Origin of the sequence: Inquilinus sp. CAU 1745 (assembly GCF_039839375.1) — a bacterium.
Classification (GTDB): domain Bacteria; phylum Pseudomonadota; class Alphaproteobacteria; order DSM-16000; family Inquilinaceae; genus JBDOQU01.
This window is the reverse complement of record NZ_JBDOQU010000003.1, coordinates 1-109,586: the sequence shown is the minus strand read 5'-3', so window position 1 is coordinate 109,586 and position 109,586 is coordinate 1. Positions and strand designations below refer to the sequence as shown.

Here is a 109,586-nt window from a genome sequence, read left to right as displayed (position 1 = left end):
GGCCGGAAACGGACATGGAGGCCTGCAACGCCTTTCAGACGCTGGAGAGCTTCGCCAGGGGGGAAGGCATCTGGCGGCGGCTGGACAAGCCGATCCGCGCCCGGCAGCTCGATCTGATGATCGAACTGGTGGAGGAGCTTTACCCGACCTTCCGCTGGTTCCTGTTCGACGGGCTGGAGCGGTATTGCGTGCCGGTCACCATCTTCGGCCCGCTGCGCGCGGCCATCTATATCGGCCAGATGTATCTGGTCTTCCGCTCGACGGAGCACATCCGGGCGCTAACGCAGAATTTCGACGGGCTGATAAGGGGCGCGGTCATCCAGCCGACCGACGTGCCGGACCACCTCCGCCGCCTTCGCCGCGACTTGCGGTAAGGCCGCTCAAAGCAGAACGCCCGGCGAGAGATCGCCGGGCGTTGCCGTTTCCGATTTGCCGCGGAACCGCCTATTCGCGGTTGCCGAGGAACATCATCAGGAACTGGAAGAGATTGATGAAGGAGAGATAGAGCATCCAGGCCCCCATCACGGCCGTCTTGGTGCCCGTCTCGCTGTCCATGCCCTCATAGTACTGCTCCTTGATCGCCTGCGTGTCGTAAGCGACCAGGCCGGCGAAGATCAGCACGCCGGCCGCCGCGATCACGAACTGCAGCATGGAGGAGCCAAGGAAGATGTTCACCACCGAGGCGATCAGCAGCCCGATCAGGCCCATCACCAGGAAGCTGCCGAAGGCCGACAGGTTGCGCTTGGTGGTGTAGCCGTAGAGGCTGAGGCCCGCGAAGGCGGCGGCGGTGATGAAGAACACCCGGACGACGCTTTCGCCCGTGTAGGTCATCAGGATGATCGACAGGCCGATGCCCTGTAAGGCGACGTAGCCCCAATAGAGCGCCTGGACCGTCGACGCCTTGGCCGAGCGGAGGGTGAACATCCCGATCAGCAACAGGCCCAGCGGGGCGAAGATGCCGATCATGCCCAGCGCCGTCGGCGCGATGCCGCCATTCGGCGCCGGCGCGAAGAAGACCCCGCCGACCGAAGTATGGGCGATCATCCAGGCGACCAGGCCGCTGATCGCCAGACCCGTCGCCATGTAGTTGTAGACGCGCAGCATATGCTGCCGAAGACCGACATCGATCTCCGCGCGATCGATCGTCTGTCCGCGATTGACCGTCGCGTAGCGGTTCTGTTGACCAAGAGCCATCGTGCATCCCTCACCGGTGGCAGAAACAAACTCGCCAGACATATTGGAGAATGGCGGGGGCGATTCAATCAAAATCGCGAAGGGGAACCAGTCGGATAGCCTCCGCCGACGACACGGCCGGCGGAGGCTTCAGTTCAGCGAGCCACCGTCAGGCGGCGTCCTTCATCATGCTGCGCAGCACATAGTGCAGAATGCCGCCGTTCCGGAAATATTCCAGCTCGTCCAGCGTGTCGATCCGGCAGAGCAGCGGTACGTCCTCCTTCGACCCGTCGGGACGGTTGACGGTCAGCGTCATTTCCGCGCGAGGCTTCAGGTTTTCCGCGATGCCGAGGATGTCGAACGTCTCCCCGCCTTCCAGCTTCAGGTCGAACCGGGTCCGGCCGTCCTTGAACTGGAGCGGCAGGACGCCCATCCCGACCAGGTTGGAACGATGAATGCGCTCGAAGCTCTCCGCCACCACCGCCTTGATGCCCAGAAGCAGGGTGCCCTTGGCCGCCCAGTCGCGGGAGGAGCCGGTGCCGTACTCCTTGCCGGCCAGCACGATCAGCGGCACGCCTTCGGCCTGATAGCGCATGGCGGCGTCGTAGATCGGCATCACCTCGCCCGACGGCAGGTGACGCGTCACGCCGCCCTCGGTGCCGGGGGCCAGCTCGTTCCGGATGCGGATGTTGGCGAAGGTGCCGCGCATCATGATCTCATGATTGCCGCGCCGCGCGCCGTAGGAGTTGAACTCCCGCGGCGGGACCTGCCGTTCGGTGAGGTAGGACCCGGCCGGGCTGTCCTTCTTGATCGAGCCGGCGGGCGAGATGTGGTCGGTGGTGACCGAATCCGCCAGCAGGGCCAGGGTCCGTGCGCCTTCGATGTCGGTGACGGGAGCGGGCTCCCGGTCCATCTTCTCGAAGAAGGGCGGCGACTTCACGTAGGTGGAGCCGATGTCCCACTTGTAGGTCAAGCCGGCCGCCGTCTCGATGCCCCGCCATTCGGCCGGCCCCTCGAAGACGTTGGAATAGCGCTTGCGGAACATCTCCGGCGTCAGCGCCTTGGCGATCGTGTCCGCGATCTCCTTGTTGGAGGGCCAGATGTCCTTCAGCAGGACCGGCTTCCCGTCGGAGTCCGCGCCCAGCGGCTCCCGCGTCAGGTCGACCTTCATCGACCCGGCGATCGCGTAGGCGACGACCAGCGGCGGCGAGGCCAGGTAGTTCGACTGGACGTCGGGGTTGATCCGGCCCTCGAAGTTCCGGTTGCCCGACAGCACCGAGGCGGCGTTGAGATCGCCCTTCTGGACGGCGGCGGAGATCGCCTCGGGCAGCGGCCCGGAATTGCCGATGCAGGTGGTGCAGCCATAGCCGACCAGGTTGAAGCCCATCGCGTCCAGATCGTCGTCCAGACCGGCGGCGGCGAGATAGTCGCTGACCACCTGCGATCCGGGGGCGAGCGAGGTCTTGACCCACGGCTTGACCGTCAGCCCCTTCTCCCGCGCGTTGCGGGCGACCAGACCGGCGGCGACCATCACGCTGGGGTTGGAGGTGTTGGTGCAGCTGGTGATCGCGGCGATGACGACATGGCCGTGATCGACCTCGAAATTCTCGCCCTCAACCGGCGTCGGATTGGAGAGGGGATCGGTGTCCTCGTGGCTTGCCTCGGCGATCTCGCCGCCTTCGGACATCAGCCGGCCTTCGTCACCGGTGGGATCGACGCCCAGCTCCTTCGCCAGATGGCGGCCAAATTCGGCCTTGGCCTCGCTCAGCAGCACCCGGTCCTGCGGCCGCTTCGGGCCGGCCAGCGAGGGCTCGACGTCGGCGAGCTCGAGTTCCAGCGTATCGGTGAAGACCGGGTCGGGCGAGGAAGCGTCGCGCCACATGCCCTGCGCCCTGGCGTAGGCCTCCACCAGCGCGACCGTCTTCGGCTCGCGGCCAGAGAATTCCAGGTAGCGCAGCGTCTCCTGGTCGATCGGGAACAGACCGCAGGTCGCGCCGTATTCCGGGGCCATGTTGCCGATGGTCGCCCGGTCGGCGATCGTCATATGGTCCAGCCCGTCGCCGTAGAACTCCACGAACTTGCCGACCACGCCCTTCTTGCGGAGCATCTGGGTGACGGTCAGCACGAGGTCGGTGGCCGTCGCGCCTTCCTTCAGCCGGCCCTTCAGCTTGAAGCCGATGACCTCCGGGATCAGCATGGAGATCGGCTGGCCCAGCATCGCGGCCTCCGCCTCGATGCCGCCGACGCCCCAGCCCAGCACGGCGAGGCCGTTGACCATGGTGGTGTGGCTGTCGGTGCCGACCAGCGTGTCGGGATAGGCGACCGTGCGGCCGCTGTCGCGGTCCTTCTCCGACCAGACGGTCTTGGAGAGATATTCCAGGTTCACCTGATGGCAGATGCCGGTGCCGGGCGGCACGACGCGGAAATTGTCGAACGCCTTCTGGCCCCAGCGCAGGAAGGCGTAGCGCTCACGGTTGCGCTCGAACTCCCGCTCCACATTCGCCTGGAAGGCGCGGGGCGTGCCGAACTCGTCCACCATCACGGAATGGTCGATCACCAGATCGACTGCCGACAGCGGGTTGATCCGCTTCGGATCGCCGCCCAGACCGACCATCGCCTCGCGCATCGCGGCCAGATCAACCACCGCCGGGACGCCGGTGAAATCCTGCATCAGCACGCGGGCCGGCCGATAGGCGATCTCACGGTCCGACCTCTTATCCTTCAGCCAGGCCGCGACCGCCTTCACGTCGTCCACGGAGACCGAGCGGTCATCCTCGAACCGCAACAGGTTCTCCAGCAGCACCTTCAAGGAGAAGGGCAGCCTTGAGACGTCGCCCAGCGTCTTCTGGGCCTCGATCAGGCTGAAATAATCATATTCCTCGCCCTCGACTTCGAGGGTGCGGCGTGTCTTCAACGTATCGTGTCCGGTAAACGTCACGGCGAACTTCCTCCAGGCATGGCGCCCACTCCCTCTCCCAAAGGGTGGGATCCACGCGGTCGACACTTTCGATCGGGGAGACCTAATGGCCTTGATGTAATGGTTTTTCCCCGCACTATCAAATGCCGCCGCGCCCGCGAGGGTTATTTCCGGGCGCGGTTGACGATCAGGATTCCCGCGGCGACCAGCGCCACGCCGATCGCGTCGCCCCAGCCCAGCGGTTCCGCCAGCACGATCCAGGCGATGACGACCCCGAAGACGGGGTTGAGGAAATGGTAGGAGGCCGCGTCCGTCGCCGATCCGCGCTCCAGCAGGGTGAACCAGAGGAAGGTGGCGACGATGCCGGGCAGCAGCACGATATAGGCGAACGCCACCAGGAAGCCTGGGTTGAGCGTCACTTCGGAAACGTTTTCCAGCGCCAGCGCGAAGGGCAGCAGGGCGAAGCTGCCGACAAACATCTGGAGGCCGACGACCATCAGCAGGCCTGTCCCGAAATCGCCCTTCTTCACCAGGGCAGTGCCGACGGCGAGCCCGACCACCCCGGTGAAGGAAAGCAGGATGCCGAACGGGTCCTCGCCGCCGCCGCTCATCCGGCTGCCCATGATGTAGACGACGCCGGCGAAGCCCAGCACGAGGCCCGCGATCTTGAGCGGCCCGACCCGTTCCCGCAGGACGAGCGGGGCCATCAGCGCCATGACCAGCGGCAGGGCCGACCCGATGATCGCCGCTAGGCCAGCGGAAATCGTGGTCATGGCGGTGAACATGAGGCCGAGATAGAGCGCGTTCTGGCAGATGCCGAGGATGGCGATGCGCGCCCACTGGTCGCCCCGCCGGGGCAGCCGCTGCCCCATCGCATACGCCAGCGCCACCGCAATCACGCCGGATGTGAGGAATCGGGCGGTCAGCAGAATCATCGGCGGCGCGGAGCCGAGCGCGAACTTCGCCGCCGTGAAGGCGGAACTCCAGATGAAGGCGAAGCTGACGCCGATGAGGATGGTCACCAGCGCATATTGCCGACTTCGCGCTGTTTCCATGATGTTCGCCGCCATCGGCTTCTCCTGATTCCGCATCGCACCATAGGCCGTGGGCGCGATGGCGCAAAACGCGGAGTCATTCCCCTGCTTCTGATGCTATATGATTACATATGGTTACAGGAGATCCCCGCATGACCTCGCAACCTTCCGAACCCATCACCGTCCGCACGGCCAAGGTAGCCGAAATCGATGCACTGGCCGCCGCGATGGACCGGTCCCGCAACTACGTCGTCAACCAAGCGATAGAGCAGTACCTGGCGGCTAACGGCTGGCAGATCGAGCGCATCAGGGAAGGTCTCGCCGACTCCCGTGAAGGCCGCACCGTGCCCGCTGACGACGTCCTCGCCGACATTGCTGCGAAACATGGCTGGTCGCGTTGAAGCGGCTTTCCTTCGCGAGGGCTGCCGCTCGAGATCTTAAGGGCATCATCGATTATATCGCGCACGATGACCCGACAGCGGCGGAGAATGTCTATCGCAGAATCGTCGAAGCCACGGACCGGCTGCGCCAGTTTCCAGAGCTGGGCCGCCCCGGTCGGCTGCCGGAGACACGCGAACTGAGCATTCCCACCCTGCCCTATCTCATCGTCTATGAAGCCGATGCCGAGACGGTAACTATAATCGCGATCTTCCATATGTCGCGCGATCTGGCGAGCGCGCTGGCCGAACGACGGCTCCCAGATGACGCCTAGTTTGCATGATCACGACTTTGAACGACGCCTGTTGGAACTATCCGAAACGTCAGTCCCTTTCGGGGCTCTTCAGCTCTGGCTTATCAGAACCGTATCCGATCTTTGTTCTTAATGGATAAGTTACTTCTTTGATGATCTCGCCGCTCTTGGTCATAATCTTCTCGACGTATCGCCCGTTAATACGGTCGATGATTCTCAGTTTCTGCACGAAATCACCAACGCTCTTCCGGAGTTCCCATCCCTGAATGGTTTCCACTGTGAAATCTTTCCGGATCGAGCGGTCAAATTGGCGATGTCGGATGCGAGCATAGTCGGTCAAGGACAAGGAGTCGGAGACCATTACATTGAATTGTCTGTTGGTCGAACCACAACCGGGGCAACAGATGCGGTCCAGGACCGGAACGCTGGCGTTGTCGACGATCGATGCACCACATTCGCCATTGGACAGATTGAGAAACTTTGGTCATGTACCTCCTCGGTTTATCGCTGGGCCACACTCTCACGCCCGGTATAGAGGCCCAGTGCAATACCTAGAAGTTGCGCGATCAACGCAATAAAGGTGAGATCAAAGGCGGCTCCTAAAGCAAAACCCATGCCGGATATGGCGAGCATGGTTGCGATCCATGCGGCTGCACTCGCATAAGCAACGATCTCTAGATTGCTTTGCTTAAAAAGTTTTGCCGTTATGGCAATAGCAATCCAGCCGCCGACCGCACCGTGAAGGAGGTTCGGAAACCATTGCATGGCAACCTCTTCAAGATGCGGTATCCAACTCGCAGAAACGTATCCGTACAGAAGAAAGCGGTAGACCGCTACAAACAAGCTACCGATAGCGAGCCCAGGCAACACCAGAATGATGCATATGATGGTTGCAAGCCAGGTAAGCTTGTGCTCGGTCGATCCAGCGTTAATTGATTGTGTCATTATTGCCCCCAGCCTCTCGCCTCCAAGCATTTGGGGCCATTTTGCTCCGACTGTCTATGTCCTGTGTCTAAATCCTGACGGAACGCGAACCGTTCAGAAAATCCACGATCCGGGGCAGGACGCGGTCGGGGGCCTGGAAATGGGGGATGTGCCGGCAATCCTCGACCAGCCATGTCTCCACGGGGCCGGCGACGGCTTCCGCGATGGCGTCGAGCTGGCGGGGGGTTCCGTACTCGTCTCCCTCTCCCTGGATCGCCAGCACCGGGCAGACGACCCGCTTGAGGTCGTCGCGCATGTCGAAGGCGGCGAAATCCGGCTTCAGCCAGACATCGGCCCAGCCGGAGAAGGTGGCGTCGATCTTGTCGCCGTGGAAGCGCGCGAGCGCCCTTCGCAGCCTGCCGTCCGGCGCGTGGAAGGCGGCCCGCGCCTCCACGATGCCGGAGAGCGTCACATCCTCAATGAAGCTGTGGGCGGCTTCGCTGACCAGGGCCGTCACGCGGTCGGGAAATCCGGCCGCGAACAGCAGGGCGATCGAAGCGCCGTCGCTGTGGCCGACCAGCGCCGCCTTTTCAATCCCGGCGGCGTCCAGCACGCGCGGCAGCACCTCCCACGCCTCCTCATACAGGTAGCGCGGCGTCCGCTGGCGCGGCAACGGGTCCGACCGGCCGAAGCCAAGACGATCGTAGAGGAAGATCGGCCGGCCCGTGGAAGCGGCCAGCCGGGCCGGCACGTCGATGTCGCGCCGGACCCATTGAGCGATGCTGCCCAGCCCTTCATGGAGCATCACGATTGGCTCTTCGTCCGAGGCGTCCGGCGGCTCCACCCATTCGGCGGCGAGGCTGTAGCCATCGACGGAGAGAGTCAGGCTTCGGCGCGGAGTTGAGGAAATAAGCTGTTCAAAAACCAAATCGAATCGACCTATCATGAGGGTCCGGTCCGGCGGGCCGGCATATACTAAGGAACCCGAAGAGGGTCAGATTAACAGGGCAGGGAGGCGCCCATGTCCAGCGCGGAAGAGCGCGAGGACGACGTGCTGTTGAAGGCCGAGCGGATCAGCCTCCGTTTCGGCGGCGTCACGGCGCTGACCGATGTCAGCTTCCATGTGAAGAAGGGCGAGCTTTTCTCGATCATCGGGCCCAACGGCGCCGGCAAGACCTCCATGGTCAACTGCATCTCCGGCCGCTACACGCCGACCGAGGGGCGCATCTTCTACAATGGCCGCGACGTCACCCGGATGAAGCCCAACGCGCGGGCCGATCTGGGGTTGGGCCGAACCTTCCAGAACCTTGCCCTGTTCGGCCATATGAGCGTTCTGGACAACATCATGGTCGGCCGCCACCACCTGCTGAAGAACAACTTCCTGACCGGGTCGCTCTATTGGCTGACCGGCACGCGGAAGGAGGAGCTGGCTCACCGCCGGGAGGTCGAGGAGATCATCGACTTCCTGGAGATCCAACATGTCCGCCGCGCGGTCGCCGGCACCCTGCCCTATGGGCTGCGCAAGCGGGTGGAGCTGGCCCGCGCCATCGCGCTGAAGCCGGACATCCTGTTGCTGGACGAGCCGATGGCCGGCATGAACCTCGAGGAGAAGGAGGACATGGCCCGCTACATCCTCGACCTCAACGAGGAGTGGGGCATGTCGATCATCATGATCGAGCACGATATGGGCGTGGTCATGGATATCTCCCACCGCGTCATGGTGCTGGATTTCGGCCGCAGGATCGCCGAGGGCACGCCGGAATCGGTGATGGAGGACGAGCATGTGAAGCGCGCCTATCTGGGCGAGACCGACGACGACGCCGATCTCGACGGGGCGGCGGCATGACGGCCGGATCGGGCGCGGCCCTTCCCGACACCGGCCTTCCCGACACCGGGCGGTTCGACACGCTGCCGAAGCTGCTGGCGCATAATGCGGAGCGGTGGCCGGACGGGATCGCGCTGCGGGAGAAGGATCTGGGCATATGGCGGTCGATCACCTGGCGCGGCTATCACGAGCGCGCGGGGATCTTCGCCTGTGCCATGGCCGCGCTGGGCATCGGCAAGGGCGACGTGGTCGGGCTGATCGGCGACAACCGGCCGGACTGGGTGACGGGCGAGGTCGCCGCCCACGGCGCCGGCGCCATGTCGCTGGGCATCTATCGCGACGCGCTGGATGACGAGGTCGCCTACCTGATCTCCTATGCCGACGTGGCGATGGTGATGGCCGAGGACGAGGAGCAGATCGACAAACTTCTGGGCCTTGGCGACCGCATTCCGTCGGTCCGGCACATCGTCTATTCCGACCCGCGGGGGATGCGGAAATATGACGATCCGCGCCTGATCGATCTTCGCGACTTCATGAAGCTGGGCGAGGACGCGCTGAAGGCGGAGCCCGGCCGCTACGATTCCATGGTCGCCGCCGGCTCGGGCGGGGAGGTCGCGGTGCTGTGCACCACGTCGGGCACCACCGCCCATCCCAAGCTGGCGATGCTGACCGGGGCGGCGCTGATCAACCATTGCGCCAGCTATCTGGGCGTCGACCCCAAGGGACCGGAGGACGAATACGTCTCCGTCCTGCCGCTGCCCTGGATCATGGAGCAGATCTACGCCATGGGCATGGCGCTCCTGTCCGGCATGAAGGTCAACTTCGTGGAAGAGCCGGAAACCATGATGCACGACCTTCGGGAGGTGGGGCCGACTTTCATCCTGCTGGCCCCGCGCGTCTGGGAGAGCATCGCCGCCGACGTGCGCTCGCGCATGATGGACGCCAGCCCGCTGAAGAACGCGCTGTTCGACGCCGGCATGAAGATGGGCATGAAGGCGCTGGACGGCCGCCGCCGCTCCACCGCCGCGCACGCCCTGCTGTTCCGCGCGCTGCGCGACCGGCTGGGCTTCTCCCGCCTGAAATCCGCGGCGACCGGCGGCGCGGCGCTGGGGCCGGAGACCTTCCGCTTCTTCCTGGCGATGGGCGTGCCGCTGCGCCAGCTCTACGGCCAGACGGAGCTTCTGGGCGCCTACACGATCCATAAGGCGGAGGATGTGGATTTCGATTCCGTCGGCGTCGGCTTCGACAAGGGGGTCGAGATCCGGATCGACGGGGCGGACGCCAACGGCGTGGGCGAGATCGTGACCCGCCACCCGAACATGTTCGCCGGCTATTACCGGAATCCCGAGGAGTCGGTCGCCGACATCGAGGATGGCTGGATGCATACCGGCGACGCCGGCTATTTCAACAAGGCCGGTCATCTGGTGGTGATCGACCGGATCAAGGATCTGGCGATCACCGCGACCGGCAACCGGTTCAGCCCGCAATTCATCGAGAACAAGCTGAAATTCTCGCCCTTCGTGGCCGAGGCTGTGATCCTGGGCCATGAGCGGCCCTATCTGGCGGCGATGATCTGCATCCGCTTCCCGATCGTGTCGAAATGGGCGGAGAAGAACCGCATCGCCTTCACCACCTATACCGATTTGTCGAGCCGGGAGGAGGTCTATGCGATGCTCCGGCGGGAGGTGGAGCAGGTGAACGCCTCCCTGCCCGAAGCCCAGCGCATCCGGAAGTTCCTGCTGCTCTACAAGGAGCTGGACGCCGACGATGGTGAACTGACGCGGACCCGGAAGGTCCGGCGCGGCGTGATCGGGGAGAAGTACGGCGACATCATCGACGCGATCTATGGCGGCGCGGGCGCGATCCCGGTCGACACCACCATCACCTTCCAGGACGGCACGACCCAGCGCATCCGCACCTCGCTGAAGGTGGTCGATCTGCAGAGCGATACGGTCAGGGAGGCGGCGGAGTAGCGGGATGGACCTGAACCTGGATTTCCTGGGCGCGCTGATGGTCAACGGCGTCATCATCGGGACGCTCTACGGCGTCGTGGCGATGTCGTTCGTGCTGATCTACAAGGCGAGCCAGGTGGTGAACTTCGCGCAAGGCGAGTTCCTGCTGATCGGCGCCTGGGTCTGCTGGTGGATCCTGACGGACCTGCAACTGCCCTTCGTCGTCAGCTTCCTGCTGACGCTCGCCTTCATGGTGGCCTTCGGCATCCTGCTCCAGGTCGTGGTGCTGCGCCCGATGATCGGGGAGCCGACGATCGCCGTCATCATGGTGACGATCGGCCTGTCGCTGACCTTCCAGGCGCTGATGAAGTGGATCTTCGGCGTCTCGGCCCAGCCCTTCCCCCGCATCTTCGAGACGGAGGTGGTGACGGTTCTGGGGCTGCGCGTGCAGACGGTCTACATCGTCTCCATGGTCGTGAGCGTCGCGATCATGATCGGCTTCGGCCTGTTCTTCAAATATTCCCGGATGGGGCTGGCGATGCGCGCCACGGCCTTCGACCAGCAGGCGGCGCAGTCCATGGGCGTGTCCGTCAAACAGGTCTTCGCCATGGCCTGGGCGATCTCCGCGCTCGTCTCCGCCGTCGCGGGGGTTGTGGTCGGCGTGGTCAACGGCGTCTCCTCCGCCCTGTCGCTGTTCGGCATCAAGGTCTTCCCGGCGGTCATACTGGGCGGGCTGGACAGCGTGATCGGCGCGGTGATCGGCGGGCTGATCGTCGGCCTTCTGGAGAATTTCGCCCACTATCTGGACGTCGAGTTCCTGGGCTGGGGCAACATGATCTCCGTCGCGCCCTTCTACGCCCTCATCATCATCCTGATGATCAAGCCCTACGGGCTGTTCGGCACCAAGGATATCGAGCGGATATGACGAAGCCCCGCCCCGCCCTTCCCTTTTCCGGCGCCGGAGAATTCTAGCCCATGGCCGGCGTCAGCATGCGCCCCTGCGGGGATTTCCGGACCAGCTATTCCGGCGACACGACGATCTTCGACGACGCCTTCAGCCGCAACGCGGTGATCGTGCTGGTGGCGCTGGCGGCGCTGGCGCCGCTGGTCTTCGACGGCTACTGGATGAACCTGCTGGTCACTATCGGCTATCTGTCGATCGCGGCGCTGGGCCTCAACATCCTGGTCGGCTTCACCGGCCAGATATCCATCGGCCACGCCGTGTTCTTCGGGTTCGGCGCGTTCTCCAGCGTCTGGCTGTCGAACAATTTCGCGATCCCGGTCTTCTTCTCCATCCCGCTGGCCGGGGTGATGACGGCGGCGGTGGGGCTGATCTTCGGCGTGCCGGCGGCGCGCATCAAGGGGCTCTACCTCGCCATCGCGACGCTGGCCGCGCAGTTCATCCTGCAGGATTTCTTCGCCCGCGCCGGCTGGTTCACCGGCGGGGTGGCGGGATCGCTGGCCCAGCCGCTCACCATCTTCGGGTTCGAGTTCTACGACGCCGAGACCTATTTCTATATCGTGCTGGCCTATGTCGTGGTCATGTTCCTGCTGGCCACGAACCTGATGCGGACGCGCGACGGAAGGGCGCTGATCGCGGTCAGGGACCATTACCTGTCGGCCGAAATCATGGGCGTCAACCTGACGAAATACCGGATCATGTCGTTCGGCATCGCCAGCTTCTACGCCGGGATCGGCGGCGCGCTCTACGCCCATCACCTGAAATTCGTGTCGGTGGAGGCGTTCACCATCCTCTTCTCCATCCAGTTCCTGGGCATGATCATCATCGGCGGGCTGGGATCGATCATGGGGACGCTGATGGGCACCGCCTTCATGACGCTGCTGCCGGAGCTGATGGACTGGATCGCCCGCGGGCTGGAGGGATCGTTCATCGATACCGCGCTGGGCCTGCGCGGGGCGATCAACTTCATGAAGGAGATCGCGATCGGCCTGGCGATCATCCTGTTCCTGATCTTTGAGCCGGACGGGCTGGCGCATCGCTGGCGACAGATCAAGGCGTACTGGAAACTCTACCCCTTCTCCTATTGAGTAAGGGGCGGATCAACTGCCCGACCCCGGCGTCAGATCGGGACGGGCTTCACTGGAGGAGGAAACGCGAATGAAACGGACGCTCAAGATCGGCCTTCTGGCCACGGCGGCGCTGACCGCGCCGGGACTGGCCGCCGCACAGGACGACATCTTTGTCGGCCATCTGGCGGATCTGACCGGGGCCACGGCCTCCATCGGCGTCGACTATGCCGCCGGCATCCGCGACGCCATCGCCTACGTGAACGCCAATGGCGGCGTCGCCGGCCGGCAGATCGATGCCGAGGAGGTGGACTACGCCTATCAGGCGCCGCGCGCCGTCTCCACCTATCAGCGCTGGGCGCAGAACGACGTGGCGGCCATCCAGGGCTGGGGCACGGCCGACACCGAGGCGCTGATCGACTTCGTGGCGCGGGACGAGGTGCCCTACTACTCCGCCTCCTATTCCGGGGCGCTGACCGACCCGACGGGCGAGGGCGAGCGGTCGACCAAGGCCGCGCCCTACAATTTCTTCTACGGCCCCTCCTATTCCGACGCCTGCCGGGCGCTGGCGCAGTGGGCGATGGAGGATTGGGAGACCAATGGCGGCGAGGGTCAGCCGAGCTGGGTCCATATGGGCGACAACCACCCCTATCCGAACAGCCCGAAGGAGGCGTGCTCCGAATATGCGGAGGAGCTGGGCTTCGAGGTGCTGGACCCGATCACCTACAGCCTCGCCCCCGGCGATTTCACGCCGCAATGCCTGACCCTGAACGAGCAGGGGGCGGACTACGCCTACGTCGCCAACATCGCGGGGTCCACGATCTCGCTGCTCAACTCCTGCGCCACGGCGGGGGTGGAGACGCAATTCGTCTCCAACGTCTGGGGCTATGACGAGAACGTCATGAAGGCGGCGGGCGAGAATGCCGACGGCGTTGTCGTCGCGGTCCGGACCGATTCGATCTGGACCGACGAGAATCCGGGGATGGAGACGGTGCGGGAGATATCCGCCATGTCCGACCCGTCAGGGGAGACCTACCGGTCGCTCTCCTACATCACCGGCATCTGTTCGACCATGTACATGGTCGAGGCGATGGAGATGGCGATCGAGGCCAATGGCGAACTGACCGGCCCCGGCATCCGCGACGCGATGTACGTCAAGTCCGACTGGGTGCCCGAAGGGCTGGAGGGCGTCTGCTACCCCTCCACCTGGACGGCGGAGGACCATCGCGGGCTGATGACCACCGCGATCTACCAGGGCAGCGTCACCGGCCCGACCGGCGACAAGTCGGTGTCTGAGCTGATGGCCGACGGCACGATGGCGCTTGAGGAGGTCGCGACGATCACCCTGGAGCGCCGGCCGGAGTGGATCGGCTACTGAGCCGGAGAGGGGCGGCCCGCAGGCCGGCCGCCCCGCCCTTCCTTCCAGGGAAAGAGCATGACCGACATCGCGACCGCCGAATCTCCGAAGGCCGCCGCCCCGGCGACCCCGCCGCTCCTGTCGGTGAACAATATCGAGGTCGTCTACAACGACGTGATCCTGGTGCTGCGCGGCCTCAGCCTGGAGGTGCCGGAAGGCCAGATCGTCGCTCTCCTGGGCGCCAACGGGGCCGGCAAATCGACGACGCTGAAGGCGATATCCGGACTTCTGAAGACCGAGGATGGGGAGGTCACGCGCGGCTCCATCACCTATCGGGGCAAGACGATCACCGGACAGGATCCCGGCGCGATCGTCCGCAAGGGCATCTTCCAGGTGATGGAGGGGCGGCGGATCATCGCGGACATGACGGCGCACGAGAATCTGCGCCTGGGCGCGCATACCCGCCGTGACCGGGAGATCGCCGACGACATCGATCGCGTCTACGAATACTTCCCCCGGCTGAAGGAGCGGACGGGCCTGGCCGGCTATCTTTCGGGCGGGGAGCAGCAGATGCTGGCGATCGGCCGAGCGCTGATGGCGCGGCCGAAGCTGATCCTGATGGACGAGCCGTCGATGGGCCTGTCCCCCCTTCTGGTGAAGGAGGTCTTCGGCATCATCGGCAAGCTGAACCGCGATCTTGGCATCACCATCCTGCTGGTGGAGCAGAACGCCCGCATGGCGCTCCAGGCAGCCAGCTACGGCTATATCATGGAGAACGGCAAAGTCGTGCTCGACGGCGCGGCCGAGGCGCTGCGCGACAATGAGGACGTGAAGGAATTCTACCTCGGCGGCGGCGGCGAAGCCCGCAAGAGCTTCAAGAACCTGAAGAGCTTCAAACGCCGCAAGCGTTGGTTGTGATTCCGCCCGGTTCCCGCCGCAAAATCGCCGTGAGAGACAGGCGATGATCCTGGCGTTCGTCCCAAGGCCGAGGAATTGCGCGCCATGACCGCCGAAACGCCCAGACCGTCCCGCCGCGCGGCCCTTGTCCGGTCGCCCCTCTTCAAGGTCGTGATGATCGGCGTGCTGACGGTCGTCATGCTGCTGCCGCTGTTCATGATCGAGGACGTGATCCATGAGCGCCAGGGCCGGTACCGGCAGGCGGTGGCGGAGATCGGAAGGTCGTGGGGCGATCCGCAGACGGTGATCGGGCCGATCCTGGCGATCCCTTATCGCGAGACGCTGACCGACCCGTCGACGGGCCGGACATCCGTCATCGACCAGACGGCCTATGTGCTGCCCGACCAGCTATCGGCCGAGGCGACGCTGGCGCCGGAGGTCCGGCGGCGCGGCCTGTTCGAGGCGGCGGTCTATACCGTCGATCTGTCGATCGAGGGCGCGATCACCCCGCCGACCGCCGATCTTTGGGCCGATCGCGAGGTCGAGATATTGTGGCGACAGGCGGAGGTCATCCTCCTGCTGACCGACCAGCGCAGCGTCGACGACGGCATCTCCATCACTGTCGGCGACCGCGCCATACCGTTCGAGCCGGGGGTGCGGATGCCGCTGCCGAGCAGCGGCGTCGACTACCTCGTCCCCGGCGGCAGCCCGGCCTACGGGTCCGACTATGGCGCGATCAGGGCGCGGACACCGGGGCTGGAGACGCTGGGCGGGCAGGCGTTGCCTTTCGCCACGTCGCTGAGCCTTCGCGGGTCCGACCGCTTCATGATCGCGCCGGTCGGCCGCCAGACCGACCTCTCCGTCGCCGCCCCCTGGCCCGACCCCAGCTTCATCGGCGCCTTCCTGCCCTCAGGCTCCACGATCACGGAGGAAGGGTTCGACGCGCAATGGTCGGTCTCCTATTTCGGGCGATCCTATCCGCAAAGCTGGCTTTCCTCTGTGGAAGGGGACGCGCCGTTCCTGGCCATGCCTGAATCGACCTTCGGCGTGCGTCTCTACCAGACCGTCGACACCTATCAGCAGGTCGAGCGGTCGGCGAAGTACGGCATGCTGTTCGTCGTCTTCACCTTCACCGCGCTCTTCCTGTTTGAGGTGACGCGCGGCCGGCGGGTCCACATCATCCAGTACGGCCTGGTCGGGCTGGCGCTCTGCATCTTCTACCTGCTGCTGCTGTCCTTCGCCGAAAGGTTCGGCTTCGGCCCCGCCTACGCGCTGGGGACGGCCGCCATCGTGACGGAGATCGGACTCTATGCCCGCGCGGTCATGGGCGGGTGGCGGCCGGCCGGATTGCTTGCGGCCGTGCTGGCGGGGCTGTATGCCGCGCTCTACCTGCTGCTGCAACTGGAGGATCTGGCGCTGATGATCGGTTCGATCGGCCTGTTCGTCGGGCTGGGCGCGGTGATGTACGCCACCCGCCGGATCGACTGGCACGGGGCGGAGACGGCGGAAACCGGCGGATGAGCGTCGGAGCCGGCGACCGGCTGTCGGCGGCCCTGGAACGCCTGGACATCCCCCACCCCGATCCCGCCGACGCGGCGGCGCTGACCGCCCGCTACCGCGCGGCGGAGCGTCCGCCCGGGCCGCTGCTGCGTGGCGAGGGCGAGCGGCGGGCCTATGCGCTGACCCGGATGCCGGCGACGCTGGCGGCGGCGGAAGCGGCGATGGCGGAGGTCGCGGCGCGCTGGGTGGGTGCGCGGCCCCAAAGCCTGCTCGATCTCGGAGCGGGGACCGGGGCGATGGTCTGGGCCGCCCGCACGGCCTTTCCCACCCTCACCGACCTTGCGGCTATCGAGCGCGATGCCGGCATGGCGGCGATCGGCGGCGATCTGACCCACCTGTCGGGGGACGAGGCGCTGGCCGCGCTCCGCTGGACCATAGGCGACCTGACCGCGACGTCCTTCCCGCCGGTGGACCTGGTGACGATCGGCTATGCGCTGAACGAGTTGGAGCCCCCGGCGCTGGACCGCGTGGTTGCACAGGCCTTCGCGGCGGCGCGGATGGGCGTGATCGTGATAGAGGCCGGCAGCCGGCGCGGGTTCGACGCCGTCAGGCGTGCGCGGGCGCTGCTGATCGAGGTGGGAGGACAGCCCGTCGCGCCCTGCCCCCACGCGCTGGCCTGTCCGATGTCCGACGATGACTGGTGCCACATGCCGACCCGCTTCCGGCGGGGAACGACCCATCGCCGGCTGGTGGCCGGGACGCTGGACCATGACATCGAGAAATTCAGCTACGTCGCGGTGGCGAAGGGCGAGCTCGCCGCCCGCCCCGCCGAAGCACGGATCGTCCGCGCGCCGATGCGCCGGCAGGGCCATGTGACGCTGGATCTCTGCCGGGCGGGCCGGCTCGAGCGGCTGACGGTCGGCAAGCGGGACAAGCCTTCCTATCGCGCCGCCCGTCAGGCAGGCTGGGGCGATGCCTGGCCGCCGGAGGATGAGACGCCGCGATGACCGATCATTACGACGAGCTGGAAACCCGCGATCCGGAGGTGCGGGAGGCGGCGCTGATGGCGGCCCTGCCGGGCCAGATCGCCCATGCCCGCACCCATGCGCCGGCCTATGCGCGGCTGCTCCAGGCGGTGGATCCGGAAGCGATCGTGAGCCGGGAGGCGCTGGCCGCCCTGCCGGTCATCCGCAAATCCGACCTGCCGGAGATGCAGCGCGCCGATCCGCCCTTCGGCGGGCTGGCGACGGTCGCGCCCGGCCGCGCCCGGCGCATCTACGCCTCCCCCGGCCCGATCTACGACCCGGAAGGCGATGGCGAGGATTACTGGCGGACGGCGCGCGCGCTTCACGCCACCGGATTCCGCCGGGGCGACGTGGCGCATAATTGCTTTTCCTACCATTTCACCCCGGCCGGCGCGATGTTCGAGACGGGCGCCCAGGCGCTGGGCTGCGCGGTGGTGCCGGCCGGCGTCGGCAATACGGAGCTTCAGGCCCGCGCCATCGCCGACATAAGGCCCAAGGGCTATATCGGCACGCCGGATTTCCTGAAGATCATCCTGGAGAAAGGGGACGAGCTGGGGCTGGACACCACGTCGATTCGCATCGGCCATGTCTCCGGCGGGCCGCTGCTGCCGCCCCTGAAGACGTTCTACGAAGGGCGCGGCATCGATGTCTTCCAGGGCTACGGCACCGCCGATCTGGGCCTCGTCGCCTATGAGACGCCGGCGCGGGAGGGGCTGGTGCTGGCCGAGGGCGTAATCGTGGAGATCGTGCGCCCCGGCACCGGCGACCCGGCGCCGGAGGGCGAGGTAGGCGAGGTCGTGGTCACCACCTTCTCTCCCGCCTATCCGCTGATCCGGTTCGCGACCGGCGACCTTTCGGCCTTCCTGCTCGGAACCAGCCCCTGCGGCCGCACCAACCGGCGGATCAGGGGCTGGATGGGCCGAGCCGACCAGACGACCAAGGTCCGCGGCATGTTCGTCCATCCGGGCCAGGTGGCCGAGACGCTGAAGCGTCACGATCTCTCCCGAGGCCGCCTGACCGTCGACGCGCCCGACGGCCAGGATCGCATGACCCTCACCGCCGAGGCTGCCGACCCTTCGCCGGGGCTGGCGGAGAAACTCGCGGAGACGCTGCAATCGCTCACCAAGCTGCGCGGCACGGTGACCCTCGCCGCCCCCGGCTCCCTGCCCAATGACGGCAAAACCATCGACGACCGCCGGACGTTGGGGTGAGCGACGATCGATGATCCCATGGCGCGATATGGTGTAGGATCAGGGCCATGATACGCGATCGAATCGTGGAGACGCTCAGAAGCCACCGTGACGAGCTTGCCGCTTCCGGCGTCGCGAGCCTGTCGCTTTTCGGCTCCGTCGCGCGTGGCGACGACTCGGAAGGATCGGACGTGGATATCGTCGTGAAGCTGCGCGACGACGCGAAACAGGGATTGGCCTATTTCGGGACCATGGAAACCTTGGGCATCCGACTTTCCGTCATCCTCGACCGTCATGTGGACCTGGTTACCGAACCGGTGAAGAAACAGGCCCTTCGGCGCAGCATCGAAAGGGATCGGGTCGTTGCCTTAGAGGATCCTATCATTTTCTGATTTCCGGAGACGAAAAAATCTCGATGAGTCAAAAAATCGAATCACTTCAATAAGTTATCAACCCCTTGATTCTCAATCAAAAAGAGCCTAGTTTTATAGGTGGCAGGCAAGCGCTGGAGAAAGCTCGAGTTGCCTTCGCGGCAGCAGCGTCCTAGCGGCGTGCATCAGGGTCCAGGGGCCTGCCACTTCTCACATAATCCATTGATGAAATCGCGCTGTTGAGCATCCAATGGGGATTTTCCTATTTGGGGAATAAGCGTTAGACCACAGTCAAGGATACTTCTTTGTCTGGAGATAAAGCGTTTAGCAAAGGCAGTAGCATAACGCGGCTCATAATTGCCGAAGATGTTGGGCTCCAACCCCGCAGCCGTCGCACTTGTGACGACATCAGCGAGTTGGAGTCCGGCCCAACGCGAATGGTTTTCTACCTTTATGTTATCAGGTGAAAATACTGTCCAATCTATGCTTCTGATTGGCCGTATCCGCTCACGGCCGTCACGCATCAGAATTAAATATTCTCGCATGGATTGATAGTCTGTGCCGCTTCTACGAGAGAATACTATTCTCAATTCTGTGGACTGAGTTGTTCGGTTGGCGAAATCGCGTACAGCCCACGTCAATCTTTCTAGCAAATATCTGGTCAGATAATTATACAAATACCCTTTCTGTTTAAAAATTTTTACGGACTGACTTGAATCAAGCAAAGTAATTTTGTTTGAACATACGCAACAAATTCCAAATTGTTTATTTGATAAATACTCACTGGCTACGACTTTTTGAGCATGATTCAAATGACGAAAGTGAATATCGCGATTCTTCTTATTAGGAAATTTACTCATTATATCGTCGCGCCATTCGGGCAAATTTTTATCTATATTAGATCGTACTAAAATACCTCCTAGCACAAGCCACTTCGATTGGGCTGAAGAAGCTTCGGCTTTAAGCTTACCAAACCCTTCGTCACCTGCTTCATCAATATATGCAACGAATTGAACGCTCATATGAAATGACTGAATTCAAATCCGGTATAAGTCAACGGTTGAATGCAATCTAGGGTGTCTGGACAAAGATAGCTGCTCAAACTGAGCAACGATCAATCTATATCAAAGATTGTTAACCAATTAACCAACCATCTTAGTTTCGCCACTTTCGGCGGCGACTTTATCCACAAGCAATATGGTCCCCTGACCATGGGCGAAGCGCTCAGGCGGTTCGTCGACTCCCCGGAAGACAGGAGACGCGCGCACCGTCTCCGCCAGCCTCCCCCGGACTGGTCGCGCTTCGGCCACCGCATAGCCCCCGCGGTGGCCCTTCTTTTTGAGTTGCGATACTTGCCACAGACCCGATGCCTTGAACCGCCGTCGAACGCCCGGTCGTCGCTGGAGTTATCGAATACGCATGAAATCGATCGTGACGTGAGGATTGGCATGGCTACGGACGGCATTTATTCCCGGTACCGTCCTTTCTCGCACCAATACCGGGCAGTAACGCCCGGAAAGTTAATGAACAGGTCCTTGGTTATCTCACAGTTAGCTTGGTTATAGTCGCCGGGCTCGCCTGCGTCGAACGTCGCCATGTGGATGCGCATTGAGGGATCAAGCGGGGAGTTCCTGTAAAGCGTATAGATTTTACCATCCTTGCACGCCGTCAGCGCCAGCAAGGATGTGACAATCGCGGCAATCAGAGAAATTCGCCTCATAATCTCATCCCCTTGGCCATCTCAACCACGAAGTGTACCGTGATGCGCGCCTCACGGTAAAATCCGATATTCGCAAGAGGGCTCTTCGGAGTCCGTCCTGCTTTTGGGCCGGACGTTGCCGCCCTTCGTGCTATATGCCTTTCCCCGTGACTGCCGATCCTTCCCCGCCGACCTTCGCCGCAACTGACCTCGCCTGCCTGCGCGGCGGACGGATGGTGTTCGATGGTCTGGGCTTCGCGATCGAGGCGGGGGACGCGCTGGCGTTGACCGGGGCGAACGGCAGCGGGAAGTCCAGCCTGCTGCGCCTGCTGGCGGGCCTGTCCCGGCCCTTCGCCGGGACCCTGTCCTGGCGCGGCCGTCCCATCTCCGAAGATTCGGACGCCCATCGGGCGCGCATCGCCTATGTCGGCCATGCCGACGGGGTGAAGGCGGGGCTGACGGCGTTCGAGACGCTGTCCTTCTGGGCGGCGCTGCACGAGCCGAGAGAAGCCGCAGCGCGCGCCGAACGCGCGCTTGAGGATTTCGATCTCTCCCCGCTTCGCGACGTGCTCGGCCGCTATCTTTCCTCCGGCCAGAAACGGCGACTGGGGCTGGCGCGGCTTCTGGCGTCACCGGGTGCGCTCTGGCTTCTGGACGAGCCTACGGTAGGGCTGGACGCCGCATCGGTCTCCCGGCTTGAAGTCATGGTCGCCCGCCACCGGGACCGGGGCGGGATCGTGGTGCTGGCGACCCATATGCCGGTGGCGCTGCCCGGCGCACTCAATATCGATCTGGATGCCTTTTCGGTCGATCCGGCGTCCTCCTGGGGGACGGAATGATCCAGTTCCTCCTTCTGGTCCGCCGCGACGCGCGGCTGGCGCTTCGGGCCGGCACCGACGCCACCGTGGCCGTCATGTTCTTCGTCGTGACCGTGGCCCTGTTCCCGCTGGCCGTTGGCCCGGAAAGCGAAATCCTGGCCCGCATCGCGGCGGGGGTCCTGTGGGTCTGCGCCCTTCTGGCATCCCTCCTGTCGCTGGAGCGGCTGTTCGCCAACGATCATGAGGATGGCGGGCTGGATCTGCTGGCGCTCTCCCCCCTGCCGCTGGAGGCGGTCGTGCTGGCGAAGGTCGCCGCGCACTGGCTGGTCACCGGCCTGCCGCTGATCCTGGCCGCTCCGATCCTGGCCCTGCTGCTGAACCTGCCGGCGGAGGGTTTCGCGCCGCTAGTCGCCACGCTGGCGCTGGGTACGCCGACCCTGAGCCTGCTGGGCGCGATAGGCGCGGCGCTGACGCTGGGCGCGCGGCGCGGAGGCGTGCTGATCTCCCTCCTGATCCTGCCACTCTTCGCGCCGGTCCTGATCTTCGCCGTCGGCGCCATCGAGGCGTCGCTGACAGGCCTGCCCGCCCGGCCGCACCTGCTGCTGCTGGCAGGGCTTCTGGCGGCGAGCCTGCCGCTTGCCCCGATCGCCGCCGCCGCGGCATTGAGGCAGGCGCTGGAATGATGGAAATTCACCCCTCGCGGACCATCTAGAGTTCGATCATGCACCGTTTCGCCAACCCCGCCCGTTTCCTGCGCCTCAGCGCCGTCCTCCTGCCCTGGAGCGTCGGCGCGACCGTGCTGCTGCTCGCCGCCGGGCTCTATCTCGCGCTCTGGGCCTCCCCGCCGGACTATCAGCAGGGGGAGACGGTGCGGATCATGTATGTCCATGTCCCGGCGGCCTGGATGGCGCTGTTCGTCTACGCCAACATGGCGGCGGCCGCCGCCGTGGGGCTAGTCTGGCGGCACCCGCTGGCTGACCTGTTCTGCAAGGCCGTGGCCCCGGTCGGCGCTGGTTTCACGGCCATCTGCCTGATCACCGGCAGCCTGTGGGGCCAGCCGATGTGGGGCACCTGGTGGGTGTGGGACGCGCGCCTGACCAGCGTGCTGATCCTCTTCTTCCTCTATCTGGGCTATATGGCGCTGGTGAACGCTTTCGACGATCAGACCCGGGGGTTGAGGGCCGGAGGCATCCTGGTGCTGGTCGGGGTGGTCAACCTGCCGATCATCAAATTCTCCGTCGACTGGTGGAACACGCTGCACCAGCCCGCCAGCGTCAGCCGGATCGGCGCGCCGGCGCTGGACCCGTCCATGCTGACGCCCCTTCTGGTCATGGCGCTGGCCTTCACCGCCTTCTTCGTCATGCTGGCCCTTGTCCGCACGAGGACGGAGATCCTGAACCGCAAGATCCAGACGCTGCGCCTGTCGCGGGCCGCGCGCTGAGGTTGGACAAGTCCGGAAAAGTCCGTGCGGCGCGGGGTCGCAACCGGTAAAACGGACCTCGAAACCCGCGCGCCCGCCCTGTAGGTGAAGGGGCCGATGCCCGTATCCGAAACGAAACGACCGCCTCTCGTCCGCGAATGAGCGACTTTCTCGCCATGGGCGGCTATGCCGCCTTCGTCTGGAGCGCCTACGCCGTCGCCGCCATCGTCATGATCGCGCTGACCGTGGGCAGCCTGCGCGCGCTCAAGGCGCGGCGCACGCTTCTGGACGCGCTGGAGGCGACGCGCGGCCGCCGGCGCGACCGGCGCGGGACCGGCGGCGATGACGCGTAAGAAGCGCCGCCTCTATTTGCTGGGCCTCGCCGCGCTGGGGGTGGGCGCCGCCGCCGCGCTGACGCTGACCGCGTTCCAGGACAATCTGCTGTTCTTCTACAGCCCCACCGACATCGTGGAGCGCGGCGGCCCGCCGGCCGACCGGTTCCGGCTGGGCGGGCTGGTGGCCGAGGACAGCGTGGAGCGGCTGGCCGACGGCGTCACCGTCAGCTTCACCGTGACCGACACCGCGCACGAGGTGCCGGTGACCTATACCGGGCTGCTGCCGGACCTGTTCCGGGAAGGCCAGGGCGTGGTCGCCGAGGGCCGGATCGGAGAAGACGGCGTATTCGTCGCCGATCAGGTGCTGGCCAAGCATGACGAGACCTACATGCCGCCGGAAGTCGCCGAGGCGCTGGAAAGCGCCGACCGCTTCCGCGACCGGGCCGCCGGCAGCCTGGAACCGGCCGCCGGGGGACCCGGCTCATGACGGCGGAGATCGGCCATTTCGCGCTGATCCTGGCGCTGCTGCTGGCGATCGCGCAGTCGGTCCTGCCGATGTGGGGCGCGGCGCGGCGCGATCCGGCGCTGATGGGCGCGGGCGGCACGGCGGCAACGGGGCAGTTCCTGACCATATTGATCGCTTTCGCGGCGCTGACGATCGCCTACGCGACCTCCGACTTCACGGTGCTGAACGTCGTCCAGAACAGCCATTCGGCCAAGCCGATGCTTTACAAGCTGGCCGGCGTCTGGGGGAACCATGAAGGCTCCATGCTGCTCTGGGTGCTGATCCTGGCGCTGTTCGGGGCGATGGTCGCCTGGTTCGGCCGCAATCTGCCGCCGACGCTGAAGGCGCGGGTGCTGGCCGTGCAGGGCATGATCGGGGTCGGCTTCCTGCTGTTCATCCTGATGACATCCAACCCGTTCCTGCGTGTCGACCCGCCGCCGCCGGACGGCGCCAGCCTCAACCCGCTGCTGCAGGACCCCGGTCTCGCCTTCCATCCGCCGTTCCTCTATCTGGGCTATGTCGGCTTTTCCATGGCCTTCTCCTTCGCCATCGCCGCGCTGATCGAAGGCAGGGTCGACGCCGCCTGGGCGCGCTGGGTCCGGCCCTGGACGCTGGCGGCCTGGTGCGCGCTGACGCTGGGCATCGCGCTTGGCTCCTGGTGGGCCTATTACGAGTTGGGCTGGGGCGGCTGGTGGTTCTGGGACCCGGTGGAGAACGCCAGCTTCATGCCCTGGCTGCTGGGCACGGCGCTGCTGCATTCCGCGATCGTGGCGGAGAAGCGCGACGCGCTGAAAAGCTGGACCGTCCTGCTGGCGATCCTGACCTTCGGCCTGTCGCTGCTGGGCACCTTCCTGGTGCGGTCGGGCGTCCTGACCTCCGTCCACGCCTTCGCGCTGGATCCGGAGCGCGGGGTCTTCATCCTGGCGCTGCTGGTCGTGGCCATCGGCGGCGGCCTGACGCTCTACGCCTGGCGGGCCCCGGCGCTGAAGGCCGGCGGCCTGTTCGCGCCGATCAGCCGGGAAGGCGCGCTGGTGCTGAACAATCTGCTGCTGGCGACGGCGACCGCGACCGTCTTCATCGGCACTCTCTACCCGCTGCTGCTGGAGACGCTGGGCGGCGGACGGGTATCGGTCGGCCCGCCCTTCTTCAATTCGACCTTCGTGCCGCTGATGGTCCCTCTGGTTGCGGCGATGGCGGTCGGGCCGCTGCTGGCCTGGAAGCGCGCCGACCTGATGGGCGCGCTGGGACGGCTGAAGATGGCGGCGCTCATGACGGCGGTCATCGTCATGGCCGCGCTCTACCTGACCGTCGGCGGACCGGTGCTGGCGCTCCTGGGCGTCGCGATGGCGGCCTGGGCGTTCCTGGGCGCGCTGGCGGAGCTGGCCGATCGCATCCGTCTCTTCCGCGTCCCGGCGGCGGAAAGCCTGCGCCGGGCGAAGGGGCTGCCGCGCAGCGCCTGGGGCATGACCATCGCCCATGCCGGGCTGGGGATCGCCATCGCCGGCATGACCGCGTCGACCGCCTTCCAGTCAGAGCGGATCGAGCGGCTGGCCCCCGGCGACCGGCTGGAGATCGCGGGCTATGAGATCGAATTCGAAGGCGTCGACCAGCTTCGGGTCGCCAACTACCTGACCGAGATCGGCCGTTTCAGCGTCACCGACGGTGACGGAGATGCAGTCGCCCTGCTGACGCCGGAGAAAAGGTGGTATCCGGTCGCCCAGATGAACACGACCGAAGCGGCCATCCACACCAACTGGCTGGCCGACCTTTATGTCGTGCTGGGAGAGGAGACCGAGGGTGGCTGGACGGTCAGGGCCTATCACCACCCGCTGGTCCCCTGGATCTGGATCGGCTGCATCATCATGGTCGCGGGCGGAGCGACGAGCCTCAGCGACCGGCGGCTGCGCGTCGGCGCGCCGGTCCGCCGGCGGAACGCGTCGCCGGCGCCCCAGCCTGCCGAATGATCCGACCCGTCTCATGAAGCGCATATTGTTCATCCTGCCCCTGCTGCTGTTCGCGGGACTGGCCGTCGCCGTGGCGGTGCCGCTGCTGCGCGGGGAGGACCCGTCGGTGCTGCCGTCGACCCTGATCGACCAGCCGGTGCCCGACTTCGCCCTGCCTCCCCTGCCGGGGATGGAGAGCGGTCTCTCCGCCGACGATCTCGGCGGGAAGCCGATGCTGGTCAATTTCTTCGCGAGCTGGTGCGTGCCCTGCCTTGCCGAACACCCGCTGCTGACCCGGCTGACGGAGGAGGAAGGCGTCACCATACACGGCGTCAACTACAACGACGATCCGGCCGACGCGCTGGCCTGGCTGGACCGGCACGGCAATCCTTACGATCTGATCGGGGCCGACCGGGAGGGGCGCGTCGCCATCGACTGGGGCGTCTATGGCGTGCCGGAAACCTTCGTCGTCGACACGCAGGGCCGCATCCGCTACCGCCATGCTGGGCCGATAACGCCGGACGTGCTGGAGCGAGAGCTGATGCCGCTGCTGACGGAGCTTTCCGAATGAAGGCGCTACTGGCCGTCCTGTTCCTGTTGGCAGCCGCGCCCGCGCTGGCGGTGGAGCCGGGCGAGCGGCTGGACGACCCGGCGCTGGAGGCCCGAGCGCGCGAGATATCGCAGGAACTGCGCTGCCTGGTCTGCCAGAACCAGTCGATCGACGATTCCAACGCCGATCTGGCGCACGATTTGCGCGTGCTGGTGCGCGAGCGGCTAGTGGCGGGCGATACCGACGCGGAGGTGCTGGACTACATCACCGACCGCTACGGCGACTATGTCCTGCTGCGGCCGCCCTTCCAGGCCAACACGCTGATCCTGTGGCTGGCCCCGGCCGCGCTGCTGCTGGCCGGCGGCGCGGCGCTGGCGCTGCGCATGCGGCGCGGCCGGGTCGAGACCGCACCCCTGACGGAGGAGGAGAAGGCGGCGGTCGACGCCCTGCTGGCCGAAGAGGACCGGCGGGCATGATCTTCTGGATCGTCGCCGCCCTGCTGACGGCCGGCGCGGTGGCGCTGCTGCTGACCCCGCTGATGAAGGCGAGGACGGAGGCGCCGGCCCGCGCCGAGCACGATCTGGCGGTCTATCGCGACCAGCTTGCGGAGGTCGACCGGGACCGGGCGCGGGGGCTGGTCACGGACGACCAGGCCGAGGCGGCGCGAGCGGAGATCGGCCGCCGGATGCTGGCCGCGTCGAGGAACCGGAGGACGATCGGAACTCCCGGTGGCCGAGGGCCGCGATGGGCGGCGATGGCGCTGATGATCGCCATCCCCTTGGCCGCGCTGGCGATCTACCTGCCCGTCGGCCGGCCGGGCCTGCCCGCCCAGCCCTTCGCCGCTCGCGACGGCGCGGCGATGGAGGCCCGCGCCGCGCTGGCGGCCGACGCCGCGACGCTGGAGCGCCGGCTGGTCGACGAGCCGGAGAACCCGCTGCTGTGGGTCGAGCTGGCGCAGATCCGGTCGGCCATGGGCGATTTGCAGCGCGCGGTCGAGGCCTATGGAAGGGCGGTCGGCCTGACGGAAGGCGACCCCGTGGTCACCAGCGCCTATGCCGAGGCGCTGGTCCGGGCCGGCAGCGGCATCGTGACGGAGGAGGCGCGGCTGGCCTTCGAGAGCGTGCTGGAACGGCTGCCAGACGATCCTCGCGCCCGCTTCTATCTGGCCCAGGCGCGCCTCCAGGCGGGCGATCTGGCCGGCGCGCTGGAGCGCTGGGTGGCGCTGGCCGAGGACACGCCGGCCGACGCTCCCTGGCGCGCGCTGATAGAAGAGCGGATCGCCGACGCCGCTGCCCGGCTGAACGTGCCGCCGCCCGAGATAGCCTTCCAGCCGCCCCCCAGCCCGACGGCGGAGGATGTCGAGGCGGCCGCTGCGATGAGCGGGGAGGAGCGCGCGGAGATGATCCGCGGCATGGTCGACGGTCTGGCCGCCCGGCTGGAGGAGAACCCGGATGATCTGGAAGGCTGGCTCCGCCTCGGCGAGGCGCGGCGCGTGCTGGGACAGGAGGCGGAGGCGCTTGCCGCCTTCGATCGGGCGGCGGCGCTGGCGCCCGACGACCCGGTGGTGCTGAGCGCCCAGGCCGACGCCTGGCTCGCCATGGAGGACGGGCGGGAGACGACGCCTGAATTCGCCGCGCTGATGGAACGCATCCACGCGCTGGACCCGGACAATCTGCGCGCGCTCTGGTTCCTCGGAGTCCGCGCCGCGTCTGAGCAGCGTTACGACGACGCCCGCGCCCATTGGCGCCGCGCCCTCGGCCAGCTCGAGCCCGGCACGGAAGCCCATGGGATCATCGAGGAAAGGCTGGAGGCGCTTCCGGCGGAGTGAAACCAATGCCCCTCACCCAACCCTCTCCCCGCGGGGAGAGGGCTCACCTTACCCTCGCCCCTCCGGGGAGAGGGAGGGACCCGGCGGAAGCAGGGAGGGTGAGGGGCGGTTGGTTTGTTCCGTTGACGCCGATAGCCGAAGCATGTTCCGTTATCGGCCCTCGCGACGGTCGCATGGCCGCAGCCCGAACTCACAGACGACGACGCGCGTGCAAGCACATACCCCTTCCGGTTTCACCGCCGACGGCCAGGATGCCGTTCCCGCCATTCTGGTGGAGGATCTGCACAAGCGGTTCGGCGATCTGGAGGTGCTGAAGGGCGTCCATCTGAATGCCCGTCAGGGCGACGTGATCTCCATGATCGGCTCGTCGGGATCGGGCAAGAGCACCTTCCTTCGCTGCATCAATCTGCTGGAGACGCCGGACAGCGGCCAGGTCCATGTCAATGGCGAGCTGATCCGCATGGAGAAGAACCGCAGCGGAACGGCGCGGCCGGCGGACCACAAACAGGTCGACCGCATCCGCGCCTCGCTGGGCATGGTGTTCCAGAGCTTCAACCTCTGGAGCCATATGACGGTGCTGGAGAACGTGATCGAGGCGCCGGTCCATGTGCTGAAGATGCCGCGAAAGCAGGCGATCGAGATCGCGGAGGCCCAGCTTGAGAAGGTCGGCATCGCCGACAAGCGCGACCATTATCCGAACCATCTTTCCGGCGGCCAGCAGCAGCGCGCCGCGATCGCGCGGGCGCTGGCGATGCGGCCCAAGGTGATGCTGTTCGACGAGCCGACCTCTGCCCTGGACCCGGAACTGGTGGGCGAGGTGCTGCGCGTCATCCGCCAACTGGCGGAGGAAGGCAACACCATGCTTCTGGTGACCCATGAGATGCGGTTCGCCGAGGAGGTGTCGTCGAAGGTCCTGTTCCTCCACCGCGGCCGGATCGAGGAGGAGGGATCGCCGGAGGAGGTGTTCAAGAATCCGCGTTCCGAGCGCTGCCGACAGTTCCTGGCGACCACTTTCTGACCCGCCTCCGACCGTCCGGCTTGACCTCGACCCCGATTGTCGGAAATTTGTCACAATGCGGGTCGCACTCAATCTACCAATCAACGACCCGACCAACAGGAGGCAACGATCGTGAACAAGATTACCGCCCTTATCGGCGTCGGCGCGCTGGCGTTCGCCGCGACCGCCGTCCAGGCCCAGGAAACCCTGCGCGTCGGCACGGAGGGCGCCTATCCTCCGTACAACTACACCGACGCGTCCGGCTCGCTGGTCGGCTTCGAGATCGAGCTGGGCCGCGAGCTGGCCGAACGCATGGGCACCGAGGCCGTGTTCATCCCGCAGGATTGGGACGGCATCATCCCGGCCCTGCTGAACGGCCGCTACGACGTCATCATGGCCGGCATGTCGATCAATGACGAGCGCCGGGAGCGGATCAACTTCACCCAGGGCTACGTGACCACCCCGGCCTGGTTCGTCGCGCCTGAGGACAGCGAATTGCAGTCGGCGGAGACCTTCGAGGAGGTCAGGGCGGCCCTGGAGGGTGAGAGCATCGGCGTCCAGGTCTCGACGATCCATCAGGCCTTCCTGGAGGAGAACATCCCCGACACCGACATCCGCCTCTACGACACCCAGGAGCAGTTGAACCTGGACCTGGCTTCCGGCCGCGTCGACGCCGGCCTGGCCGACGGCCCGGCCTGGGCGCCGTTCCTTGAATCCGCCGACGGTGAAGGCTTCGACCAGTTCGGACCCAGCCTGACCGGCGAGGACTTCGCCGTCTTCGGCGAAGGCGTCGGCATCGGCGTCCGCAAGGAGGACGAGGAGCTTCTGGCCCGGCTCAACTCCGCCCTGTGCGAGATGAAGGCCGACGGAAGCCTTGCGGAGCTGGCGACCGAATGGTTCGGTTTCGATACCTCCATGCGGGCCGATCCGGCGATCTGCGGCTGACCGGCCGAAGGATGCAGGAGAAGGCGGCCGTCCCGGCGCGCGGACGGTCGCCTTCGCCATTTCCGGGACATACGTCTTGATATTTGAACTGCTGGCCTTCGGCGAAACGGGTTGGGGCGACAACCTGCTGAGGGGCGCCGGGATCACCGTCCTGATCGCGGTCCTCTCCTTCGCCATGGGCCTGCCGATCGGCCTCTTGGGCGCAGGCGCGAAGCTTTCGGACAGCAAAGCCCTGCGTGGGATCGCGGACGTCTACACCACCGTCTTCCGCGGCGTGCCGGAACTGCTGGTCATCTACCTCTTCTTCTTCGGATCGTCCCAGGCGATCATGAAGGCAGCCGGGATCTTCGGCTATACGGGCTATCTGGAGCTGCCGCCCTTCCTGGTCGGCGTCCTGGCGGTCGGCGTTATCTCCGGCGCCTATTCGACCGAGGTGTTCCGGGGCGCGATCCTGGCGGTGCCCAAGGGCCAGATCGAGGCCGGAATGGCGATGGGCATGACCCCGTCCCTGATCTTCCGCCGCATCACCCTGCCGCAATTGCTGCGCTTCGCCCTGCCGGGGCTGGGCAATGTGTGGCAGCTGACGCTTAAGGACACGGCGCTCGTCTCCGTCACCTCGCTCGCCGAACTCATGCGCACCGCACAGGTCGCCTCGGGCTCCACGCGGGAGCCGTTCCTGTTCTACGTCACGGCCGCATTCCTCTATCTGGTCATGACCTCGGTCAGCCAGGGGCTGTTCCAGGCGGCAGAGCGGCATTACGACCGCGGCGTGCGGAGGGCCTGACCCATGGACTTCGCGCTGATGTGGGAAAGCCTGCCGACGATCCTGGGCGGGACCTATGAGACGATGCGGCTGGTGGTGCTGTCGCTGCTGGTCGGCCTTGTCGGCTCCGTAGTCGTCGCGCTGATGCGGCTGTCGCGGAGCGCCATCCTCTCCGGCCTCGCCTACTGGTATGTCTATGTCTTCCGCGGCACGCCGCTCTTCGTCCAGATCTACCTGATCTATTACGGCCTGGGGCAGTATGTCGATTTCTGGGAATCGATCGGGCTCTGGGTCGTCCTGCGCGAGCCCTTCTGGTGCGCCATCATCGCGCTGGCGATGAATACCACCGCCTATACGTCGGAGATCATCAGGGGCGGCATCCTTTCGGTGCCCAACGGGCAGTTGGAGGCGGCGAAGGCCTGCGGCATGTCTCCCTTCATGGCGTTCCGGCGGATCACCCTGCCGGTCGCCATCCGCCAGGGCCTGCCGGCCTACGGCAACGAGGTCGTGCTGATGGTCAAGGCGACCTCGCTGGCCAGCACCATCACCTTGATGGAGATGACGGGCATCGCCAACCAGATTATCTCCCGCACCTATGCCGTGCTGGAGGTCTTCCTGGTCGCCGGCGCCATCTATCTGGCCATCAACTTCCTGGCGACGCGGCTGGTCCGCGCGCTGGAATGGAGGCTGACGCCCTATCTGCGGCCCCGCCCCACCTCGTGATTTCGCCCCCGATTTCACCATCGACGCTAAGGGCGGCGGCGTATTACCATCTTTCCATAAAGGGGAGCGTTCGGCCGGGTCCGGGCGTTTCACCTACGAACAAGGGAAGAACAAGGCCGTCCGTCGCCCGTGCTTCCACCGATCGACGCCGGCGACGGCCCCGCCTGTCAGGAGGAGGAGCGCCGATGACTGTCGAGAGCATCCTGCGGATCAAGGGCACGGAGGTGACTACCGCCCGGCCGGACGAAAGCATCCGGTCGATAGCGAGGACGCTGGCCGCCAGGCGCATCGGCGCGATCGTCATAAGCCGCGACGGCCGGAAGGTCGACGGCATCCTCTCCGAACGCGATGTCGTCCGGGTGATCGCCGAAAGCGGCGACGCCGCGCTGGACGCGCCGGTTGAGACGATGATGACGAGGACTGTCGTCACCTGCGGCCGCCGCGACCGCATCGAAAGCGTCATGGCCACCATGACCGCCCGCCGCATCCGCCACGTCCCCGTGGTCGAGGACGGCGCGCTGGCCGGCATCATCTCCATCGGCGACGTGGTCAAGAGCCGCCTTGAGGAGGTCGAGCACGAGGCCCAGTCGCTGCGGGAGTATATCTCGGGCTATTGATGCCCTCCTGAGCCCGCCGGAGAATGCGGGGCATACATGGTTCGACAGGCTCACCCTTCCCCTTTTTGGTCATTCCGGACTTGATCCGGAATCCATGGATCGCCGCCGCTTCACCGGCGGAGAAGAACGGACGCACCCCTGCCAGCCTCGAAGTCCCATGGATGCTGAATCAAGTTCAGCATGACGGTTCTGGCTGAAGGAGCGGGGCACACATGGTTCGACAGGCTCACCATGAGGGAGAAGGGCGGCGAAACCCCGCCTACTCCACATACCCTCCTACCCGTCGCACCCGGTCCTCGAAGCTGGTCACGTTGTCTATCGCCGGGCGGCCGGAGAGGCTGACCATGGTGGCGAGCAGCGCCTCGCACACAGCCTGGCAGGCGACCAGCGACGGCAGGTAGTGCGGGCTTTCCATGGGGATCGACAGCACCCCCCAGGCGTCCCGCGCGATGGGCGATGTCGGGCGGTCGGTGACGGCGACGATCCGCATGCCGGCGCCCTGGGCGAGCCGGGCGGCGCGGACCATCTCCGCCGAATAGGGTTCGAAGGTGAAGACCATGAGCATGTCGCCGGGCGCGCCGAGCGCCAGTTCGTCGATCAGCATGCTCTCCGCCGTCGGGACGAGGCGGATGTGTGGGAACGCGATGCGGCCGACATAGGCGAAGTAGACCGCCAGCGAGCGTGACGACCGCACTCCCACCACATGCACGGCCGGAGCGGTGACGATCCCCTTGGCGATGCGTTCCAGCGACACCGCCATTTCGGGCTGAAAGAACGCCTCGATATTGGCGATGGCCGATCGTGCGACCGTCTGGAAGGTCCCCTGCTCCCCGCCCTGGGAGCCCTGTCGCGCCTCCCGCTGGAGGGCGGCCGCCCGCGTTCCGTAATGGACCTTCCGCGCCTGGAGCGCCGCGCGGAATACCTCGCGGAACGCCTCGAAACTGTCGAAGCCGGCTGCCTGCGCCAGACGGATCACCGCCGACGGGTTCACCCCCGCGACATGGGCGAGGCGGCGGACGGAGAGGAAGGCCACCTCGTCCGGATTCTCCAGCACGAATCCTGCCAGCTTCTGGGCCTGGGGGCTCAGATCCTCATAGCGCGCCAAAAGCGCCTGCCGCAACGCGTCGGGACCTTCGGCGCGGGGTGGAGAGGGTTGACGATCCTCAGGCATCGATCCTTCCCCAATCCTTGCATACGTTCGTTGATTGCCGGCTGCGGATTCCCGTCTTCGTCGACGCGTTCAGCGCGTCCAAAGCCCGGATTGTCCGGCACATTATGGAAACGAATGTATTCTATATTGACATAGAGGCAACATTTGTTTTGCAATCGCCGGCTTCGACGCGTCTCCTCGATGAGGAGCGAACAAACAAATCGAGAGGGAGGCTTTAGTCATGAAGCACAGGCTTTTGGCGCTGGCGCTGACCGCGACCGTCGCGGCCGCCGGCGGCGCGCAGGCACAGGACCAGCAGTTCATCACCATCGGTACCGGCGGCGTCACCGGCGTCTACTACCCGACGGGCGGCGCGATCTGCCGGCTGGTCAACAAGGACCGGAGCGAGCACGGCATCCGCTGTTCGGTCGAATCGACCGGCGGCTCGGTCTACAACGTCAACACGATCCGCGCCGACGAGCTGGATTTCGGCGTCGTCCAGTCGGACATCCAGTACAAGGCCTTTCATGGCGAGGACAACTTCGCCGATCTTGGTCCGTTTGAGGATCTGCGGGCCGTCTTCTCCCTGCATCCGGAACCGATGACCGTGGTCGCCCGGGCCGAAACCGGGGCCGAAAACCTTCGCGACCTGGAAGGGATGCGCGTCAATATCGGCAATCCCGGCTCCGGCCAGCGGGCCACCATGGAAGTCCTCCTGGAGGCGATGGGCTGGACGACGGAGAATTTCTCCCTGGCGTCCGAACTGAAGCCGGCGGAGCAGAGCGCGGCGCTCTGCGACAACAATATCGACGCCTTCGTCTACACCGTCGGCCATCCGTCGGGCTCGATCCAGGAGGCGACGACCACCTGTGAATCCGTCCTGGTGGACATCGCCGGACCGGCGGTCGACGAGCTTGTCTCGGAGTTTCCGTACTACCGCAAGGCCGTGATCCCCGGCGGGATGTATAACGGCAACCCGGAGGACACCCACACCTTCGGCGTCGGCGCCACCATGGTCACCTCCACGAACACGTCCGACGAGGTGGTCTACGCGCTGGTGAAGGCGGTCTTCGACAATTTCGAGGAGTTCAAGTCGCTGCACCCGGCGCTGGCCGAGCTGACACCGGAGGAGATGATCTCCAGCGGCCTGTCCGCCCCGCTGCATCCGGGCGCGGTCAAGTATTATGAAGAGCAGGGCTGGATGTAATCCGGCCGGCGGAAGGGGCTTCGGCCCCTTCCGCGCCTTACCAAAAAAGAAGAAATTGCTGCAGGGCCCGCGAAAAGCGGCATGGCGGGAGGCATCGCGATGACCAGGACCGACGACGACCGGACGGCGGAACTTGAGGCGCTGGCCGCCACGGAGACGGGCGCGCGCCACCCGGGCCCCTTCGTCGCGAAGCTGATCGCGGTCACCGCCTTCGCTTGGTCGGTGTTCCAGATCTGGATCGCCTCGCCGCTCCAGTTCACCTTCGCCAACATCCTGCCGGTCCTCAACGACACGCATACGCGGGCGATCCATCTCGCCTTCGGCATGTTCCTGGCCTACATGGTCTTCCCAGCGCTGAAGCGCAGCCCGCGCGACCGGGTGCCGGCGACAGACTGGCTGCTCGCCATCGCCGGCGCGCTGGCGGCGGCCTATATCTCGATCTTCTACCGTGACCTGGCGCAGCGGCCTGGCCTTCCGACGACGATGGACCTCGTCTCCGCCGGGATCGGCATGGTGCTGCTGCTTGAGGCGACACGCCGCGCGCTGGGGCCGGCGCTGACGATCACGGCTCTGGTCTTCCTTTCATACGTCTTCTTCGGCAACGCCGCCTGGGTGCCGAACGTCATCCAGTGGCAGGGCGCGTCCTTCGCCAAGGCCATGTCCCATCAATGGCTGACGACGGAGGGCGTGTTCGGCATCGCGCTGGGCGTTTCGGCGAATTTCGTCTTCCTCTACGTGCTGTTCGGCGCGCTGCTGGACCAGGCCGGCGCCGGCAACTACTTCATCAAGGTCGCCTTCTCCCTGCTGGGCCATCTGCGCGGCGGGCCGGCCAAGGCGGCCGTCGTCGCGTCGGGGCTGAACGGCCTCGTCTCCGGCTCCTCGATCGCCAATGTGGTGACCGGCGGGTCGCTGACCATCCCGCTGATGCAGCGCGTGGGATATCCCGCCGCGAAGGCCGCGGCGATCGAGGTCGCCTCGTCGGTCAACGGCCAGATCATGCCGCCTGTGATGGGCGCGGCCGCCTTCCTGATGGTGGAGTATGTCGGCATCCCCTATTCCGAAGTGATCCGGCACGCCTTCCTGCCAGCGATCATCACCTATATCGCCCTGCTCTACATCGTCCATCTGGAGGCGCTGAAGCTGGGCATGACCGGCATGCCGCGCCCTGGCGCGGACCGGCCCCGGTTGGTCCGCCTCATGCGCATGGGCATCGGCATCGCCAGCCTGCTGATCGCGCTGGGCGCGATCTACTATGCGGTGAAGTTCACCCAGGCGATCTTCGGCGACACCGCCTTCTGGGGAATCATGGCGGGCACGCTCGCGGTCTATGTCGGGCTTGTCTTCCTCTCGTCGCGCCAGCCGGACCTTGAACTGGACGATCCGAACGCCCCGCTGACGGAGCTTCCCCAACTGGTCCCGACCCTGCTGACCGGGCTGCACTTCCTGCTGCCGATCTATGTGCTGGTCTGGTGCCTGATGGTGGAGTTCCTGTCGCCTGGCCTGTCGGCCTATTGGGCGACGATATCGCTGATCTTCATCGTCGTGACCCAGCGGCCGCTGATGGCCTTCTTCCGAGGAAGCCGGGAGCTGGCGGGCGCGGCGATGCTGGGACTGGACGACATGGTCCAGAGCTTCATCGGCGGCGCGCGCAACATGATCGGCATCGCGCTGGCAACGGCCACGGCGGGCATCGTCGTCGGCACCGTGACGCTGACCGGCATCGGCCAGGTCATGACCCAGTTCGTCGAGGTCATGTCCGGCGGGCACCTGCTGATCATGCTGGCGTTGGTCGCGATCATCAGCCTCATCCTCGGCATGGGGCTGCCGACGACCGCCAACTATATCGTCGTCGCCACGCTGATGGCCCCCGTGGTGGTGGAGATCGGCGCTCAGGAGGGGCTGGTGGTGCCCCTGATCGCGGTCCACCTGTTCGTCTTCTATTTCGGTCTTATGGCCGATGTGACGCCGCCGGTCGGCCTCGCCTCCTTCGCCGGCGCGGCGATCGCGCGCGAAGACCCGATCAAGACCGGCATCCAGGCTTTCATCTATGAATCGCGAACTGTCGTCCTGCCCTTCATGTTCATCTTCAACACCAAGCTGCTGCTGATCGGCATTGAGGGTCCCCTGGACTTGGTGCTGACGATCGCGACGGGGCTGGCGGCCGGGCTTCTGGTCGCCGCCGCGATGCAGGGCTGGTTCGTGACGCGCAGCCGGTGGTGGGAATCCCTCGCCCTCTGCATGATCGCCTTCACCCTGTTCCGGCCGGATTTCTGGCTCAATCAGGTCGAACCGGAATTCGCAACGCTGCCGCCGACGGAAGTGACGGAGGCGGCGGCGGAAATCCCGACGAACGGGGTCCTGCGCCTCGCCATCAGAGGCCCCGACTACATGACCGGCCGGCCCCGCGACCTGACCGTTCTGGTCCCGCTGGGCGAAGCCGGCGCGGACGGCGCGACGCGGCTGGAGCAGGCGGGAATCATCCCGGTGGTCGAGGGCGACCAGGTGAGGCTGGAGGAGCCGTTCCCAACCTCCCCGCTGTTCGAGGAGTTCAAGGACTACGATTTCTATCTGGAGGACCGGCCCGTCCGGATAGATTCCGTCCAGGTCCGCAACGATCGCATGCCGGCGGGCGTGTTCTGGATCCCGGCCCTGCTGCTCTTGGGCCTCGTCGCCTGGCTGCAGTACCGCCGGAAGGCGCATTCGCCGGAGGCCGCCCCGGTCCCGGCCTCGGCCCGCATCTGAGGATCGCCCCCCGATCATGATCTCAGCTCACGTCTTCCCCCGCCACACGAAGGCGGACCTTCCCGTCGCGGCAGCCGGTGACGGGGCGTTCATCGTCGATGCCTCAGGGAAGCGATATCTGGACGCGTCGGGCGGGGCGGCTGTCTCCTGCCTCGGCCATTCCGACTCGGCCGTCATCGAGGCGATAAAGCGGCAGTTGGACACGCTCGCCTACGCCCATACCGGCTTCTTCACCAGCGAGCCGGCGGAGAGGCTGGCCGCGCGGTTGGCCGCCCGCGCGCCGGAGGGGATCGATCGTGTCTATTTCGTCTCCGGCGGGTCCGAGGCGATGGAGGCGGCGATCAAGCTGGCCCGCCAGTATTTCCTGGAGATCGGCCAGCCGAAGCGGCGTCATGTGATCGCTCGCCGGCAGAGCTATCACGGCAACACGATCGGCGCGCTGTCGGCCGGCGGCAACCAGTGGCGGCGCGCACAGTTCGAACCGCTGCTGTCGCCGGCGATGCATCATGTCGATCCCTGCCACGCCTGGCGCTGGAAGGAGCCGGGCGAAGGCGACGAGGAATACGGCCAGCGCGCCGCCGACAGCCTGGAAGCGAAGATCCTGGAGCTGGGGCCGGAGACGGTCGCTGCCTTCCTGGCCGAACCGGTGGTCGGCGCGACCATGGGGGCGGTGCCGGCCGTCGAGGGCTATTTCCGCCGCATCCGGGAGATCTGCGACCGTCATGGCGTGCTGCTGATCCTGGACGAGGTGATGTGCGGGATGGGCCGCACCGGCACGCTGTTCGCCTGTGAGCAGGAGGACATCTGCCCGGATATGATCGCGGTCGCCAAGGGGCTGGGCGCCGGCTATCAGCCGATCGGCGCGACGCTGGTGTCGGCCGCGATCTACGACGCCATCGAAAGCGGAACCGGCTTCTTCCAGCACGGCCACACCTATGCCGGCCACCCCACCGCCTGCGCGGCGGGTAACGCGGTCCTGACGGAGATCGAGGAGCGGGACCTGCTGTCGAACGTCCGCGCCATGGGCGATAGGCTGCGGGACGCGCTGGTCGCGCGGTTCGGCAACCATCCCCATGTCGGCGACATCCGGGGGCGCGGCCTGTTCCTGGGGCTGGAGCTGGTGGCCGACCGGGGCCTGAAGACGCCGTTCGATCCCGCCCTGAAGCTGGCGGCGAAGATCAAGAAGGCGGCGATGGTTGAAGGGCTGATGTGCTACCCGATGGGCGGCACGATCGATGGGGAGCAAGGCGACCACATCCTGATCGCCCCACCCTTCATCATAGATGAGAGCCATGTCGGCATGATCGTCGACCGGCTGGAATCCGCGCTGACGGCCGCCCTCCCCGTCCCCGCCCATGGCTGAGGCGGACGCCCGCCCGGCGGGCCGGACGATCATGGTCGCGCCCAACGGCGCGCGCCGCACAAAGGAAGACCATCCCGCCCTGCCGATGACGGTGGCCGAAGTCGCCCGCACAGCGGCGGAGTGCCGGGAGGCAGGCGCCGACGCGATCCATGTCCATGTCCGCGACCGGGACGGCGCCCATGTGCTGGACGCGGAACTCTACGGACAAGCGACAGCGGCGATCCGCCGCGAGGCCGGACCGGACCTGCTGGTGCAGATCACGACCGAGGCGGTGGGGCGCTACCGGCCGGAGGAGCAGGCGGCGATCGTCCGCGCCGTGCGGCCGCGCGCCGTCAGCATCGCGCTGAAGGAGCTGTGTCCGGAGGATGAGGGGCCGTCCCTGACCCTCGCGCGCGACCTCTACCACTGGGCGGCGAAGGAGGAGATCGCCGTCCAACACATCCTCTACGCGCCCGACGAGATCGAGCGGGCGGCGCGGCTGATGACGGCGGGCGTTCTGCCGTCCAGCCGGGCGGACCTGCTGTTCGTGCTCGGCCGCTACGTCGCGAACCAGGAGTCCGACCCGGGGGCCTTGACCGGGTTCCTCTCGACCCTCGCCGCGACCGGCCTCGACGCAAGCTGGAGCGTCTGCGCCTTCGGCCGGGGCGAGACGGCGGCGCTGGCCGCCGCGATGGCGCTGGGCGGCCACGCCCGCGTCGGCTTCGAAAACAGCCTGCGTCACGCCGACGGTAGCATCGCCGCCAACAATCGCGAACGCGTCGCCGCCATCGCGGAGATCAGGGAGAGGCTGGGATTGACGGCTCCGTGACCATCTCCCCACCGGTCACTCGATCGCCCTGACCGAAGAGAAGCCTGGAACCTCCATCTCTTGGAGGGTCGGCCAGCGGGTGGCGGAGCGGTTGTTGGCGCGGCGGATGTGGAAATAGGTGAGGATCTGGCCGACCGCGTCGGCGCCGGTCGAGAAAGGCACCATCAGCTTCTCCATCTCGATCTGTTTCGCCGGATGGGGAGAGGAGGCGCTGTTTATCAGCACCGGACGCCGCCGGTCGGCGCACAGCGCCCACTGTTCCAGCACATGCCGGCGCAGCGGCTCCTCCAGCGCCTCGTCCAAATACCAGCCGGTATAGTCGCGCCCGTCGAGTTCCCGGACCGCGGTGCCGATCAGCCGCAACCGGAAACGCCGTGGGTCGCGTTCGACATCGCAGATGACTAGGCGGCCCATCCAGGGCGCGAAATCCTCGGCATGGAGATTGGCGCGATCGGGAATGTCCCGGCCGTTGCATCTGGCCCGCCAGAGATCGAGGAGGCGGCTCGTGGTTTCAAGCATTGCATATCCGGGGAAACGGCAACCGCTGTCCGTTATATAGAACAGCAACCGCTAAACGCTGCTTAACCGCCCGCGCGCAATCGGGATCGGAAAATGCGCCTTGATCGGCGTTAACCACTTTGCCAGAGTGAAATACACGGTACGGACGAACGAAAAATACCGACAGGGGGAGAAAGCGACCATGTCACGGAACAGAGGCCGGATCACAAGGCGGCAGTTCAGCAGGTACAGCATGGTCGCGGCGGGCGCGGTCGCGGCGGGCGGACTTCCCCTTCGCGGGCTCCGCGCGCAGCAGCCGGCCCTGAAGGTCGGAGTCATCACCTCCCTCTCCGGCGCCAACATCTTCGGCGGCAATTTGACCCGCAGGGGCTACGATCTGTGGGCGGAGACCGTGAACCAGCAGGGCGGGGTCGAGATCGGCGGCCAGCGCTATCCGGTCGAGATGTTCTATGGCGACGACCAGAGCAATCCGGCCACCGGCGCCGATGCCGCGGAGCGGCTGATCGTGGGGGAGGAGGTCGACGCGCTGTTCGGCCCCTACACCAGCGGCGTCACGCTGGCGGTCCAGCCGATCTGCGAGAAATATCAGGTCCCCATGATCTCGGGCTCGGCGGAATCGCCCAATGTCTGGAAGGCGCGGCCGGAGTTCAATTTCGGCATGATCCCGGCGGTCGACAATTCGGCCGGACAGTCGATAGAGGTGCTGACCAACCTGTCCGAACCGAAGGCCACGACCATCGCGGTCATCGGGATCAACGAGCCCTTCTCCCTGGAGACGGCGGAAGGCTTCCAGGCGGGGGCCGAGGAGATCGGTCTGGAGGTCCTGGCCTTCGAGCTGGTCCCGGCCACGGGGGACATGACGCCGGTCATATCGAAGATCGCGGCCCTCAACCCCGACATCGTCGCGGTGGGCGGCCATGAGGCGGCGCTGATCAACACCGTCAAGGCTTCGAGATCCCTGAACTTCCGGCCGAAATCGCTGATCATGCATTACGGCGTGACGATTCCGGCCTTTGCGCAGGAACTGGGCGGCGACGCCGACGGCACGAGCGGCATCGCCGTATGGCTGCCGTCGGTGCCCTATGAGGACAGCCTCTTCGGCACGGCCGAGGATTACAGCATGGCGGCTTACAACAGATGGGGCAGCTATCCCGACTACACCGAAGCCGCCTGCTCCGCGAGCGGACTCGTCCTGGGGGACGCCGTCCGGAGGCTGGGCATCGTCCCGCCCTTCAGCGCGGAGGACAAGGTGGCGCTGAAGGACGCCATCGCGGCGACCGACATCACCACCTTCTACGGGCCCGTGAAGTTCGAGCAGGATGGCGACCATTATCATGACAATATCCAGCCGAGCCCGGTCCTGATCCAGATCAAGGACGGGGCGGTGGTCGCCGTCGGACCGGAGGAGGCTGCGGCGGCGGAATTCACCTATCCGCTGCCGGCGTGGCAGTGATCTTGTTCGAGGGGCGGGGCTGAGCGGGGAGAGCTGGTGGACCTTCTGCTCCAGACCCTGCTCAACGGCATCCTGATCGGGGGCGTCATCGCGTCGTTTTCGATCGGCTTTCAATTGACCTTCGGCGTGCTCCACGTCATCGACTTTGCGGTCGGGGCATGGGTGGTGCTGGGCGGCTATCTCGCCTACTGGCTGTCCGTCGCGTTCGGGGTCGACGGGCTGCTGGCACTTCCCGTCGCCTTCCTGGTGCTGGGCGCGGCCGGCTATCTGATCGGGCCTGTCGTCTACCGGGTCCGCAACAGCCGCTACGCCCGGCCGGAGCTCATGGCGCTGGCGCTCACCTTCGGCATGTTCACCCTCTTCAGGGGCGGCGCGCTGACGCTTTGGGGCTTCAACACCAGGAGCGTGGAAACCGTGCTCAGCGGCGAAAGCCTGCTGATCGGCCCGATCGCGGTGCCGCTGCTGCGTGTCGCCGCCTTCGCCTTCGCCGCGACGGTGGCGATCGTCCTCTTCCTCATCCTCTACCGCACGCGCTATGGGCTCGCCATCCGGGCGACAGCGGAGAACCGACACAACGCCGCGCTGATGGGCGTGAATGTCGAGCGGCTGAGCGCCAACGTCTACGGGCTCTACGCCGGCGTGACCGGCATGGCCGGCGTGCTGATGGCCGCGATCTATTCGGTCAATCCGGAGATCGGCCTGCGCTACACGCTGTTCGCCTTCTTCGTCGCCGTCCTCGCCGGGCTGGGATCGGTCGGCGGGGCGATCGTCGCGGCGATCTTCTTCGGCGTCATGGAGGCGGTGGTGGCGACCTATGTCGGCGCCAGCTACTCCCATCTCGCCATCTTCGGCACGCTCTACCTTGTGCTGCTGGTGTCGCCCCGGGGCATATTGGGGCGCGGGCTTTGACGCAACCGGCCATGCCGACGCTGCTGGGTCGGGTGTTTCTCGCGATCCTGTTCGCGGCCGCCCTCGCACTGCCCCTGATGATAGACGCCTACTGGCTGCGCATCGCCACGGGCGTGTGCATGTGGGCCGGCCTCGCCTGCTCCTGGAACATGATCGGCGGCTATGCCGGCTATATCGATTTCGGCCATTCCGCCTTTTTCGGCATCGGCGCCTATGCCAGCGCCATCCTGATGGGCGGCGCGTTCGGCTGGCCCTTCGCGGCGACGGTGCCCATCGGCATCCTGGCCGCCATGGCCGTGGCCGCCGTGATCGGCGGGCCGACGCTCAGGCTGCGCGGCGCCTATTTCGCCATCGCGACCTGGGCGTTCGCGGAGATGCTGATGCAGTTCGCATCGGTCTCCCGGATCACCGGCGGAGTCGCCGGGCTGAGCCTGCCGCCCTTCCTCAACGAGCGGTTCTTCTATTACGCCATGCTGGCTGCGGCGGCCGTCACCTACGCCGTCACCTGGCTGCTGTTCGAACGCTCGCGCTTCGGCTTCAAGGTCAAGGCGCTGCGCGACCATGAGCCGGCGGCCGAGGCCATGGGCATCAACACCGCCATTGTGAAGCTGCAGGCCTACGTCCTCAGCGCCGCCTTCGCGGCCCTGTTCGGCAGCGTCTTCGCCTATTGGGTCACCTTCATCGACCCCCGCAGCGTGCTGGGCGGCAATATCACCGACCAGATGGTGGTCATGGTGCTGCTTGGCGGCCTGGGCAGCCTGTGTGGACCGGCGCTGGGCGCGGCGGCGCTGTTCATGATCAACCGCTATTTCTGGATGAGCTGGGGAGACACGACGGCCTATATCGCGATCCTGGGCCTCGCGATCATCGCGGTCGTGCTGTTCCTGCCCAACGGTCTCGCCGGTCTGTTCGCTCGCCGTGAAACGCCGCATGCCGGCCACGCCCTGTGGCGTGCGCTCCGCCGGCCGGGAGACCGGCGGTGACTGGCGAAGAGGCGATCCTGGCCGTGCGCGGCCTGCGGCGCAGCTTCGGCGGCATCCATGCCGCCGACGGCGTCGACCTGGAGGTCCGCCGCGGGGAGGTGCTGGGCCTGATCGGGCCCAATGGCAGCGGGAAATCGACCCTGTTCAACCTAGTGTCGGGCGGCATCCGCCCCGATTCCGGACAGATCCTGTTCGAAGGCCGGGACATCGCCGGCTGGAAGGCCCATCGGGTGGCCCGCGCCGGACTGGCGCGCACCTTTCAGATCCCGGCCCTGTTCGACAACATGACCGTGATGGACAATCTTCTGGCCGCCGCCGCGCAGGATTGCTGGGACGGCGCGCGAGACCGCGCCGAAGAGGTGATGCGGCTGCTCCATATCGACCACGTCCGCGACCACCGCGCTTCGGACCTGTCGGGCGGGCAGCAGAAGCTGGTCGAGTTCGGGCGGGCGGTCATGCGCAAGGCGAGCCTGGTCCTGCTGGACGAGGTGACGGCCGGCGTGCATCTCAATATCCGGACGATCATCCTGGACGCCGTCGCCCGGCTGCGCGGCGAGGGGGTGACCTTCGCCTTGATCGAACATGACATGGAACTGGTCCGCAATGTCTGCGACCGCATCATCGTCATGGATGCCGGACAGGTCGTCACCACGGGCAGCTTCGACGAGATCGCCGCGAATTCGGAGGTGATGCAGGCCTATCTGGGGCGGCGCGCATGAGCCGCCTTTCCGCCACCGGCATCGTCACCGGCTATGGCCGGCAGGAGATCGTCCACGGCGTCTCGCTCACCGCGGACAGCGGCGCCGTCACCTGCGTCTTCGGCCCGAACGGCAGCGGCAAGTCCACCCTGCTGAAAGCCATCGCTGGCGCACTGCCCGCCTGGCAGGGAACGGTCGATCTGGACGGGCGGAACATCGGCAACCTGCCGGTCCATGCGGTGGCGCGGGAGGGGCTGGTGATGATGCCCCAGGGCGGAGGGGTGTTCCCGCGGCTGACGGTGATCGACAATCTGAAGATGGGCGGCTACGTGATCTCCGACCGCCGCCGGATGGACCGGCGGATCGACGCCCTGCTGGAGGAGTACCCCTCGCTGAAGCGGCGGACGAACGTCGCGGCCGGATCGCTCAGCGGCGGAGAGCAGATGATGCTGGCGCTCGCCCGCGCCCTGATGCCCGAACCGCGCTTCATCCTGCTGGACGAGCCGTCCGCCGGCCTCTCCCCCGCCCTGGTGTCTGAGACGCTGGAGCGCATCCGCGCCCTGAGCGCCCAGGATATCGGCGTGGTGATGGTCGAGCAGAATATCCGCGAGGCCCTGCCGATCGCCGACCGGCTCTACATCCTCGCCGCCGGAGAGGAACGCTTCGCCGGCACGCCCGACGATGTCCGCGACGACGCGCAGCTGATGGACATCTATATGGGGCAGGAGCAGGCCACGGACGCGGCCCGCCCCGAATCGAGCGGGCTTTAGCGTCCAACCTTCCTACCTGGTCAGCACGACATGGGTGGCGTGTTCCGTGGCGACGTGTTCGCTCACACGGTAACCGAGCGACGGCAGATCGAGACCGGTCAGAAGGTGTTCGCCGGAGCCGAGAAGAATCGGTGAGATCGCAAAGTGCATCTCGTCGACAAGCCCGGCGCGCAGATATTGCCGGATCGTCGCCACCCCTCCGCCGATCAGCACATCCTTGCCGTTGGCGGCTTGAACCGCGCGCTCCAGCGCCGCTTCAACGCCGTCGGTCACGAAGTGAAAGATCGTACCGCCCTCCATGGTGACCGGCGCGCGTTCATGGTGCGACAGCACGAAGACGGGGCAGTGGTAGGGAGGATTGTCTCCCCACCATCCCTTCCAGTTTTCATCGGGCCAGGATCCGCGAACCGGTCCGAACATGTTTCGGCCCATGATCCACGCGCCGATATTCTCGAACTGCCGCGCCGCGAAGTCGTCGTCGACGCCTGTCGTGCCGCCCTCCTTTCCGTGCACCCGCTGAAATGTGCGGGTCGGGACGAACCATTCGTGCAGGGCCTCGCCGCCTTCGCCCAGCGGATTGTCGACGCTCTGGTTAGGGCCGGCGCCGAAGCCGTCGAGCGACAGGCTGAAACAGGCAACTCGAAGTTTGGACATGGCAAATCCCTTTCCGATGACCGATTGCATTTCACAATCAGTTGTGATGTCGCATAACTAATCCTATATTGCAACCGGTTTTTTCGGGGGAGTGCGCACATTTGGATATCGAGCGACGGTCGGGCTGCCCGATCAATCTGACGATGGAGGTGCTGGGCGACCGATGGAGCCTCGTCGTCATTCGCGACATCATGTTTGGCAACCGCCGGCATTTCCGCGATCTTCTGACGCATTCCGAGGAGAGGATCGCCTCGAACATACTCGCCGCGCGGCTCAAGCGGCTCGTCGTCCTCGGGCTATTGTCCAGGCAGGACGACCCCAGCCACAGCCAGAAAGCCATCTACAGCCTCACCGAGCCGGCGATCCAGCTGGTCCCGGTCTTCGCGATGATCGGCGCATGGGGGCGCCGGCATCTACCCGTCAGCGAAGAACTCAGCATTCGGGCGCGACTCCTTGAGGAGGGAGGAACGCCGATGTGGGACCGGTTCATGGACGAGCTGCGCCTGATCCACATCGAGGATCCGATCGGCGGCGCCGGCGGCCGGCATGCTTCGTCCGTCCTCGCCGATCTGACAGCGGCCTACGAGCGTGCGCGGGATAAAGCATCGAGCGCATGAATTTTTTCGCCCGCATGTCACATGGGACCGAGCTGCCTCGTCATGTTACCGAAACCAACCAAAGGAATCGGACCCATGACCGCCAAGCTTGATCCTTTCGCCGCCGCCCCCGCGCTCATGAAAAGCTGGATGGGCACCTCAGTCGCCGTCGCCGCCAGCCTTGAGCCGAGCCTCATCGAACTGGTGAAGATCCGCGCCTCCCAGATCAATGGCTGCGCCAACTGCATCAACATGCACACCGCCGAGGCCCGCGCGAAGGGCGAGACGGAGCAGCGAATCTACCTGCTCTCGGCCTGGCGGGAAGCGCCATGTTACAATGAGCGCGAGCGCGCCGCGCTCGGCTGGACCGAGGCGTTGACGCGACTTTCCGAGGATCATCCGGCCGAGGACGCCCACGAAGCGCTGGCGGCCCAGTTCACCGAGGAGGAGCAGGTGAAGCTCACGCTCATGATCAACGTCATCAACGGATGGAACCGCCTCGCCGTCGGCTTCAATTTGTGGCTCGATCCGGTGAAGGCGGCGGCCTGATGGAAGCGGCGCTGGATGATGCGGCGGCGAGCTTCGATCCGCTGCGCCGCACGCTCACCCGCGTCGCCTACCGCATGCTCGGCTCGGTCGCCGACGCCGAGGATGCGGTGCAGGAGGCCTTCATCCGCTGGATGAAGGCCGACCGCGCCCAGATACGCGAGCCCGAGGCCTTCCTGCGCCGCACGGTGACCCGGCTTTGCCTCGACCAGCTCAAATCGGCGCGGCGGCGGCGCGAGACCTATATCGGCCCCTGGCTTCCCGACCCGATCGTCGACGAGGAAGAGGAAGAAGACGTCACCCTGCCTCTGATGCTCGCGCTGGAGCGCCTTTCGCCGCTGGAGCGCGCCGCCTTCCTGCTGCACGATGTGTTCGGAGCCGATTTCGAGGAGGTGGCGGAGACGATCGGGCGCGACGCCGCCGCCTGCCGTCAGCTGGCCGCCCGCGCCCGCAGCCACGTTCGCGAGGCGCGCCCGCGCTACACGCTGGAGAAGGAGCGCGGCCTGGAGCTCGCCCGCGCCTTCTTCGATGCGTCCCGCAGCGGCGACATGACCGCGCTGGGCTCAATGCTCGCGGCGGATGTCAGCATGCATGCCGACGGCGGGGGCAAACGCTCGGCCGCTCAACAGCCGGTCCTGGGCTTCGACGATGTGATGAAGTTCCACAAGGCGCTGGCGGCGCTGTTCCTGAAACACGGCTCCGAACTCGTTCGGATGAGCTCCGTCAACGGTCTTCCGGGCTTCGTCACGCGCGAGAGCGACGGCGAGTTCCAGACCACCGCGTTCGAAGTCGAAGACGGCAAGATCACCGCCATCTACGTCGTCCGCAATCCGGACAAGCTGCGGCACCTGCATTAAATCCTTGGATGAGTGGCCAGAGCCGACCTCATGACCGAGGAGGAAGCCGTTCAACTCGACCGAACGGCGCTAACGTGGCCAGAGCTTCAGCGCGCCATGAATGGACGTGAGAAAGGTGACCGAACGGCTTGGCTATCTATCTCGCCCAATGAGATCGAGCAGTTCCGCCACGTCATCCAAGAATTCAACCCTGTTCCCATCATCATCATATCTCAGCACCTTGATCTCGAGTGTGCGAAGCACTTGGGTATCAGTATCAGACGGATAATCAGGGAGAACGATTACGGTCATTTTTGGTGCATTGAGAAGTTTGGAATAAAAAAAGAGCTGACCAATTGCCGTATATATACTATAGGGAGATACAGTTGTCTTAATTTCAAACAGTGCAACCGTGGACTCTTCACTCCCAAAGAACAGGTCGGGCCCTCGGCGCAACATGCGTTTGTCAGACGGATCGCAACCCATAGCGTATAGCTGATCGGCGAGGGCCGTCACTACCGCATCGTGGCGCGAATTGACCTCCAGCGGGTCGCGAGGCGGAACGCAATAGCGGCGCGGCAGTTTCCTGTCGAACAAGGAATGTTTGGTGGCGCGCGGTCGTCGGCCAGTTTCACGTTCATTCCAATACTCCCGCACCCGCCAGCAGGCTCGGACAAAATCATCCAAGTCATCAAGAAACTCGGGCGCATCAAGACAAGCCACGCGATAAAAGTCTCTCGATTTTTCACCGTTGAACCAAACTGTCTCGCGCTCTCGATCAAGATCGAACACCTCATCGAACATTGTATTCGTGATGCTTTTGGGCTTTGCCTTAAGGAAGCCCCAGTGGCATAGCCATCTCTCCCCACCCTCTTTAGCGATTAACCCCGTAAGGTTGGGGTTACTTCCTACCAGTGGAGCATTGATCTGGACGATACGGTCGTCGTCATCACCGCCGCGACCGACACCAAACTCTGTCCAATATTTTTGGTCACGCTTGTTTATCCAGAAATCCGCCCAAATTCCTCGATCGAGGAGATTCCAGCGAGTCCGACGTCCGACTCGCGCTGCATCCGGAGCCCCGGAAAATTTTTCCTGCAGGTCGCGTATGGCTCCCGCAAGAGCTACACGATTAGTGATTGGTTCGAGCAAAATATTTCCCGCGCTTTAAGTTGTATTTTGTGTAAATACAACTTATGCCAATCAAGTCAACTCGATATTCATGCGAATTTCCGTGGTTCTTCTGATGATGATCTGATCTGAGATTTTCCTTTTTAAGCCTGTCGGCAAGGGATTAGCCATCCTCGCGTCTCAGAGTTGGGTTGCGGGCTCCTGGACTCGTGGTCCAATTTGTCGCCAAACTTCGCTCGGTTGCAGTGGACCGCAAACTTGTCCTGCGATGGTGCCTGTTGCAACAGGCAGCAGGCTCTGGAATATCGCTCGCGCCCTCGAACAACTCGCCGATCTCGCTCAGGTTACCTGAGATAAGCGATAGCGGTTCCATGTCTTGATTTAAATGGTGGAGCCGATCGGGATCGAACCGACGACCTCTAGAGTGCGATTCTAGCGCTCTCCCAACTGAGCTACGGCCCCACGCTGAACGCTTCGGTCGGGAAAGGAGCCTGATGGCCCCCGGCGAAGCGGCGCGCACTATGTTCCGGCGAACCCGGCCTGTCAAGCGCCAGAACGGCCCTTTCGGCGGCCGTTTTCAGCCGCAAACTTCACCCCTCGATCAGCCCCGGGGCGCGTGCTTGTTGAGGATGCGCTGGAGGGTCCTGCGGTGCATCTTCAGCCGGCGCGCCGTTTCCGAAACGTTGCGGTCGCACTGTTCGAAGACGCGCTGGATATGCTCCCACCGCACCCGGTCGGCGGACATCGGGTTGTCCGGCGGCGGCGGCAGGGCGTCTTCGGAATCCGCCAACAGGGCGGCTTCCACCTGGTCGGCGTCGGCCGGCTTGGAGAGATAGTCGACCGCGCCGGCCTTCACGGCGGAAACGGCGCTGGCGATGTTGCCGTAGCCGGTCAGGACGACGATGCGGGAATTCGGCCGTTCCTCCCGCAGGACCGGCACGACCGCCAGCCCGTTGCCGTCGCCCAGCCGGAGGTCCAGCACCGCGAAGGCGGGCGCGACCTGGCGGGCGAGATCGATCGCCACGGCCATCGTGTCGGCGACCACGACCTCGAACCCCCGCTTCTCCATCGCCCTGGCGAGACGGTTCCGGAAGGGCGCGTCATCGTCGAGGATCAGGAGGCTTTTCCCGGCATTGCGCGCCGGCAGGGGCCTGGGGGTTTCGGCTGTCATGGACTGCATGTCGTCAGAGCCCTCCTTCCGGGCTGCTCATTCAAGGATATCACGCGGCCAGGAGACGACAACCTTGGCGCCACCGTCCCGGCCGTTGGAGAAGTCCAGCGTCGCGCCGGCATGCTCCAGAAGCGTCGTCGCGATGAAGATGCCGAGCCCCATATGCACGCCGTCATTCGATCGCGCGACCCGGCCCTCGCCCCTTCCCGATATATAGGGTTCCCCGATGCGGGCGAGGAGTCCGGCCGGGAATCCCGGTCCGTCGTCCCGGATCGTCAGCGTCACCCGGTCGGCCGACCAGGCGGTGCGGACCGTCACCTCGGCCCTGGCGAACTGGAGCGCGTTCTGGAGCAAATTGCCGAGGCCGTGGAGCAGCTCCGGCGTCCGGCGGATCGCCGGCGGATCGCCGGCGTCATCCGAGTCGATATCGAGGATGATTTCCGGCCTCAGATGCGGCTGGGCCGCAGTTTCGACCAGCACCGGGAGCGGCAGCTTCTCGTAAGGATCGCCGCCGCCGATATCGGGCTGGCTGGCGAGGTCTGCCAGGATGCGGCGGCACCGTTCGCTCTCGCTCATGAGCAGCGTCACATCCTCCGCGAGGGCGCTATCCCGCGGCAGATCGCGTGACAGTTCCTTCGCCACCACCGCGATGGTGCCGAGCGGCGTGCCCAACTCATGCGCCGCGGCGGCCGCCAGCGCCCCCAGCGCCGACACGCGCTGTTCGCGGGCGAGCGCCATCTGGCTGGCGGCGAGCGCATCGCCCATCCGGCGCGCCTCCTCCGCCACATGGTGGACATAGGCCGCGACGAAGACCGCCGACACGCTCATCGCCAGCCAGATGCCGAAGACATAGACCGCCGGCAGATTCATGTCCCCGGCCGGGCCCGGCAACGGGTAGTGCCAGAGCCCCAGCACCAGCGTGCAGACCAGGGTGAGCGCGGTGAGCGCGACCGTGCTGCGCCGCGACAGGATGGTTGCCGATACGGTCAACGGCGCGAGCAGCATCATGCAGAAGGGGTTGAGCAGCCCGCCCGACAGCGACAACAGGACGGTGAGCTGGAGCAGATCGTAGGCGATATAGAGGGCGGCGTCCCGGTCGCCCAGCCGCAGCCTGGTCCGCCCCTGCAGGGTGGCGGCGACGTTCAGCAGGACCGACACGCCGATGACCGCCAGGAGCGGCCCGAGCGGCAGGGGGTAGCCGAGCCCGAAGGCGACGCCCAGGACGGCGGCGAGCTGGCCCGCGATGGCGACCCAGCGGATCAGGATCAGCGTCCGCAGGCTGACCCGGCCCGTAGAGCGGAGCCAGGGCGCGTGGCGCTCCTTCCCTTCCATTCTCACCTTTCCTTATCGTCGCGAACCACTCCTTGATGACCTACCCTATCGGAAGACCATGCGGGAGGCGGTTTCGGCCGACAGCAATGGGCAAATCCGCGGCGGATTGCCGCCGGCCAAGGTCCGGCCCCAGGTCAGGCGGGGCCGCTGATCCCGGCATCCGCGAAGGTCGCCATGCCGGCATGGCATTCCACCGCCGCCCGCACGACGTTGATCGCCAGCGCCGCGCCGGAGCCTTCGCCGAGACGCATTCCGAGATCAAGGATCGCCTCCCGCCCCAGCCGGTCGAGCAGGCGGCGATGGCCGGGTTCGGCGGAGACATGGGCGACCAGGCAATGATCCAGCGCCTTCCGGTCGATCGACCACAGGACGGCCGCTGCCGCCGTGCAGGCGAAACCGTCCAGCAGCACCGGCGTCCGCGCCAGGCGCGCCGCCAGGATCGCGCCGACAATGGCCGCCAGTTCCAACCCGCCCAGGCAGCGCAGCACCTGCAGCGGATCGGTCAGCGCCTCCTTATTGGCGGCGATCGCGTCCTCTATCGCTTCGATCTTGCGGTCGATGCCATCCCGGTCGATTCCGGTGCCAGGGCCGACCCAGTCGGCCGCCGACCCACCGAACAGCACGGTGCAGAGTGCCGAAGCGGCGGTCGTGTTGCCGATCCCCATCTCGCCCAGGCAGAGCAGGTGCAGCCCCTGGTCGACCGCCATCATGCCGTAGGCCATGGCCTGCGCGCAGCCCTGCTCGCTCATCGCCGGGCCGGCCGTGAAATCGTTCGTCGGCGTGTCGAGGTCCAGCTCATAGACCCGCAAATCGCTGTCGGCCATCCGACAGAGCTGGTTCACCGCCGCGCCGCCATCGGTGAAGTTCTTCATCATCTGGGCCGTCACCTCCACCGGATAGGCGGAGACGGGCCGGGCCTTCGCGACACCATGATTGCCGGCGAAGACGGCGACGCGCGGATGGCGCATGTCCGGCGGATGGCGGCCCTGCCAGGAGGAAATCCAGAACGCGATCTCCTCCAGCCGGCCGAGCGACCCTGCCGGCTTGGTAAGCTGGCCTTCCCGAAGGCGGGCTGCGGTGCCGGCCTCTAGGTCCGGCCCCGGCAGCTTACGCACGAGATCGCGGATTTCGTCGAAGGTGATTGCCGGGCGGGCGTCGGGCATGGCGGATCGCGATCGGTTGGGGAACGGGAAGGGCAGGCGAGGTCTTTGCCACGCCGAAGGCCCGCGCGTCAAAACGATAGCTCTGGACGGGGCGGGCATAACCGCCGATCTTCCGCCGCCATGGACAGCGCCTTCCGTTCCTGGGCCCGCGATATCCTCGCCGCCGCAATCTTTCTGACCCGGCTGCCGCTGCGATGGCGGGGCGAATGGCCGCCCGGCCTGCACGCCAGCGCCCAGCGCGCCTTTCCGATCGTCGGGGCGGGAACCGGCCTCGCCGGCGGGGCGGTCTATTTTGTCGCCCATGGCGTCGGGCTGCCGCCCGTGCTGGCGGCGATCGCTGCCGTCGCCGTCCAGGCGCTGCTGACCGGCGCGCTGCATGAGGACGGGCTGGCCGACATGGCCGACGGGTTGGGCGGCGGGCGCGACCGGAACCGCAAGCTGGAGATCATGCGCGACAGCCGGATCGGCAGCTATGGCGCGATCGCGCTGATGCTGGGGCTGGCGGCGCGGATCGGCGCGATCGCCGCCATCGGCGATCCGGCGGCGACAGCCGCAGCACTGGTCGCGTCCGGGGCCGCATCGCGCGCGCTGCTGCCCTTCCTGACCCGCCATTTCGATCCGGCCCGCCGGGACGGCATCGCCGCGACGGCCGGCCGGCCGGCGCTCGGCATCGCCCTGACCGCCGGGGGGCTCGCGATATTGGCGGCGGTTGTCGCGATCGGGATCGGCGCGGGCCTGGCGGCCATCGCCGTGGCGGCGGCGGCGGCCTTCGGGGTCGCCTGGATTGCCCGGCGACAGCTCGGCGGCTATACCGGCGACGTGCTCGGCGCCGCGCAACAGGCGGCCGAGATCTTCTTCCTGCTGACCCTGGTGGCCTGCCGATGACCAAGACGACCCGCTGGTGGTGGATCCGCCATGCCCCCGTCATCAATCCCAGCGGCCATATTTACGGCCAGCTGGATGTCGAGGCCGACATCAGCGACGGCCGGCCCTATGCCGGGCTGGGCCCGCGCCTGCCGCGCGACGCGATCTGGGTCACCACGCCCCTTCAGCGGACGCGGCGGACGGCGGAGGCCTTGATGCGCGATGGCGGCCATGACGAGCCGCCGATCGTCGAGCCGGACCTGATGGAGCAGAATTTCGGCGACTGGCAGAACCGGCCCCATGCCGAGATCTATCAGGCGCTGGGCGCGCGCCACCCCTTCTGGCTGAGCCCGGCGGAGACGCGGCCGCCCAACGGGGAAAGCTTCGTCGACCTTGCCGAACGGGTGGCGGCGGTCGTGGAGCGGCTGTCCCGCGACCATGCCGGCCGCGACATCGTCGCCGTGACCCATGGCGGCACGATCCGCGCGGCGCTGGCCCAGGCCCTGGCGCTGGAGCCCGAACGGGCGCTGGCCTTCGTCATCGACCATGTGTCGCTGACCCGGCTGGATCTGATCGGCGCGGAGGGCGATGCCCCGGCCTGGCGCGTCGGCGGCGTCAATCTGCCGGCGCATCTGGTGGTCTGAGGACCACCGCCGACGATCAGCTCGCTCCGGCCCCGCGCAGGATTTCAGCCACCTCGCGGGACCGGGAGCCCTCCGCCCACATCAGCGCGCTGCGGCCGGTGTAATCCAGCCGGTCGACATCCGCACCCGCTTCGATCAGTAGCCGCACGGCCTCGGCGTGGCCACCGCGCGCCGCCGCCATCAGCGGGGTCATGCCCTGGCGGTCCTCTTGATCGACCGACGCCCCGGATTCGATCAGGAAGGATACGATGTCGGCCGCGCCTTCCGCCGCCGCCCGGAAGAGCGGCGTGCCGCCCAGCCTGTCGGCCTGATCGACGAAGGCGCCGGCCTGCACCAGCGCCCGGACCATGCCCGGATTGCCATTGGTGACGGCGAGGATCAGCGGCGTCCGCCCTTCTCCGTCCACGACGTTGGGGCTGGCGTTGCGGATGAGGGCGGCGCGCAACGCGTCCAGATCGTCCTGCTTCACCGCCTCCATCAGCGCATTGCGCTGGATGAGGTCGATCTGCGCCGCCGCCGGGCCGGTTGAAGCCGCAATCGCCGCCGCCATGAACAGGACCAGGGTCAGGAATCGCCGCACGGGAGCTCGCCCTCTCTCATAGCTTGGTTCGGGCCGCCGGGGAGCGCCCGCGGATGATAGCGGGTCGCTTCCTTTCCCGCCAGAGCGCTGGCGGCGCCCGGGGTCGTTGGGGTAGAACCGGACGAGCCCCTAACGATGGAGGATCGCCGATGGACACCACCATCGCCCCCACGCCGACTGCCCCGGCTCCCGCCGCCCTGCCGCGCCTGGGCGCGCCGGCCCCGGTCTTCGAGGCGGAGACGACCCATGGCCGCCTGTCGCTGGAGGATTTCCGCGGACGTTGGCTCGTGTTCTTCTCCCACCCCGCCGATTTCACGCCAGTCTGCACGACGGAGTTCGTGGAATTCGCGCGCATCGCCCCGGCGCTTCGGGAACGGGGGGTGGAGCTTCTGGGGCTGTCGATCGACAGCATCTATAGCCACATCGCCTGGACCCAGACGATCAAGGAGAAGTTCGGGGTCGAGATCCCCTTCCCGATCGTCGCCGACAGCGACCGTAAGGTGGCCGAACTCTACGGCATGATGATGCCCGACCAGTCGGGGACGGAGACCAGCCGCGCCGTCTTCTTCATCGATCCGGCGGGCATCGTCCGCGCCATGATCTATTATCCGCTGACCACGGGGCGGAGCATGGAGGAGGTGCTGCGTGTCGTCGATGCGTTGCTGGTGACGGACAAGCACAAGGTCGCCACGCCGGCCAACTGGAAGCCGGGCGACAAGGTGATCGTCCCCGCCCCGAGGACGGTGGAGGACGCCGCCGCCCGCAAGGATGCCGGCTACGACTATGTCGACTGGTGGTTCTGCCGGACCGAGATCAAGGACTGACGGCCGCCATTATGGCCTGCATCAATCCCGACGGGACGCTGAGCGTGGTGGCCAGGGCCGTTCTGGGGCTGCTGGGCGAACGGCCCCATGAGCCCGAGGCGCTGGCCGAAGCGGCGGGGCTGCCGCTCTACCGCGTCCGTGCCACGATCAGGGAAACCGGCAAGGCGGGGCTGATCGAAGCCGACGGCGAGGCATGGCGGCTGACGGCGCTGGGGGCCGAAGCGCTGGAGCTGGACGCTGATTGATCCGTATACGCAACGATATTGGCCAGAAATCCTATTCTTAACAGCATGTTAAAAGAGTTTTCTGCCAGATCGCTTTGCGATTAACTGTTCATTTTCCATTATGTGTTCTGTATAAGGGCACAACGTCCGATCCGATGGGGGAGAAACCGGTTCATGACGCTGCGCCTCGGCCTTGCCGCCCTCGCCTTCAGCCTCGCGCTGGCGGCCTGCGAATCCACCGAACAGACAGCCGAGCTGCCGTCGCCCCCCCCGCCGCCGCCTGAATTCGGCATCTTTCCGGAACTGGTCGATTATTCACCCAACTATCCGCCGGGAACCTGCGTGAGCCGGTCGGAGATGATGGCCGACCAGCTCGCCAAGCTGAGGACGGAAATGATGGTGACGGGCCTGACCTGCCCCGTCTCCTACCGCGATCCCGCCCTCTTCAGCCGCTACGCCAGCTTCACCGTCGCTCATCAGGAGAGGCTGCGGGAAGGACAGAACACCATCGGCTCCCTGCTGGCCCGCCATCTTGGCGGCAATCGGGCGCGCCGATTCGACACCTACCTGACCGAGATGGCCAACAGCGAGAGCATGGTCGCCTCCCGCATCTCCACCGGCGGCTACTGCCAGGCCCGGCGGGAGCAGTTCGACACGGTGCTGGGATACAGCGCCGCCGAACTGACCGCCTATCTCGAAGAGGCCGTGGATCGTCACCGGGATGATTACGAGGTGTGCGAGTAGAGGTTAGCCCCTCACCCTCCCGCCCCTCCGGGGAGAGAGGGGGTTCGGCCAGCTCAGCGGACGAGTATGCGGCGCCCCACTAGACGACCGGTCTAATCGGCTCTAAGATGCTCGCCATGAACGCCACCGCAGCCCTCACCGATGTCCGCCGGCACATCCTCGAAGTGGCCCAGCCGCTGCTGCTGAGCAAGGGTTTCACGGCGGTCGGCCTGGCGGAGGTCCTGGCGGCGGCGCAGGTGCCGAAGGGCTCGTTCTATCACTACTTCGAATCCAAGGAATCCTTTGGCGAAGCGGTGCTTGAAGACTATTTCACCGACAATCTGGCGAGAATGGACGCTCTGCTGGCGCAGCCGGGAACGGCGGCGCAGCGGCTGATCGGCTATTTCCATGATTGGCTCGAATCGCAGACCGGAGACGAGGCGCAGAGCCGCTGCTTCGTCGTCAAGCTGGGCGCTGAGGTTTGCGATCTGTCCGAGAGTATGCGCACGGCGCTGGAGCGCGGCACCAAGCGCGTGATCGACCGCCTGGCGCGTTGCATCGAAGCGGGCCGGAGTGACGGCTCTCTATCAACGGTGCAGGATGCCCGCGCGGTGGCCGCGGCGCTCTATCAGCGCTGGCTCGGCGCCAGCCTGCTGGCCAAGATCGCCCGCGACCGCGCGCCGCTGGACGCGGCCATGGCCGACACGCGGCAAATGCTGGGTCTGCCTCCAGACGCCTGAGCGGAAGGCATATCCAATCCCGCTTCTAGACGACCGGTCTATTTCTTCAACATACCACAGGAGAGAACCTTGCCGCAAAGTGACGCCCCCAACCGCAGGATCGTCCTCGCCGCCCGCCCGCAAGGCGCGCCGACGCCGCAGGATTTCCGTATCGAGGAAACTCCCGTTCCGACTCCGGGCGATGGACAGGTGCTGCTGCGCACGCTTTACCTCTCGCTCGACCCCTATATGCGCAATTTGATGGACGAAGTGGGTCCCGGCTACGCGCCGTCGGTGCCGGTGGGCGAGCCCATGGTGGGCGGTACGATCAACTGCGTCGTCGCCTCCAGCCATCCGCGATTCCGGGCCGGCGAGTTGGTGCTCGGCAACGCCGGCTGGCAGGACTACGCGCTGTCGGACGGTCAGGATCTGCTCCCGCTTGGCGATATGGAGCGTCCGTCGCTGGCACTGGGCGGGCTCGGCATGCCGGCATTCACCGCCCATGTCGGCCTGCTGGATATCGGCCAGCCGAAGCCGGGGGAGACGGTGGTCGTCGCCGCGGCCACCGGCGCGGTCGGTTCGGTGGTCGGCCAGATCGCGAAGCTGAAGGGCGCGCGGGTGATCGGCATAGCTGGCGGCGTCGACAAGTGCCGCTATGCGGTCGAGGAGCTTGCCTTCGACGCCTGCATCGACCGCCGCGAGCCCCAGTTGGCGGAACGTCTGGCCGCCGCGTGCCCGGACGGCATCGATGTCTATTTCGAGAATGTCGGCGGCGCGGTCTTCGACGCGGTGCTGCCGCTGCTCAACATTGGCGCGCGCGTGCCGGTATGCGGGTTCATCGCGCACTACAATGATGACGCGCCACCGTCCGGTCCGGACCGGCTGCCCCGGCTGATGGCCACGGTGCTGCAGAAGCGCATCCGCATGCAGGGCTTCATCATCCTCGACCATTACGGCGACCGCTTCGACGCCTTCCGCCGGGAAATGGGCGAATGGGTGGAGTCTGGCCGGGTGAAGCTGCGTGAGGATATGGTCGACGGGCTGGAGAACGCGCCGGCAGCCTTCATGGGCCTGCTCGAAGGACGCAATTTCGGCAAGCTCGTGGTACGCGTCGCCGACTGACCCTCACCCCACTGGAAAGCCCTCTCCCCGCCGGGGAGAGGGTTGGGTGAGGGGCGGTTCGGCGCGGGAGTCTACGGCAACGCGCGGCCTGTCGTGGGATCGAACAGATGAAGCTCCCCCTCCGCGATCGCCAGGTCCAGCCGGTCCCCGACCTTCACCTGGGCGGAGCCCGGAAGGCGCGCCAGGATCGGCTCGACGAATCCCGGGGCCGCACCATGGACGACCGTATCGGCCCCAAGCGCCTCCACCAGATCGACCTGGACGACGAAGGTGTGGCCCTGGTCGTTCTCCCCCGCCGGGCGCAGATGTTCCGGCCGCACGCCAATCGTGACCGGCCGGCCCGCAGCGCCCTGCCGGACCCGGTCGGTCTGCACGACCTGGCCGCCGGGAAGCTCCACGGCCGCGCCATCGGCCGTCACCCTGCCCGGCAGAAAGTTCATCGCGGGGGAGCCGATGAAGCCGGCCACGAACATCGAGGCTGGCTTGTGGTAGATCTCCAGCGGCGTTCCCACCTGCTCCGCCGCGCCGCCATTCATCACCATCAGCCGGTCGCCCAGCGTCATCGCCTCCACCTGGTCATGGGTGACGTAGAGGCTGGTGATGCCCAGCCGGCCCTGGAGCTTCCGGATCTCCACCCGCATCTGGGTGCGCAGCTTGGCGTCCAGGTTGGACAGCGGCTCGTCGAACAGGAAGACCTTCGGCTCCCGCACGATGGCGCGGCCCATGGCTACGCGCTGGCGCTGCCCGCCGGAAAGCTGGCGCGGCTTGCGGTCGAGGAAATCGGCGAGGCCGAGAAGGCCCGCGCTTTCCTTCACCCGGCGTTCGATCTCCGCCTTCGCCACGCCCTTGATTTTCAGCCCGTAGGCCATGTTGTCGAAGACCGACATGTGGGGGTAGAGCGCATAGTTCTGGAACACCATGGCGATGTCCCGGTCCTTGGGCTCCAGATTGTTGACCACGCGGCCGCCGATCGCGATCTCCCCCTTGGAGATAACCTCCAGCCCCGCGACCATGCGCAGGAGCGTGGACTTGCCGCAGCCCGAGGGCCCCAGCATGACGAGGAATTCCCCGTCGGCGACCTTGCAATCGATGCCCTTGATGACCTCCTCCTTCGCCCCCGGATAGGTCTTGCGCACCGAACGGATTTCTATATCGGCCATTTCGCTTCTATTTCTCGCTGTCGACGAGGCCCTTGACGAACCAGCGCTGCATCAGGACGACGATGATGACCGGCGGGATCATCGCTAGCATCGTGGTCGCCATGATGACATTCCATTCCGCCTGGGCGTCGCCGGCGTTGATCAGCCGCTGGATGCCGACGACGATGGTTTCCAGGTCGTCGGTGATGAGCAGCGGCCAGAGATACTGGTTCCAGCCATAGATGAAGAGGATGACGAAGAGGGCCGCGATGTTGGTCGCGCTGAGCGGCACTACCATGTCCTTGAAAAACCGCATCGGCCCCGCCCCGTCCATCCGCGCCGCCTCGGCCAGCTCGTCCGGGATCGTCAGGAAGAACTGGCGGAAGAGGAAGGTCGCGGTGGCCGAGGCGATCAGCGGCACGGTCAGGCCGGCATAGCTGTCCAGCAGCCCCAGATCGGCCACCACCGCATAGGTCGGCAGGATGCGCACCTCCACCGGCAGCATCAGGGTGATGAAGATCATCCAGAAGAAGAACATCCGGAACGGGAAGCGGAAATAGACGATCGCGAACGCCGACAGGATGGAGATGGCGATCTTGCCGGTGGCGATGACCAGCGCCATCACCAGGCTGTTCCACATCATGTACCAGGCGGGCGTGGAGCCCGAGACGGTATGGAGCTGCCCCGTCAGCGCCCGCCAGTAATTCTCAACCATCGATCCGCCGGGGACGAGCGGCATCGGCGCCTGCATGATCGCCGACAGCTCATGGGTCGAGGCGACGAAGGTGACGTAGATCGGGAAAGCGACCAGCGCGATCCCCAGCCAGATGACGAGGTGGCTGAGGAAGGTCAGGAGGGGGCGGCGTTCGACCATCTCAGTAATGCACCCGGCGTTCGATATATTTGAACTGGACGATGGTGAGCGCGATCACGATCGCCATCAGGATCACCGACTGCGCCGCCGACCCGCCCAGATCGAGACCGATGAAGCCGTCGCTGTAGACCTTGTAGACCAGGATGTTGGTCGCGCCGGGCGATCCGGGGCCGCCGCTGGTCACGGCATGGATGATGCCGAACGTCTCGAAGAAGGCGTAGACCACGTTGACGACCATGAGGAAGAAGGTCGTCGGCGACAGGAGCGGGAAGACGATGGTCCAGAACCGCTTGACCGGCCCCGCCCCGTCGATCGCCGCGGCCTCCACCAGGCTGCGCGGGATCGACTGGAGGCCCGCCAGGAAGAAGATGAAATTGTAGCTGACCTGCTTCCACGCCGCGGCGATCACCACCAGCGTCATCGCCTGGCCGCCGTTCAGGCTGTGGTTCCAGTTATAGCCGAGAGTCGCCAGCATGTAGGAGACGATGCCGACCGAAGGGGCGAACATGAACAGCCAGAGCACGCCGGCCACCGCCGGGGCGACGGCATAGGGCCAGATCAGCAGGGTCTTGTAGGCCGTGGCGCCGCGGATCGCCCGGTTGGCGGCGACCGCGAACAAGAGCGCGACCGACATGCTGAGAAGGGTGACGGCGGTGCTGAAGACGACCGTCACCTGCAGCGAGGCGTAATAGTGCGGGTCGGTAAACAGCCGTTCGAAATTGGCCAGCCCGACGAAGGCGGTGCGCAGGCCGAATGGGTCCTGGCGCAGGGTCGACTGCCACAATGCCTGGCTTGCCGGCCAGATGAAGAAGACGAGCGTGATCAGGATCTGCGGCGTCACCAGCAGATAGGGCAGCACCCGGTTGTTGAAGGTCACGCGCTTGTGCATGGACATCCGCCTGAACGGCCGGAAAGGAGAACGGGGACCGCGACTATCACGGTCCCCGCTGCCGGATCAGGGATTAGCTGTGGGCTTCCTCGAACTGGCGCAGCAACTCGTTGCCGCGTTCGACGATGGCGTCGAGCGCCGCCTGCGGCTCCTTGTCGCCGGCCCAGACCGCCTCCAGCTCCTCATTGATGATCTCGCGGATCTGGACGTAGTTGCCGAAGCGGAGGCCCTTGGAATTCTCCGTCGGCGGGTTGAGGGTCAACTGCCGGATGGAGGTATCGAAGCCCGGCCGCTCCTCATAGAGCCCGCGCTCCTGGGCCAGTTCGTAGGCCGCCGTGGTGATCGGCAGATAGCCGGTCCGGGCGTGGGAATCGGCCTGGACCTCCGGCGATGACAGATAGTTGAAGAACTCCGCCACGCCGGCATAGTCCTCCTCGTCCCGGCCCTGGAGCACCCAGAGGGTGCCGCCGCCGATGATGGAATTCTGGGGCGCGCCCTCGACGTCCGGCCAATAGGGCAGCATGCCGATGCCGAAGTCGAAGCCGGCGTTAGCCGCGATGCCGGCATAAGCTGCCGACGAACTAAACGACAGGCCACATTCACCGGAGAAGAACAAGCCCTCCGCGCTGCCCTGGCGACCGCCATATTTGAACAGCCCCTCGTCCATCCAATCCTTCAGCGCGCTGATATGCATCACTTGGAGGTCGGAATTGAGCAGCAGTTCCGTCCCCAGACCGCCGAAGCCGTTCCCCAGCGTGCCGATCGGCACATTATGCCAGGCGGAGAGATTCTCAAGCTGGACCCACTCCTGCCAGGCAGTGGTGAAACCGCAGGAGGTAGCTCCGCTCTCGACCAGGGCGGCCGCCGCCTCCGCGAATTCCGGCCAGGTTTCCGGCGGGCTCTCGGGGTCCAGCCCCGCCGCCTCGAACGCGTCCTTGTTGTAGTACATGACCGGCGTCGAGCTGTTGAAGGGCAGCGACAGCATCTCGCCCTCCGACGTCGTGTAGTAGCCCGCGACGGCCGGCAGGTAGGCGCTCGGGTCGAACGGCGTGCCGGTATCCTGCATAAGCTGGTAGACCGGATAGACCGCGCCTTCGGCCGCCATCATGGTCGCGGTGCCGACCTCGAACACCTGGACGATGTGCGGCTGTTCGCCCGACCGGAAGGCGGCGATCGCGGCGGTCATCGTCTCCGGGTAGGAGCCCTTGTAGGTCGGGACGACGACATATTCGTCCTGGCTCTCGTTGAAGCCCTGGGCCAGATCGTCGACCCATTCGCCCAGCGCACCGCCCATGGCGTGCCACCACTGGATCTCCGTTTGCGCGGAAGCGGGGCCGGCGGCCAGAAGCGCGATCGCCGATGCAGCGAGCGTGAAGCGGATAGTCATCTCGGAAACCTCCCGTTGAATGTCCGTTGAACGCCGGCATTTGTTACGCCGCCGGTTGCGGTCCGATGTAACGAAGATGAAGTTTTTGTGACAACCCGGATGTTGCCTTTCGAACATTCGCTTGACCAGACCTAATCATCGACACGCTGTACCTTTCACATCCGAAACGAAATCGGCGTGTCGGAACAACGCCTTGAACCGGTCCATCGGGAAGGCCGGGCCGGGGTCGATCTTGCGGCCGGGCGCGATGTCGTCATGGCCGACGACATCCTCCAGCGTCGGGTAGCGGCGGCGAAGGATGGTCAGAACCCGCTCCAGCGCGTCGAGCTGGGCCGGCGGATAGGCCTGCCACGGGCGGCGCGGCCCGCCATGCCTGTGCGCCGCGCGTACGATCCCGGCCGCCGGGACCAGCCGGCCATAGGCGTCGGCGAACCCGTCATCCTCCCGCGCCGTCAGTGGTCCCAGATTGACCAGCTCGATCCCGATCGAATGGCGGTTCAGCCCGGAAAGACCGGCCCAGCGCGACTGCCCGGCATGATGGGCGACGCGGTCGAACGGGACGAGCTGCCACAGCGCGCCGTCCCGCCCGATCACCAGATGCGCCGACGGCTTCCCCGGCCCGTCCGGATTCGTCAGCCACGCAACGGCTCCTTCCGCCGAAGCGCCGGCGGTGTAGTGGACAACCACGAACCGCGGCCCAACTAGCGCCCCCGACCGATTCGGCGACGGCCGATATCGCGCTTCCGGCAACAGATGATCCGACATTACTTTCTGCCTCCGTCGTTATCGGAGGGACGATAGCAGAGCCGTTATAAGAAATAAATCCTATACCTGGATGCTTCGGGTTCCTATGGATTCCCGATCAGGTCGGGGATGACCAACAAAAACAACGTCATTCCGGCCCCCGAGCCGGAATCCATGGGATGCCGCCCTTCCGCACCGTCGCCTACTGCCCTCGCGTCAACCTCACCGCCTTCTGCCAGCCTTCGAACAGCCGCTCCCGGAGGGCCGGGTCCATGCGTGGTTCGAACAGGCGGTCGCGCTTCCAGGCGGCGGAGACGGCGCCCAGATCGGGGTAGACGCCTTCATGGAGACCGGCCAGGAAGGCCGCGCCCAAGGCCGTCGTCTCCGTCACCCGGGGCCGTTCGACCGGGATGTCCAGCATGTCGGCCAGGAACTGGCAGACCCAGTCATTGACCACCATCCCGCCATCGACGCGCAGCGCCGCCGGCCGGCCGCCGCTGTCGGCGATCATCGCGTCCATCAGGTCGCGGGTCTGGTAGGCCACGCTTTCCAGCGCCGCCCGGGCGATATGGGCCGGCCCGGCGTCGAAGGTGAGGCCCAGGATCGCGGCGCGGGCGTCGGAGTCCCAATGCGGCGCGCCCAGGCCGGTGAAGGCCGGGACCATGTAGACGCCGTGGCTGTCCGGCACCTCCACCGCCATGCTGGCGGTGCGGGCCGCGCTGTCGATGATCCCCAGCCGGTCGCGCAGCCATTTGACCGCCGCGCCGGCGACGAAGATCGACCCCTCGATCGCGTAGGTCGGCTTCCCCGCCAGCCGGATCGCGACCGTCGTCAGCATCCGGTGTTTCGACAGGATGGGTTTGTCGCCGATATTCATCAGCGCGAAGCAGCCCGTGCCGTAGGTCGACTTGACCATGCCCGGCTCCAGGCAGGCCTGGCCGAACATCGCGGCCTGCTGGTCGCCGGCCATGCCGGTGATGGGGATCTCCGCCCCCAGATGCTCCCGCCCGGCGACGCCGAAGGCGGCGGAACTGTCCATCACCTCCGGCAGCAGGGCGCGCGGAATGTCAAACAGGCGCAGCAACTCGTCGTCCCAATCCTGGGCGGTGATGTCGAACAGCAGCGTGCATGAGGCGTTGGTGGCGTCGGTCGCGTGGACCCGGCCGCCGGTCAGCCGGTAGAGAAGGAAGGTGTCGACCGTGCCGAACGCCAGCTCGCCCTTTTCCGCCCGTCGCCGCAGGGCCCGATCGCTGTCGAGGATCCAGGCCAGCTTCGTGGCGCAGAAATAGGGGCTGATCAGCAGGCCCGTCTTCTCCTGCACCATCGGCTGATGGCCCGCCTCCACCAGTTCGCGGCAGCGGGCGGCGGTCCGCTGGTCCTGCCAGACAATGGCGTTGTAGACCGGCTTCCCCGTCGCCCGGTCCCACAGAATAGTTGTCTCCCGCTGGTTGGTGATGCCGATGGCGGCGATCGCGGCGGCGTCCAGCTCCGCCCGGTCCAGCGCCTGCCGGCAGACGGCGAGCGTATCGGCCCAGATATCCTCCGGATCGTGCTCCACCCAGCCATCGGCGGGATAATGCTGGGGCAGTTCCTTCTGGCCGGTGGCGACCGGCAGGCCGGCATGATCGAAGATGATCGCCCTGGTGGAGGTGGTTCCCTGATCGATAGCGAGGACGTGGGACTTTCCGGCCAAGGGCGTATCTCCTGCTGAAGGGCGATTGTCGAGGAGACTAGAGACGGCCTCCGCGCCCGGTCAACCGCGCTGGACATCGCGCCGGGCGGCCTGTATCCGGGTCGGGACCATGCGCATGCCCCTTCGTCTCCGGCCCCGACGTTCCGCGCCGAAACGGCGGGTGGAAACGCGCGCGCTCTCGGTCGAGGGGCTGGAAGCTCCGCTGGAACTGCGGATTAACCCGAGGGCGACGCGGCTCAGCCTCAAGATCGATCCCGCCCATGGCGGGGCGAGGGTCGTCGTCCCGCCAGGCGTCGCCGAAAAACATGTCCGCGACTTCGTCCTGCGCCATATGGGCTGGCTGGCCCCGCGCCTCACCGCCATCCCCGTTCGCCGGCCGTTCGAGGATGGCGCGGCCGTTCCGTTCAGGGGGCAGCCCCACCTCATCCGGCACGAACCGGGGCGGCGGATCGCCGTCCGGCCGGAGGATGGCGCGCTCTGCGTCGGTGGAGAGGCGGCCCATTTGCCCCGGCGGGTGACGGATTTCCTGAAGCGGGAGGCGAAAAGGGAACTGACCGCCCGCTCCCACGCCATGGCGGCGCGGCTGCCCGTCACCATCCGCGCGGTGACGGTGCGCGACACCCGGTCTCGCTGGGGAAGCTGCTCAGCCGATGGCAGGCTCAGCTATTGCTGGCGCCTGATCATGGCGCCGGACTGGGTGATCGACTATGTCGTCGCCCATGAGGTCGCCCACCGGATCGAGATGAATCACGGCCCCCGCTTTTGGGCGCTGGTGGAAAGCCTTGATCCCAACGTCGCCGCCGCCCGCGCATGGCTGAAGGAAGAAGGCGGCCGGCTGCACCTTTACGGCTGACCGGCGGGCCTTACGTCATGTCCCGCAGCGGCGCGATGCGGAAGGGCATGATGTCGATCTTCCGCCAGACATCGCCGGTCACGTAGGGGTCGTTCCTCAGCCAGTCGTCCAGGGCGGCGCGGTCCGGGAAGTCGACGATCACCGCCGACCCAACCATCTTTCCGTCATCGTCGAGGATCGCCCCGCCCTCGACCATCCGGCCTTCCGCGGCCAGCTTCCGCGCGCCGGCGAGATGCGCCTCCCGCACCTTGAGCCGGCGGTCCAGAGCGTCGGGATCCTCGCCATCTCGGGCGATCACCAGGAACTGCATGACTTGCTTCTCCCTTCGTCACGGAACATGCCGGGCGCGGTCGCCAGCCCGAAGGGTGCGTGCTATCACCCCGGGACATCAACCAATCTACAGGGGAGCACGAGCGGGCATGGACGTCAAAGGGCTGGCCGCCATCGTCACGGGCGGCGGATCGGGCATGGGGGCGGCGGTCGCCCGCGCTCTCGCCGGCGCGGGCGCGAAAATCGCGCTGATCGACCGCAATGCGGAGGCGGCGGAGGCCGTCGCGACAGAGATCGGCGGCCTCGCCCTCGCCGGCGACGTCTCCGATGAGGCGAGCATAAGGGAGGCGCTGGCGGCGGCGCGGGAGGCTCATGGCGTCGCCCGTATCGCGGTGAATTGCGCCGGGATCGCCGATGCCGGACGCGTGGTGGGACGGGAGGGGCCGCATCCGCTCGACCTGTTCCGCCGGGTGATCGACGTCAACCTGATCGGCAGCTTCAATGTCGGACGGCTGGCCGCCGCCGCGATGGCGGAGGTTGAACCGCTGCCGACCGGAGAGCGTGGGCTGATCGTCAACACCGCTTCGGTCGCCGCCTATGAGGGACAGATCGGCCAGGCAGCCTACAGCGCGTCGAAGGGCGGCATCGTCGCCATGACCCTGCCGATGGCCCGCGAACTGGCCCGATTCGGCATCCGCGTGATGACGGTGGCCCCCGGCCTCATCGGCACGCCGATGCTGCTGTCCATGTCCGACGAGGTCCAGGAGAGCCTGGTCGCCACCACTCTCTTCCCCAAGCGGCTGGGCCAGCCCGAGGAATATGCGCGGCTGGTGCTGCACATCGCGGAGAACGAACTGCTGAATGGGGAGACGATCCGTCTGGACGGCGCGGTGCGGCTGGCGCCGAAATAGCAGCCGGCGGGGACCGCATCTGGTCCTTCGCCGTCGCTGAAGCGGTCAGGGCCTATGGATTCCGGCTCGGGGGCCGGAATGACCAACAGGAGTAAGTTGACCCAGCCGGTAGAGGACGTGCCGGCGCAGCCGGTGGCCTTCCGGCAGGGCGGGGTGATCGAAATCGTCCGTCTCGTCGCGGCTCATGCCCAGCCTTTCCATGACCCGACGGGAGCGGAGGTTGCCGGCGGCCGTGAAGGAGACGATCTCCTCCAGGCCCAGCGTCCCGAAGCCGAAGGAGAGCGCGGCCTGCGCCGCCTCCGTCGCGTAGCCCCGGCCCCAGCAATGGCGCGCCAGCCGCCAGCCGACTTCCACGCAGGGCGTGAAGGGCAGCGTGCGCCGTGGCACGGACAGTCCGACAAAGCCGGCGAACGGAACCGCCCCCGGCGCTTCCACCGCCCACAGCCCAAAACCGCGTTCGGCGAAATGCGCCTGGATGCCGGCGGCCAGCGTGTCGCTCTCCACCCTGTCGAGCGTCGCCGGGAAGTGCTCCATCACTTCCGGATCGGCATTGAGGGCGGCGAACGGCTCCAGATCTTCCGCCCGCCAGGCGCGGAGGCGGAGGCGCTTCGTCTCCAGTTCGGGCGTCGTGATCGTCATGTCTTGCCGTTTCCATATGTCCGACCGGGGAACCCGAAGGCGTCCGCGCCTTTTAACGCGGTCGGAGGCAAAGCTGAACATGGGAGAGGTAGCTATGATCCGGACAGACACGCTCGCCGCCATTTCCCTTCCGCTGAACCGCAGGCGCTTCCTTGGCGGCCTGGCCGCCGCCGCGGCCGTTTCGGCGATAAGGTTCCCCACGCCGGCGCTGGCGCAGAACGCCGGGGCGATCGCCCAGCCGCCGCTGCCCTATGACGAGGCGGCGCTGGAGCCCGTGATCTCCGGTCGCACCGTCGGCCTTCATTACGGCAAGCACCATGCCGGCTACTATGAGACGCTGAACGGCCTGATTGAGGGCACCGAGATGGCCGACATGTCCCTGGAGGAGATCATCCAGGCGACGGCGGACGATCAGGAAAGCCGTAAGATCTTCAACAATGCCGGCCAGGCCTGGAACCACGAGATCTATTGGGAGCAGATGACGCCGGAAGGGCCGACGGAGCCTGGAGGGGCGCTGGCCGAGCGGATCGGCGCCGCTTTCGGCGGCATGGATGCGTTCAAGGAGGAATTCACCACAGCCGCCGGCGACATCTTCGGCAGCGGCTGGCAATGGCTGATCCAGGATGGCGACGGCGTCGCGCTGATGAGCACGCCGGGCGGCGATAATCCGCTGGCGCACGGCCAGACGGCGCTATTGGGCATCGATGTGTGGGAGCACGCCTACTATCTGGACTATGAGAACCGGCGCAAGGAGCATGTCGCCGCCGTTCTGGACAACATCGTCGATTGGGAGATCGTCGCCGGCCGCATGACCGGCTGACGCCCTCTCAGTCCGCGACCTTGTTCATGAAGGCGGCCAGCGCGATGTCCTTCTCCGTCAGCCCATCGGCATCGTGGGTCGTCAGCACCACGTCGACGCGGTTGTAGACATTGTGCCATTCCGGGTGGTGATCCATCTTCTCCGCCATCAGGGCGACGCGGGTCATGAAGCCCCATGCCTCGGAGAAATTCTTGAAGGTGAAGCGTCGGTGGATGGCGTCCCGCCCCTCGATCGGCGACCAGCCCTTCAGGTCGGCCAGCGCTCGGGTGCGGGCGGCGGGATCAAGCTTCTGGGCCATGGCGGCGTCCTCCTGCTAGATAGGGGCGACGAACGTGAAAAGCCGACGGACCCGCCCCATCATGCAACGCCCGATCACGCCGCCGACCCTGGAAGATATGATCGACATGGCGGACGTCGCGCTGGAATCGATCCCGCCGGAACTGGCGGGCATGGTGAAGGGCGTCGCCATCCGGGTCGAGGATTTTCCCAACGAGGAAACCTGCCGGGATATGGAGCTGGAGAGCCCGTTCGACCTTCTGGGCCTCTATGTCGGCACGCCGTTCGGGGAGCAGAGCGTCTCCGCCAGCCGCACCCACAACGACCTGATCTTCCTCTATCGCCGGCCGATCCTGGACTATTGGTGCGACACGGGCGAAGACCTCGCCCATGTCGTGACCCACGTCCTGATCCACGAGATCGGCCACCATTTCGGCTTCTCCGACGACGATATGGAGGCTTTGGAGGCGCAGGTCACGGAGTGAGGGTTCTTGCGTTTCCCACCTCCTCATGGTGAGCCTGTCAAACCATGTGGGCACACACCTTTCGACAGGCTCAAGGTGAGGGGAGGCTGTACCGAACCCTCCCCTCAGGCCGTCGTGTCGACCTTCGGAGGTTCGCCCTTGGCGACGCCGACCATGGCAGGGCGCAGCAGGCGGCCGTTGAGGACGTAGCCCGCCGCCATCACCTGGACGATCGTGCCCGGCGGACGGCCGGTATTCTCCACCTCGAACATCGCCTGGTGGAAGTTGGGGTCGAACTTCTCCTCCAACGGGTCGATCCGAGTGACGCCATGCTTCCCGAACGCGTCCAGAAGCTCGCGCTCCGTCGCCTCGACGCCCTCCACAAGGGCCGTCATCGCCGGGTTGCCCTGCTTCGCATCGTCGGGGACGGCCTCCATCGCGCGGCGCAGATTGTCGGCGACGTTCAGGATGTCGCGCGCGAACTTCGTTACCGCGTATTTGGCGGTATCCTCCTTCTCCCGCTCCGCGCGGCGGCGGGTGTTTTCCGCATCCGCGAGCGCGCGCAGCATCTGGTCCTTCAGCTTGGCGTTCTCCTCGCGCAGGACCTCCACGGGATCGAGCGCCATCGCCTCCTCGGCCGCGCCCTCCTCCGGCGGCAGGACCTCCTCGGTCTCGACCGCGTCGGCTTCGGTCTTGTGGGTGCTGGTATCGGTCATGCTGCTCTGTGCTCGTCTTTCTTGTTCCATAGAAGACGGCCGACCATCTTGGCGGTGTAGTCGACCATCGGGATGATGCGGGCGTAGTTGAGGCGCGTCGGGCCGATGACCCCGATCGCGCCGACGATCTGCTCCCGCCCGTCCTTGTAGGGCGCGATGATGACGGAGCAGCCGGCATGGCTGAACAGGCTGTTCTCCGCCCCGATGAATATCTGCACGCCCTCCGCCGTGTTGGCGGCGTCGAGCAGGCGGAGCATCGCCTCCTTCGTCTCCAGCGCGTCGAAAAGACTCCGGATGCGCTCCAGATCCTCGACCGCCGTGACATCGGAGAGAAGCCGCGACTGGCCCTTGACGATCAGCGTACCGCCGGAGCGCTGGTCCCCGGCATAGGTGGCGAGGCCAGCCTCAACCACCTTCGCCGCCAGCTCGTCGAGCTGGTTCTTCTGCCGCTCCATCTCGCTGGAGACCTCGGCCCGCGCCTCGCCCACCGTTCGCCCGATGACACGGGCGTTGAGATAATTCGATGCGGCGACCAGGGTCGAGGCCGGCAGGCCGGGCGGCACCTCGACAACCCGGTTCTCGACCAGCCCGTCCTCCGTCACCATGACCACCAGCGCGCGGCCGGGCGCCAGATTGACGAACTCCATATGCTTCAGCGGCCGGTCGGTCTTCGGCGCCAGCACCAGCCCGGCGCAACTCGACAGGCCGGAGAGGACGGTCGTCGCCTCGTCCAGCACCTGCGGCAGGGTGCGGTCGACGGCGGCGCACTGAGCCTCGATATTGTTCCGGTCGGTCTCGCCCAGGTCCCCGATCTCCAGCAGCCCGTGGACGAACAGGCGGAGGCCGAGATCGGTCGGCAGCCGTCCGGCGGAGGTGTGCGGCGCGTAAAGCAGCCCGGCTTCCTCAAGATCGGCCATCACGTTGCGGATGGTCGCCGGCGACAGATCCATGCCCAGCCGCCGCGAAATCGTGCGCGAGCCGATGGGTTCGCCGGTTTCGCAATAGGCGTCGACGATATGGCGGAAGATCTCGCGCGACCGTTCGTTCAGTTCGGCGATCATCTCCCCGGGGGGGTGGTGCAGTCCGGTCAATGGTCCCATGGCTTGGCGCCTCGCTATGTGGGGCCGAAATCGGCGGCGTCAACGGCACCGGTTCCCATCTCCCGTGCGAGGTGGACGACACCGCCTTCAGAGGATAGCTTGCGCGCCATTCCGGGAGCAAAGGAAAGCACCATCCGATGACCGCCGCGCCGTCCGCGACCGCAAGCCGATCCCACCGCCCGTCGGGCCGCGCCGCCGATGCGCTGCGCGCCATCCGGCTGGAGGTTGACGTCAACAAATACGCCGAAGGCTCCTGCCTCGCCAAATTCGGCGACACCCATGTGCTGTGCACCGCCAGCGTCGAGGATCGCGTGCCGGGCTGGCTGAAGGGCAGCGGCAAGGGATGGGTGACGGCGGAATACGGCATGCTGCCCCGCGCCACCGACAAGAGGACCGACCGGGAAGCCGCGCGCGGCAAGCAGTCCGGCCGGACACAGGAGATCCAGCGCCTGATCGGCCGGTCCCTACGCGCCGTGACCAACCTGAAGGCGCTGGGCGAAATCCAGATCAAGGTCGATTGCGACGTGATCCAGGCCGATGGCGGCACCCGCACGGCCGCGATCACCGGCGGCTACGTCGCTCTGCACATGGCCATCCGCCACCTGATGGCGATCAAGGCCGTAAGGATCAACCCGCTCACCGACCATGTCGCCGCCATCTCCTGCGGCCTCTATAAGGGCCAGGCGGTCCTGGATCTGGACTATGCGGAGGATTCCACCGCCGACGCCGACGCCAATTTCGTGCTGACTGGCAAGGGCGGAATCGTCGAGATCCAGGGCACGGCGGAAACCGACCCGTTCAGCGAGGAGCAGTTCCTGGCCCTGATGGCGCTGGCCAAGCAGGGCATCGCCGAACTGGTGGAGGCCCAGAAAGCCGCGCTGGGGTGAAGCCTCATCCCTTCAGCACCTGAATCAGGCTGGACGTGTCCCAGCGGTTGCCGCCATGGGCCTGGACGGCGGCGTAGAACTGGTCGACCAGCGCCGTCACCGGCACACGCGCGCCGTTGCGGCGGGCTTCGTCGAAGACGATCGAGAGATCCTTGCGCATCCAGTCGACGGCGAAGCCGAAATCGAACTCGCCCTTCAGCATGGTCCGGCCTCGATTCTCCATCTGCCAGCTCTGCGCCGCGCCCTTGGAGATGACATCGAGCACCAGATCGCCGTCGAGCCCCGCCTTCTGGGCGAAGTTCATGCCTTCCGACAGGCCCTGCACCAGCCCGGCGATGCAGATCTGGTTGACCATCTTGGTAAGCTGCCCGGCCCCGGCCGGGCCCATCAGCGTCGTGGCCTTCGCGAAACAGTCGATAACCGGCTTCGCGTGGTCGAAATCCTTCTTCTCGCCGCCGACCATCACCGTCAATTGGCCGTTGACCGCGCCCGCCTGACCGCCGGAGACGGGCCCGTCGAGAAAGGCGAAACCCTTCTCCCGCGCCGCCGTGTCCAGCTCCCGCGCCAGCCCGGCCGACGCGGTTGTGTGGTCGACGAACAGCGCGCCCTTTTCCATGCCGGCGAACGCGCCCGCATCGCCATAGACCACGCCGCGGACATCGTCATCATTGCCGACGCAGGCGAAGACGATCTCCGCCCCCTTTGCGGCTTCGGCCGGCGTGGCGGCCGACCCGCCCTTGTTCTCCTTCGTCCAGGCCTGGGCCTTGGCGACGGTGCGGTTATAGACCGTCACCTCGTGCCCGGCCTTCACCAGATGCCCCGCCATCGGCGCACCCATCACCCCCATGCCCAGGAATGCCACTTTCATCGATCTTCTCCCCATTCTTCCGTGATATCCGGTCCGGCGCGATGATCGGCGCGCGGTTCCAGCATGGCAAGCCCGCGGCCGCCGAACTTGGAGATTTTCACAAGCAAGCTTATCTAAGCGCCATGCACGATACGGCCCCCACCACCCCCCGCCGCTTCGATGGCGACACGCTCGTCATCGCCAGCCACAACAAGGGCAAGATCCGGGAGATATCCCAACTCCTCGGCCCCTATGTCGGCGCCTTCCCGTCGGCCGGAGAGTTCGGGCTGGATGATCCGGAAGAGACGGGGACGACCTTCATCGCCAATGCCGAGTTGAAGGCCCGCTATGTCGCGGAGCGCACCAGCCGGCCGGCGCTGGCCGACGATAGCGGCCTTGCCGTGCCGGCGCTGGACGGCGCGCCCGGCATCTATTCCGCCCGCTGGGCGGAATTGCCGGACGGCAGGCGGGATTTCGACTACGGGATGCGGCGGCTGAACGAGGCGCTGGGCGACCGCGACCCCGCCGCCTATTTCGTCTGCGCCCTGGCGCTGGCCTGGCCCGACGGGCATTGCGAGACGGTTGAAGGCCGCGCCCACGGGCGGCTGGTCTGGCCGCCGCGCGGCGACAGGGGCTTCGGCTACGATCCGATGTTCATGCCGGAAGGTCACGAGCTGACCTATGGAGAGATCGACCCTGCGGTCAAGCATGCCGGCAGCCACCGCGCCGACGCCTTCCGGCAACTCGTGGCGCGTTGTTTCGCGGGATGAGCGACCCCGGCTTCGCGATCTACGTCCATTGGCCGTTCTGCCGGGCGAAATGCCCCTATTGCGACTTCAACTCCCATGTCCGGGAAACGGTCGATCAGGAGAAGTGGCGGGCGGCGCTTGTGCGCGAACTGGATCATTTCCATTCCGAAACATCCGGCCGCACGGTCACCTCGATCTTCTTCGGCGGCGGCACGCCGTCGCTGATGCCGCCTGAGACCGTCGCCGCGTTCGTGGACCATGTCTCTGCGCGCTGGCGGACGGCCGAGGGGCTGGAGATCACGCTGGAAGCCAATCCCACCTCCGTCGAGGCCGACAAGTTCGCCGGCTTCCGCACGGCCGGGGTCAACCGGGTGTCTCTGGGCGTCCAGGCGCTGGACGATACCGATCTGCGCTTCCTGGGACGGGAGCACAGCGCGGCGGAAGCGCTGGCGGCCGTGGCCGTCGCCGCCCGGCATTTCGATCGTTTCTCTTTCGATATGATCTACGCCCGGCCCGGCATGACCGTGCCAGCTTGGGAGACGGAACTGCGTCGGGCGCTCGACCATGCGGTCGGGCACCTGTCGCTCTACCAATTGACCATCGAGGAAGGGACGAAGTTTCACACCCTCTACGGAAGGGGCGCATTCACCCTGCCGGACGAGGAGACGCAGGCGGCGCTCTACGAGGCGACGCAGGCGGTACTGGAGGATGCGGGGCTGCCTGCCTATGAGATATCCAACCATGCCAGGCCGGGCGAGGAATCCCGGCACAATCTGACCTACTGGCGCTATGGCGACTATGTCGGCGTCGGCCCTGGCGCGCATGGTCGGCTGACGCTTAACGGCCGGAAGTTCGGGACCCGCACCCATCGCGCGCCGGAGATCTGGCTGGAGCGGGTGGAGCGCGACGGCCACGCCGAACATCCGCGCGAGTCCATTCCCGACGAGTTGCGGGACGCCGAGCGGCTGATGATGGGGCTGCGCCTGACCGAGGGCGTCGCCCTGGACCGGCCAGCCGCCGAGTTGGTCGATCCGGCGGGCCTGGAGCGGATGGTCGGGGGCGGCTTCGTCACCGTCGAGGGCGACAGGCTTCGCGCCACCCCCGCCGGCCGGCAGCGGCTGAACGGGGTCCTGGCGGCGCTGGTGAGATGATCAGGGTGCGATGATCAGAAGGCTGGGCCGGCGAAGCTCTGCGCGCCCGGCTCCAGCACCACCGGCCCCGACGGCGTGACCTCCAGAATGGCGAGGCCGCGCTGGGCCAGATTGTCCGGACCGAAACGGAAGATGCCGTCGATGCCGACATAGCCGGCCGGGTCCTGAAGCGTCGCGGTGTCGAATTTCGGCTGGCCGCGCGGCGCGCTCCGAGTCAGTTCCGCTGCCAGCGCCACCGCGTCATAGGCCAGCGTTGCCAGCCGTTCCGGCGGTTCGCCGAACGCCGCCTGATAGCGCTGCTCGAAACCCGCGCGGAGGTCGGGCTGGGGAGAGGCGAACCACGCGCCGTTGAGCGCCGGTTCCCGCCCGATGCCCGGAATGTCCCAGAGCCCGGTGCCGAGAAGCTGGGCGTCGATCTCGTAATAGTCCAGCAGCGGCGCGATGCCGCGCAGCGGCAGCCCCGTGACCGGCAGCATCAGCGCGTCGATCGGCCCGCCCTGCGACACGCGGCGGACGGCGTCGGAATAGTCGGTGTTCGACGGGTCGAAATATTCCACCCGCGCCGTCGCGCCCCGTTGCGCGGCGGAGTCCTGAAGCGCGTTCGCCACCGCCTGACCATAGGCCCCGCTGGGCACCAGGGCGGCGAACCGGGTCATGCCCTGACCGATCGCGTATTCCACTACCCGGTCGACCTGGTCGGCCGGCAGGAAGCCGAACAGGAAGACGTTCCCGCCGGCGACGCTGCGGTCGGTGGAGAAGGAGATGACGTTGACGTTAGCGGGCTGTGCCACCGTCCGGACGGCCGGAACATGGTCGCCGAACAGCGGCCCGATGACGAGATCGGCCCCTTCCCCAATGGCGGCGCGGGCAGCGGCGGCCGCGCCCTGCGGCGTCTCCGTCGTGTCGCGGGGCATCAACTCCAGCGTGTCGACGCCGGAATCGAACAGCGCCATCTGGGCGGCGTTCAGCATCGACTGGCCGACCGCCTCGCCCCGGCCGGAAAGCGGCAGCAGGAGGGCGACCTGGGTCCGTTCCTCCAGGATCGGACGGCCGAAGCGATCGACCCCGCCCGTGCCGAACGGTTCCAGCGGCGTGGAAGTCTGGGGCTGGACGGCTTGCGCCGGCCGCGACGGCTCCGCTACGGTCGTCGTCCCGCAGGCGGCGAGCAGCGCCAGGCACGCGGCCAGGGCGACCCCGCGCCCTCTCGTCCGGAAAGTCGATGTCGAAACAGAAGTCAAAACCGACGAAAGACGTGTCACGGACCACTCCACCGCTTGACGAGGATCGCCGTCCGGCGGGCGCGGCCCCGCGGAACGGCATCGAAGCCGACACTAGCCGGGGGGTCCCGGCAAGTAAACCGATGCCGCCCGGCCTCTATCTGACCGCCGTGCCCATCGGCAATGTCCGCGATATCACGCTGCGCGCGCTGGACGCCCTGCGCGACGCCGACGCCATCGCCTGCGAGGATACGCGGACCACCGCGAAGCTGCTGTCGCTCCACGGGATCGCCGCCGGCAGCGGGCGGCTGATCGCCTATCACGACCACAACGCCGAGCGCGTGAGGCCGTTCCTTCTCGACCGGATCGAGGGCGGCGACGCCGTCATTCTCGTCTCCGACGCGGGAACGCCGCTGGTTTCCGATCCGGGCTTCAAGCTGGTGCGCGACGCCCACACCCGCGGATTGCCGGTGACGGCGCTGCCCGGCGCATCCGCGCCGACGACGGGGTTGCAGCTTTCCGGCCTGCCGACGGACCGTTTCCTCTTCGCCGGCTTCCCGCCCTCCAAGAGCGCCGCCCGGCGGAGCTTCCTCGGCGAACTGACCTCGATCCCCGCGACCCTGGTCTTCTTCGAAAGCGCCCGCCGGCTGGCGGAGTCGCTGGCCGACATGGCGGAAATGCTGGGCGACCGGGAGGCCGCCGTGACGCGGGAACTGACGAAGCTGCATGAGGAGGTGCGGCGGGACCGCCTGTCCGCGCTGGCCGTCCATTACGCCGATGCCGGGCCGCCGAAGGGGGAGATCGTGCTGGTCGTCGGCCCGCCGGTGGCGGAGGCCGTGGCGGCCGACGATCTGGATTCGATGCTGGCGGAGGCGCTGGCCGGCGCCAGCGTGCGGGACGCCGCGGCGGCGGTGGCGGCGCGGACGGGGAAGCCGAAGCGCGATGTCTATCAGCGCGCGCTCGCGCTCTCGAAAGCGGCCGCAGATGACTGACAGGCGGCGCGCCTGGCGCTTCGGCTGGCGGGCGGAGACGGTCTGCATCCTGCTGCTGCGGCTGAAAGGGTACGGCATCCTCGCCCGGCGGTTCCGCTCCCCGGCCGGGGAGATCGACATCGTCGCCCGGCGCGGCCGGACGCTGGTCTTCATCGAGGTGAAGGCGAGGGCTTCCCATGGGGCCGCCCTCTATGCCATCACGGGCCGGCAACGGACGCGTCTGGCGCGCGCCGCCATGGCGTGGATCGGAGCCCATCCGGCCCAATTCGCGCCGCAATCCGGCGGCAGCGTCCGCTTCGACGTGATGGCGGTGGCGCCGCGTCGATGGCCGATGCATATGGTGAACGCATGGCAGGCAGACGCCGCCGATCTTCAGAGGGTGGGATGGTGACGATGAACCGACGGGCAGGGCGTTTCGGGAAGGGCGGCGTTGGAGCGGGCGCGGCGCTGGCGACGATCCTCCTGACCACAGCTTGCGATCCGGTCACCCTCGGCGTCGCCGGGACGGCGGCCGCCGGCGGGACGGCGGCGGCGCAGGAACGCAGCGTGTCGGACGCGATCAGCGACCAGGCGATCCGCATCTCGATCAACGATCTCTGGCTGCGCGAAGATCTGGAGATGTACAACCGCCTCTCCCTCACCGTCACCGAGGGGCGGGTGCTGGTGACCGGCCAGGTGCCGACGCCGGAGGAGCGGGTGACAGCCATCCGGCTGGTCTGGCAGGTCGACGGCGTCAAGGAAGTCATCAACGAGATCCAGGTCGCGGACTCCGGAGGGTTGTCCGGTTATGCGCGCGACGCCTGGATCTCCACCCAGCTTCGCTCCCGGCTCGCCTTCGACGGCTCGGTCAGCGCGCTCAACTACAGCATCGATACGGTCGGGGGGACGATCTACATCATGGGCATCGCCCAGAACCAGGCAGAGCTGGACCGCGTCATCGCCCATGCGCGGAACATCCCCTACGTCCAGCGGGTCGTGCCCTATGTCCGCATGGCGGGCGAGCCCGTCTCCGACCCGGCGGCAAACCAGGCCTCGTGAACGCGCTGCCGGCATCCGACGAGATCCGCGCTGCCCTCTCCCGGGTGGGGGAGACGCCGGACGAGGCGCTGAACCTCGCCGACGCGGCGCTGACGCTGGCCGCGCTCGACCGGCCGCGCGTTCCGCTCGACCGCTATCGCGACCATCTGGCGGTGCTGGCCGGGGAGGTGCGCGAAGCCGCCGGCGCCGCGCCTTCGGGCGCGGAAGGCGCGGCCGAGGCGCTGCGGTCAGTCCTCGCCCGGACCCACGGCTATGAGGGCGATCAGGCGACCTATGACGACCCGCAGAACGGCAATCTGATGCGGGTCATCGACCGCAAGCGCGGGCTGCCGATCGCGCTCGGCATCCTCTATATCCACGCCGCCCGCGCCCAGGGCTGGTCGATCGTGGGGCTGAACTTCCCCGGCCATTTCCTCGTCCGGCTGGAGCGGGACGGCAGCCGCGCCATCCTGGACCCCTTCCATGGCGGCCGGACGCGCGGCACGGCGGAGCTGCGCGACCTTCTGAAGACGATGGCGGGCATAGAGGCGGAGCTGACGCCCCGCGACTACGCGCCCCTGACCGACCGGGGCATCCTGATCCGCCTCCAGAACAATCTGAAGGTCCGGTTCCTGAAGGCGGAAGAGTACGGCCGCGCGCTGGACATCATCGACGCGATGTTGCTGATCGCACCGGGCGAGCCCATCCTGTGGCGCGAGGCCGGCCTGCTGCAGGCCCGGTTGGGCAACCTCTCGGCGGCCATAAGGTCGCTGGAATCCTTTACGCAACTCAGCACCGACGATGTGGCGCAGCACCATGTGGCCGTTCTGCTTCAGGAGCTGAAATCCCGCCTCAACTGACCGCTCCATTTTCTTTTCGCATCGTCCCGTTCCGAAAGATCTCAGCACGATGAGCCTCGCCGTCGCCATACAGATGGACCCGATCGAAAGCGTCGACATCGACGCCGACAGCACCTTCGCCATGGCGCTGGAGGCGCAGGATCGGGGCTATGCGCTCTACCACTACCTGCCCCGCCACCTGTCCTTCCGCGAAGGCGAGGTCTATGCCGAGGCGAGGCCGCTGGAGGTGCGCGCGGCCAGGGGCGATCATTTCACGCTGGGCGCGCCGGAGAAGCTGGACCTGACCCAGGTCGACATCGTGCTGATGCGCCAGGATCCGCCCTTCGACATGGCCTATATCACCGCCACCCATCTGCTGGAGCAGGTGCATCCAAGGACGCTGGTGGTGAACGATCCGGCCCATGTGCGCAACGCGCCGGAGAAGCTGTTCGTCAACCATTTTCCGGACCTGATGCCGCCGACGCTGATCGCCTCCCATCTGGAGGAGATCAAGGCCTTCCGCCGGGAATACCGGGACATCATCGTCAAGCCGCTGTTCGGCAATGGCGGGGCCGGGGTCTTCCATTTGAAGCCCGATGACGAGAATCTGGGCGCGCTCCTGGAGACCTTCACCCTGCTCTACCGGGAGCCGGTGATCGTCCAGAAATACCTGCCGGAGATCCGCCAGGGCGACAAGCGCATCATCCTGGTGGACGGGGAGCCGGTCGGGGCCGTCAGCCGCCTGCCCGCGGAAGGCGAGGCGCGAGCCAACTTCCATGCCGGCGGCCAGGCCGGCAAGACCACGCTGACCGCCCGCGAGCGCGACATCTGCGCCGCCATCGGCCCGGCCCTGAGGGAGCGCGGGCTGATCTTCGTCGGCATCGACGTGATCGGCGACTGGCTGACGGAGATCAACGTCACCTCCCCCACCGGCATCCACGAGATCAACCGGCTGGACGGCGTGAAGATCCAGGCGACGCTGTGGGATGCAATCGAAGCCCGGCGCGGGTGATTTGACCTAAATCCCGTGCTTGCCTCGCGAATCCGCGCCCCCTAATCTCGCCGAAAAGGCGAACCGAGGGTGGGGGCAGGGTGGTCGCGCGGGTCAATACGGTTTCGTTCCAGGGCATCGACGTCCTGCCCATCGACGTGCAGGTGCAGACGACAGGCGGGCTGCCGGGCTTCACCGTCGTCGGGCTACCGGACAAGGCGGTGGGCGAGAGCCGGGAGCGCGTGCGCTCGGCGCTCCACGCGCTGGGGATCGCCCTGCCGCCCAAGCGCATCACCGTCAACCTGGCCCCCGCCGACGTGCAGAAGGAAGGCAGCCATTACGACCTGCCGATCGCGCTGGGCCTTCTGGCGGAGCTGAACGTGCTGCCGGCCGGCGAGGTCGCGGGCTATGCCGCGCTGGGCGAGCTGGCGCTGGATGGGGCGATTACGGCGGTGGCGGGCGTGCTGCCGGCCGCGGTCAACGCCGCGGCACGGGATCTGGGGCTCATATGTCCCGCCGCCTGCGGCAGCGAAGCTGCCTGGGCGGCGAACGAGGGCGGGCGGATCGAGGTGCTGGCCCCGTCGACCCTGCTGGCGCTGATCAACCATTTCAAGGGCACGCAGACGCTGTCCCAGCCTTCCCCGCGCATCGCGGAGACGGGTGCGGCGGCGCTGGATCTGCGCGACATCAAGGGGCAGGAGACGGCGGAATTATGGCGCAGATGACCCCGGAATCTCAATTGATTTCTGACAAAACAGCAGTTTAGCAGCTATCGCAACGTCACCATTCCAGCGTCACTTCCCGGCGCAACCTCCAGCGACCGCGGTCCGGGTGTTCGACCTGGCCAGCATTCACGAGCCTGCTGAGGGTTGAGCGCACCGTGCCATAGGCGACCCAGGGAATAAGAATGGTCACCTGCCGCTCCAATTCCTTTGTCGTCTCTCCGTCCGGACCGGCCTGCCCGAGCAACTGGATGAGCAGCTCCCTGATGATCGGTTGCCGGTCCTCCTCAGCAGCGGCGGCCCCGGACGCATTCCCTTGCCCAGAGGCTGCCGTCTCCTCGAGTTTGAGTAGCTCGACCTCGAGTGCTTCCGCCTGCTGCCGGATGGAGGACAGCCGAATCTCGCAGTGCTTAGCCAGGCAGCCAAAGGAAATCTCGAGGGCGCGGATCTCCTTGAGGATGTCGATGAGCGGCGCCTTGAGGCGGTGATTCCCGTGCGCGTCCATGTTGGTGCCCCATCTACCCAGGGATTTGTATGGCCGAATGCGGCAAGAAACGCAAAATAATCCATAGCGTTGCGTCAAGGAAACGCAAGTCAAAAGATGACCGGATTTCCCTTCGGCAAATTAATGCTGGATTCCCACTGCGTATTGCCACATGCTGCTTGGCCGCACGGAAGACCATGTGATGGGTAGAGCATGACACATTCGCGATAATACGAAGAGAGCGGTCGCTGCAACGACCGCTCTCTTACAATTGTCTGGAGGGTTGCCAGTATCCAGCCACAACAATCAGGTTGGATACTGGCAGTCTACTCCGATGAAGTCAAGCCCGCCGATCCCGGACGGGCAACGGAGGAGAGTGCCATGAAGACGGAGAAGGAGGTCCGCGACCTGTGCTCGGTCATCGACCTCCGCCTTGAGTACGCTCGGGGCTGGAAGGACGGCCTGACGTGGACCCTGGGTGACCAGCCGGACGGCGAGGAGCCGGACACCGCCGCAGTCTCGGACAGTCGGATCAAGGCATCCGAGTACCGCCAGCGGACGGCTACCCAACGGCCGATCATCGAGATCCTCAAGGCGGCCGGGCGTCCGCTTTCCGTCACCGAGATTATGCGCCATGCCCGCTCCCAGGGGCACGACCTCCTCCGGCCGTCGGTCCAGCGCGCGCTCTCCGCCGCCAAAGCTCTCGGTCTGGTTCGTACCGCCGGACGTGGACGGTATTACATCCCCCGGGAGGAGGCGCCAGAATGAGCGGCGGAATCCCGCTTCCTCCAGAGCGCTTCGCGCCGTCGATCGCGAACGAGATGGTCCATTGCTCCTCCGGGGCAATTGCCGGACGTGAACAAAAAGAGTACAAGGGCCGTCGGCATTCCAAGCGGAGGACGGCGGCCATGCAGCACTTTCTCCTCTCATCGGCGGCGGTCAGTCTCAGCATCGACGACGTCGCCTCGATGTCCGACGCCGCGGTCAGGCGTCTCGTCCGACAGATGCGATGGCCGGACACCAACGGCAAGCCGATCTGCCCGAGATGCGACCACGACCGGATCTACGAAATGGCCTCGGGCAGGCTCAAATGTGCGGCCTGCCGCAGGCTGTTCAGCGAGACGTCCGGCACCATCCTGCACAATCGCAAACTTCCGCTGCGCACCATCCTGATGGCGATTTTCCTGTGGACCAACGGCGCCAAGGGTGTCGCGGCCCTGCACATGCGCAGAGATCTCTCCATCAGCTACAAGTCGGCCTTCGTCCTGCTCCACAAGCTCCGCGAGGCCATCGGGGACGCCAGGGACGACCTCAAGGTCGGCGGCGTCGTCGAGATCGATGCGGCCTACGTGGGCGGACACATCCGGCCGCCCAATATCGGCCGCGAGGGCAGGCGACCGGCGGTCAGGAGTCGCAAACAGTGCGTTCTGACCATGGTCGAGCGGGGCGGCAGTACGATCAACCTGATTGTCGATGGCGAGACGACTGAAGCGGTCATGGCGGCCGTCGGGAGGCACGTCCAGCCCGGCAGCACGATCGTCGCCGACGAACACGCGGCCTACAACGCCCTCCACGCCAGGTACACCGTCCATCGGATCAACCATCGCTGGGAGTACGCCCGCGGCGACGTGAACACCAACGCCGCGGAGTCCACCCATAGCCGTTTGCGGCGATCCGAGAATGGCATCCACCACCGGATCTGCGGACCATATCTGGGGAACTACGCTCACGAGATGGCGTACCGGGGAGATCGCAGGCGCTGCCCCAACGGCGACGTGTTCCGGGAACTCGGCGAGATGGCGCTGATGCATCCGGTGTCGCGGGTCTGGACTGGCCGCTGGCAGGCGCGACCCGATGGCAAGCAGGGAGACCGGAAGGTCGACATACGACCGTTGATCTGGACCCCGCTTGAGCCTTTCGAGCCATGGCGCTGGGCGGCCTAGCAAGCCATCACCGTCTCAGGAAGAGATCGCCTCCCAGAGTACCGCTCTATTGGCGCCCTGAACGCGTCCGGTCTTGCGGACGACACCTTGGCGAAACTTGGTGTTCAAGACAGCGTTGACCTTGCGGTTGAGTGTCTCGAACTGCCTGGGCGAGACACGGGGGGAACCGCGCCCCTCGAGCATACGCCTGGCGATGTCCGTGGTGGACATCGGCTTTGGCGCTTCCCGGAGGATGTCCAGTGCCAGAAGCGGGGTCTCACCGGGCCGAAAAACCTCGTCCGGGGTCGTTCGTCTTGGCGGCTTGAGAGCGGAGAAATCAAAGGTTGGGTCGATTAGACGGATAGATGCATCGAGGTGCTCAAGGGCTTTCTCGCAGCGGCTGATCTCTTCCCGCATAAAAGACATCTCGCGCAGAATATTCTGACGGCGATCGACCAAGGCAGCGATGACAACACGGGACATCTGTGCAGCGGCGTCTGGTAGGATGGAAGGGGTCGTCGTTACGTTCCGACCCCTTCCATCCTACCAGACGTTCTCGAGATGCTAATCCGCCGTCTGGGATCATCTGCGCCATAATTCCGGGAGACGGCGAAGCGCGCGCTGGAGATCGCCGCCGCCGGATCGCACAATCTGCTGATGGTAGGTCCACCAGGATCGGGGAAATCGATGCTGGCGGCCCGGCTGCCGGGGCTGCTGCCGCCGCTGGAGGCCGGGCAGGCGCTGGAAGTCTCCATGATCCACAGCGTCGCGGGGCTGCTGGAGGACGGCAAGCTGCTGCGCCAGCGGCCCTTCCGCGACCCGCACCATTCGGCTTCGTTGCCCGCGCTGGTCGGCGGCGGGCAGAGGGCGCGTCCGGGGGAGGTGTCGCTGGCCCATCGCGGCGTCCTGTTCCTGGACGAGCTGCCGGAATTCCAGCGCCAGACGCTGGAGGCGCTGCGCCAACCCCTTGAGACCGGCCGCGCCGCCGTGGCGCGGGCCGCCGCCCATGTCACCTATCCGGCCCGGGTGCAGCTTGTGGCGGCCATGAATCCGTGCCGCTGCGGCCATCTGGACGATGCCGCCATCGCCTGCGCCCGCGCGCCGCGCTGCGCGCAGGATTATCAGGCGAAGATCTCCGGCCCGCTGTTCGACCGGATCGACCTGCATGTCGACGTGCCCGCCGTGAGCCCGGCCGACCTCTCCCTGCCCCCGCCGGCGGAGGGCAGCGCGGAGGTCGCCGGGCGGGTGGCGGCCGCCCGCGCCGTCCAGGCCGACCGCTACCGCGCCGAGCCCGCCGACCGCCGGCCGGCGACCAATGCGGAGGCGGATGGCGAGCTTCTGGAGCGGGTCGCCGCGCCCGACGAGCCGGGCAGGGCGCTGCTGACCCAGGCGGCGGAGCGGATGAAGCTGTCGGCGCGGGGCTATCACCGCGTGCTGCGCGTCGCCCGGACGCTGGCGGACCTGGAGGGCGACTCGGTCGTCCGCCGTATTCATGTCGCGGAGGCGCTGACCTATCGTCGGCTGGCGCCGGGGCGATAGCCCCTATAGCTTCCGGGAAGACGAAGAAGGTCGCACCGGAGGGCGGGTTCCTTTGAGCGAATGGTATCGGGATTTCTTTCAGGGGGAGACGCTGGCCGTCTGGCGGCAGGCCATGACGCCGCGCGTCACGGCGGCGGAGGCGAGGGCGATCGCCGGATGGCTGCGGCCGCCCAAGGGCGGACGGCTGCTGGACGCGCCCTGCGGCAATGGAAGGCTGGCGGTGGCGCTGGCAAAGCGCGGCTATGCACTGACAGGCATCGACCTTGCCGCCGACTTCATCGCTGAGGCGCGGCAGGCTTCCGCGAAGGCCGGCGTGGAGATCGACTGGCGGCAGGACGACATGCGGGAAATCCCCGCCGAACCGCCCTTCGACGGCGCGTTCTGCTTCGGCAACAGCTTCGGCTACCTGACGCAGGCCGGCACCGCGCAATTCGCCGCCGCGCTGGCGGCGGCGCTGAAGCCGGGGGCACGGTTCGTGCTGGACACCGCCATGTCGGCGGAAAGCGTCCTGCCCAACCTGGAGCAGCGGCTGTGGCATCCGGTCGGCGACCGGCTGATGCTGGTCGAGCACGACTATGTCGCGGCGGAAAGCCGGTTGGACACGACCTACACCTTCATCCATGAGGGCCGCGCCGAAACCCGATACGCCGAGCATTTCATCCACACCGTCGCGGAGATAAGGCGCTTCTTCGAATCCGCCGGCTTCGACACGGTCGCCCTCCACGGCACGCTGGAAGGCGACCCCTTCGCCGTCGGTGGCCATCAGCTCTACGCGCTGTTCGAGAGGCGGTGAGGCGCAATTGTCGTCATGCTGGACTTCGATCCAGCATCCATACGGTGTCGATAGAGGCACCGCTGGGCTTCATCCCGCCGGTGAAGCGGTCATGGTCCATGGATTCCGGCTCGGGGGCCGGAATGACCAACAAGAAAGCCTCATGGTGAGCCCGTCGAACCATGTCGGCCCAATCCTGCGAGGAGGGACGATCAGGCCGGCCGTCACGGATTTTTCGGTTGACTTAAATTATCCGATATCGGAAGCCTTCTGATGTCGAAGGGAAGCGCGAGCCGCTTCCCGTTTCCGCGCCCTTTAGCGGCGTAACCCCGGATGAGGAGAGGCGAGATGACCTCCACTACCCAGCGCTCGAGCGCCGTCCGCGAGAAGGGCTTCGGCCCGGCCATCGCACACCTTGCCTCTCACCCAATCAAGAAACGATCCCATTTATCCGGGGGAAGACATGAACTGGTTCATCAAGATCGTCGGCGGCCGGCAGCTTTACGTTGAGTATGCGACATGGGCGCGACCGGACCGACGCTTCCTCCTGGCTGTCGATGGGCGGGAGATCATCCTGTGGATAGGACGGCTGAACGTGATCTACACGCCCGCCGCCTGGGCGCCGCGACTTCGGAGCATGGCCGATGACCGGAGCGGACGCGCCTACGGCCGCTGAGAACGTCGGCCGCCTGGACAACGAGGAGCGGATCGACAGGCTGATCGATGTGCTGGAGGAGCTGCGGACGCTGGATCCCGACATGCCGATCCAGTACGCCCTCTCCTTCCTGACGCTTTCCCGGCATGAAGGGCTGTCGATTCGAGATCTGGCGGAGCGTCTGGGCATCGCCCAGAGCTCCGCCTCCCGCAACGTCGCGGCCCTGTCGGAATGGCATTCCTTCCGCAAGCCGGGGCACGATCTGGTCCAGGCGAAGGAAGACCCGCGGGAACGGCGGCGGAAGATCGTCACCCTGACCGACCGGGGGCGCGACCTGCTGGCCCGCCTGGACGGGCTGATGCGGGGAGAGCCGCCGCGCGGCGCGATGACCGTCACCCGGCTGGCGAAAGAGGCCAGCCCCTCCGCCCGCAAGCCGGCCAAGCAGGAAAGCTGAAACTTTAGTTCCCCTTGCCGGGCGCTCCGGCGTCGCCTACCAAGGCCGGTGTTCTTCCAACGCCACTGGCCACCCACATGACGCTCACACTCCCCAAGATCATCGGACATCGCGGCGCCATGGCGCGCGCGCCGGAGAACACGTTGGCCGGTTTCCGGAAAGCGCGGGAACTGGGCGCGACGATGATCGAATTCGACGCGAAGCTGAGCCGCGACGGCGTGCCCGTGCTGATCCATGACGAGACGGTGGACCGCACGACGGACGGATCGGGCGCGGTCCGCGACATGGATGTCGATGAGCTCCGCGCCCTCGACGCCGGCGGCTGGTTCGGACCGGAGTTCGCGGGAGAGAGGATTCCGACGCTGGAGGAAGGGCTTCGGCTGGCGCTCGAAATCGGCCTCGCCGTCAATATCGAGATCAAGCCCTGCCCCGGCCGCGAGATCGAGACGGCGCGAATCGTGCTGGAAACAGCGCGCGCCCTCTGGCCGGCCGACAAACCCGCGCCGCTGATCTCCTCCTTCGCGCTGGCGAGCCTGGAGCAATCGACCCTGAGCGCGCCCGACTGGCCGCGCGGCTATCTGATCTGGGACAGGCCGGACGATTGGCGGGAGAATGTGCGGCGGTTGACGCCCGCGACGCTGAATGTCGGGCATGAGCGGGAGACGCCGGAATCCCTGGCCGACTATATCGACACCGGCCTTCCCGTCCTGGCCTACACGGTCAACGATCCGGCCCGGGCGCGGGTGCTGCTGGATCTCGGCGTCTCCAGCATCATCACCGACGTGCCGGACCTTATCCTGCCGATAATCTAGAGCAGCCGGGCCACCCGGTCGCGGAGATAGGGCAACACATCTTCGGCGAACCAGGGATTCTTCTTCAGCCACGCCGTGTTCCGCCAGCTTGGATGGGGCAGCGGCAGGAAGGCGGGCGCGTAGCGACGCCAGGAGGCGACCGTGGCGGTCATCGTCCGCTCCCGCTCGCTGCCCAAATAGCGCGCCTGGGCATAGCTACCGATCAGCAGTGTCAGTTCGACCGACGGCATCAGCGGCAGAAGGCGCGGATGCCAGAGCGGCGCGCATTCGGGGCGTGGCGGCCGGTCGCCGCCATTACGGTCGACGCCCGGATAGCACAGCCCCATCGGCACGATGGCGATGCGCGATTCGTCATAGAAGGCGTCCCGGCCGACGCCCAGCCAGTCCCGCAGCCGGTCGCCGCTGCGGTCGTTCCAGGGAATGCCGGTTTCATGCACGCGTGTCCCCGGCGCCTGGCCGATGACCAACAGCCGCGCGCCCGCGCCGACGCGCAGCACCGGCCGGGGGCCTAACGGCAGGCTTTCCGCACAGACGCGGCAGGCGCGCGCCTCGGCGGCGATATCGTCCAGCGTCGGGTTCATCGGCGGGCCAGCAGTGCGTCGACGAAGGCCGGAACCAGCGCGGTCGCGGGGCCGGTGAAGGCATGGTCGAAAAGGGTCGCGCCGACCGACGGCTCCAGATTGAGCTCGACCGCCAATGCCCGGCCCGCGACCGAAGCCTCCTGGACAAAGCCGGCGGCCGGGTAGACGGTCCCGGACGTGCCGATCGAAAGGAACAGCCCGCATTCCCCCAGCGCCGGATAGATGCGGTCCAGATGCATCGGCATCTCCCCGAACCACACCACGTCCGGCCGCATCCCGCCCGTCTGGCCGCAGGCGGCGCAGCGATCCTCCGGCGACAGGTCGCCCTCGCACGGCGTCACGACCTCGCAGCGGCCGCACCGCGCCTTCAGGAGTTCTCCATGCATATGGACGGGGCGGGAGCCGGCGCGCCCGTGCAGATCGTCGATGTTCTGGGTCACCAGCATCGTTCCTCCCGGCCATTCCCGCTCCAGCCGCGCCAGGGCGCGGTGGGCGGCATTGGGCTGGATGACGGGATCGAGCAGGCCGCGGCGCCTCGCATTGTAGAAGGCGTGGACCAGCTTCGGGTCCCGGGCGAATCCTTCCGGCGTCGCCACCTCCTCCAGATCGTGCCGGGCCCAGATGCCGTCGGGATCGCGGAAGGTGTCGAGGCCGCTTTCCCTGGAGATGCCGGCCCCGGTGAGGATGACGATCGGATCATCCGGCCCAATGTCGAGAAATGAGAAATCCACGGGGAGATGCAAGAGCAAGCCGCTGCTATGGTCGGGGAATGCCGGACAGATTAGCGCAGACACCCACCCCCGCGCAGCCACGCTGCGTCGATTCGCACACCGATTTGGCCGCCTGGCTGGCCGGGCGCTGGACGATCGACCGGCTGTTCCGGGACCGCCGGCTGAGAATCGACGGCCGGTTCCTGGGGACCGGGCTATTCGTCCCGGACGGCGAAGGGCTGCGCTATGATGAGACCGGCACCCTCACCTTCGGCGACCATGTCGGCCCCGCCCACCAGACCCATCTCTACCGCTTCCCGGAGCCGGGATCGGCGCTGGTCTTCTTCGGCGACGGCCGGCCCTTCCACCGGCTGGAGCCGATCGGAAGCGTCGCCCGGCCACGGCATGATTGCGGCCCCGATCTCTATCGGGGCAGGGTGTCGATCCGGTCCCCGAACTGCTGGATCGTCCTCTGGCGCGTCCGGGGGCCCCGCAAGCATCTCCTCATCGCCAGCCGGCTCCGGCGGGCGACCGCGATCTCTCCCCCTGAAGAAGGCTCCCCATGATCCGCATCCTGTTCGTCTGCACCGGGAACATCTGCCGTTCACCCACCGCGGAAGGCGTGCTGAGGCGCAAGCTGGCGGAGGCCGGCCTTTCGGAGAAGGTCGAGACGCTGAGTGCCGGCACCCGTGGCTACCATGTCGGCGATCCGCCGGACCCTCGCGCCCAGAAGCACGCCCGGGCGCGGGGCTACGAACTTTCGGCGCTGCGGGCACGGCAGGTCGGGGCGAGCCATTTCGATGAATTCGACCTGATCCTCGCCATGGACCAGGAGCATGAACGGGATCTCACCCGTCTCGCGCCGCCGGAGGCGAAGGGCCGGGTGCGTCGGTTCCTCGAGTTCGCGCCGGAAAGCGGACTCCAGGACGTTCCCGACCCCTATTACGGCGAGGCGGCGGATTTCGAACTGGTGCTGGATTTGGTCGAAGCCGGGGCCGACGGCATCGTGGTGGCGATCACCCGTGGCGAAATCGTTTCACACCGATGACCGATCTCGCCGAGCGGGTGGAGGCCACGCTGGGTCGGCGGCCGGTGCGGCTGGTCCCGCTGCAGGGCGGATCGACGGTCCAGGTGATGCGGGCGGATTTCGCCGGCGGCGATTCCGTCCTGGTCAAGCACGGGGCCGGACATCTGGCGATCGAACGGGCGATGCTGGACGATCTGGCGCGCCTTTCTGACCTGCCGCTGCCGGCCGTGCTGCATGGCGAGGACGATCTGCTGCTTCTTGAGTTCCTGCCTCATGAGCCCGGCCCGCCAGGCGCTGAGGCCCAGCGCCATGCAGCCGACCTGATGGCCGCCTTCCATGCCGTCCCCCGCAACCGTTTCGGCTATCCCTACGACACCGTCATCGGGCAATTGCCGCAGCCCAACCCGCAATCGGATGAATGGGTCCCATTCTTCCGCGACCACCGGCTGCTGCACATGACGATCGAGGGCCACAGGGAAGGGACGGTCACGACGGCGCTGCGCCACCGTCTGGAGGCGCTGGCGGCGCGGATCGACCACTATATCGATGAGCCGCCGCACCCGTCCCTGCTGCATGGCGATCTGTGGACCGGCAACGTGCTGCATCGCGGCGGCCGGATCGTCGGGCTGATCGATCCGGCGATCCATCACGGCCATCCGGAGATGGATCTGGCCTATCCGACCCTGTTCGGCACCTTCGACGCTGCCTTCTACGACCGCTATCGGGAGCTTGCGCCGCTGGCGCCGGATTTCTTCGAGCTGCGCCGCGACCTCTACAACATCTATCCGCTGCTGGTACATGTCCGATATTGGGATGCGTCCTACGCCCGCCCCATCGAGGCGACGCTGTCGAGGCTGGGAGTGTAGGATCCAGCGGCTAAACTCACGCCATCGCCAGCCCGAGTTCCGACCGCCTCTTCTTCGAAAGCCCGCGGGAAACTATCACGTGCGACTGACGGATGTAGTCGCAGAGTTCAGCGTTCGACAGGCCGGGCGTCGCGTAGTGCTGGACCCACTTCATCCCCCGCGATGCAAGGTAGGGAGCCGGGCGCAATCCGGGCTGGGCGGTCAGCACCTCGTAGGAAATGTCGCTGACCTTGAAAGTGAAGCTGGCTTCCTGGTCCTGCCAGCCGCCGATCGCGAAAACCTTGCCTCCGACTTTCCAGACGTGGGAGCCACCCCACTGCATCACATAGGTGGTGGCCGGTAGCGCTCCGCAGACTGCGTTGAACTCGTCGTAGGTCATGAATTCGCCTCAACGCGGCTGGCTCGAACAATCTCCGGCGTCAGTTCCCCAGAAGGTCCCGCAACAGCGCAGCGAAGCCGCCTTCGTCGCGGCCGGAGGCGGGCTGGGTTGAAACCGGGATCGCAGCTGAGGCGGCCGACGCCATCGGGATGTCCGGCGGCTGGACGGGCGTCTCCAGCCCCGGTATCGGGCGCGGCGGCAGGCCCTCATGGGCCGCGACCATGAAATCATGCCAGATGCGCGCCGGCAGGCCGCCGCCGGTGACGCGGTTCATCGGCTGGCCGTCATCATTGCCGACCCAGACGCCGACCGTGTAGTCGGCCGTGTAGCCGAGGAACCAGGCGTCGCGGTAGTTCTGGGTCGTGCCCGTCTTGCCCGCCGCCGGACGGCCTATCTCGGCCGCCCGTCCGGTGCCGATGTCCAGCACCGCCGACATCATCCGGTTCAGTTCGGAGACATGCCAGGGGCGCACCGTCTCCCCCGGACCGTCGCCCTGCCGCTGATAGATCATTTCGCCGGAACGGTCGGTGATGGTTTCGATCGCATGGGGCCAGACAGCCTGCCCGCCGCGGGCAAGGCCAGCATAGGCGCCGGTCAGTTCCAGAAGGGTGACCTCGCTGGTGCCCAGCGCCAGCGACAGATCCTCGCCCAGCGGAGAGGAAATGCCGAGCCGTTTTGCCACGTCGATGACATTGCCGACGCCCGCCCTCTCCAGCACCCGGACGGCCGCCGTGTTGGCCGATCGGGCCAGCGCCTCGGTCGCGGTGATCGGGCCCAGATAGCCGCCGCCATAGTTCTCCGGCGAATAGCCACTGATGTCGATCGGCGCGTCGAGCACCGATTCGTAGGGCCGCAGCCCCTGTTCCAGCGCGGCGAGATAGACGAAGGGCTTGAAGGCGGAACCGGGCTGGCGGCGCGCCTGCACGGCGCGATTGAACTGGCTCTGGTCATAGGACCGTCCGCCGACCATGGCGACCACGGACCCGTCATGGGAGAGCGCGACCAGCGCCGCCTGACCGACCCGCCCCTCCTCGCCCGATCGGGCGAGATGCTCCGCCACCACGCGTTCGGCCAGCACCTGGAGTTCGCGGTCGAGCGTCGTCGCCACCCGCACGTCGCCGGCCGTCGACCCGACATAGTCGGGCACCGCGTCGGCGATCCAGTTGCCGAAATACCGGCCGCCCTGGCCCGCGCCGGGACGGCGGCGGGGCACCGGCGGGATGTCGTCCAGCCGCGCCAGATCCTCCCGCGTCACATAGCCGGCATCGACCATCGCGGTCAGGACAAGTTCGCTGCGCTGGCGCGCGAGCAGGGGAGAGGAAGCCGGGGAATAGCGCGACGGAGCCTTCAGGAGGCCGGCAAGGATCGCCCCCTGCCGCAGATTGACGGCCGAGGCAGGCACGCCGAAATAGGCCTTGGCCGCAGCGTCGAAGCCGTAGGTCCCCGCACCCAGATAGACCCGGTTCATATAGGCCGACAGGATCTCGTCCTTGGTGTAGTTCGCTTCCAGCCAGACGGCCAGCATCGCCTCCTGCACCTTGCGCCGGTAGGTGCGCTCCGGCGTCAGGAACAGGATCTTGGCGAGCTGCTGGGTGATCGTGGAGCCGCCCTGGACGACCCTGCCGGCGCGGAAATTGGCCACCGCCGCGCGGGCGAGGCCGAGCGGGTCCAGGCCGAAATGGCTGTAGAAGCGCCGGTCCTCGATCGCCAGCACCGCCTGCACCAGATGGTCCGGCATCTCATCCACGCGGACGGTGTCGCCGGTCAGGTCGCCATATCGGGCGATGGTCGATCCGTCCTGGGCCAGCACGGTGACGGCCGGCCGGCGTTCCGGCATGGCGACATCGTCGATGGGCGGCAGGTCATAGGCGAACCAGGCCAGCACCCCGAACATGAAGACGCCGCCCCAGACCGCCGCCAGCGCCGACCATTTGCCGACGGCCCGCCAGCCGAAGCGGCGTGGTCGTGACCGGGCTGGGGTGCGACGCCGCCCGCGACCGGAACCGCCACCCGCGCCGCCACGATTCGAACGGCGGGCGGGTTTGGCTTCCTTGGCGGCCTTCCTGGCCGGCCGGGCGGAAGGACGGGATCTGTTTCCGGCGCTCAGGCGTGACGTCATGACCTATCGTCATCCGCTACAATTCCAGCGGATTCAAGAACAAATCGGGCTTTTTGAAGATAACGCTGCGCATCGCCAAGAGGCGCTCGGAGTCGTTTTCATCGTGACAATCGCGCCGCGAAAGGCCTTACTCTACGGGTACGTTCTGCACGACCGGCGACCGGCTTCGGGAATTTGGACCCGGGAACATTGAGCCGGCCCGGCCGTTGACAGGCGGTAGGGGAAAGCGGCGCGACGCCTCTGTCCTTGAGCGCCGTCGTCGCGGGGGGTCGCTGATCATGGCCAATTGCATAACGCTCTTCCGGTTCGTCCTCCTGTTTCCGCTGATCTGGCTGGCCTATCGGGGCGCGCCGGGCTGGCAGCTTTTCAATGCGCCGCTACTGATCTTCATCATCGCGCTGGACGGGCTGGACGGCTATGTCGCCCGGAAGCGCGGCGAATCCTCCAATTTCGGCTCCGTCTTCGACATCGCCATCGACCGGGTGGTCGAGCTGGTGCTGTGGGTGGTGCTGGCCCATCTGGGGCTGGTGCCCATCTGGGTCGCCATCGTCTTCCTGGTGCGGGGAACGACGGTCGACGCGCTGCGCTTCGCGGCGGCCAGCGAGGGCCACCAGACGGCGTTCGGCATGATGCGCTCTCCCCTTGGCCGCTTCCTGGTCGCCGGCCGGTTCATGCGCGGCTTCTACGGCACGGTGAAGGCGATCGCGTTCGCCTGGCTGTTCTTCTTCCAGCCCTGGCCGGCGCTGTGGCCCGATCTCTGGGCCCAGATTTCCGGCATCGTCCAGCCGGTCGGCTACGGCCTTGTCCTGGTGTCGGTCGCGCTCTGCATCATCCGCGGCGTCCCGGCGATCTGGGAAAGCCTCACCGCCTTCGGCTTCGTCCTGGATTTCCGCCAGTGGCGGGAGACGACGCGCTCCGCATTCAAATAGCGTACTTTCCGCGCTCTACAGCCTATAGGTCCTGATCTCCGGCACGTACGCCCGGCCGGGAATGGCGTCCGACATCCCGCCCTTCAGGACGGCGGTGATGTCCTTGACCACAGTCGCGCTGTCGCGGTGGTAGTTGTGTTCCTTCCAGTCCCGCTTCGGCGCATCGGACGGCCGGTCATCGGGCGAGATTCGCTGGCAGTCGACCAGGCTGATCTTGAGCGGCAGCCCGTCCCGCAGGCGCGGCCCGTTCGATCCCAGCCGGTCCGGATTGGCCTTCGTCCCGTCGCTGACCCTGAGCGCCAGATCTCGGTTGTTGAAATAGACCGTGACCCGCTCCGCCATATCCGGCAGGCAGCGCAGCTTGTGGTCATGCTCGAACGTGTCGTGATCCTCATCGGCGGCGGTCAGGATCACCTGGTCGAACATCCGTGGCAGGGACGCCGCCTGTGACCTGAAGCCCTGGACGGCGTGCCGCAGCGCGTAGTTGCCCATCGAATGGGCCAGGAGATGCAGCCGCTGCTCGCACCAGCGCGCGCGGTCCCCTTCGGCCAGGAAGTCGCGATATTTGATGAGCGTCCGCGCCATGGCGAGGCTGGAGGATTTGGCGTCCGTCCGGTCGAGATAATAGTCCATGAACGGCACCATCCGGCCGTTCGATGGCCAGGAGAACATGAACATGTTGAAGGGATGCTTGTAGATCGCCTTCAGCCGGGCGGCGTGGTGGAGCGCCGACCGGAAGGAGTTGGCGTAGCCGTGCAGGAAGGCCAGCGTGTCGCGCGAATGGGCCAGCATCTTCGCCCGAATCTGGGTGAAGACGATATCGCTGCCCAGCACGCGGCTGGACTCGTCGCTGACATTGATCTTCTCAGCCGCGACGGTGATCGCGATGGCATCGAGATCGGGTCTCGCCGCCGACACCGGGACCTCGGCGAAGCCGAACCGGATCGCCGCCGGGCCGTCCTCGTTGAAGCCCTCCCCGAAATCGGGCTTTCCCTTCGTGCCGACGAGGTTCCGGTTGGTGGCAAAGAAGACCAGCACCATCGCCCCCTCCCACACCTTCGTTCCGAACGCGCAACCATCTAAGGCCCGCCGCAGGGGCGGGACAATTGCGCATAAGGGGGAGCTATCGGGACATTATTAGGCCGTGGGCCAGGTCTCCCTCGCGGCGCGCAGGAAGTTGCCGCCGAGGATGCCCTTCACCTCGGCCTCGCCGTGGCCGCCGGCCAAAAGCGCTTCCGTCAGCTCCGGAAGCTGTTCCGGCGCAGCGAAGGCCATCTGGTCGAAATCCGCGTAGCCGCTGCCGGCCGGCCACCAGAGCGATGGGTCGAATCCCGGCGGGTCGTCATCGACGCCGCGGATGAAGACGAAATCGAGGCCGATGCCGACATGGCCTGGGCCGATCAGCTCGCTGAGATAATCGACCTGCCGGACCATCGCCGCCGTTCCCGCCGCCGGATCGCCGAGGAAGAGGCCGACGCCGGTCACGCCCACCACCCCGCCGGTCGCGGCGCAGGCCTTCGCCTGCTCGTCCGATATGTTGCGGGGATGGTCGACCAGCGCCCTGGCGTTGGCATGGGAGAAGACGACCGGCCGGGTCGACATCTCCATCACCTCCAGGCTGGTCCGATGGCCGGTGTGGGAGCAATCCATGAGGATGCCGAGCGCGTTGATCTCCGCCACCACTTTCCGGCCGAAGGCGGTCAGCCCGATATCGGCGCCGTGGCAGCCGCCGCCGACCGCATTGTCGCGGTTATAGGCCAGATGCATCTGCCGGACGCCGAGATCGCGGTAGCGGCGGAGCATCCCGAGATCGCCATCCAGCATGTCCGACCCTTCCAGGTCGAACGCGATGGCGAGCTTCCCCTGCCGCTTGGCCTTCCCGACCTCCGCCGCCGTGCCGGCGAGGGCGAACCGGTCCGAATGACCTTCGATCTGAGGCCGGAAATCCTCCAGGACGGCCAGCACGTCGGCCGAAGGGTTGAAATCCATCCCGACATTGATCGAGACGAAATCCACCCCCGCCCGCCGATGCCGCTCCAGCGCCGGGACGATATCGATCCCCGGCTTCAGCGGCAGGCAGCTATGGGCGTCCCAGACGAGGGCGTCGGTGTGGAGAGCGGAGGGGGAGAGGGTATCCGGCATGGGCCGGAGGATCGGCTGGATCGCAACCCGCCGTCAATCACCCTCGATCGGCTGGCTGTCGAATCACCTGTGTCCGCATTCTTTTCTTCAAAAATCGTCATGCCGGACCCCGATCCGGCATCCATACGATGTCTATAGCCGCCAAGGCGGCGATCATTCTCGCGCCGGCGACGAAGCGGGAACGGCCCATGGATTCCGGGTCAAGCCCGGAATGACCAAAAAAAGGGGAAGGGTGAGCCTATCGAACCATGTGGGGCACACATCCTTCGACAGGCTCAAAATGAGAGGATCTCTTAGCCCGCCTCGCCGGCCGCCGCGGCTTCGCGGGGCTTTTCCGTCTCGCGCGAAGCGCTGGAGACGACCGACGGCTTCGCCGGAGCGGAAGCGCCGCCGATGGGATCGAGCTTGCCGATCAGCCTGCCGCCGGCCTCGACCTCCAGTTCGCCGTAGCGGATGGAGCCGGAGACGGTGCCGGTGCCGCGCAGGCGCAGACGGCCCGAGACGGTCAGTTCGCCTTCGAAATGACCAGCGATGTCGGCCTCATCGATCTCCGCGCTGCCCTTGAAGGTGCCGAATTCCGCGACCTCGATCGTCCGGCAATCGGAGATCTTGGCTTCGATCCTGCCTTCGACGACCAGATGGTCGCAGGCGCTGATCTCACCTCCCGAGAGGGAGATGTCGCGGCCGACGATCAGCTTGCGGCCATGTTCCGAGCCCGTGGAAGGAGCGGCGCCGCCGGAGACGGAGCCTTCGCCCTCGCCGAACCGGCGGCGGGGCGCGCCCGGGATATCGACGACGCGACGCGGGATGTCGGGCTTGAACGACGACGAGGAAGGCGTGGTGTTCATCTTGGATCCTTCGAACAAGGGAGCGGCGGGCCGAGCCGCGCCGCCGTCAGGGGCGGAATCCTGGGGTGAGGACGCGCCATCCTGGCTGTCTCGGCCCGTCTGTGGACCGGTCCCCGGTGGTGGGCTCTTTCGTCGAAACACCGGCTATAGACTCCCGAAGTTGATGTTGATCCCATATCTGGTCTGCGATTGCCGGGATCGTAACACAGAACCGGGAGATCACCAGCAAACGACTCAGCCGTGCTGTGAGAATTTTGAGACAAGACCTTGAAATATATGAACCATAAAAGCCGTACCAAGGATCGGAACGATCAGGTTCACGATCGGGATCGACAGCACCAGCGCGACCACCGCGCCGGCCATGAAGATGCGGCCGCCATGCCGCTTCCGGAAGGCCGCCGCCTCCGCCGCCGGCATCCGCCGCAAAGCCACCAGCTCGAAATACTCCCGGCCCAGCAGGTAGCCGTTCAGCACGTAGAAGACGATGAGATTGAGCACCGGGATCAGATAGACCAACGCCAGCGCCGCCAGGTTGGCGATCGCCAGGATGGCGAAGAAGCGCAGCGCCGCCAGCACCGTCTCCCCCATTCCCAGCGACCGCGCCGGCGGCAGTCCCGGATAGTGCCGTGCCTCCACAGCATCGGCCACGGCGTCCAGGAAGAACCCCGCCACCATGCCGACCACGGCGGGAAAGAGGAAATAGGCCCCGACCAGCGCCCCCAGCCCGCCCAGCACGTCGATCGTGGTGTCCAGCCAGACGAGGCCGGTGACCTGCACCGCCGCCAGCAGGGCGTAGAGGCCGGTCACCAGCAGGATGATGAGCAGCAGGCTGAGCGCGATCGACCGCCACAGCACCCGGCGCACGGGCGGGTCGGTCAACTGGCCGAGCGCGCGGAAGAAGGCGGCGATCATCCCTGGGGTCCCCGGTTCATGATTCCGGACGCGAAACAGGCGTCCCCGCCCCAGTTGGGCCGACCATGCCCCCGCTTCAAGCCGGCACGGGGGCGCGCGGCTTGCCCGATGGCCTTCGCTCGCTATACTCCGCGCCTTTCGCGACAAGCTTTCGATATTCCGGCCGGAGCCGCCTACCCATGACAGCCAAGTTCAACATCGCCGGCATCGGCAATGCCCTGGTCGACGTGATCGCCCATGCCGACGATCGCTTTCTAGACGATAACGTGCTGACCAAGGGGGCGATGCGGCTGATCGAGGCCGACGAGGCGGAGGACCTCTACGGTCGGATGGGGCCGGGGATCGAGATGTCGGGCGGGTCATGCGCCAACACCATGGCCGGCGCGGCGATGCTGGGGTCGGCCTGCGCCTTCTTCGGCAAGGTGCGCGACGACCAACTGGGCCGGGTGTTCCGCCACGACATCCGCGCCATGGGCGTGACGTTCGAGAGCGCGCCCCTGCACCAGGAGCCGCCGACCGGCCGCAGCCTGATCCTGGTGACGCCGGACGCCCAGCGTACGATGAACACCTTCCTGGGTGCGGCCAACGAGCTGACGCCGGACGACATCGATCCCGCCATCGTCGAGGCGGCGGAGATCATCTACATGGAAGGCTATCTCTGGGATCGCCCGACCGCCAAGGAAGCCTTCCTGAAGGCCGCCCGGATCGCCCACGCCGCCGGCCGCAAGGTCTCCCTCACCCTGTCCGACAGCTTCTGCGTGGAGCGGCACCGCGACAGCTTCCGCGACCTGATCGACGGCCATGTCGACGTGCTGTTCGGCAATGAGACGGAGATCATGGAGCTTTACCGCGTGTCCACGCTGGAGGACGCCATCGCGGCCGTGCGCGGCGCCTGCGCCATCACCGTCATCACCCGGTCGGAGAAGGGATCGATCGTGCTGGAAGGCGCGACGACGCACGAGGCGTCGGCCGAACGGCTGGGCCAGGTGGTCGACACGACCGGCGCCGGCGACCTCTATGCCGCGGGTTTCCTCCACGGGCTGACCGCCGGCCGTTCCCTGCCCGACTGCGCCCGCATCGGCAGCATCGCCGCGGCGGAAGTGATCTCCCATGTCGGCGCCCGCCCCGAAGCCGACCTCAAGGCGCTGGTCGCCCGCCGCATGACCAGCGCGGCCTAGTGTTCCGATGCCGATGGATGGGAACCATCCATCGGCATCGGAACACCAACCTATTGACTCTAGTGCGATTCAGCTTTCAACGCTTGGGAACCAAGCGTTGAAACCATCGCACTAGCCTCCTCCCGGCTGGGGCTGGCATGGGTCCGCCGGCGCGCCTATGATTTGTAGATACTCAGCACGTCCCAGCCGCCCCATGAGTGCAGCCATGTCCGCCGAGCAAGCGCCCTTCGCCCTCACCGACACGCTCCGCGCCCGAATCGACCGGGCGGCGACGGCCGCCGCGTCGCGGGAAACGGCGAAACGGGCGCTCTCGCTGCTGGACTTCACCAGCCTGAACGACGACGACACGCCGGAACGGATCAAGGCGTTCTGCCACCGCGCGGTGACGCCGGAAGGCCACGTGGCCGCCGTCTGCCTCTATCCGCAATTCGTCGCCGTCGCCCGCAAGGCGCTGGTCGGCACCGGCGTCAAGGTCGCCAGCGTGGCCAACTTCCCGCAGGGCGGCGCCGACCCGGAGAAGGCGGCCAGGGAGACGCGGGAGGCAATCGACGAGGGATCGGAGGAGATCGACATCGTCTATCCCTACCGCGCCCATCTGGCCGGCGACTTGGCGATCGGCCGCGAGGTGGTCGCCGCCTGCAGGAAGGTCTGCGGCTCCGACGTGCCGCTGAAGGTGATCCTGGAGACGAGCCAGCTTCCGGACGCCGAAACGGTCGCCGCCATCAGCGACATCGCGATCGCGGAGGGGGCCGACTTCATCAAGACCTCCACCGGCAAGGTCGGCGGCGGCGCGTCGCTCGAGGCCGCCGCGATCATGCTGGACGCGATCAAGCGATCCGGCCGCGCGGTCGGACTGAAGCCGTCCGGCGGCATCAAGGATACAGCGCAGGCCGCGCGCTATCTGGCGCTCGCCGACGACATGATGGGCTCCGGCTGGGCGACGCCGGCCACCTTCCGCATCGGCGCGTCCGGCATCATGACGGACCTCCGCTCCATGCTGAACCTGCCGGCGGAAGACGCGGCGAAACCGGCGGCCGGAAGCTACTGATCCGATGCTGACGCAGGAGATCATCGCCAAGAAGCGCGACAACGGCACCCTGACCGAGAACGAGATCGCCTCCTTCATCGGCGGCGTCACGGCGGAGACGGTGACCGAGGGCCAGGTCGCCGCCTTCTGCATGGCCGTCCTGATCCGCGGCATGGACATGCGCGAGCGGGTCGCCCTCACCCGCGCCATGATGCGCTCGGGCTCCGTGCTCGACTGGTCGTCGAAGGATCTGGGGGGGCCGGTGCTGGACAAGCATTCGACCGGCGGCGTGGGCGACAAGGTCAGCCTGATCCTCGGCCCCGCCATCGCCGCCTGCGGCGGCTACGTGCCGATGATCTCCGGCCGGGGCCTCGGCCATACCGGCGGCACGCTGGACAAGCTGGACAGCATTCCGGGCTATCGCAGCCTGCCGGACAACGAGACGCTGGAGCGCGTCGTGCGATCCGCCGGCTGCGCCATCATCGGCGCGACGAAGGACATCGCGCCCGCCGACAAGCGCATCTACGCCATCCGCGACACCACCGGCACGGTGGAGAGCCTGGACCTCATCACCGCGTCGATCCTGTCGAAGAAGCTGGCCGCCGGCCTTCAGGGGCTGGTGATGGACGTCAAGTTCGGCTCAGGCGCATTCAAGCCCGATCCGGACGATGCGGCGGAACTGGCGCAGAGCCTCGTCACCGTCGCCAACGGCGCCGGGCTGCCGACCGTCGCGCTGATGACCGACATGAACCAGGTGCTGGGCCGCGCCGCCGGAAACGCGGTGGAGGTTAGGGAGTCCCTCGACTTCCTGACCGGCCGCGCCGCCGATCCGCGCCTGCGGGAGGTGATGGTCGCGCTGGCGGCGGAGCTTCTGATGCTGGGCGGCCTCGCCGCCGACGCCAGGGAGGCCCGCGCCAGGGTCGGGAGCGCGATCGACGGCGGCGAGGCGGCCGACCGGTTCGCCCGCATGGTCGCGGCGCTGGGCGGGCCGAAGGACATCCTGGCCACATATCGCGACGATCTGCCGGAAGCGCCGCTGACGGTCCCGGTCCATCCCGCGAGGGAGGGCGTAGTCACCGCCATCGACACCCGCGCCATCGGCGTCGCGATCGTGGAGATGGGGGGCGGCCGCAAGGCCCCGTCCGACACGATAGATCCCGCCGTCGGCCTGACGGAGGCAGCGGGGATCGGCGAAGCGGTCGGACCGAAGGGCCGTCCGCTGGCCCTTCTCCACGCCCGCGACAGGGCGCAGGCCGATCGCGCCGCCGACGCCCTGCGCCGGGCTTTCTCGGTCGGCCACCGGGCCGTCAACCCAGGCGATCCGGTCGCCCGAAAGATCGGCTGAGCGATTTTCCGGCCGCCGTCTGGACAGGTGTTTGCGGGCGGCGTATCGCTGAAAGGTCCTTTTCAGCGTCCCAGGCAGCCATGAGCGCAACCAAACTCGCCGGTCCGGCGGCCGGCTCCGTCGTCTTGCGGGGAATCGGCCTCTACACGCTGGCAGTCTTCCTGCTGTCGCTGATGGACGCGGTCGTGAAATGGCTGACCGACGATTTCGGCACGGCGCAGCTCGTCTTCTTCCGCAGCCTGTTCGGCCTCCTGCCGCTGATGGTGCTGATCGCGCGGTCGGGCGGGCTGTCGGCGCTGGCGACCCGGCGGCCGGGTGCCCAGATGCTGCGCGGGCTCATCGGCATGGGGGCGGCCTTCTTCTTCTACTACGCCTTCAGCGTGATGCCGCTGGCCGACGCCTACGCCATCGCCTTCGCCGCGCCGATCTTCATCACCGCGCTCTCGGTGCCGCTGCTGGGCGAAAGCGTCGGCGTGCGGCGGTGGAGCGCGGTCGGCGTCGGCTTCCTGGGCGTCATCGTCATGCTGCGGCCGGGGACCACCGACCTTGCCGGCTTCCTTTCGATCGGCGCGCTGGCGGCGCTGGCCGGCACCTTCTGCTACGCCCTTTCCACCGCCCTCATCCGCAAGCTCACCCGAACGGAGACCAACGCCTCCCTCATCTTCTATTCCGCGATCGTGGTCATCGCCATCTCCGGCGTCATGATGACCTTCGACTTCCGGACGCCGACCGGCTGGCAGTGGGTCCTGCTGGTCGCCACCGGCCTTCTGGGCGGCACCGCGACCCTGGCGCTGACGGAGGCGTTCCGCATCGCCCCGGTCGCGATCCTGGCGCCGTTCGAATATACCGCGATGGTCTGGGCGGTGCTGCTGGGCTTCTGGCTGTGGGGCGATTTGCCGGACCTCTGGATCATCGCCGGATCGCTGATCGTCGTCGGCAGCGGCCTCTATATCCTCCACCGCGAAACCCGCAACCGCGTCCCGCCCTCCTCCCCCAGCGCCCGCGTGCCGGAGCCAGCGGGAGAGTTATGAGCCGTATAAGGACACCGGACATGACCCGCAACCTGCCCAAGGCCGAGCTTCACGTTCATCTGGAGGGGACGGCGACGCCGGACCTTGTGCGGCGGCTGGCGCGGCGCAACGGGATGGCCACGCCCGACGGACTGTTCCGGGACGACGGGACCTTCGCCTGGGACGGCTTTCTGGATTTCCTCAAGACCTATGACGCCGCCGCCGCGACCATCCGGACGGAGGAGGACTATCGCGACGTCACATACGAGTATCTCGTCGCCTGCGCGGCGGAGGGTGCGATCTATGTCGAGGTCATGTCTTCTCCCGACCATGCCGCCCAGGCCGGCCTCTCCTACCAGGGCCATGTCGAGGGCATCGCCCGGGGGATCGAGGACGCCCGCGCGGAGACCGGCATGGAGGGCCGCTGCATCGTCACCTGCGTCCGCCATTTCGGCGTCGAGCGGGCGCTGGAGGTGGCGCGGCTGACGGCCCGGCATCCGCACCCGCTGGTCACCGGCTTCGGCATGGGCGGCGACGAGGCGGGATACCCGCCGGCGCAGTTCGCGGAGGTCTACCGCATCGCCCGTGAGGAGGCGGGGCTGGCCTGCACCACCCATGCCGGCGAATGGGGGCCGCCGGAGCAGATCAGGAAGGCGCTGGAGCTGCCGGTCACGCGGCTGGGCCACGGCGTCCGGTCGGTCGAGGATCCGGCGCTGGTGGAGGAGATCGCGGCGCGCGGAATCGTGCTGGAGGTCTGCCCCACCAGCAACGTCGCGACCGGCATCTATGACGGCTACGCCGCCCACCCGCTGCCGACTTTGATGGCGGCCGGCGTCAAAGTCACGCTGAACAGCGACGACCCGCCCTATTTCGCGACCACGATCGGCCGGGAGTACGAGATCGCCAGCCGGGAGTTCGGCCTATCCGACGAACTCCTCCTCGGCCTCACCCGCACCGCGCTTGAAGCCGCCTTCGTGGACGAAGGAACGCGCGCCCGGCTGCTGGAGCGGCTCGCGGCGGAATAACCGCCCCTCCAAGGAAAAACCGTCATGCCGGACCCCGATCCGGCATCCATGGGACGTCGAAGGCCGCCGGAACGGCGCCCGCTTCTTCGCCTTCGGTGAAGCGGCGACGGCCTATGGATTCCCGATCAAGTCGGGAATGACCAACAAAAAAAAACCTACTCCGGCACCAGCCACCTGATCTCCACGCCGCCGCCGTCGCGGGCCAGCAGGTACTGGAGCGGCGGCAGGGTTTCGGCCAGCTTTGCCTCAAGCCCGAAGGGCGGATTCACGATGGCGAGGCCGGAGCCGGTCAGGCGGTCGGGACGGGCTTCGGCGTAGACCGTCAGCTCCACCGCCAGGATGCGGCGGATGCCGGTATTGACCAGGTCGCCATGGAAGCGGTCGACCGGCGCGCGATGCTTGATCGGATGCCACAGCGCGTAGATGCCGGTCGGCCAGCGGCGGTGCGCCTCGGCCAGCGCGCGAACCATGCGCGCAAACTCGTCCTCGACCTCGAAGGCCGGATCGATCAGCGCCAGCCCGCGCCGCTCCGGCGGCGGCGTCAGGGCCTTCAGCGCCTCGTACGCGTCGCGGTGATGGATGGCGATTTGCCCGTCGCCGGCATAGAGACGCTTCAGCGCCGCCAGATCCTCCGGATGCAGTTCCACCAGCCGCAGCCGGTCGTGCGGGCGCAGCATGGCGCGGGCGATCCCGGATAGGTCGCGATCTCCTCCCCGCCGCCATTCATCGCGCGGACGATGTCGAGATAGGGCCGCACCCCCTCCGGCACGTCCACGCCAAGCAGCCGGCCGATACCGTCGCGCCATTCGCCGGTCTTGCCGGCCTCCGCCCCCGCCAGATCGTAGCGGCCGATCCCGGCATGGGTGTCCAGCACGGAGAAGGGCTTCTCCTTCGCCCGCAGCGCGTCGACCAGCATGGTCAGCACGACATGCTTGAACACGTCCGCCGCCCCACCGGCATGGTAGGCATGCCGATAGTTCATCGGGCGGGCTCCTCCTCCAGGAACCGCAGCAGGGCGGCAGCCAGTTCCTCCGGCGCCTCCTCGGCCATATGGTGGCCGCTGTCGATGCCGTGCCCCCGGAGGTCCGCCGCCCAGGGCCGCCAGACGCCCAGCACGTCGCCATAGAGCGCCTCCAGATCGTCCTTCAGCGACCAGAGGCAGAGGACGGGGCAGCGCACCTTCCGGCCTTGCCGCCGATCCTCCTCGTCATAGGCGCGGTCGACGCCCAGCCCGGCGCGGTAATCCTCCATCATCCCGTGGACGGTGGCGGGGTCGTGGATCGCGGCGCGGTAGTCGGCGAAATTCTCCTCCCCCATCCTCTCGGGCGATCCTCCGTACCAGGCGTCCGGATCGGCAAGGATCGCCCGTTCGGGCTTCTCCTTCTGGGCGAAGAAGAACCAGTGCCACCAGGCCTGGGCGAAGCGTACGTCGCACCGCTCCAGCGCCTCAACGATCGGCACGCCGTCCAGGATGGCGAGGCGGGTCACAGCGTCCGGGTGATCCATCGCGGTGCGGAAGGCGGTGTAGGAGCCGCGGTCATGGCCGACCAGCGCGAACCGCTCAAACCCCAGCCGCCGCATCAGCGCGACGCAGTCTCCGGCCTTGGCGCGCTTGGAGGAGCCGCGATGGTCCGGCGTGTCGGCGGGTTTGGAGGATTGGCCGAATCCGCGCAAGTCCGGACAGACGACCGTATGTGTCCGGGCGAGGATCGGCGCAACCAGATGCCATGTCGCATGGGTGCGCGGATGGCCGTGTAGCAGCAGCACCGGCGGCCCCGACCCGCCATGGCGGACCCTCAGCCTGGCTTCCGGAAGGTCGATGAAATCGAGCGTGAATCCTTCGAACATGGCCGACCATAGCCAACGCCCGCGAAATCCGCACCCCCGGACCCGGAAGGTCAGGCGTCGAGCCGCCCGCGTCCGGTTTCCGGCGGCGGCGCTATGACGACATCGTCCATCCCGATCTCCGCCGCCGCGCACAGCACGACGACCAGCCCCGGCACGGGCGCTCCGGCCTCCGTGCGGCTCCAGTCCAGGCTCATGCGCGCCACCTCGAAGCCGGCGACGGCGGCCTGGGCGGCGACGTAGAGGTCGTTATGGGCATAGCGGTGCTTCTCGCCCAGCCGGAAGCCCGGCTCGTCCGTCCGCTCCACGGTGAAAGCGAACAGGCCATCCGGCATCAGGACGCGCCGCGCCTGCCGGAAGACCGTCCCGAGATCGCCCAGATAGGCCAGCACGTCGGCCGCCAGCACCAGATCGTAGCGGCGCTCCGCCCGGTCCAGCGCCGTCTCGATATCCTCTACCTCCAGCGCGTCGTAGAGCCCGCGCATGCGCGCCCTGGCGACCATGCCGGGGGAGAGGTCCACCCCCTCCAGCCAGACCGCCAGGTCACGGAAGGCCGCGCCGCCCAGCCCGGTCCCGCAGCCGAGATCGAGGATCGACAGCGGCGGATCGTCCGGACGCCGGTCCGCCAGCACGGCCTCGCGCAGCAGCGCCGGCGCGCGATAGCCCAGCCGCTCCGTCAGCGCCCGGTCGAAGCGCGGGGCGTACTGGTCGAACAGGGCGCGGACATAGGCGGCCGGCAGCCGGTCCGGCGTCGCCTCCGCGCCCAGAAGCGCCAGCCGGACGCCGGCGCCCATCGCGTCCCCAGGGTCGAGCGCGCGGTAGCGGCGATAGGCTTCGGCCGCGCCGTCAGGATCGCACGACGCCTCGCAGGCATGGCCCAGGCTGAACCAGGCGTCGGGATAGTCCGGCGCTTCCTCCAGCGCGGCGCGGAAGGCGTCGGCGGCGTCCGCCGGCGCGTCGCCGTCCAGGAGCGCCAGCCCGATTTCCAGCCGGCGCTGGGCCGCGAGAGAAAACGATCCCATGGATCGTCCGTCCATCCACCGATGTTGGGAAAAGCCGGCAGGGCGGTCGGCTGCCGCCTCGCTGCCGGGAACGGAAATAATCCTGTCACCGCCTTCGGGGAAGACACCGCGTGAGGCGGAGCCGCGCGCCGGGCGCGGGGCGGACATGCGCGGCGCAAGACGAAATTATGGCAAATGGCAACATAAAGCCGCCGTGTTGTTCCGGCATCGTTCCCCCATCCAAGGAGGGACAGGTGCTTTCATATCTCGGCCACAGGCTCGGAGTGCTGGCGCGAATCGCGGCCGTCCTCGCGGCGGTCGCGGTCTGTTCACAGCTTGCGGGCTTCATGAACGCCTATCAGCAGAATCTGGCCGGCCGCGTGGCCGAGGCGGAGCGCGATGTCGCGTCCATCACCGACCGCGCGCGCGAGGCCGACCTGGCGCTCTACGAATATATCGAAATCTTCCGGACCAACGACGATCGCCGCATCGTCGGCGAGGGCGTCGCGATGCGGGCGAAGATCAACCGCGCGGCGCTTCTGGGCGACGCGCAGCGGGCGCTGGAGCGGGCCGGCATTGCCCGCAAGCCGTTCGTCTTCGCCGGCGCGTTCGATCCGGAGATCGCGGCCGACGCCTGGGCGCGTTACAAGCCCACTCTGCCGGTCGACAAGGCGAGCCTGGTCTATGTCGCCGCCGGCGCCGGGCTGACGATCCTCCTGATCGAGATCGGGCGCGGCATCCTGCACGGCCTGCGCCACCGTCCCGGCGACCGGAGCGGGCCGGAACAGCCCCGTAAGCCGCCGGGGCGGAAGCCGACGCGGAAGTCCACGCGGAAGTCCGCTGGGGGACGGCCGCTCAGCCCGCTGTTCGCTGGCCGTCGCGACTGATCGGCACTAGGGTCGGGTTCCCCGTCCCGACCTTCCCGTCGACAAGGATCGTTTCCGGCCGATGTTCCGCCGCCGTTCGCCCATCCGCTGGCATCGCCGCGCGCGCGACGTCTTCTGGCCCAGCGCCGGCTGGCGGCGCGCCGGGGCCTATGTCGGCCACAGGCTGGGCCGGCTGAACGCCACGCCCCACGCCATCGCCGCCGGGCTGGCGTCGGGCGTCGCCGCGTCGATCACGCCCCTGCTGGGGCTGCATTTCCTGACCGCGATCGGGTTGGCGGCGTTGCTGCGCGGCAACCTGATCGCGGCGCTGCTCGGCACCTTCTTCGGCAACCCGTGGGTCTGGCCGTTCGTCTGGATCGCCAGCTACCGGCTGGGTTTCTGGCTTCATCCGGACCCGGCGGGGCCGGCGCTGGTTTCCCCCGCCGAATTCGTCATCCTGTTCGCGGACATGACCCGCGCGGCCATCACGCTCGATCTCGACCTGTTCCTGAAGGATGTCTGGCCGATCTGGCTGCCGCTGTTGATCGGCAGCCTGCCCATCTCGGTCGCGGCCTGGCTTGTCTGCTACGCCCTCGTCCGCCGGCCGGTCGCCGCCTATCAGCATCGCAGGCGGGAGAAGCGGTCGAAATCGCTGCGCGCCCGCATCGCGCGGGAGGGTTGGGACGACCCCGACGACCCCTCCATTTGACGCTTCCTTGCCAGCGCCACCCGTCGATGCCAGCCTTGCGGCATCGGAGGTAAGGGGAATGGCGGGCATGGGAGCGGGCGTCTCTGGAGAAAGCGACGGAATCGGCCGGTTCGACTACGTGATCGTCGGCGCGGGATCGGCCGGCTGCGTGCTGGCCAACCGGCTGTCGGCGGACCCGTCGGTGCGGGTGGCGCTGCTGGAGGCCGGCGGCAGGGACGATTACCTGTGGATCCACATCCCGGTCGGCTACCTCTACACCATGGGCAACCCGCGCACCGACTGGTGCTTCGCGACGGAGCCGGAGCCTGGGCTGAACGGCCGGTCCATCGCCTATCCGCGCGGCCGGGTGCTGGGCGGCTGTTCCTCCATCAACGGCATGATCTACATGCGCGGCCAGGCCCGCGACTACGATGACTGGCGGCAGATGGGCAATCCCGGCTGGGGCTGGGAGGACGTGCTGCCGCACTTCCTGAAATCCGAGGACCAGTCGCGGGGCGCGGACGACCATCACGCGACCGGCGGCGAATGGCGGGTGGAGGAGATGCGAATCTCCTGGCCCATCCTGGACGCCTTCCGCGCGGCGGCGGCGGAGGCCGGCTTCCCCCTGACCGACGATTTCAACCGGGGCGACAATGAGGGGTTCGGCTATTTCCAGGTGAACCAGAAGCGCGGCGTGCGCTGGACCACCGCCAAGGGCTTCCTGCGCCCGGCGATGGGGCGGCCGAACCTCACCATCATCACCCACGCCCAGGCGACCCGTCTCATCCTGCGCGACGGCAGGGCGGCGGGGGTCGCCTTCCGGCGCGGCGGGAATGGCGGCGGGGAGGAGACTATCCGGGCGGACGGGGAGGTCATCCTCTCGGCCGGCGCGGTCGGGTCGCCGCACCTCATGATGCTGTCCGGCATCGGGCCGGCGGCGCATCTGGCCGAACATGGAATCGAGCCGGCGCTGGACCTGCCCGGCGTCGGCGGCAACCTCCAGGACCATCTTCAGATCCGCGCCGCCTTCAGGGTGCGCGGCGCCAGGACGATGAACGAGCGGGCGAACAGCCTTCTCGGCCGCGTCGGCATGGGGCTGGAATACGCGCTGTTCCGGCGCGGGCCGCTGACCATGGCGCCCAGCCAGCTTGGCGGCTTTATCCGCAGCGACCCGGCGAAGGCGACGCCGGACCTGGAATATCACGTCCAGCCGCTGAGCCTTGAGAAGTTCGGCGGCGACCTTCACCCGTTCCCCGCCTTCACCGCATCGGTCTGCAACCTGCGGCCGGAGAGCCGGGGGACCGTGCGGCTGAAGAGCCCAGACCCGGCAAGCGCGCCGGCGATCGCGCCGGGCTATCTGTCCGCCGAGGCCGACCGGCGCGTGGCGGCGGAATCGATCAGGCTGACCCGCCGCATCGCCGCCGCCCCGGCGCTGGCGCCCTTCGCGCCGGAGGAGTTCCGGCCGGGGCCGGAGTTCGTGAGCGAGGAGGATCTGGCGCGCGCCGCCGGCGATATCGGCACCACCATCTTCCACCCCGTCGGCACCTGCCGGATGGGGCCGGAGGGGGACGCGGGCGCGGTGGTCGACCCCCGGCTGAGGGTCCGGAGCGTCGGCGGCTTGCGAATCGCCGACGCGTCCATCATGCCGGCGATCACGTCGGGCAACACCAACGCCCCGACCATCATGATCGCGGAGAAGGCGGCGGCGATGATCGCGGAGGACCGGCGCGGCGGCGCGGCAGGCTGAACGCGGCGCGCCGGCGGAACCGGCAAAAGAGAACGTCATTCCAGCGAAGGCTGGAATCCATGGGACGAGGCCGTATGGATGCTGGATCGGGGTCCAGCATGACGACAAAAGAGAAGGACCGGGCGTCCGCGCTCTAGACGCAGTCGACCGATTCGACGACGCCCTTGTCGGTGTAGACCAGGGTCAGCCGGTCCCTCCGATAGTCCATGGTCATCGGGTCGCCCGACCCGAGCGCCCGGAGGGTGAGGTTCTCGGCCTCGACCTGGGCCTCGACGCGCTCCCGCACCGCTTCCCACGGTTCGCCGACCGCCCAGGCGTAATCGGCGGTCTCACAGACCGCCGGGCCGGAAGCCCCGGAGGCGGCCGAGGCGGGCGGGGCGGCCCGGTCGCCCGGCGGCGCTTCGCTCTGCGCGGCGCAGGCGGTGAGCATGGCGAGCGATCCGGCGATCAGCAGCGGGCGGAACATCATGGGGGGCGGCCTTTCGGAAGGGGGATGCAATCGGCACGGTTGAGAAACGACGATGGCGGCGGAGGGTTCCGCGCCGGCGGCGGGGGATTTTTTCCTGCCGTGGGCTTTTGTCGGCTTTTGTCGGCTTTTCCGGGGCGGCCCCTCGTTGGTCATTCCAGCGGAGGCTGGCAACTGTGTTGTCAGGCCCAGGCTTTACGGTCTCTGAGCATGGCGTTGAGGTGGGTGAGGAGCTTTCTGGCGACGGCGATGATGGCGACTTTCTTGGTGAGTGAGCGGCTGTAGACAGCGT

At 66.9% G+C, this 109,586-nt stretch carries 117 protein-coding genes, 1 tRNA gene and 3 pseudogenes (1 of these 121 running past the window's edge); 78 read left to right on the top strand and 43 right to left on the bottom strand.

What is annotated here, in order from left to right:
• Positions 1-374, top strand: partial view of a helix-turn-helix transcriptional regulator gene (locus tag AAFN89_RS05080; protein WP_347536560.1) — the final stretch only. The gene continues 475 nt to the left of window position 1, outside the view; the window shows 374 of its 849 coding nt (coding positions 476-849); the start codon falls outside the window, past its left edge; its stop codon occupies positions 372-374.
• Between the two features lie 70 nt (positions 375-444).
• Here the strand turns inward: AAFN89_RS05080 and AAFN89_RS05075 are convergent, their stop codons facing one another.
• The 3 genes from AAFN89_RS05075 to AAFN89_RS05065 form a co-directional block, all read right to left on the bottom strand.
• Positions 445-1,194, bottom strand: a complete 750-nt coding sequence (locus AAFN89_RS05075) for a Bax inhibitor-1/YccA family protein (RefSeq protein ID WP_347536558.1) — start codon at positions 1,192-1,194, stop codon at positions 445-447.
• Positions 1,195-1,342: 148 nt separating this feature from the next.
• Positions 1,343-4,111 (bottom strand): aconitate hydratase AcnA, encoded by a 2,769-nt coding sequence (gene acnA / locus AAFN89_RS05070; RefSeq protein ID WP_347536556.1) that lies wholly within the window; start codon positions 4,109-4,111, stop codon positions 1,343-1,345.
• Between the two features lie 143 nt (positions 4,112-4,254).
• Positions 4,255-5,160, bottom strand: coding sequence for a DMT family transporter (locus tag AAFN89_RS05065; RefSeq protein WP_347536554.1), 906 nt, complete (start codon positions 5,158-5,160; stop codon positions 4,255-4,257).
• A 116-nt stretch (positions 5,161-5,276) separates the two neighbouring features.
• Between AAFN89_RS05065 and AAFN89_RS05060 the strand changes: the two genes are divergently transcribed.
• Both AAFN89_RS05060 and AAFN89_RS05055 read left to right on the top strand, forming a co-directional pair.
• On the top strand, positions 5,277-5,525 hold the full coding sequence (locus tag AAFN89_RS05060) for a ribbon-helix-helix protein, CopG family (RefSeq protein ID WP_347536552.1): 249 nt from the start codon (positions 5,277-5,279) through the stop codon (positions 5,523-5,525).
• Positions 5,522-5,836 carry a type II toxin-antitoxin system RelE/ParE family toxin gene (locus AAFN89_RS05055; RefSeq protein ID WP_347536550.1) on the top strand — a complete coding sequence of 105 codons (315 nt, stop codon included), beginning with the start codon at positions 5,522-5,524 and terminating at the stop codon, positions 5,834-5,836. Before AAFN89_RS05060 ends, AAFN89_RS05055 begins: the two co-directional genes overlap by 4 nt.
• 49 nt (positions 5,837-5,885) lie before the next feature.
• Here the strand turns inward: AAFN89_RS05055 and AAFN89_RS05050 are convergent, their stop codons facing one another.
• The 3 genes from AAFN89_RS05050 to AAFN89_RS05040 all read right to left on the bottom strand — a co-directional run bounded on the left by AAFN89_RS05050 (position 5,886) and on the right by AAFN89_RS05040 (position 7,685).
• The gene (locus tag AAFN89_RS05050; protein ID WP_347536548.1) at positions 5,886-6,155 is read right to left on the bottom strand and encodes a hypothetical protein; all 270 of its coding nucleotides are present in this window, start codon (positions 6,153-6,155) and stop codon (positions 5,886-5,888) included.
• A 161-nt stretch (positions 6,156-6,316) separates the two neighbouring features.
• Entirely contained in the window at positions 6,317-6,760 is a 444-nt protein-coding gene (locus AAFN89_RS05045; RefSeq protein ID WP_347536547.1) for a hypothetical protein, read from the bottom strand.
• Between the two features lie 67 nt (positions 6,761-6,827).
• Complete coding sequence (locus AAFN89_RS05040) at positions 6,828-7,685, bottom strand: alpha/beta hydrolase (RefSeq protein WP_347536546.1); 858 nt, start codon at positions 7,683-7,685, stop codon at positions 6,828-6,830.
• A gap of 75 nt (positions 7,686-7,760) precedes the next feature.
• Between AAFN89_RS05040 and AAFN89_RS05035 the strand changes: the two genes are divergently transcribed.
• From AAFN89_RS05035 to AAFN89_RS04990, 10 genes are all read left to right on the top strand, one after another.
• On the top strand, positions 7,761-8,585 hold the full coding sequence (locus AAFN89_RS05035; RefSeq protein ID WP_347536544.1) for an ABC transporter ATP-binding protein: 825 nt from the start codon (positions 7,761-7,763) through the stop codon (positions 8,583-8,585).
• Positions 8,582-10,537: a long-chain fatty acid--CoA ligase gene (locus AAFN89_RS05030; protein ID WP_347536543.1), complete on the top strand. Its 1,956-nt coding sequence runs from the start codon at positions 8,582-8,584 to the stop codon at positions 10,535-10,537. The genes AAFN89_RS05035 and AAFN89_RS05030 overlap by 4 nt, the downstream gene beginning before the upstream one ends.
• 4 nt (positions 10,538-10,541) lie before the next feature.
• The gene (locus AAFN89_RS05025; RefSeq protein WP_347536542.1) at positions 10,542-11,441 is read left to right on the top strand and encodes a branched-chain amino acid ABC transporter permease; all 900 of its coding nucleotides are present in this window, start codon (positions 10,542-10,544) and stop codon (positions 11,439-11,441) included.
• Between the two features lie 50 nt (positions 11,442-11,491).
• The gene (locus tag AAFN89_RS05020; RefSeq protein ID WP_347536541.1) at positions 11,492-12,565 is read left to right on the top strand and encodes a branched-chain amino acid ABC transporter permease; all 1,074 of its coding nucleotides are present in this window, start codon (positions 11,492-11,494) and stop codon (positions 12,563-12,565) included.
• 70 nt (positions 12,566-12,635) lie between these two features.
• Positions 12,636-13,922 carry an ABC transporter substrate-binding protein gene (locus AAFN89_RS05015; protein ID WP_347536540.1) on the top strand — a complete coding sequence of 429 codons (1,287 nt, stop codon included), beginning with the start codon at positions 12,636-12,638 and terminating at the stop codon, positions 13,920-13,922.
• A gap of 57 nt (positions 13,923-13,979) precedes the next feature.
• On the top strand, positions 13,980-14,819 hold the full coding sequence (locus AAFN89_RS05010) for an ABC transporter ATP-binding protein (protein ID WP_347536539.1): 840 nt from the start codon (positions 13,980-13,982) through the stop codon (positions 14,817-14,819).
• 84 nt (positions 14,820-14,903) lie between these two features.
• The gene (gene creD / locus AAFN89_RS05005; RefSeq protein ID WP_347536538.1) at positions 14,904-16,319 is read left to right on the top strand and encodes a cell envelope integrity protein CreD; all 1,416 of its coding nucleotides are present in this window, start codon (positions 14,904-14,906) and stop codon (positions 16,317-16,319) included.
• Positions 16,316-17,305 (top strand): small ribosomal subunit Rsm22 family protein, encoded by a 990-nt coding sequence (locus AAFN89_RS05000; RefSeq protein WP_347536537.1) that lies wholly within the window; start codon positions 16,316-16,318, stop codon positions 17,303-17,305. The genes creD and AAFN89_RS05000 overlap by 4 nt, the downstream gene beginning before the upstream one ends.
• Entirely contained in the window at positions 17,302-18,534 is a 1,233-nt protein-coding gene (locus AAFN89_RS04995) for an AMP-binding protein (RefSeq protein ID WP_347536536.1), read from the top strand. Before AAFN89_RS05000 ends, AAFN89_RS04995 begins: the two co-directional genes overlap by 4 nt.
• A 65-nt stretch (positions 18,535-18,599) precedes the next feature.
• Complete coding sequence (locus AAFN89_RS04990; protein ID WP_347536534.1) at positions 18,600-18,905, top strand: nucleotidyltransferase domain-containing protein; 306 nt, start codon at positions 18,600-18,602, stop codon at positions 18,903-18,905.
• Positions 18,906-19,069: 164 nt separating this feature from the next.
• Here AAFN89_RS04990 and AAFN89_RS04985 read toward each other — a convergent pair whose 3' ends face one another.
• A complete protein-coding gene (locus tag AAFN89_RS04985; protein WP_347536533.1) occupies positions 19,070-19,906 on the bottom strand; it encodes a DUF3800 domain-containing protein in 837 nt (278 codons plus the stop codon).
• 844 nt (positions 19,907-20,750) lie between these two features.
• Between AAFN89_RS04985 and ccmA the strand changes: the two genes are divergently transcribed.
• The 14 genes from ccmA to AAFN89_RS04915 all read left to right on the top strand — a co-directional run bounded on the left by ccmA (position 20,751) and on the right by AAFN89_RS04915 (position 32,027).
• Entirely contained in the window at positions 20,751-21,422 is a 672-nt protein-coding gene (gene ccmA, locus AAFN89_RS04980) for a heme ABC exporter ATP-binding protein CcmA (RefSeq protein ID WP_347536532.1), read from the top strand.
• On the top strand, positions 21,419-22,084 hold the full coding sequence (gene ccmB, locus AAFN89_RS04975; RefSeq protein WP_347536531.1) for a heme exporter protein CcmB: 666 nt from the start codon (positions 21,419-21,421) through the stop codon (positions 22,082-22,084). The genes ccmA and ccmB overlap by 4 nt, the downstream gene beginning before the upstream one ends.
• Before the next feature lie 38 nt (positions 22,085-22,122).
• The gene (locus tag AAFN89_RS04970) at positions 22,123-22,842 is read left to right on the top strand and encodes a heme ABC transporter permease (RefSeq protein WP_347536530.1); all 720 of its coding nucleotides are present in this window, start codon (positions 22,123-22,125) and stop codon (positions 22,840-22,842) included.
• Positions 22,843-22,979: 137 nt separating this feature from the next.
• Positions 22,980-23,174 carry a heme exporter protein CcmD gene (gene ccmD / locus AAFN89_RS04965; RefSeq protein ID WP_347536529.1) on the top strand — a complete coding sequence of 65 codons (195 nt, stop codon included), beginning with the start codon at positions 22,980-22,982 and terminating at the stop codon, positions 23,172-23,174.
• On the top strand, positions 23,164-23,643 hold the full coding sequence (ccmE, locus tag AAFN89_RS04960; RefSeq protein WP_347536528.1) for a cytochrome c maturation protein CcmE: 480 nt from the start codon (positions 23,164-23,166) through the stop codon (positions 23,641-23,643). Before ccmD ends, ccmE begins: the two co-directional genes overlap by 11 nt.
• Entirely contained in the window at positions 23,640-25,625 is a 1,986-nt protein-coding gene (locus AAFN89_RS04955) for a heme lyase CcmF/NrfE family subunit (RefSeq protein WP_347536527.1), read from the top strand. Before ccmE ends, AAFN89_RS04955 begins: the two co-directional genes overlap by 4 nt.
• Before the next feature lie 13 nt (positions 25,626-25,638).
• On the top strand, positions 25,639-26,175 hold the full coding sequence (locus tag AAFN89_RS04950) for a DsbE family thiol:disulfide interchange protein (RefSeq protein ID WP_347536526.1): 537 nt from the start codon (positions 25,639-25,641) through the stop codon (positions 26,173-26,175).
• Entirely contained in the window at positions 26,172-26,630 is a 459-nt protein-coding gene (locus AAFN89_RS04945) for a cytochrome c-type biogenesis protein (protein ID WP_347536525.1), read from the top strand. Before AAFN89_RS04950 ends, AAFN89_RS04945 begins: the two co-directional genes overlap by 4 nt.
• Positions 26,627-27,982 carry a c-type cytochrome biogenesis protein CcmI gene (gene ccmI, locus AAFN89_RS04940; RefSeq protein WP_347536524.1) on the top strand — a complete coding sequence of 452 codons (1,356 nt, stop codon included), beginning with the start codon at positions 26,627-26,629 and terminating at the stop codon, positions 27,980-27,982. Before AAFN89_RS04945 ends, ccmI begins: the two co-directional genes overlap by 4 nt.
• 208 nt (positions 27,983-28,190) lie before the next feature.
• On the top strand, positions 28,191-29,000 hold the full coding sequence (locus tag AAFN89_RS04935; protein WP_347536523.1) for an ABC transporter ATP-binding protein: 810 nt from the start codon (positions 28,191-28,193) through the stop codon (positions 28,998-29,000).
• Between the two features lie 111 nt (positions 29,001-29,111).
• Positions 29,112-29,924, top strand: a complete 813-nt coding sequence (locus AAFN89_RS04930) for a transporter substrate-binding domain-containing protein (RefSeq protein ID WP_347536522.1) — start codon at positions 29,112-29,114, stop codon at positions 29,922-29,924.
• 76 nt (positions 29,925-30,000) lie between these two features.
• Positions 30,001-30,708 (top strand): ABC transporter permease, encoded by a 708-nt coding sequence (locus AAFN89_RS04925; RefSeq protein ID WP_347536521.1) that lies wholly within the window; start codon positions 30,001-30,003, stop codon positions 30,706-30,708.
• 3 nt (positions 30,709-30,711) lie between these two features.
• A complete protein-coding gene (locus AAFN89_RS04920) occupies positions 30,712-31,410 on the top strand; it encodes an ABC transporter permease (RefSeq protein ID WP_347536519.1) in 699 nt (232 codons plus the stop codon).
• Positions 31,411-31,595: 185 nt separating this feature from the next.
• Positions 31,596-32,027, top strand: coding sequence for a CBS domain-containing protein (locus AAFN89_RS04915; protein ID WP_347536517.1), 432 nt, complete (start codon positions 31,596-31,598; stop codon positions 32,025-32,027).
• 259 nt (positions 32,028-32,286) lie between these two features.
• Here AAFN89_RS04915 and AAFN89_RS04910 read toward each other — a convergent pair whose 3' ends face one another.
• Positions 32,287-33,198 (bottom strand): MurR/RpiR family transcriptional regulator, encoded by a 912-nt coding sequence (locus tag AAFN89_RS04910; RefSeq protein ID WP_347536514.1) that lies wholly within the window; start codon positions 33,196-33,198, stop codon positions 32,287-32,289.
• Between the two features lie 220 nt (positions 33,199-33,418).
• Between AAFN89_RS04910 and AAFN89_RS04905 the strand changes: the two genes are divergently transcribed.
• The 4 genes from AAFN89_RS04905 to AAFN89_RS04890 all read left to right on the top strand — a co-directional run bounded on the left by AAFN89_RS04905 (position 33,419) and on the right by AAFN89_RS04890 (position 39,297).
• Complete coding sequence (locus AAFN89_RS04905) at positions 33,419-34,384, top strand: TAXI family TRAP transporter solute-binding subunit (protein ID WP_347536513.1); 966 nt, start codon at positions 33,419-33,421, stop codon at positions 34,382-34,384.
• Positions 34,385-34,483: 99 nt separating this feature from the next.
• Complete coding sequence (locus AAFN89_RS04900; RefSeq protein ID WP_347536512.1) at positions 34,484-37,126, top strand: TRAP transporter permease; 2,643 nt, start codon at positions 34,484-34,486, stop codon at positions 37,124-37,126.
• 16 nt (positions 37,127-37,142) lie between these two features.
• A complete protein-coding gene (locus tag AAFN89_RS04895; protein WP_347536511.1) occupies positions 37,143-38,489 on the top strand; it encodes an aspartate aminotransferase family protein in 1,347 nt (448 codons plus the stop codon).
• Positions 38,482-39,297, top strand: a complete 816-nt coding sequence (locus AAFN89_RS04890; RefSeq protein ID WP_347536509.1) for a 3-keto-5-aminohexanoate cleavage protein — start codon at positions 38,482-38,484, stop codon at positions 39,295-39,297. The genes AAFN89_RS04895 and AAFN89_RS04890 overlap by 8 nt, the downstream gene beginning before the upstream one ends.
• Positions 39,298-39,312: 15 nt before the next feature.
• Here the strand turns inward: AAFN89_RS04890 and AAFN89_RS04885 are convergent, their stop codons facing one another.
• The gene (locus tag AAFN89_RS04885; protein WP_347536507.1) at positions 39,313-39,816 is read right to left on the bottom strand and encodes a PAS domain-containing protein; all 504 of its coding nucleotides are present in this window, start codon (positions 39,814-39,816) and stop codon (positions 39,313-39,315) included.
• 181 nt (positions 39,817-39,997) lie between these two features.
• On the opposite strand from AAFN89_RS04885, the gene AAFN89_RS04880 reads away from it, so the two are divergent.
• The 5 genes from AAFN89_RS04880 to AAFN89_RS04860 are packed head-to-tail and all read left to right on the top strand — an operon-like array spanning position 39,998 to position 44,629.
• Positions 39,998-41,269 (top strand): amino acid ABC transporter substrate-binding protein, encoded by a 1,272-nt coding sequence (locus AAFN89_RS04880; protein WP_347536505.1) that lies wholly within the window; start codon positions 39,998-40,000, stop codon positions 41,267-41,269.
• A gap of 36 nt (positions 41,270-41,305) precedes the next feature.
• Positions 41,306-42,178, top strand: coding sequence for a branched-chain amino acid ABC transporter permease (locus AAFN89_RS04875; RefSeq protein WP_347536504.1), 873 nt, complete (start codon positions 41,306-41,308; stop codon positions 42,176-42,178).
• A gap of 11 nt (positions 42,179-42,189) precedes the next feature.
• Positions 42,190-43,161, top strand: a complete 972-nt coding sequence (locus AAFN89_RS04870; RefSeq protein ID WP_347536502.1) for a branched-chain amino acid ABC transporter permease — start codon at positions 42,190-42,192, stop codon at positions 43,159-43,161.
• Positions 43,158-43,880 carry an ABC transporter ATP-binding protein gene (locus tag AAFN89_RS04865; protein WP_347536500.1) on the top strand — a complete coding sequence of 241 codons (723 nt, stop codon included), beginning with the start codon at positions 43,158-43,160 and terminating at the stop codon, positions 43,878-43,880. The genes AAFN89_RS04870 and AAFN89_RS04865 overlap by 4 nt, the downstream gene beginning before the upstream one ends.
• Positions 43,877-44,629 (top strand): ABC transporter ATP-binding protein, encoded by a 753-nt coding sequence (locus AAFN89_RS04860; RefSeq protein WP_347536498.1) that lies wholly within the window; start codon positions 43,877-43,879, stop codon positions 44,627-44,629. The genes AAFN89_RS04865 and AAFN89_RS04860 overlap by 4 nt, the downstream gene beginning before the upstream one ends.
• Positions 44,630-44,641: 12 nt before the next feature.
• Here AAFN89_RS04860 and AAFN89_RS04855 read toward each other — a convergent pair whose 3' ends face one another.
• On the bottom strand, positions 44,642-45,313 hold the full coding sequence (locus AAFN89_RS04855; protein WP_347536496.1) for a dihydrofolate reductase family protein: 672 nt from the start codon (positions 45,311-45,313) through the stop codon (positions 44,642-44,644).
• Between the two features lie 71 nt (positions 45,314-45,384).
• On the opposite strand from AAFN89_RS04855, the gene AAFN89_RS04850 reads away from it, so the two are divergent.
• From AAFN89_RS04850 to AAFN89_RS04840, 3 genes are all read left to right on the top strand, one after another.
• Positions 45,385-45,900: a helix-turn-helix domain-containing protein gene (locus AAFN89_RS04850; RefSeq protein WP_347536494.1), complete on the top strand. Its 516-nt coding sequence runs from the start codon at positions 45,385-45,387 to the stop codon at positions 45,898-45,900.
• Positions 45,901-45,975: 75 nt separating this feature from the next.
• Complete coding sequence (locus AAFN89_RS04845; protein WP_347536491.1) at positions 45,976-46,428, top strand: carboxymuconolactone decarboxylase family protein; 453 nt, start codon at positions 45,976-45,978, stop codon at positions 46,426-46,428.
• Positions 46,428-47,282 carry a sigma-70 family RNA polymerase sigma factor gene (locus AAFN89_RS04840; protein ID WP_347536489.1) on the top strand — a complete coding sequence of 285 codons (855 nt, stop codon included), beginning with the start codon at positions 46,428-46,430 and terminating at the stop codon, positions 47,280-47,282. Before AAFN89_RS04845 ends, AAFN89_RS04840 begins: the two co-directional genes overlap by 1 nt.
• Positions 47,283-47,414: 132 nt before the next feature.
• Here the strand turns inward: AAFN89_RS04840 and AAFN89_RS04835 are convergent, their stop codons facing one another.
• From AAFN89_RS04835 to cobT, 5 genes are all read right to left on the bottom strand, one after another.
• Positions 47,415-48,413 carry a hypothetical protein gene (locus AAFN89_RS04835; protein ID WP_347536487.1) on the bottom strand — a complete coding sequence of 333 codons (999 nt, stop codon included), beginning with the start codon at positions 48,411-48,413 and terminating at the stop codon, positions 47,415-47,417.
• 365 nt (positions 48,414-48,778) lie between these two features.
• A tRNA-Ala gene (locus AAFN89_RS04830) sits at positions 48,779-48,854 on the bottom strand.
• A 139-nt stretch (positions 48,855-48,993) separates the two neighbouring features.
• The gene (locus tag AAFN89_RS04825; RefSeq protein ID WP_347537033.1) at positions 48,994-49,563 is read right to left on the bottom strand and encodes an ActR/PrrA/RegA family redox response regulator transcription factor; all 570 of its coding nucleotides are present in this window, start codon (positions 49,561-49,563) and stop codon (positions 48,994-48,996) included.
• 36 nt (positions 49,564-49,599) lie between these two features.
• On the bottom strand, positions 49,600-50,895 hold the full coding sequence (locus AAFN89_RS04820) for an ActS/PrrB/RegB family redox-sensitive histidine kinase (RefSeq protein ID WP_347536485.1): 1,296 nt from the start codon (positions 50,893-50,895) through the stop codon (positions 49,600-49,602).
• 134 nt (positions 50,896-51,029) lie between these two features.
• Entirely contained in the window at positions 51,030-52,058 is a 1,029-nt protein-coding gene (cobT, locus tag AAFN89_RS04815) for a nicotinate-nucleotide--dimethylbenzimidazole phosphoribosyltransferase (RefSeq protein WP_347536483.1), read from the bottom strand.
• Between the two features lie 120 nt (positions 52,059-52,178).
• On the opposite strand from cobT, the gene cobS reads away from it, so the two are divergent.
• The gene (gene cobS, locus AAFN89_RS04810) at positions 52,179-52,943 is read left to right on the top strand and encodes an adenosylcobinamide-GDP ribazoletransferase (protein ID WP_347536481.1); all 765 of its coding nucleotides are present in this window, start codon (positions 52,179-52,181) and stop codon (positions 52,941-52,943) included.
• Complete coding sequence (locus tag AAFN89_RS04805; protein WP_347536479.1) at positions 52,940-53,566, top strand: histidine phosphatase family protein; 627 nt, start codon at positions 52,940-52,942, stop codon at positions 53,564-53,566. Before cobS ends, AAFN89_RS04805 begins: the two co-directional genes overlap by 4 nt.
• Before the next feature lie 16 nt (positions 53,567-53,582).
• On the opposite strand, the gene AAFN89_RS04800 is transcribed toward AAFN89_RS04805, so the two are convergent.
• A complete protein-coding gene (locus AAFN89_RS04800) occupies positions 53,583-54,146 on the bottom strand; it encodes an ankyrin repeat domain-containing protein (protein ID WP_347536477.1) in 564 nt (187 codons plus the stop codon).
• A 149-nt stretch (positions 54,147-54,295) separates the two neighbouring features.
• Here AAFN89_RS04800 and AAFN89_RS04795 point away from each other — a divergent pair, with 149 nt between their 5' ends.
• The 5 genes from AAFN89_RS04795 (at position 54,296) to AAFN89_RS04775 (ending at position 57,758) form a co-directional block, all read left to right on the top strand.
• Entirely contained in the window at positions 54,296-54,970 is a 675-nt protein-coding gene (locus AAFN89_RS04795; protein ID WP_347536475.1) for a peroxiredoxin, read from the top strand.
• 11 nt (positions 54,971-54,981) lie between these two features.
• Entirely contained in the window at positions 54,982-55,215 is a 234-nt protein-coding gene (locus AAFN89_RS04790; protein WP_347536473.1) for a hypothetical protein, read from the top strand.
• A gap of 153 nt (positions 55,216-55,368) precedes the next feature.
• A complete protein-coding gene (locus AAFN89_RS04785; protein WP_347536471.1) occupies positions 55,369-55,938 on the top strand; it encodes a hypothetical protein in 570 nt (189 codons plus the stop codon).
• Positions 55,939-56,054: 116 nt separating this feature from the next.
• Positions 56,055-56,657 (top strand): TetR/AcrR family transcriptional regulator, encoded by a 603-nt coding sequence (locus AAFN89_RS04780; protein ID WP_347536469.1) that lies wholly within the window; start codon positions 56,055-56,057, stop codon positions 56,655-56,657.
• Between the two features lie 69 nt (positions 56,658-56,726).
• Complete coding sequence (locus tag AAFN89_RS04775) at positions 56,727-57,758, top strand: NADP-dependent oxidoreductase (RefSeq protein WP_347536467.1); 1,032 nt, start codon at positions 56,727-56,729, stop codon at positions 57,756-57,758.
• A 71-nt stretch (positions 57,759-57,829) separates the two neighbouring features.
• On the opposite strand, the gene AAFN89_RS04770 is transcribed toward AAFN89_RS04775, so the two are convergent.
• The 6 genes from AAFN89_RS04770 to glpK form a co-directional block, all read right to left on the bottom strand.
• Complete coding sequence (locus AAFN89_RS04770) at positions 57,830-58,918, bottom strand: sn-glycerol-3-phosphate import ATP-binding protein UgpC (protein ID WP_347536466.1); 1,089 nt, start codon at positions 58,916-58,918, stop codon at positions 57,830-57,832.
• Between the two features lie 7 nt (positions 58,919-58,925).
• On the bottom strand, positions 58,926-59,771 hold the full coding sequence (ugpE, locus tag AAFN89_RS04765) for a sn-glycerol-3-phosphate ABC transporter permease UgpE (protein WP_347536464.1): 846 nt from the start codon (positions 59,769-59,771) through the stop codon (positions 58,926-58,928).
• Position 59,772: 1 nt separating this feature from the next.
• Positions 59,773-60,660 carry a sn-glycerol-3-phosphate ABC transporter permease UgpA gene (gene ugpA, locus AAFN89_RS04760; RefSeq protein WP_347536463.1) on the bottom strand — a complete coding sequence of 296 codons (888 nt, stop codon included), beginning with the start codon at positions 60,658-60,660 and terminating at the stop codon, positions 59,773-59,775.
• Between the two features lie 73 nt (positions 60,661-60,733).
• On the bottom strand, positions 60,734-62,047 hold the full coding sequence (gene ugpB, locus AAFN89_RS04755) for a sn-glycerol-3-phosphate ABC transporter substrate-binding protein UgpB (protein WP_347536462.1): 1,314 nt from the start codon (positions 62,045-62,047) through the stop codon (positions 60,734-60,736).
• Between the two features lie 135 nt (positions 62,048-62,182).
• Complete coding sequence (locus tag AAFN89_RS04750) at positions 62,183-62,734, bottom strand: N-acetylmuramoyl-L-alanine amidase (RefSeq protein WP_347536461.1); 552 nt, start codon at positions 62,732-62,734, stop codon at positions 62,183-62,185.
• Positions 62,735-62,993: 259 nt separating this feature from the next.
• The gene (glpK, locus tag AAFN89_RS04745) at positions 62,994-64,484 is read right to left on the bottom strand and encodes a glycerol kinase GlpK (protein WP_347536460.1); all 1,491 of its coding nucleotides are present in this window, start codon (positions 64,482-64,484) and stop codon (positions 62,994-62,996) included.
• Between the two features lie 115 nt (positions 64,485-64,599).
• On the opposite strand from glpK, the gene AAFN89_RS04740 reads away from it, so the two are divergent.
• Entirely contained in the window at positions 64,600-65,337 is a 738-nt protein-coding gene (locus AAFN89_RS04740; protein ID WP_347536458.1) for a SprT family zinc-dependent metalloprotease, read from the top strand.
• A gap of 10 nt (positions 65,338-65,347) precedes the next feature.
• On the opposite strand, the gene AAFN89_RS04735 is transcribed toward AAFN89_RS04740, so the two are convergent.
• Positions 65,348-65,647 carry a YciI family protein gene (locus AAFN89_RS04735; RefSeq protein WP_347536457.1) on the bottom strand — a complete coding sequence of 100 codons (300 nt, stop codon included), beginning with the start codon at positions 65,645-65,647 and terminating at the stop codon, positions 65,348-65,350.
• 109 nt (positions 65,648-65,756) lie between these two features.
• On the opposite strand from AAFN89_RS04735, the gene AAFN89_RS04730 reads away from it, so the two are divergent.
• Positions 65,757-66,518 carry an SDR family NAD(P)-dependent oxidoreductase gene (locus AAFN89_RS04730; protein ID WP_347536455.1) on the top strand — a complete coding sequence of 254 codons (762 nt, stop codon included), beginning with the start codon at positions 65,757-65,759 and terminating at the stop codon, positions 66,516-66,518.
• Positions 66,519-66,563: 45 nt separating this feature from the next.
• Here AAFN89_RS04730 and AAFN89_RS04725 read toward each other — a convergent pair whose 3' ends face one another.
• Entirely contained in the window at positions 66,564-67,157 is a 594-nt protein-coding gene (locus tag AAFN89_RS04725) for a GNAT family N-acetyltransferase (protein WP_347536453.1), read from the bottom strand.
• Between the two features lie 94 nt (positions 67,158-67,251).
• On the opposite strand from AAFN89_RS04725, the gene AAFN89_RS04720 reads away from it, so the two are divergent.
• Entirely contained in the window at positions 67,252-67,977 is a 726-nt protein-coding gene (locus tag AAFN89_RS04720; RefSeq protein ID WP_347536450.1) for a superoxide dismutase, read from the top strand.
• A gap of 7 nt (positions 67,978-67,984) precedes the next feature.
• Here AAFN89_RS04720 and AAFN89_RS04715 read toward each other — a convergent pair whose 3' ends face one another.
• Positions 67,985-68,275, bottom strand: coding sequence for a 4a-hydroxytetrahydrobiopterin dehydratase (locus AAFN89_RS04715; RefSeq protein ID WP_347536448.1), 291 nt, complete (start codon positions 68,273-68,275; stop codon positions 67,985-67,987).
• 61 nt (positions 68,276-68,336) lie between these two features.
• Here AAFN89_RS04715 and AAFN89_RS04710 point away from each other — a divergent pair, with 61 nt between their 5' ends.
• A complete protein-coding gene (locus AAFN89_RS04710) occupies positions 68,337-68,738 on the top strand; it encodes a metallopeptidase family protein (protein WP_347536446.1) in 402 nt (133 codons plus the stop codon).
• Between the two features lie 104 nt (positions 68,739-68,842).
• Here the strand turns inward: AAFN89_RS04710 and grpE are convergent, their stop codons facing one another.
• Entirely contained in the window at positions 68,843-69,433 is a 591-nt protein-coding gene (gene grpE, locus AAFN89_RS04705) for a nucleotide exchange factor GrpE (RefSeq protein WP_347536444.1), read from the bottom strand.
• Positions 69,430-70,494 carry a heat-inducible transcriptional repressor HrcA gene (gene hrcA / locus AAFN89_RS04700; RefSeq protein WP_347537031.1) on the bottom strand — a complete coding sequence of 355 codons (1,065 nt, stop codon included), beginning with the start codon at positions 70,492-70,494 and terminating at the stop codon, positions 69,430-69,432. Before hrcA ends, grpE begins: the two co-directional genes overlap by 4 nt.
• 176 nt (positions 70,495-70,670) lie before the next feature.
• Between hrcA and rph the strand changes: the two genes are divergently transcribed.
• The gene (gene rph, locus AAFN89_RS04695) at positions 70,671-71,420 is read left to right on the top strand and encodes a ribonuclease PH (protein WP_347536442.1); all 750 of its coding nucleotides are present in this window, start codon (positions 70,671-70,673) and stop codon (positions 71,418-71,420) included.
• Positions 71,421-71,424: 4 nt separating this feature from the next.
• On the opposite strand, the gene AAFN89_RS04690 is transcribed toward rph, so the two are convergent.
• The gene (locus AAFN89_RS04690) at positions 71,425-72,288 is read right to left on the bottom strand and encodes an NAD(P)-dependent oxidoreductase (protein ID WP_347536440.1); all 864 of its coding nucleotides are present in this window, start codon (positions 72,286-72,288) and stop codon (positions 71,425-71,427) included.
• A 122-nt stretch (positions 72,289-72,410) separates the two neighbouring features.
• Here AAFN89_RS04690 and rdgB point away from each other — a divergent pair, with 122 nt between their 5' ends.
• On the top strand, positions 72,411-73,037 hold the full coding sequence (rdgB, locus tag AAFN89_RS04685; RefSeq protein ID WP_347536438.1) for an RdgB/HAM1 family non-canonical purine NTP pyrophosphatase: 627 nt from the start codon (positions 72,411-72,413) through the stop codon (positions 73,035-73,037).
• A complete protein-coding gene (gene hemW, locus AAFN89_RS04680) occupies positions 73,034-74,167 on the top strand; it encodes a radical SAM family heme chaperone HemW (protein WP_347536436.1) in 1,134 nt (377 codons plus the stop codon). The genes rdgB and hemW overlap by 4 nt, the downstream gene beginning before the upstream one ends.
• A gap of 14 nt (positions 74,168-74,181) precedes the next feature.
• On the opposite strand, the gene AAFN89_RS04675 is transcribed toward hemW, so the two are convergent.
• On the bottom strand, positions 74,182-75,426 hold the full coding sequence (locus AAFN89_RS04675) for a penicillin-binding protein activator (RefSeq protein WP_347536435.1): 1,245 nt from the start codon (positions 75,424-75,426) through the stop codon (positions 74,182-74,184).
• Here AAFN89_RS04675 and rsmI point away from each other — a divergent pair.
• The 6 genes and pseudogenes from rsmI to AAFN89_RS04645 all read left to right on the top strand — a co-directional run.
• The gene (gene rsmI, locus AAFN89_RS04670) at positions 75,420-76,376 is read left to right on the top strand and encodes a 16S rRNA (cytidine(1402)-2'-O)-methyltransferase (RefSeq protein WP_347536433.1); all 957 of its coding nucleotides are present in this window, start codon (positions 75,420-75,422) and stop codon (positions 76,374-76,376) included. The two genes, AAFN89_RS04675 and rsmI, sit on opposite strands and share 7 nt — an antisense overlap.
• Positions 76,369-76,767, top strand: a complete 399-nt coding sequence (locus AAFN89_RS04665) for a YraN family protein (RefSeq protein ID WP_347536431.1) — start codon at positions 76,369-76,371, stop codon at positions 76,765-76,767. The genes rsmI and AAFN89_RS04665 overlap by 8 nt, the downstream gene beginning before the upstream one ends.
• Before the next feature lie 2 nt (positions 76,768-76,769).
• Positions 76,770-77,414: a BON domain-containing protein gene (locus AAFN89_RS04660; protein WP_347536429.1), complete on the top strand. Its 645-nt coding sequence runs from the start codon at positions 76,770-76,772 to the stop codon at positions 77,412-77,414.
• Positions 77,411-78,253 carry a transglutaminase-like domain-containing protein gene (locus AAFN89_RS04655; RefSeq protein ID WP_347536427.1) on the top strand — a complete coding sequence of 281 codons (843 nt, stop codon included), beginning with the start codon at positions 77,411-77,413 and terminating at the stop codon, positions 78,251-78,253. The genes AAFN89_RS04660 and AAFN89_RS04655 overlap by 4 nt, the downstream gene beginning before the upstream one ends.
• Positions 78,254-78,302: 49 nt before the next feature.
• Positions 78,303-79,244, top strand: coding sequence for a glutathione synthase (gene gshB / locus AAFN89_RS04650; protein ID WP_347536425.1), 942 nt, complete (start codon positions 78,303-78,305; stop codon positions 79,242-79,244).
• An 80-nt stretch (positions 79,245-79,324) separates the two neighbouring features.
• A pseudogene (locus AAFN89_RS04645) lies at positions 79,325-79,930 on the top strand (magnesium chelatase domain-containing protein); the annotation flags it as partial.
• A 73-nt stretch (positions 79,931-80,003) separates the two neighbouring features.
• Here the strand turns inward: AAFN89_RS04645 and AAFN89_RS04640 are convergent.
• Entirely contained in the window at positions 80,004-80,450 is a 447-nt protein-coding gene (locus AAFN89_RS04640; protein ID WP_347536424.1) for a hypothetical protein, read from the bottom strand.
• Positions 80,451-80,810: 360 nt separating this feature from the next.
• Here AAFN89_RS04640 and AAFN89_RS04635 point away from each other — a divergent pair, with 360 nt between their 5' ends.
• Both AAFN89_RS04635 and AAFN89_RS04630 read left to right on the top strand, forming a co-directional pair.
• Positions 80,811-81,197, top strand: coding sequence for a hypothetical protein (locus tag AAFN89_RS04635; protein ID WP_347536423.1), 387 nt, complete (start codon positions 80,811-80,813; stop codon positions 81,195-81,197).
• On the top strand, positions 81,194-82,372 hold the full coding sequence (locus AAFN89_RS04630; protein ID WP_347536421.1) for an IS1595 family transposase: 1,179 nt from the start codon (positions 81,194-81,196) through the stop codon (positions 82,370-82,372). Before AAFN89_RS04635 ends, AAFN89_RS04630 begins: the two co-directional genes overlap by 4 nt.
• Positions 82,373-82,387: 15 nt before the next feature.
• Here the strand turns inward: AAFN89_RS04630 and AAFN89_RS04625 are convergent, their stop codons facing one another.
• Positions 82,388-82,834 (bottom strand): hypothetical protein, encoded by a 447-nt coding sequence (locus AAFN89_RS04625; RefSeq protein WP_347536419.1) that lies wholly within the window; start codon positions 82,832-82,834, stop codon positions 82,388-82,390.
• A 117-nt stretch (positions 82,835-82,951) separates the two neighbouring features.
• Here AAFN89_RS04625 and AAFN89_RS04620 point away from each other — a divergent pair.
• The 5 genes and pseudogenes from AAFN89_RS04620 to ugpQ all read left to right on the top strand — a co-directional run.
• Positions 82,952-83,890 (top strand): annotated as a pseudogene (locus tag AAFN89_RS04620) (YifB family Mg chelatase-like AAA ATPase); the annotation flags it as partial.
• 52 nt (positions 83,891-83,942) lie between these two features.
• The gene (locus tag AAFN89_RS04615) at positions 83,943-84,683 is read left to right on the top strand and encodes a class I SAM-dependent methyltransferase (RefSeq protein WP_347536417.1); all 741 of its coding nucleotides are present in this window, start codon (positions 83,943-83,945) and stop codon (positions 84,681-84,683) included.
• Positions 84,684-85,125: 442 nt separating this feature from the next.
• On the top strand, positions 85,126-85,338 hold the full coding sequence (locus AAFN89_RS04610; protein ID WP_347536415.1) for a hypothetical protein: 213 nt from the start codon (positions 85,126-85,128) through the stop codon (positions 85,336-85,338).
• The gene (locus AAFN89_RS04605) at positions 85,307-85,771 is read left to right on the top strand and encodes a MarR family transcriptional regulator (protein ID WP_347536413.1); all 465 of its coding nucleotides are present in this window, start codon (positions 85,307-85,309) and stop codon (positions 85,769-85,771) included. The genes AAFN89_RS04610 and AAFN89_RS04605 overlap by 32 nt, the downstream gene beginning before the upstream one ends.
• A 77-nt stretch (positions 85,772-85,848) precedes the next feature.
• On the top strand, positions 85,849-86,583 hold the full coding sequence (ugpQ, locus tag AAFN89_RS04600) for a glycerophosphodiester phosphodiesterase (protein WP_347536411.1): 735 nt from the start codon (positions 85,849-85,851) through the stop codon (positions 86,581-86,583).
• Here the strand turns inward: ugpQ and AAFN89_RS04595 are convergent.
• Entirely contained in the window at positions 86,580-87,164 is a 585-nt protein-coding gene (locus tag AAFN89_RS04595; protein WP_347536409.1) for a uracil-DNA glycosylase family protein, read from the bottom strand. The two genes, ugpQ and AAFN89_RS04595, sit on opposite strands and share 4 nt — an antisense overlap.
• Positions 87,161-87,895, bottom strand: a complete 735-nt coding sequence (locus tag AAFN89_RS04590; protein ID WP_347536406.1) for an NAD-dependent deacylase — start codon at positions 87,893-87,895, stop codon at positions 87,161-87,163. The genes AAFN89_RS04595 and AAFN89_RS04590 overlap by 4 nt, the downstream gene beginning before the upstream one ends.
• 38 nt (positions 87,896-87,933) lie before the next feature.
• Here AAFN89_RS04590 and AAFN89_RS04585 point away from each other — a divergent pair, with 38 nt between their 5' ends.
• The 3 genes from AAFN89_RS04585 to AAFN89_RS04575 are packed head-to-tail and all read left to right on the top strand — an operon-like array spanning position 87,934 to position 89,767.
• On the top strand, positions 87,934-88,440 hold the full coding sequence (locus AAFN89_RS04585; protein WP_347536404.1) for a DUF6314 family protein: 507 nt from the start codon (positions 87,934-87,936) through the stop codon (positions 88,438-88,440).
• The gene (locus tag AAFN89_RS04580; RefSeq protein ID WP_347536402.1) at positions 88,437-88,922 is read left to right on the top strand and encodes a low molecular weight protein-tyrosine-phosphatase; all 486 of its coding nucleotides are present in this window, start codon (positions 88,437-88,439) and stop codon (positions 88,920-88,922) included. Before AAFN89_RS04585 ends, AAFN89_RS04580 begins: the two co-directional genes overlap by 4 nt.
• A complete protein-coding gene (locus AAFN89_RS04575; RefSeq protein ID WP_347536400.1) occupies positions 88,919-89,767 on the top strand; it encodes a fructosamine kinase family protein in 849 nt (282 codons plus the stop codon). Before AAFN89_RS04580 ends, AAFN89_RS04575 begins: the two co-directional genes overlap by 4 nt.
• A 16-nt stretch (positions 89,768-89,783) precedes the next feature.
• Here the strand turns inward: AAFN89_RS04575 and AAFN89_RS04570 are convergent, their stop codons facing one another.
• Positions 89,784-90,146, bottom strand: a complete 363-nt coding sequence (locus tag AAFN89_RS04570) for an MmcQ/YjbR family DNA-binding protein (protein WP_347536398.1) — start codon at positions 90,144-90,146, stop codon at positions 89,784-89,786.
• Between the two features lie 40 nt (positions 90,147-90,186).
• Positions 90,187-92,265 carry a PBP1A family penicillin-binding protein gene (locus AAFN89_RS04565; protein ID WP_347536396.1) on the bottom strand — a complete coding sequence of 693 codons (2,079 nt, stop codon included), beginning with the start codon at positions 92,263-92,265 and terminating at the stop codon, positions 90,187-90,189.
• A gap of 278 nt (positions 92,266-92,543) precedes the next feature.
• On the opposite strand from AAFN89_RS04565, the gene AAFN89_RS04560 reads away from it, so the two are divergent.
• On the top strand, positions 92,544-93,194 hold the full coding sequence (locus AAFN89_RS04560; protein WP_347536394.1) for a CDP-alcohol phosphatidyltransferase family protein: 651 nt from the start codon (positions 92,544-92,546) through the stop codon (positions 93,192-93,194).
• Positions 93,195-93,209: 15 nt separating this feature from the next.
• Here AAFN89_RS04560 and AAFN89_RS04555 read toward each other — a convergent pair whose 3' ends face one another.
• The 4 genes from AAFN89_RS04555 to AAFN89_RS04540 all read right to left on the bottom strand — a co-directional run bounded on the left by AAFN89_RS04555 (position 93,210) and on the right by AAFN89_RS04540 (position 97,096).
• A complete protein-coding gene (locus AAFN89_RS04555) occupies positions 93,210-94,235 on the bottom strand; it encodes an alpha/beta hydrolase (RefSeq protein ID WP_347536392.1) in 1,026 nt (341 codons plus the stop codon).
• Between the two features lie 96 nt (positions 94,236-94,331).
• Positions 94,332-95,336 carry a membrane dipeptidase gene (locus AAFN89_RS04550; RefSeq protein WP_347536390.1) on the bottom strand — a complete coding sequence of 335 codons (1,005 nt, stop codon included), beginning with the start codon at positions 95,334-95,336 and terminating at the stop codon, positions 94,332-94,334.
• 293 nt (positions 95,337-95,629) lie between these two features.
• Positions 95,630-96,184: a polymer-forming cytoskeletal protein gene (locus AAFN89_RS04545; RefSeq protein ID WP_347536388.1), complete on the bottom strand. Its 555-nt coding sequence runs from the start codon at positions 96,182-96,184 to the stop codon at positions 95,630-95,632.
• A 234-nt stretch (positions 96,185-96,418) separates the two neighbouring features.
• The gene (locus tag AAFN89_RS04540) at positions 96,419-97,096 is read right to left on the bottom strand and encodes an EI24 domain-containing protein (RefSeq protein ID WP_347536387.1); all 678 of its coding nucleotides are present in this window, start codon (positions 97,094-97,096) and stop codon (positions 96,419-96,421) included.
• Between the two features lie 179 nt (positions 97,097-97,275).
• Between AAFN89_RS04540 and AAFN89_RS04535 the strand changes: the two genes are divergently transcribed.
• From AAFN89_RS04535 to AAFN89_RS04515, 5 genes are all read left to right on the top strand, one after another.
• The gene (locus tag AAFN89_RS04535) at positions 97,276-98,274 is read left to right on the top strand and encodes an adenosine kinase (protein ID WP_347536386.1); all 999 of its coding nucleotides are present in this window, start codon (positions 97,276-97,278) and stop codon (positions 98,272-98,274) included.
• Between the two features lie 205 nt (positions 98,275-98,479).
• Entirely contained in the window at positions 98,480-99,322 is an 843-nt protein-coding gene (deoC, locus tag AAFN89_RS04530) for a deoxyribose-phosphate aldolase (RefSeq protein ID WP_347536384.1), read from the top strand.
• Positions 99,323-99,326: 4 nt separating this feature from the next.
• Positions 99,327-100,646: a thymidine phosphorylase gene (gene deoA / locus AAFN89_RS04525; RefSeq protein ID WP_347536382.1), complete on the top strand. Its 1,320-nt coding sequence runs from the start codon at positions 99,327-99,329 to the stop codon at positions 100,644-100,646.
• A gap of 80 nt (positions 100,647-100,726) precedes the next feature.
• Entirely contained in the window at positions 100,727-101,677 is a 951-nt protein-coding gene (locus AAFN89_RS04520) for a DMT family transporter (protein WP_347536380.1), read from the top strand.
• Between the two features lie 20 nt (positions 101,678-101,697).
• A complete protein-coding gene (locus tag AAFN89_RS04515) occupies positions 101,698-102,681 on the top strand; it encodes an adenosine deaminase (RefSeq protein ID WP_347536378.1) in 984 nt (327 codons plus the stop codon).
• Between the two features lie 155 nt (positions 102,682-102,836).
• Here AAFN89_RS04515 and rlmJ read toward each other — a convergent pair.
• The 3 genes and pseudogenes from rlmJ to AAFN89_RS04500 all read right to left on the bottom strand — a co-directional run bounded on the left by rlmJ (position 102,837) and on the right by AAFN89_RS04500 (position 105,548).
• Positions 102,837-103,597: pseudogene (gene rlmJ, locus AAFN89_RS04510) on the bottom strand (23S rRNA (adenine(2030)-N(6))-methyltransferase RlmJ).
• A 62-nt stretch (positions 103,598-103,659) separates the two neighbouring features.
• Positions 103,660-104,529: an alpha/beta hydrolase gene (locus AAFN89_RS04505; RefSeq protein ID WP_347536376.1), complete on the bottom strand. Its 870-nt coding sequence runs from the start codon at positions 104,527-104,529 to the stop codon at positions 103,660-103,662.
• A 50-nt stretch (positions 104,530-104,579) separates the two neighbouring features.
• Positions 104,580-105,548 (bottom strand): methyltransferase domain-containing protein, encoded by a 969-nt coding sequence (locus AAFN89_RS04500; protein WP_347536374.1) that lies wholly within the window; start codon positions 105,546-105,548, stop codon positions 104,580-104,582.
• 233 nt (positions 105,549-105,781) lie between these two features.
• Here AAFN89_RS04500 and AAFN89_RS04495 point away from each other — a divergent pair, with 233 nt between their 5' ends.
• From AAFN89_RS04495 to AAFN89_RS04485, 3 genes are all read left to right on the top strand, one after another.
• Positions 105,782-106,414 carry a DUF2937 family protein gene (locus AAFN89_RS04495; protein ID WP_347536372.1) on the top strand — a complete coding sequence of 211 codons (633 nt, stop codon included), beginning with the start codon at positions 105,782-105,784 and terminating at the stop codon, positions 106,412-106,414.
• 61 nt (positions 106,415-106,475) lie between these two features.
• Positions 106,476-107,102 carry a DUF2062 domain-containing protein gene (locus AAFN89_RS04490; RefSeq protein WP_347536370.1) on the top strand — a complete coding sequence of 209 codons (627 nt, stop codon included), beginning with the start codon at positions 106,476-106,478 and terminating at the stop codon, positions 107,100-107,102.
• A 67-nt stretch (positions 107,103-107,169) separates the two neighbouring features.
• Positions 107,170-108,828: a GMC family oxidoreductase N-terminal domain-containing protein gene (locus AAFN89_RS04485; RefSeq protein ID WP_347537028.1), complete on the top strand. Its 1,659-nt coding sequence runs from the start codon at positions 107,170-107,172 to the stop codon at positions 108,826-108,828.
• Positions 108,829-108,961: 133 nt separating this feature from the next.
• Here AAFN89_RS04485 and AAFN89_RS04480 read toward each other — a convergent pair whose 3' ends face one another.
• Entirely contained in the window at positions 108,962-109,297 is a 336-nt protein-coding gene (locus AAFN89_RS04480) for a hypothetical protein (RefSeq protein WP_347536368.1), read from the bottom strand.
• Positions 109,298-109,586 lie beyond the last annotated feature (289 nt).

Excerpts from the sequence above, each read along its gene's own strand:
- AAFN89_RS05075 (WP_347536558.1), bottom strand. The coding sequence starts at position 1,194 with ATGGCTCTTGGTCAACAGAACCGCTACGCGACGGTCAATCGCGGACAG.
- AAFN89_RS05065 (WP_347536554.1), bottom strand. The coding sequence starts at position 5,160 with ATGGCGGCGAACATCATGGAAACAGCGCGAAGTCGGCAATATGCGCTG.
- AAFN89_RS05060 (WP_347536552.1), top strand. The coding sequence starts at position 5,277 with ATGACCTCGCAACCTTCCGAACCCATCACCGTCCGCACGGCCAAGGTA.
- AAFN89_RS05045 (WP_347536547.1), bottom strand. The coding sequence starts at position 6,760 with ATGACACAATCAATTAACGCTGGATCGACCGAGCACAAGCTTACCTGG.
- AAFN89_RS05040 (WP_347536546.1), bottom strand. The coding sequence starts at position 7,685 with ATGATAGGTCGATTCGATTTGGTTTTTGAACAGCTTATTTCCTCAACT.
- AAFN89_RS05035 (WP_347536544.1), top strand. The coding sequence starts at position 7,761 with ATGTCCAGCGCGGAAGAGCGCGAGGACGACGTGCTGTTGAAGGCCGAG.
- AAFN89_RS05030 (WP_347536543.1), top strand. The coding sequence starts at position 8,582 with ATGACGGCCGGATCGGGCGCGGCCCTTCCCGACACCGGCCTTCCCGAC.
- AAFN89_RS05025 (WP_347536542.1), top strand. The coding sequence starts at position 10,542 with ATGGACCTGAACCTGGATTTCCTGGGCGCGCTGATGGTCAACGGCGTC.
- AAFN89_RS05020 (WP_347536541.1), top strand. The coding sequence starts at position 11,492 with ATGGCCGGCGTCAGCATGCGCCCCTGCGGGGATTTCCGGACCAGCTAT.
- AAFN89_RS05015 (WP_347536540.1), top strand. The coding sequence starts at position 12,636 with ATGAAACGGACGCTCAAGATCGGCCTTCTGGCCACGGCGGCGCTGACC.
- AAFN89_RS05010 (WP_347536539.1), top strand. The coding sequence starts at position 13,980 with ATGACCGACATCGCGACCGCCGAATCTCCGAAGGCCGCCGCCCCGGCG.
- creD (WP_347536538.1), top strand. The coding sequence starts at position 14,904 with ATGACCGCCGAAACGCCCAGACCGTCCCGCCGCGCGGCCCTTGTCCGG.
- AAFN89_RS05000 (WP_347536537.1), top strand. The coding sequence starts at position 16,316 with ATGAGCGTCGGAGCCGGCGACCGGCTGTCGGCGGCCCTGGAACGCCTG.
- AAFN89_RS04995 (WP_347536536.1), top strand. The coding sequence starts at position 17,302 with ATGACCGATCATTACGACGAGCTGGAAACCCGCGATCCGGAGGTGCGG.
- AAFN89_RS04985 (WP_347536533.1), bottom strand. The coding sequence starts at position 19,906 with ATGAGCGTTCAATTCGTTGCATATATTGATGAAGCAGGTGACGAAGGG.
- ccmB (WP_347536531.1), top strand. The coding sequence starts at position 21,419 with ATGATCCAGTTCCTCCTTCTGGTCCGCCGCGACGCGCGGCTGGCGCTT.
- AAFN89_RS04970 (WP_347536530.1), top strand. The coding sequence starts at position 22,123 with ATGCACCGTTTCGCCAACCCCGCCCGTTTCCTGCGCCTCAGCGCCGTC.
- ccmD (WP_347536529.1), top strand. The coding sequence starts at position 22,980 with ATGAGCGACTTTCTCGCCATGGGCGGCTATGCCGCCTTCGTCTGGAGC.
- ccmE (WP_347536528.1), top strand. The coding sequence starts at position 23,164 with ATGACGCGTAAGAAGCGCCGCCTCTATTTGCTGGGCCTCGCCGCGCTG.
- AAFN89_RS04955 (WP_347536527.1), top strand. The coding sequence starts at position 23,640 with ATGACGGCGGAGATCGGCCATTTCGCGCTGATCCTGGCGCTGCTGCTG.
- AAFN89_RS04950 (WP_347536526.1), top strand. The coding sequence starts at position 25,639 with ATGAAGCGCATATTGTTCATCCTGCCCCTGCTGCTGTTCGCGGGACTG.
- AAFN89_RS04945 (WP_347536525.1), top strand. The coding sequence starts at position 26,172 with ATGAAGGCGCTACTGGCCGTCCTGTTCCTGTTGGCAGCCGCGCCCGCG.
- ccmI (WP_347536524.1), top strand. The coding sequence starts at position 26,627 with ATGATCTTCTGGATCGTCGCCGCCCTGCTGACGGCCGGCGCGGTGGCG.
- AAFN89_RS04920 (WP_347536519.1), top strand. The coding sequence starts at position 30,712 with ATGGACTTCGCGCTGATGTGGGAAAGCCTGCCGACGATCCTGGGCGGG.
- AAFN89_RS04915 (WP_347536517.1), top strand. The coding sequence starts at position 31,596 with ATGACTGTCGAGAGCATCCTGCGGATCAAGGGCACGGAGGTGACTACC.
- AAFN89_RS04910 (WP_347536514.1), bottom strand. The coding sequence starts at position 33,198 with ATGCCTGAGGATCGTCAACCCTCTCCACCCCGCGCCGAAGGTCCCGAC.
- AAFN89_RS04905 (WP_347536513.1), top strand. The coding sequence starts at position 33,419 with ATGAAGCACAGGCTTTTGGCGCTGGCGCTGACCGCGACCGTCGCGGCC.
- AAFN89_RS04900 (WP_347536512.1), top strand. The coding sequence starts at position 34,484 with ATGACCAGGACCGACGACGACCGGACGGCGGAACTTGAGGCGCTGGCC.
- AAFN89_RS04895 (WP_347536511.1), top strand. The coding sequence starts at position 37,143 with ATGATCTCAGCTCACGTCTTCCCCCGCCACACGAAGGCGGACCTTCCC.
- AAFN89_RS04890 (WP_347536509.1), top strand. The coding sequence starts at position 38,482 with ATGGCTGAGGCGGACGCCCGCCCGGCGGGCCGGACGATCATGGTCGCG.
- AAFN89_RS04885 (WP_347536507.1), bottom strand. The coding sequence starts at position 39,816 with ATGCTTGAAACCACGAGCCGCCTCCTCGATCTCTGGCGGGCCAGATGC.
- AAFN89_RS04880 (WP_347536505.1), top strand. The coding sequence starts at position 39,998 with ATGTCACGGAACAGAGGCCGGATCACAAGGCGGCAGTTCAGCAGGTAC.
- AAFN89_RS04870 (WP_347536502.1), top strand. The coding sequence starts at position 42,190 with ATGCCGACGCTGCTGGGTCGGGTGTTTCTCGCGATCCTGTTCGCGGCC.
- AAFN89_RS04860 (WP_347536498.1), top strand. The coding sequence starts at position 43,877 with ATGAGCCGCCTTTCCGCCACCGGCATCGTCACCGGCTATGGCCGGCAG.
- AAFN89_RS04855 (WP_347536496.1), bottom strand. The coding sequence starts at position 45,313 with ATGCAATCGGTCATCGGAAAGGGATTTGCCATGTCCAAACTTCGAGTT.
- AAFN89_RS04845 (WP_347536491.1), top strand. The coding sequence starts at position 45,976 with ATGACCGCCAAGCTTGATCCTTTCGCCGCCGCCCCCGCGCTCATGAAA.
- AAFN89_RS04840 (WP_347536489.1), top strand. The coding sequence starts at position 46,428 with ATGGAAGCGGCGCTGGATGATGCGGCGGCGAGCTTCGATCCGCTGCGC.
- AAFN89_RS04825 (WP_347537033.1), bottom strand. The coding sequence starts at position 49,563 with ATGACAGCCGAAACCCCCAGGCCCCTGCCGGCGCGCAATGCCGGGAAA.
- AAFN89_RS04820 (WP_347536485.1), bottom strand. The coding sequence starts at position 50,895 with ATGGAAGGGAAGGAGCGCCACGCGCCCTGGCTCCGCTCTACGGGCCGG.
- cobT (WP_347536483.1), bottom strand. The coding sequence starts at position 52,058 with ATGCCCGACGCCCGCCCGGCAATCACCTTCGACGAAATCCGCGATCTC.
- cobS (WP_347536481.1), top strand. The coding sequence starts at position 52,179 with ATGGACAGCGCCTTCCGTTCCTGGGCCCGCGATATCCTCGCCGCCGCA.
- AAFN89_RS04805 (WP_347536479.1), top strand. The coding sequence starts at position 52,940 with ATGACCAAGACGACCCGCTGGTGGTGGATCCGCCATGCCCCCGTCATC.
- AAFN89_RS04795 (WP_347536475.1), top strand. The coding sequence starts at position 54,296 with ATGGACACCACCATCGCCCCCACGCCGACTGCCCCGGCTCCCGCCGCC.
- AAFN89_RS04790 (WP_347536473.1), top strand. The coding sequence starts at position 54,982 with ATGGCCTGCATCAATCCCGACGGGACGCTGAGCGTGGTGGCCAGGGCC.
- AAFN89_RS04785 (WP_347536471.1), top strand. The coding sequence starts at position 55,369 with ATGACGCTGCGCCTCGGCCTTGCCGCCCTCGCCTTCAGCCTCGCGCTG.
- AAFN89_RS04780 (WP_347536469.1), top strand. The coding sequence starts at position 56,055 with ATGAACGCCACCGCAGCCCTCACCGATGTCCGCCGGCACATCCTCGAA.
- AAFN89_RS04770 (WP_347536466.1), bottom strand. The coding sequence starts at position 58,918 with ATGGCCGATATAGAAATCCGTTCGGTGCGCAAGACCTATCCGGGGGCG.
- ugpE (WP_347536464.1), bottom strand. The coding sequence starts at position 59,771 with ATGGTCGAACGCCGCCCCCTCCTGACCTTCCTCAGCCACCTCGTCATC.
- ugpA (WP_347536463.1), bottom strand. The coding sequence starts at position 60,660 with ATGCACAAGCGCGTGACCTTCAACAACCGGGTGCTGCCCTATCTGCTG.
- ugpB (WP_347536462.1), bottom strand. The coding sequence starts at position 62,047 with ATGACTATCCGCTTCACGCTCGCTGCATCGGCGATCGCGCTTCTGGCC.
- AAFN89_RS04740 (WP_347536458.1), top strand. The coding sequence starts at position 64,600 with ATGCCCCTTCGTCTCCGGCCCCGACGTTCCGCGCCGAAACGGCGGGTG.
- AAFN89_RS04735 (WP_347536457.1), bottom strand. The coding sequence starts at position 65,647 with ATGCAGTTCCTGGTGATCGCCCGAGATGGCGAGGATCCCGACGCTCTG.
- AAFN89_RS04730 (WP_347536455.1), top strand. The coding sequence starts at position 65,757 with ATGGACGTCAAAGGGCTGGCCGCCATCGTCACGGGCGGCGGATCGGGC.
- AAFN89_RS04725 (WP_347536453.1), bottom strand. The coding sequence starts at position 67,157 with ATGACGATCACGACGCCCGAACTGGAGACGAAGCGCCTCCGCCTCCGC.
- AAFN89_RS04720 (WP_347536450.1), top strand. The coding sequence starts at position 67,252 with ATGATCCGGACAGACACGCTCGCCGCCATTTCCCTTCCGCTGAACCGC.
- AAFN89_RS04715 (WP_347536448.1), bottom strand. The coding sequence starts at position 68,275 with ATGGCCCAGAAGCTTGATCCCGCCGCCCGCACCCGAGCGCTGGCCGAC.
- AAFN89_RS04710 (WP_347536446.1), top strand. The coding sequence starts at position 68,337 with ATGCAACGCCCGATCACGCCGCCGACCCTGGAAGATATGATCGACATG.
- grpE (WP_347536444.1), bottom strand. The coding sequence starts at position 69,433 with ATGACCGATACCAGCACCCACAAGACCGAAGCCGACGCGGTCGAGACC.
- hrcA (WP_347537031.1), bottom strand. The coding sequence starts at position 70,494 with ATGATCGCCGAACTGAACGAACGGTCGCGCGAGATCTTCCGCCATATC.
- rph (WP_347536442.1), top strand. The coding sequence starts at position 70,671 with ATGACCGCCGCGCCGTCCGCGACCGCAAGCCGATCCCACCGCCCGTCG.
- AAFN89_RS04690 (WP_347536440.1), bottom strand. The coding sequence starts at position 72,288 with ATGAAAGTGGCATTCCTGGGCATGGGGGTGATGGGTGCGCCGATGGCG.
- rdgB (WP_347536438.1), top strand. The coding sequence starts at position 72,411 with ATGCACGATACGGCCCCCACCACCCCCCGCCGCTTCGATGGCGACACG.
- hemW (WP_347536436.1), top strand. The coding sequence starts at position 73,034 with ATGAGCGACCCCGGCTTCGCGATCTACGTCCATTGGCCGTTCTGCCGG.
- AAFN89_RS04665 (WP_347536431.1), top strand. The coding sequence starts at position 76,369 with ATGACTGACAGGCGGCGCGCCTGGCGCTTCGGCTGGCGGGCGGAGACG.
- AAFN89_RS04660 (WP_347536429.1), top strand. The coding sequence starts at position 76,770 with ATGAACCGACGGGCAGGGCGTTTCGGGAAGGGCGGCGTTGGAGCGGGC.
- gshB (WP_347536425.1), top strand. The coding sequence starts at position 78,303 with ATGAGCCTCGCCGTCGCCATACAGATGGACCCGATCGAAAGCGTCGAC.
- AAFN89_RS04640 (WP_347536424.1), bottom strand. The coding sequence starts at position 80,450 with ATGGACGCGCACGGGAATCACCGCCTCAAGGCGCCGCTCATCGACATC.
- AAFN89_RS04635 (WP_347536423.1), top strand. The coding sequence starts at position 80,811 with ATGAAGACGGAGAAGGAGGTCCGCGACCTGTGCTCGGTCATCGACCTC.
- AAFN89_RS04630 (WP_347536421.1), top strand. The coding sequence starts at position 81,194 with ATGAGCGGCGGAATCCCGCTTCCTCCAGAGCGCTTCGCGCCGTCGATC.
- AAFN89_RS04625 (WP_347536419.1), bottom strand. The coding sequence starts at position 82,834 with ATGTCCCGTGTTGTCATCGCTGCCTTGGTCGATCGCCGTCAGAATATT.
- AAFN89_RS04610 (WP_347536415.1), top strand. The coding sequence starts at position 85,126 with ATGAACTGGTTCATCAAGATCGTCGGCGGCCGGCAGCTTTACGTTGAG.
- AAFN89_RS04605 (WP_347536413.1), top strand. The coding sequence starts at position 85,307 with ATGACCGGAGCGGACGCGCCTACGGCCGCTGAGAACGTCGGCCGCCTG.
- ugpQ (WP_347536411.1), top strand. The coding sequence starts at position 85,849 with ATGACGCTCACACTCCCCAAGATCATCGGACATCGCGGCGCCATGGCG.
- AAFN89_RS04595 (WP_347536409.1), bottom strand. The coding sequence starts at position 87,164 with ATGAACCCGACGCTGGACGATATCGCCGCCGAGGCGCGCGCCTGCCGC.
- AAFN89_RS04585 (WP_347536404.1), top strand. The coding sequence starts at position 87,934 with ATGCCGGACAGATTAGCGCAGACACCCACCCCCGCGCAGCCACGCTGC.
- AAFN89_RS04580 (WP_347536402.1), top strand. The coding sequence starts at position 88,437 with ATGATCCGCATCCTGTTCGTCTGCACCGGGAACATCTGCCGTTCACCC.
- AAFN89_RS04575 (WP_347536400.1), top strand. The coding sequence starts at position 88,919 with ATGACCGATCTCGCCGAGCGGGTGGAGGCCACGCTGGGTCGGCGGCCG.
- AAFN89_RS04570 (WP_347536398.1), bottom strand. The coding sequence starts at position 90,146 with ATGACCTACGACGAGTTCAACGCAGTCTGCGGAGCGCTACCGGCCACC.
- AAFN89_RS04565 (WP_347536396.1), bottom strand. The coding sequence starts at position 92,265 with ATGACGTCACGCCTGAGCGCCGGAAACAGATCCCGTCCTTCCGCCCGG.
- AAFN89_RS04560 (WP_347536394.1), top strand. The coding sequence starts at position 92,544 with ATGGCCAATTGCATAACGCTCTTCCGGTTCGTCCTCCTGTTTCCGCTG.
- AAFN89_RS04555 (WP_347536392.1), bottom strand. The coding sequence starts at position 94,235 with ATGGTGCTGGTCTTCTTTGCCACCAACCGGAACCTCGTCGGCACGAAG.
- AAFN89_RS04550 (WP_347536390.1), bottom strand. The coding sequence starts at position 95,336 with ATGCCGGATACCCTCTCCCCCTCCGCTCTCCACACCGACGCCCTCGTC.
- AAFN89_RS04545 (WP_347536388.1), bottom strand. The coding sequence starts at position 96,184 with ATGAACACCACGCCTTCCTCGTCGTCGTTCAAGCCCGACATCCCGCGT.
- AAFN89_RS04540 (WP_347536387.1), bottom strand. The coding sequence starts at position 97,096 with ATGATCGCCGCCTTCTTCCGCGCGCTCGGCCAGTTGACCGACCCGCCC.
- AAFN89_RS04535 (WP_347536386.1), top strand. The coding sequence starts at position 97,276 with ATGACAGCCAAGTTCAACATCGCCGGCATCGGCAATGCCCTGGTCGAC.
- deoC (WP_347536384.1), top strand. The coding sequence starts at position 98,480 with ATGTCCGCCGAGCAAGCGCCCTTCGCCCTCACCGACACGCTCCGCGCC.
- deoA (WP_347536382.1), top strand. The coding sequence starts at position 99,327 with ATGCTGACGCAGGAGATCATCGCCAAGAAGCGCGACAACGGCACCCTG.
- AAFN89_RS04520 (WP_347536380.1), top strand. The coding sequence starts at position 100,727 with ATGAGCGCAACCAAACTCGCCGGTCCGGCGGCCGGCTCCGTCGTCTTG.
- AAFN89_RS04515 (WP_347536378.1), top strand. The coding sequence starts at position 101,698 with ATGACCCGCAACCTGCCCAAGGCCGAGCTTCACGTTCATCTGGAGGGG.
- AAFN89_RS04505 (WP_347536376.1), bottom strand. The coding sequence starts at position 104,529 with ATGTTCGAAGGATTCACGCTCGATTTCATCGACCTTCCGGAAGCCAGG.
- AAFN89_RS04500 (WP_347536374.1), bottom strand. The coding sequence starts at position 105,548 with ATGGGATCGTTTTCTCTCGCGGCCCAGCGCCGGCTGGAAATCGGGCTG.
- AAFN89_RS04490 (WP_347536370.1), top strand. The coding sequence starts at position 106,476 with ATGTTCCGCCGCCGTTCGCCCATCCGCTGGCATCGCCGCGCGCGCGAC.
- AAFN89_RS04485 (WP_347537028.1), top strand. The coding sequence starts at position 107,170 with ATGGGAGCGGGCGTCTCTGGAGAAAGCGACGGAATCGGCCGGTTCGAC.
- AAFN89_RS04480 (WP_347536368.1), bottom strand. The coding sequence starts at position 109,297 with ATGATGTTCCGCCCGCTGCTGATCGCCGGATCGCTCGCCATGCTCACC.